This is a genomic window from Rhizobium sp. TRM96647, assembly GCF_025780115.1.
Classification (GTDB): Bacteria; Pseudomonadota; Alphaproteobacteria; order Rhizobiales; family Rhizobiaceae; genus Mycoplana.
The window spans coordinates 1-111,112 of record NZ_JAOXHF010000013.1 but is presented as its reverse complement, the minus strand read 5'-3'; the positions used below and the strand labels follow the sequence as shown (position 1 = coordinate 111,112).

Here is a 111,112-nt window from a genome sequence, read left to right as displayed (position 1 = left end):
ATTGACCACCGAACCCGGACTGATCGGGGCCGCCACCGTCGGCTTCCAGGAGATCGCGAATGCCTGAGGACATTCTGCTCGAAGTCTGCGTAGACAGTCCCGAAGGACTCGCCGCCGCGATTTCGGGCGGCGCCGATCGCATCGAACTGTGCTCAGCTCTGGAAATCGGGGGCTTGACCCCGTCGCCTGGCCTGATGGCGCTGGCGGCCAGGGTACAGGTCCCGGTCTACGCCATGATCCGGTCGCGGCCGGGTGATTTTGTCTACGGCGAGGAGGACATAGCCGCACTCCTTGGTGACATCGACGCCGTGCACGCCGCCGGACTGGACGGCGTGGTGCTCGGCGCCAACCACATAGACGGCAGCCTAAACCGTGATGTACTCGGGCGTCTCGCCGATCATGCGAAAGGATTGGGCAGGACGCTGCACCGCGCCTTCGACCTCACCGGCCCCGATTTCACCCGGGCCATCGACATTGCCGTCGAGCTCGGCTTTGAGCGCATCCTGAGCTCGGGAGGGCAGGCCACGGTGCTAAGCGGGCTGGATGCTCTTGCGGCCTGTTTCGCCCATGCCGGCGACCGCATCGTGATCATGCCGGGATCCGGCGTGAGTCTTGAGACCCTCGGAGCCATCAAGGCGAGGCTGCCGCTCCGCGAAATCCACTCGTCCTGCTCGACCGTTGCCACCCCCACCGGCACGGCGCTCGAGCTCGGGTTTGTTTCTCCGCGGCCCAAACACACAGACGCCGGCATCGTGAAAGCGATGAAAGTGTCTCTACTTTGAGCTCCCGCTGCGGCAGGACGTCTGTCTTCAATCGGCAGCCCCCTAGCTGCCGCCCGCGTCTTGATGATACCGGCAACGCTGATCAGGAACTCCTGGGTGATGGTCTGGAGCTCATGAAGGCGGTGGCGTTCGAGCTGGCAAATTGCCTATCGGAGCCCGGTGAAAGAAATGAAGAACCAAAAATTGCGTAGCGGCGCCGAACGCCGAGCCAACTGGCTGCTCAAGGACACTCGATGCGCCCGCATGGACGCATCGAGTGTCTCGTCATCAGAATTTCACCTGCGCAGCCAGCTCGATGCTGCGCCCGACACCAGGCAGCTCACCGAAGGTGGGCCGGTATTCCTTGTTCAGGAGATTGTTCAGGTGCATCGAAACCGAGAAGCGCTGATCTTCACCAAAATTGGCACCCGCCGCGAAATTGAGTGTGCCCCAGCCGGGCAGTTCGTCGGTCACGAGGTCGCCGCCCTCGAAGTAGGTCTGCTTGGTGGCGACGGAGCCACGAACGAAGAGATCGGTCCAGAACGGCACGTCCTGCCACTCATCCTCATACTTGACCCCGATTCGCCCCGATAAGGCCGGTGTGTCGGTGTTGTGGGTAGAGAAAGTGGCAAACTCCAGTTCGCGACGGATCCAGGTCCCGCTGACATACGGCGTGATGCCGGTATCGCCGTAGGTGTATTCGGCCAGCAGTTCCATCCCGTACGTCGTCGCCCGGTCGGCATTTACATAGATCGAAGTCGTCGACGACGGCGTTCCAGTGCTCTGGCAAAATTCCGTAACGGATACGCAGCTCGTCGTCGCAATGTAATCTCGCGCCCTCGAGTAGAAGGCCGCGCCGTCGAGTGCCCAACCCGACCCCTCATAGCGAGCACCAACTTCGACGTTGCGCGACAGTTCCGGATCAAGTTCCGGGTTGCCGTAGATCGTCTGTCCACCTGCAGTACTGGTGCTGAAAAGCTGAAGCAGCGTCGGACTGATATAGCCTTCCGAATAGCTCGTGCGCAGCACAAGACTACCGATCGGCTCCCACGTCAGTCCCAACGAGGACAGGAGCCGCGTATCGTTCGTGCCTTTGAAACCGGCGCGCGCGGCAACGGTCGTATCGTCCAGATCCGTGCGGACGTGAATCAGACGGAGACCGGAGGTCAGCCTCAGCTCATCGCTCAGGCTCCACTCGTCCTGGGCGTAAAGGGAATAGTTGTCGATGTGAGCCTCGTCGCGGGACTGAGACGAGGTGGTGATGGGAAACGGCGCAAAGCCCGTCATCGTCGTGGTGGAGCTCTTCTTCGTATCCAGCTTGTCGGAGAGGTATTGCGCGCCGACGATCGTCTGGTGACCTTCCCAAAGATCAAGATCGACCTGCGCATTCGCCCCATAGTCGACGATGCGGTCGTCGGAGGTGGAGGTGACGTCGACAGTGCGCGCAGGACCCACGGCGGTCAGGATATCGTTTTTGAAGAGCCGGTCGATCGTCTGGTAGTAGAGATCGAAGTGGACCCTTCGAACCACCTCGCTGATTTCGTCGCCGTCATAGTACAGACCGATCTTGCGGCGGTCGCGTTGCGGTAGGTCTATCTTGAAATTCTGGATGAGGGGGCTCATATCCACGCCCGGCCAGCTCTCGCTTTCCAGACGGTGCTGTTCTGCTTTGACTGCAATATAGTGGTTGTCCGCTTCCCCGAAGCGGTAGCCGAGATGCGCATACAGATTGTCGTTGGAGAAGGACGTGCCCTCCAGTTCGCCGGTGGACGAATACCGTCCTTCCGGCACAACACGATTGCCGTAGTCGTTCCTCATTCCCGACAGCCGATAGTCCAAACCGTTCGTGCTGCCGGCAACGGCGGTCCAGCCCTGCCACCCTTTCGCACCGGAATTAAAGCTACCGCCCGCTTCGACCTGGACCGGCTTGTCGGCGCCCTTCTTGGTGATGATATTGACGACACCGCCGATCGCCTTGGCGCCGTACAGCACGGATGACGGTCCCTTCAACACCTCGATGCGTTCGACCGTGGCAGGGTCAACCAGGATCGGCGTGCCAAAGGTGCTGTGGTCTGTGATTTCCTGCCCGTCAACGAGGATCGTTACGCGGCGGGAACTTTCGCCGCGGATACGCAGTCGCTTCATGCCCGCGATGGATTCGTCTGCCACCTCGACCCCCGGCACGTCGCGGAGCATCGCCGCGATGCTTTCCGGCGCACGGCGCTCGATTTCCTCGCTGGTAATCACCGCCACAGAACGCGGATTGTCCTTGACAGTCATCTCCGTGCGGGTGCCGATGACCGTGATCGTATCCAGCCAGGTTCCCCCAGCATCCTGTGCCCACGCAGGATCAATGGCTGCTGTCGATACCAGCAACGCCAAGGCCAGCCGCCGCCACACGCCGGCCATCTGCCCCGGCGTCATCTCTGTTGATGTCGTTGTCATAAATGCCTCTATTCTTGGGCGCTGCCCCGCGCCCCTTCATGCGTTGCCGTGGTCGAGGATCACTTGCCGTTGCCGGCCATGTCCTGTGTCGATGTCGTGCAAAAATGCCGCTGTCCCTCGGACGTCGGCTTGCGCTCCTGCGCCTGACGACAATCCTCGGCGCTCTTCACTTTGCCGACCACTGCAAGATCGCCGTCAAAGCTCACAAGGAAGTCGTAGCGCGGTGCACCCGCGGGAGGATCGTGGTCGAAGAGACCGAACTGCGCTTCGCTCTTGAAACAGCCGGCCTCTCGCAGCGTATTGCTGCTTTCGAGAATCGGCCGGATGCGCTGGAGGCGCTGCTCGCACTCCCCGATCGTATCTACGTTGACGAAGCTGGAGGACAGATCGCCGCTTGGCAGCAGAGTCAGGATGATCATGACGATGGTGTTCATGCTTGCCTGCCTCTAGTTCGCCAAGGGGAATGGGTGCACGGCATTCACGCAGTTCATGCGTTGGTCGTCGACCGCCGCAAAAGCGTGACCGGTGGTTGCCGGGGTGCGCAATGCTCGGCCGACCAATTGCGCGACATCCTGCCGGTGAATGAACCCGTGTATCTCCGGGTCTTGCGCCAGGATACCGCGGCCGGTCGCCGGCTCGGACAGTAGCCCACCGGGCCGCACGATCGTCCAGCGAAGGTTGCCTGCCTTCAGCCGATCCTCAGCGATTGTCTTGGCATCGACCGCTGCGCCAAATGCCGCGACCGCCCTTGCCGAACGGTAAGGCGCCATGTCGCCGCACCCGATCGACGTGACCAGCAGAAAGCGCCCGGCTTTGCCGGATAACTCTGCCTCCTCGATGATGTTGATGTTGCCAATGTCGTCGGCGCGTCGCCCGTCCTCTTCCTGCCCGCCAAGGGTGGAGACGACGTCGTGTTCATCGGCGAGTTGCGCGAAGGCCCGCGTGACATCCCCCCGCTCCAGCGCATTGCCGCGTAGCACCTGTGTGCCTGTCGCTGCCAGCGCTTCGGCATTGGAATTTTGCCGCACTACGGCGACGACCGGCCTGCCAGCCGCGCGCTCGATCCGCGCCAGTTCCAGTCCCACGCCACGGCTTGCGCCGAAGATCAGCAGCGGACGCATCTCAAGCGTTCCCGGCCGTTTCGGAAAAAAGATTTTCCAGTCGGTCGAAGCGTTCGATCTGTTCGGCCTTCAGGCGGCGGTTCTCATCGCGTCCGACGTAGATCTTGAAAATGGCTTCGCCACCGGCATTAAAAAACTGGATCGACAGGGTCTCCATGCCCATGAAGGGGCGGCGAACGAAGAAGATGGACTTGCAATTTTCCGGGCGGAGATGACCTGAGAGACCGGTCTTTCCACCCTGCAGATTGTACATGCCATGACCGGTGCGCCCCTTGGGGAAGGGGCCGGAGAACTCCACGACCGCATCCTTCGAATGGCAAATGAAGGTGATATCGCCCCAGTCGGCGACATCGCTCAGCACGTCTACGAAGCAGTTGCCGTCAACGCGTGTAAGGCCGGACGGCACGCATTCGATCACTGTCTGGACAGGAACTGCATACTCGCTGGCAATCATTTCCAGAATACCGTCCGGCTTATCGGCAAGTGCCTGACGGATCCGCTCGATCTTTTCCGCGTGGCTGAGATGCTGCATGGCAGTGACTCCATTTCTGCTTGAGTACGGGTTATTTCAGACCGCGTCCGTGGACGGACGCAGCGTGTTTTCGACAATGTCGTGGAAGGCGGACACCAGGTTTCCGTACCAGAAGCGCCCAGCCACGGTGAGGTCGATGACGTTGTCTGGGAAGGACAACAGGCCGGCGCGCTGCCATTGGGTCAGAAGCGGACGCAGGACCGCCGTCATTTCACAACCCGCAAGGATGTCCAGCCGGCCCAGTTCGAGATGGCCAACCTCGAATCCCGCCGTCACCATGTTGCGCAAGGGCTGGAGATCATCGGAGACGGCCATCATGCCAAGCGGCTTGCGGCCGGCGCTCACGTCTTCATCGTATTGCTTCAGATCTCCGGTCAGAGCATAGCTGTGTGTGCCGATCGTACCCCCGGCACCGGAACCAAAGGCGATGCAGTCGGCGCCCTCCTTGATCAGCAGGTTGTAGAGGTTCCTTTCGCGCGTGGCGCGTCCCCAGTGGTTGTTGCTGATCTGGCGCCAGCTCCTTTGACGAAAGAACTCCACTCCAACGCGATAGTACTCACCAATCTCGGAGAGACCGGGGGCGGACGGAAACTTGCCGGCATTGATGGCTGTGAACAGCGGAGTGCCAGGAATGAGATTGAGGCCATACAGATCGATACCATCCGGTGCGATCGCCGCCGCGGTCTGCAGATCCTGCTGCCAGACGTCCAACGTCTGTCCCGGCAATCCGTACATCAGGTCGATGACCAAAGCAGCGCGATCCCGGTCCCGAAGATTTTCGAGAAACGTTATCGCCTCCTCGCGGCTCGACCGCCGACCCTGCCGTCTCCGGACATCGGTATTGAAGCTCTGAATGCCGATGGAGAAACGGTTGGCGCCTGCCTCTAGGCAGGCGTCGATCTTTTCCGGATCGAAATGGATAATCCGGCCTTCGACAGTGATCTCGCAATCCGCCGCCAGAGGCAGCTCGGCCCTGACGGTAGCGATCAGACGGGAAAGTTCGGTGGCGCTGAGGGCCGTCGGGGTACCCCCGCCGAGGTAAACGGCATGAATCGGATTGCCCGCTACGGCCGGCGCGGACGCCTCACGCCTGATTTCCTCGATGACCCGGTCGGTATAGGTTGCGCCGACGTCCGGCACATAGGCATTGCGGTAGAAACCACAGAACAGGCAATGGTTTGCGCAGAACGGAACATGGATATAGGCAAGCCGCTTTTGACGCTGAGAGGGGTGCGACGACAACCGTTGCCACGCGGCTTGAATGTCTTCGCCCGGAAGCCGCTGCTTACCCCTGAACGGCATGACTGCGCTACGGCGAGCGAAAGCGTCGCGCAGGGGGACGGCGCTACCGTCTTTCGCAAAGTAGCGAGCGATGCCCTCGACCAATATCATTCCGTGCCCCAGAAAACCCTCTTGCAGGCAAACTAGCCGAAACAAACATGACGAATTTGCTCCAGATCAAATAATATGAGTTTTCGAGTCATCTTATTTCGACGACTTGTGACCTGCCCGAGGCTGAGGCTGTAAGCATCCGCCGGAGGCCGCAGGTCGGGCCGCCTGAGCGTTCAGCGCCTTTGGTGTCTAATTCTACGAAAGCAATGGCTCCAGCTTGCTGACGAATTGTTGGCTCGTTGCTGGCGGCCAGTTGAAGCTGCCCGTCGAGGGTGTGTTCGGGTTCAAGCAGATCATCGATGCGGTCAAGGCTTCGCTCATGCCCGGCAAGCTTGGCAAGGTGCTGCTGAAGCCCTGAGAGCATCCGTCGGATATTTTTGAGAAAAGCTTTTCTCATGTTGACATTCGCCCTGCGCAAAGGTTTTCTCATGCTCAATTGGATGGGAGACCGAGCTGAGCAATCAACGCACTAGAATTGGACGCGCGACGATCCACGACGTTGCCCGCGCCGCCGGGGTCAGTGTCTCCACCGTCTCAAAGGCGCTGAACGACAATGGCCGGATGGCGCCCGAGACACGCGTCCGGATCAAACAGGTTGCCGAGAATATCGGCTTTCGCCCGAACGCCCTGGCACGCGGTCTGCTCTTCAACCGTTCCTTCACGATCGGCCTTCTGACGAACGATACCTATGGTCGCTTCACGCTGCCTGTCATGGCCGGTGTCTCTGAGGCGCTGGTGGACAAGGGCGTTTCGGTTTTTCTGTGCGCTATCGAAGACGACCCGGCGCTCGGCAAGATCCATGTCGATGCGATGCTAGACAAACAGGTGGACGGCATCATCGCCACCGGCAAGCGCATCGACCGCTCGCTACCGGTCGTTCTTTCGGGACTTCCGGTTCCGGTTGTCTACGCCTTCACGGAGGGCACGCCGGATAGCGTCACCCTGACCTCTGACGATGCGCAGGGAGCGGGGCTTGCAACAAATTGGCTGCGCAAGCTTGGGCGAACGCGGCTGGTACATATTACCGGGCCGCAGGAATTCGCCTCCGTGCGTGAACGTTCCCTGGCTTTTCGAGCCCATGCCGGCAGCGATGCTGCTGTGCTCTACGGCGTATGGGCAGAGCGGTGGGGCCACGAAGCTGTCGCCAGCCTCTGGAGCCAGGACAGCGAAAAGCCGGACGGCATCTTCTGCGGCAACGACCAGATCGCGCGGGGTGTCATCGATGCCCTGCGCGAGCGCGGCGTGTGGGTACCGGAGGACGTCTCGGTCATCGGCTTCGACAACTGGGAGATCATGGCCGATCAGGCGCGCCCGCCGCTCACCTCGGTCGACATGAATCTGAAGGAACTCGGCCGTGAGGCCGGGCGCACCGTGCTGGCGCTTGCCGAGGGCAAGACCATCGAACCTGGCCTGCGCAAGCTGCCGTGCCGGCTTGCCGTTCGGCAATCCTGTGGAGGCGGGAAGGCCTGAAATCGAGTGAGGAGAAGGGAGCGTCGCATACGCCCCGAAAATGAGGAGGAAGTTATGCTCAAGAAATTTTTGTCCGCAACATGCCTGTTTTCCGTCGCAATACTGTCCACCGCTTCGGCGGAAACGATTTCCATGTGGGTCCGCTCGGGTATCGGCGATTCCGTCAAGGAAGTGGTCAAGGCCTACAATGCCAAGGGCGGCGATACGGTCGAACTGACCGAGGTGCCCTTTGCGGAACTCATCCAGAAATATGCGACCGCAATCGCGGGTGGCCAGGCGCCTGACGCACTGTCTCTCGACCTGATCTATACGCCGGCCTTCGCTGCAGCCGACCAGCTTGAAGACCTGACCGACTGGGCGAAGTCGCTGTCCTATTTCAATTCGCTGGCACCCGCCCACGTGAAGCTCGGAACATACAAAGACAAGATATACGGCCTGCCGCTTTCAGTGGAGACCTCGATCTTCGCCTGGAACAAGGACCTCTACAAGAGGGCCGGTCTCGATCCGGAGAAGGCGCCTGCGAACTGGGAAGAGATCACCGCCAATGCGGAAAAGATTCGCGCGCTCGGCGACGATACCTACGGCTTCTATTTCTCCGGCGGCGGCTGCGGCGGCTGCATGATTTTCACCTTCACGCCGCTCGTCTGGGGCGCGGGTGCCGACATCCTGTCCGAAGACAGCAAGACGGCAACGCTCGACACACCGCAGATGCGCACGGCGGTCGACTTCTATCGCAACCTTGTTGCCAAGGACACGGTTCCCGCCGGTTCGGCCAGCGACAACGGCGTCAATTTCCTGTCGATCACCAATGGCAAGATCGGCCAGCAGAGCCTCGGCGCCTTCGCCATCGGCACACTGGTCACGCAGCACCCGGAGATCGATTTCGGCGTAACGCTGATCCCCGGTGTCGACGGCAACCCGTCGTCCTTTGCGGGCGGCGACAATTTCGTCGTGACCAAAGGCACTGCACGGCTCGATAACGTGAAGGCGTTCCTGGAATACATCTATTCCGTCGAAGGCCAGAAGATCATGGCCAAGTTCGGCAGCCTGCCGACACGCTCGGACATCGCCGACGAGGTCCTTGCCGGCCTCGATCCGCGTCTCAACGTCGCCATGAAGGCGGTTTCGGTGGCCAAGACGCCTTATACGCTGCAGTTCAACGACCTCATCAATTCGGCGAACGGCCCGTGGGCGACCTTCATCAATGCCGCGATCTACGGCGACGATGTCGATGGCGCGTTCGCCAACGCGCAGTCGGAAATGCAGTCGATCATCGACGCGGCGCAATAAGCCGCGCCGAGCGGAGCGGGCCACTCTCCCGCCCGAACCGCGGGAGGAGCCGAAAGGCTCCTCCTCGGTCCAGCCAATCGAAAGCGAACGTACCATGACGATGCCCAAAGCCGCATCCAGGCCGCCCCGTGCGCGGCGCAAGCGAAAAAGATCAGGTCTTTCAGGCCTCCTCTACATCGCGCCGGCCATGGCGCTGGTCACGGTTTTCTTCTTGATTCCCGTGCTCTTCACGCTCTGGATGAGCCTGCATCGCTGGCCGCTGCTCGGCGCGCCGCGCTGGATCGGTCTGGGCAATTATACCCGCATGCTGACGGATGCGCGCTTCTTCACCGCCCTTGGCTTCACGGCGCATTATACCGTGGTGGTGACGATCGCCATTTTCGCCGTCGCCTTTCCGCTCGCCTTCTTTGTCGAGAAGCAGAGACGCTTCGTCTCGGCCTATCGCACCATCATCTTCCTGCCCGTCGTCGTCGGCCTCGCCTCCGCCTCGCTGCTATGGGTTTGGCTTGCCAATGTCGACAGCGGGCTGTTTGCCCCCCTTTTCCAGGCGCTCGGCCTGACGGCCGGCCGGGTGAACCTGCTGGCGACCTTCGACATGGCCTTCCTCACCGTCATCGTGATGGTCGTGTGGAAGATCGCAGGCTTCACCATGATCATCCTGCTCACCGGCCTGCAGGCGATCCCCGCCGAGTTGACGGAGGCCGCGCGCATCGATGGCGCGCGCCGCTGGCAGCGCTTCCAGCACCTGACTTTGCCGCTGATGCGCCGCACGCTGGCGCTCGCCCTGATCCTGTCGATCACCGGCTCGATCCTCGCCTTCGACCAGTTCTACATCATGACGTCGGGCGGGCCGCAGAACCGAATGATCTCCGTGGTCTACTATATCTTCAACCAGTCCTTCGTGTCCTTCAATCTCGGCTATGGCGCGGCGCTCTCCATCGCGCTCCTGACCATCCTCGTCGCCATCAGCATCGCGCAGCTCTGGCTGCTCAAGGTGGGAGAAGAGCGCCCATGACCGCCCGCCCCATGACCACACGCCAGCAGATCCGTGCCCGCAAGGCACTGTGGAACCGCATCGCCTATCATGGCGTCGGCATCGGAACGGCGTTCTTCTTCCTTGCGCCGTTTCTCGTCAGCTTCCTCGCCTCCTTCCGCTCGAACAGCGAAAGCGGCCAGCCGCCCCTGCCGCCGTGGCCGACCTCCGGCATCAGCATCGATGCCTACCGGGCGCTCGACGGGTTCGGCTCCGGCGTGTGGCAGCACACCGTCAACTCGATCGTCGTGTCGCTCGGCACCGTCGTATTGACCGTGGCGGTCAGCGTGCTCGCCGGCTATGGCTTCTCGCGCTACCGATTCCCGTTGAAGAACGCGCTCTTCGTGCTGATCATCGCCACGCTGATGATCCCGTTCCAGTCGATCCTGACGCCACTTTTCATCATCCTGGCGAAGCTCGGTCTCAACAATTCGCTGTTCGGGCTGATGCTGATCTATGTGACACTGCAACTGCCTTTCTCGGTCTTCATGATGCGCAACGCCTTCGATGCGGTGCCCAAGGAGATCGAGGAAGCGGCGCGCATCGACGGCGCGCGCGACCTGAAGCTGCTTTTCCGCGTGCTGATGCCGCTTGTCATGCCGGGCATCGCGACGGTCTCGATCTTCGCTTTCCTCAACGCCTGGAACGAGTTCCTCGCCGCCCTCGTGCTCTTGTCCAGCAACGAGAACTACACGCTGCCGGTCCTGATGACGGCGGTGCGCGCGGGGCGGCTCGGCGCCATCAACTGGGGTGCCGTTCAGGCCGGCGTCACCGTCATGGTCGTGCCCTGCCTTTTCGTCTTCCTTCTCCTGCAACGCTATTACATGCGCGGCCTGATGGCCGGCGCAGTGAAATGAAAGAAAGAGAGCTCATGAGCAAGACCCGCAAAGACCGCCAGTTCCGTCCCGTCGCCGTTCCCGATGTCGAGGTAGGGGGCTTCTGGGGCACATGGCAGGATGCCGTCTGCGATTCTACCGCCGAGGCGCTGCTCGACCGCTGCGTGGATGCCGGCATGGTGCAGGCCATCGATGTCGACCAGCCGAGCCCCGGCATCGTCATCCCGATCCTGGACTGGGGCGGCTCGACACAGATGTTCTGGGACTCCGATCTCGGCAAGTCGATCGAGACCATCGCCTATTCGCTCTACCGCAAGCCGAACGCCAAGCTTGAGGCGCGGGCGGACGCGATCATCGACCTCTATGAAAAGCTGCAGGACAAGGATGGCTACCTGAATGCCTGGTTCCAGCGCGTGCAGCCGGATCGGCGCTGGACGAACCTGCGCGACCACCACGAACTCTATTGCGCCGGCCATCTGATCGAGGGGGCGGTCGCCTACTACCAGGCGACGGGTAAGCGCAAGCTGCTCGACATCATGTCGCGCTATGCCGACTATATGATCGAGGTTTTCGGCCGTGGTCCGCAACAGATGCCCGGCTATGACGGCCATGAGGAAATCGAGCTGGCGCTGGTTAAACTTGCGCGTGTGACCGGTGAAAAAAAGTATCTCGACCTCTCGAAGTTCTTCGTTGACGAACGGGGAACGGAGCCGCATTTCTTCACGGTCGAGGCCCGGCGCGACGGCCGCGATCCGAAGGACTACATCCAGAAAACCTACGAATACGGCCAGGCGCACCTTCCGGTCCGCGAACAGAAGAAGGTCGTGGGCCACGCTGTGCGCGCGATGTACCTCTATTCGGGCATGGCGGATATCGCCACCGAATACAACGACGACAGCCTGACGGACGCGCTGGAGGTGCTCTGGGACGACGTCGTCACCAAGCAGATGTATATAACCGGCGGCATCGGCCCGGCTGCCTCCAACGAGGGCTTCACGGACTATTTCGACCTGCCGAACGACACCGCCTATGCCGAGACTTGCGCCTCGGTCGGGCTGGTCTTCTGGGCGAACCGGATGCTTGGCCGCGGACCGGACCGGCGCTATGCCGATATCATGGAGCAGGCGCTCTACAACGGTGCCCTGCCGGGCCTCTCCATCGACGGTAAGACCTTCTTCTACGACAATCCGCTGGAATCGACAGGCAAGCACCATCGCTGGAAGTGGCATCATTGCCCCTGCTGCCCGCCGAACATCGCCCGGCTCGTCACGTCGATCGGCTCCTACATGTATGCGGCGGCCGATGACGAGATCGCCGTGCATCTCTATGGCGAGAGCACCCTGCGCTGCACGCTGGCCAACGGGGCTGATGTGTCGCTGAAACAGACCACCCACTATCCCTGGGAAGGAAGCATCGCCTTCAACGTCCAGCTTTCGGCGCCCGCGCGCTTTGCGCTGTCGTTGCGCATTCCCGAATGGGCCGAAGGCGCGACGCTCAGCGTCAGCGGGAAGATGCTCGACCTTGCGGCCATCACGGCGGATGGCTATGTTCGCATCGAGCGCGAATGGGCCGATGGCGACAGGGTGGCCCTGTTCCTGCCGCTGTCGCTTCGGCCGCAATATGCCAATCCAAAGGTCCGGCAGGATGTCGGCCGTGTCGCGCTGATGCGTGGCCCGCTCGTCTATTGCGCGGAAGAGGTCGACAATGGCGGCGACCTGAACGCCCTCGTTGTTCCCGCAACCCTGCCGCAGGCGCAGACCGAAGTGCTGCCCGGTCTCAACGGCGCGGTCGCCCTCGATCTGACGATCGAGCGGGAGGATGCGTGCGACTGGGGTGAAGCGCTCTACCGCACCACGCCGGCCGGCCGCAAACCGGCCTCGCTGCGCCTCGTGCCCTATCATCTCTGGGACAACCGCGCGCCGGGCAGCATGCTCGTCTGGCTGCAGGCCGGCAAATAGGGCGACTCTCATGAAGAACGAAGCACGGCGCACGAGCCTGACCCTGACGGATGTGCGCAAGAACTATGGCAGCCTGGCGGTCATCCACGGCGTCGACCTGACGATCGGCGAGGGCGAGTTCGTCGTCTTCGTCGGCCCATCCGGCTGCGGGAAATCTACACTCCTACGCATGATCGCCGGGCTGGAGGAGGTGACCGATGGAGAAGTCGCCATCAAGGGGCGCGACGTCACCGACCTGGACCCCTCGGACCGCGGCATCGCCATGGTCTTCCAGTCCTATGCGCTCTATCCGCACATGACGGTGCGCGACAACCTGGCCTTCGGCCTGAAGATGTCGCGTACCGAGGCGGCAGAAATCGACCGCCGTGTCGGGCAGGCCGCCGCGATCCTCAAGATCGAGCATCTCCTTGACCGGCGGCCGGGCCAGCTTTCCGGCGGCCAGCGGCAGCGCGTGGCGATCGGTCGGGCCATCGTGCGCGAACCGGATGTCTTCCTGTTCGACGAGCCTCTGTCCAATCTCGACGCGGAGCTGCGCGTCTCAATGCGCATCGAGATCGCCCGGCTGCACCGGGACCTCGGCAATACGATGATCTACGTGACGCACGACCAGACGGAGGCCATGACGCTTGCCGACCGTATCGTCATCCTGCGCGATGGCCGCATCGAGCAGGTCGGCACGCCGCGGCAGGTCTACGAGGACCCCGCCAACACTTTCGTCGCCGGTTTCATCGGCTCGCCGCGCATGAACCTGCTGCAAGGGACATGGAGCGAGGGCGCCGTCCGCCTGGGCGAGACGCGGCTGCCCGCCCCGCCGCTTCAGGCGACGCTTGCCGAAAAGGCGCCGCTGATCTTCGGCATACGGCCCGAGCATATCCTGATCTCGACGGAGGGCGAAGACGGCCTGCCTGCCACCGTGGAGTTCACCGAATATCTCGGCGGCACCTGCTACGTCTATTGCCGCCTGGCCGAAGGACAGGGCGTCACCATCGAAAGCCGGGGCGACCTGCAGCCTGCAAACGGCGACCGGATCCGGCTGGTCTTTCCCGCCGCACGAAGCTTCGTCTTCGACGGGAAGGGTGCGCGCGTCCGATAAGCTGCCGTCTCGACGGTGTCCCGCGCAAACGGGCGCTGTGGCGACGAACCTTTGCAGGGAGTTCTGAGCCGAGCGCCACCACCATCTACCGTGCGCATGCCATACATCTTGTTACGGGGCGCTTGTCGATACGGCCGCCTGTGCTGCACACTAGGCAGGTCGTGCGTCAGGGATGGCGCCCCGCTGCTTTTGGCCCTTGAGCGGGATCGAACCTACGACCCCGCTGCTCTTCCGCGCTGATCTCATCCGAACTCCTAGAGACGTCAGAGACTTGGAAATCCTCGTCCTCGGTCGCCAGTGCCTTGCCCAGCATAGGAGGACCGAACAACCACTCATCTGACTCACGACTGACAGATCAGACAAACTCTCCGTCGAGATTGGATGGAAATGGATGGATAAATAGTGCATAACAGCGTTGCGGGAATTGGGTGGGAATGGATGAGTAAATGGAACTTTTAAATACGGTGACCGTCCGGATCACGCCTGAAGTTCTGTCGCTGATCGCCGAAATTGACGAATTCAAGGGTGCTTGGCGTGCGATCGGCCGGATCGCGCCCGAGCGGTTGTCCAGCCTCCGGCGTGTGGCCACGATCGAAAGCGTCGGTTCCTCCACACGTATCGAAGGGGCACGCCTCACCGACCGAGAGGTCGAAAAGCTTCTGGCAAACATCCGCTTGGGGTCGTTTACGACACGCGACGAGCAAGAGGTTGCCGGCTATGCGGAGGTGATGGAGACGATCTTCAGTGCTCACGAAGCTATTTCGTTCACCGAGAATCATGTCCGTCAGCTCCACCGCGACCTTCTTTCGCACTCGACAAAGGACGAGCGGCATCGCGGCGCCTACAAAACCCTCTCAAACAACGTGGAAGCGTTCAACGAACAGGGCCAGAGCCTCGGCATAGTGTTCGAAACGGCATCACCGTTCGATACGCCGCGTCGAATGGAAGAACTGATCGCCTGGCTGGATGAGCAAGGGCGAGAAAAGCGACTCCATGCACTTTTGGTCGTCGCGATCTTCGTTGTCGTTTTCCTGGAAATCCATCCATTCCAGGATGGCAATGGCCGCCTATCGCGTATTCTGACCACCTTGTTGCTCCTGCGGGCCGGCTACGCTTACGTCCCCTACAGCTCGCTCGAAAGCATCATCGAGCAAAGCAAGGAGAGCTATTACATCTCGCTTCGGCGCACGCAGGGAACGATACGCAACGCCGAGCCCGACTGGAATCCCTGGATCGAGTACTTTCTGAGAGCGCTGCATCGGCAGAAGACGCGACTTGAGAAGAAAATGGAGCGCGAGCGTATTATCCTCGCCGACATGCCGGAATTATCCGTGACATTGCTCGCGTTGGCACGCGAGCACGGGCGGATTACGGTCGCGGAGGCTGCACGGATCACCGATGCAAGCCGTCACACCATTAAGGATCATCTCAGGGCGCTCGTGGATCAAGGGCACCTCGTCCTGCACGGTGCCGGCCGCGGCGCCTGGTACGGTCTTTCATAATGAAGGGGTGTCAGGCCGATCTGAATGGATTTGCTCTTGATGGGATGTGAACCTTCGTGACGTCAATGGAGCCCCAACTCCTGGCAGTTAATGGTCTGCAATAACGCGAAATTTTAGTCGAGTGTGTCTTCCAAAACGATCCTGGCCATGACCGCATCGGGCCATTGGCGATGGCGATCACGCCCGACCCTCCCGGTCGAGCTGCACCCTGCCCTGGCGTTGCGCCCGATCTTCTTTTTCGGCGGCGCAGGCTCTTGAGTGAGGGAGATCCTGCAGCTAGGGATTTTGACAAGCCGGTTGTCGACGGACGTAAAGAAGTTCTAAGATCGAGTCCGCGAGTGCCCCCGCGTCGAAACGCGGGGGCGGATCGTCGTGTCCTGCGCGTAGATCAGGCGTGCGTGATCTTCGTTCCGAGCACGTTGAGGCACTCGCGCATAAAAGCGGCAAGCCCGGTCCAGCCCTTGGCCGAGACCATATTGCCATCAACGAAGGCTTCCGTCGGCTTCACGTCGATATAGGTGCCGCCGACTGCCGTCACTTCAGGTTCGCAAGCGCCGAGGCCGGCGACCTTTCGACCCTTGAGCACACCGGGAACGGCCATGAGGATCTGCACGCCATGGCAGATCGTGAAAATCGGCTTGCCGGTCTCGTGGAAATGGCGAACCATATCCTGGATGCGCTTGTCGGTGCGGATGTATTCGGGGCCGCGACCGCCTGCGGCATAGACCGCGTCGTATTCTTCGACCCGAACCTCGGAGAACGTCTTGTTGATGTCGGCATAGTGACCGAGCTTTTCCGTATAGGTCTGGTCACCTTCGAAATCGTGCAAGGACGTCTTGATGCGATCGCCGGCCTTCTTGTCCGGGCAGATCACGTGGACCGTGTGGCCCACCGCTTCCATCCCCTGCTGGAAGACGAAAATCTCGTATTCCTCGGTGAACTCGCCGGTCAGCATGAGGATCTTCTTGCCACTCATGTCAAATCTCCTGTTTTTCAATGATGGGGCGATGCCCGGAATTGCCGGGATCGCTAAGGGTCAGAACGGGGAATTGGGGAAGTAGAACTGATCGGCGTTGTCAGGCGTGATCAGCGGAGCTCCAAGCAGGAAGGAACCCCGCACCGGCGCCTGCCCGTTGAACTGGGCCGCAGTCATGTAGATGGCGGACTTGATCATCGACGGCGGATAGGGCGTCGAGATGGGCGTGCGCTCGTTCTTCTCCTTCACCATCTCGATGACCTGTTTCATGCCATTGCCGCCAAGAGCGTATTTGATGTCCTTGCGGCCAGCATTGTCGACAGCCTCGATGACACCAAGCAGCATATCGTCGTCGTTTGCCCAGACGGCATCGATCTTCGGATACTTCGCCAGATAGTCCTGCATCAGCTTGAAGGCTTCATCCTGGTTCCAGTTGGCATACTGGATATCGAGTATCTTGATGTTGGTCTTGGCGATGACATCAGAGAAGCCCTTGATCCGCTCGTCGTCGATCACGGTCGGAATGCCACGCAGCACCACGATCTGCCCCTCGCCGCCGAGCTTATCGGTGAGCCAGTGCGCCGTGTTGGCGCCGACCGCGATATTGTCGCCGGCCACATAGAGATCCTGGATCGACGGATCCGTGAGGCCACGGTCAACCACGGAGATGAAGGTGCCCTTCTGCTTGATCTGCTCGACCGGCCCAGTCAGTTCCTCCGAGGTGAAGGGCAGAATGACCAGCGCATCGAGCTTACGGCTTGCCGAGAGGTCTTCCAGTGCGGAAACCTGCGCGGGAGCCGAAGAAGCGGTGGACAGAACGACATCGATGTTGGGGAATGCAGCCTCGATTTCCTTTTCGGCCTGCTCGGCGTGATAGACGACCCCCCCGGTCCATCCGTGCGTCGCCGCAGGAATAGAGACGGCGATGGTAACCTTCTCACCTTCGGCCTGTGCGCTGCCAAGCGGCAGAGCCAGGATTAGTGCGGCAGTCGACAACAACAGGCCGGCTTTCTGCATGATAGACTTCATTTTCTCCTCCTTTGAAGTCAGTGCTGTTTTCAGCGGTTGGCGGTAAAGCGATGCGCCAGCATGGCGATGATGATGATCGCGCCCTGCACGGCGGCGACGAGGTATTCGGAGACCATGTCCGACAGGACCATGACGTTGGCGATGACCTCGAGAATGAGTGCGCCGGCCACGGTGCCGCCGATGCGCCCTCGCCCACCGCGCAGAAGGGTGCCGCCGATCACGACGGCGGTGATCACTTGCAGTTCCCAGAGCTGACCGGTAGTCGGCGTCGCAGCACCAAGGCGCGGCACATAGCAGATGGCGGCGACGGCGACGCAGACACCCTGGATGACATAGGCAACGGTGCGGACGCCCGCGACATTGACGCCGGAAAAGCGTGCAACCTCGACATTCGAACCTGCCGACGTAAGGCGGCGACCGAACTTCGTCTTGTAGAGCAGGAACGCACCCACCATCACCACGACGAACGTGATCAGGACCGGATAGGGAATGCCGAACAGGCTGCCGAAATAGACCGGCCGATAGGCCTCACGCAGGCTCCGGTCGATCGGCAGCGAGCCGCCGTCCGTCATGAAGGTGATGAATGCCCGGAAGATACCCATCGTGCCGAGCGTCACGATGAAGGGTTCTATTTTCCCAATAGTCACGATGAGCCCGTTGAAAAGCCCACACAGCGCACCGACGACAAGCGCCACGCCTGCCCCCATCGGAAGGGCCCATGTCCCGAACGCCGGCGCGAGATGGTTCATCGCCATGATCATGATGCCCGTGACGAATGCCATCATGGAACCGACCGAAAGGTCGAGGCCGCCGGACGAGATGACAAAGGTTGCTCCAACCGCGATGATCGCGATGAAGGCGCTGCGCGTGATCACATTGATCAGGTTTGCAGGCGCAACGAAGTTGGAATTCACCATCGCTCCCAACAACACGATCACGGCCAGAGCAATGAATGGTGCAAGCTCTGCCCAGCGGATGCAGCTTCGTTCGTCAGTCAGGGTGATGGTTGCGGTCGCTGCGGTCATGTTCGTCCTCCCGGTCACCTGCGTGCCCACCAACGGTGGCTGCGTAGACGACGTTTTCCTCATTGATTTCTGCGCCGCGAAGTTCGGCCACGATTTTGCCGGTTCGCATCACCAGGACACGGTCGGCGAGCCCCACCAGCTCCGGCATTTCCGACGAGATAACGATGCAAGCCTTGCCTGCCCGCACCATGGCGTCGATAAAGTCGTAGATCTGGCTCTTGTTGCCGATGTCGATGCCGCGCGTCGGTTCATCGATGATCACCACCGAGGGATCGGCAAGCATGACCTTGGCGAGCAGCAGCTTCTGCTGGTTCCCCCCCGATAGTTTTCCTGCTTCGAGGCGAAGAGAACGGACGCGGATATCGTAGTCCGCCACCGTTTTCTCAAGGCGGGAAAGCTCTCCCCTCTTGTCCAGAACAGAACCCGGATTGACGGAGTCGAGCGCCTGAAGCGTCAGGTTCGGGCCGAGCTTCTCCTCCAGAAGAAGGCCCTTTCCCTTTCGATCTTCGGTCAGATAGACGAGACCGGCTTCCATCATCGTGCGGACCGACCGATGCCTGATCTCCTCGCCGTTGAGAACGACATTGCGCACCTGCGAAGGACGAAGGCCCATCAGCCCTTCGATGAGTTCGGTGCGCCCCGCGCCGATCATGCCGCCGATGCCGAGCACCTCACCCGGCCGGACGTCGAAGCTGACACCGTCGGAACCATGATCGACCGCCAAATCCGTAACGGAGAGGATTGGCGCGTCTTCGGTTGGAGGACGCTTATGGGGATAGAGCATCTCCAGTTCGCGCCCGACCATCAGCTCGGCCATTTCACGCTGGCTGAGGCCTGCGGCTGGCCAGGTGCCGATCATCCGGCCATCACGCAGAACGGTGATGCGGTCGGCAAGCGCTTGCACCTCATCGAGGCGATGAGAAATATAGAGCACGGCCACGCCGTGGTCGCGCAGCATACTTACGATGTCGAGCAACGCCGCGACCTCTTCATTGGCCAGGACCGCCGTCGGCTCGTCCAGGATGACCACTTTCCGCTCATCAAGGAGTGCGCGTGCGATCTGCACGAGTTGGCGTTGGGCAAGCGGCAACTCACCGACACGATCTCGCGGACGCGCCGTTGAACCGACTTTCGCGAGAAGTTCGGCGGTCCGGCGGTTCATCCCGCGATCATCGACCATCAGACCGCGGCCCATTTCACGCCCCAGAAACAGATTTTCCGCGACCGTAAGGTCCGATGCCAGCAGAATTTCCTGGTGCACCAAAACGATGCCGGCTTGCTCCGCCTCCACCGCGTTTCGAAATTCGATCGGCTTGCCGTCCAGAAGCAACCGCCCTTCCGTCGGCGCGACGTAACCGGACAACAACTTCATGAGCGTCGACTTGCCGGCACCGTTTTCACCGATGATGGCGTGAACCTCTGCAGTACGTACATCAAGCGTGACATCACAAAGGACGGTGATCTGGCCGTAAGCCTTGCCAAGATTTTCGGCCTGAAGGGCCGCCGCCGTATCCACCGGCGGCGCGAGGGATTGAGGAGAGAGGACCGCGTTCATTCGAAGGCCGAAAGCAGCCGGTCGCGCGACCGTTCGATGTGAATGCGCATGGCGTCAGACGCCGCCTGCGGATCACCCGATCGAAATGCGGCGAGCAGGTTTTCGTGCTCCTCGAGAGCCTCTTGCGTTACCCGCGTGTGGAACATCAGCCGGAAAATGTGCAGGTGAACATGCTGGTTCGACAGCGTGTTGCGGATGACCTCATTTCCGGCGATCTTGAGAATCGCATCATGGAAATGCGCGTCGGCGCGGGCAAAGCGCGAATAACGCGTATTGCGATCGACGGGTGCCGCGCCGTTACCCATGTCCGCAGCGGAGTTTTCAAGCTGCTGCAGTGCCTCCGAGGTCATGTTGACCGCTGCCAGCCTGGCAGCTTCCGGCTCGACCAGCAGGCGGAAAACGTAGAGATCCTCGAACTGCTTCCTGGTCCACTGCGGCGCGGCGCTATAACCGACAAGATGCTCTTTGCGCACAAGGCCTTCGCGTTCGAGACGGCTCAAGGCCTCGCGGATTGGCGTCTGAGAGACGCCGATCTCACGGGCGAGCACGTCGACCGGAATCCGGGCACCGGGCGCGATCTCCAGGGACATCAGCCGATGATAGATGTTGTCATAGACGCCATCGACCACACTGCTCGGTCGAAGGCTTGCCCCTCGGGCTTCCCGTTCCGCTGCAAATGCCACTTCCGTTCTCCAGCTGCTTCTTGACATGCCGATATTTGTTGCAAATAAGATATCGCATGTCAAATATAATATCGTATATGATCTGATATAGGATTTAGAGATGAAACTCGCGCCGGAACGGCTCAGGGGATTGGCGAGCGCGCTCCTCGAAACACACAACGTCCCTTCAGCCCATGCTCGCCTTCAGGCTGATCTTCTTCTGGAAGCCGAATTGCGCGGCCTGCCCTCTCATGGCCTGCAACGGCTGCCGCTCATTCTTTCACGGCTGGAAAAGGGCTTGGCCAATGGGCAGGCACTCGGAAGCGGAACATGGCGCCGACGCTCATTTCTTAGCGTCGATGGCGAGCGCGGCCTTGGGCCGGTGGTGGTCATGCAGGCCTTGGAAGCCATGCGCCCCGTCGTGGGCGAGACAGGGATCGCCATCGCCGCGATCCGCAACGCCAACCATATTGGCATGCTCGCCTATTACGCGGAAGCGGCGGCGCGGAGCGGCCTCATCGGCATCATCATGTCGACCAGCGAGGCGCTCGTTCACCCCTTCGGCGGAACGCAGGCGATGCTGGGCACCAATCCCGTCGCCATCGGAATCCCTTCCGGCGATCAGTCCTTCGTCCTCGATCTCGCGACGAGCGTCGTCTCCATGGGCAAGATCAACCATCACGCAATGCGTAGTATGCCCATCCCGCCCGATTGGGCTGTGGACGCAGGGGGCCGATCGACAACGGATGCGAACGCGGCCAGGATGGGTGCCATCGCCCCGTTCGGCGGCGCCAAAGGATATGGGCTGGGCCTTGCGATCGAGCTTCTGGTCGCCGCCCTCGCCGGCTCCGACCTCGCACCCGATGTGCACGGCACGCTCGACGATAGCCACGTCGCCAATAAGGGCGACCTCCTCATTCTCATCGATGCGGCAGCGGGAGACGTCAGTATCCGCTCGATTGCATCCTATCTCGACCGGCTGCGCGACTCTCGCCCGTCCGATCCCGCAAGCCCGGTAGCCGTTCCCGGCGATGGCGCGCGCCAGCGCCGCGCCGCAACGGAACGCTCGGGAATAGAGCTGCCCCAACCTCTTTTGGAACACCTTTTGGCCCTTGAAGCCGCCTGAATTTATCGGAGGAGAAACAGAATGAACCTTTTCGGCACATTGAGAGCGCCGCGCGAACTGCTCTTCGGCGCGGGGCAGCGACATGCTCTCGGCAGCATCGCTGCAAGGCTCGGCCGGCGTGCGCTTGTCATCACGGATACACGCCTTGCCGCAGATGCCGACTTCCGCATGCTCGTCAGACAGCTCGAAGAAGCCAATATAGCGGTCGCCACTGATAGTTCGACCCTCCCGGACGTTCCCGTCGAATCCGCCATACAAAGTGCGGAAAATGCCCGAAATTTCTCGCCCGACCTCGTCATCGGCATCGGCGGCGGCTCGTGCCTCGACATGGCCAAATGCGTGGCCCTGCTTCTCACGCATGGGGGGCGACCACAGGACTATTACGGCGAACATACCGTGCCCGGCCCGGTCATGCCGCTGATCGCTATTCCCACCACTGCCGGTACCGGTTCGGAAGTAACACCCGTCGCCGTGCTCTCTGATGCCGAGCGAAGCTTGAAGGTCGGCATTTCAAGCCCGCACCTCATCCCGACCGTCTCCATCTGCGACCCGGAGCTTACCCTTTCTTGCCCACCCGCGCTGACGGCGATCGCCGGAGCCGATGCATTGACGCATGCACTCGAGGCCCTCACCGCGATCCGCCGCGACGCCGTTCCCGGCATCGCACAACAGCGCGTCTTCGTCGGCAAGAACGAGCTGTCCGATCAGTTCGCGCTCAGCGCCATCTCATTGCTCTGGCAGGGCCTGGAAGCGGCGTGCACGAATGGCGGCGACCGTGCGGCACGCGAAAAAGTCATGCTTGGCGCGACGATGGCAGGGTTGGCCTTCGGCGTGGCGGGAACCGCCGCCGCTCATGCAATTCAGTATCCTGTCGGCGCCCTCACCCATACCGCGCATGGTCTCGGCGTCGCCTGCCTCATGCCCTATGTCATGACATGGAACGCACCCGTCATCCGCGACGAGCTTGCCAGGATAGCGCAGGCAGCGGGGCTGTCAGGACCCGACGATGTCATTCCCGCACTCGCTTCCCTCTTCGCCCGGATCGGCATCCCGCCGACGCTGCAAGACCTTGGGCTTGAAGAAAGCCGGCTTGCCTGGGTGGCCGAACAGAGCATCGGCATCGCGCGCCTCATCCAGAACAATCCCCGCCCGTTGAACCTCGACGAAATGCGAAACCTTGTCACCGCGGCCTACCAGGGCGACCGTTCGAGCCTGAATTGAAAAGGATTCCCACCATGACGTTCCATGCCAAGATCACCGGCTATGCCGATCCCGCCCTGCATGCCGAAGGCCTCTACATCGGCGGCAAATGGCACCAGGGCGACGGAATAGCGGTCATGAATCCGTCCACGGGTGAGAAACTGGCCGACGTTGCGGATGCTTCCGTTGAGGATGCGATGCGCGCCGTCGATGCCGCAGAGGCTGCAGCCTCCGGCTGGCGGGCCACGTCGGCCCGGCAACGTTCGGAAATCCTCCGCCGCTGGTTCCAGCTGATGACGCAGCACGCCGAGGAGCTTGCCACGCTTATCGCTCTGGAGAACGGCAAGGCGCTACCCGACGCGCGCGGCGAAGTCGCCTATGCCGCCGAGTTTTTCCGCTGGTATGCGGAAGAGGCAGTCCGTGTACCCGGCGAATACCGGCACACGCCTTCCGGTTCGCATCACATCCTCGTTGATCACGAGCCGATCGGCATTGCCGTGCTGATCACACCCTGGAATTTTCCGGCCGCCATGGCCACGCGCAAGATCGGCCCTGCACTGGCGGCCGGCTGCACGGTAATCCTGAAACCGGCATCCGAAACGCCGCTGACCGCCTACGCCATGGCTCGCCTTGGCGAAGAGGCTGGCGTGCCGCCTGGCGTCGTCAACGTGCTCACGACGAGCAAACCGGGCGCGGTCACGAATGCCATGCTTGCCGACCCGCGTGTGCGCAAACTTTCCTTCACAGGCTCAACGGGTGTCGGCCGGACGCTTCTCGCAGAAGCCGCGAAATCAGTCGTCAGCTGCTCGATGGAACTTGGCGGCAATGCCCCCTTCCTCGTCTTCGACGACGCCGACCTGGAAGCCGCCCTCGACGGCGCGATGATCGCCAAGATGCGCAACGCCGGCGAAGCTTGCACCGCCGCCAACCGCTTCTATGTCCAGGCCGGCATACACGATGCCTTCGTCGCGGGCCTAACGGCGCGCATGGCCGCGCTGAAGGTGGGACCGGGATATGATCCCGCCACGCAATGCGGCCCCATGATCACCACGAACGCCGTCCGCAAGATCGACAGGCTCGTCACCGATGCGGTCGCCCTGGGCGCACGCGCGACCACCGGGGGCAAACCTCTGACGGAAAACGGTTATTTCTACCCGCCGACGGTCCTCGAAAACGTGCCCACAGACGCGAAGATCGCGCGTGAGGAGATCTTCGGGCCGGTCGCGCCGGTCTACCGGTTCGAAAGTGAAGATGAGGCCGTCCGGCTTGCCAACGACACCGAATACGGCCTCGCCGCCTACATCTTCAGCCAGGACCTGAAACGCGCCATGAGGGTTGGAAAACAACTCGAAACAGGCATGCTCGGCATCAACAGGGGCCTCATGTCCGACCCCGCAGCCCCCTTCGGCGGTGTCAAGCAGAGCGGCCTCGGCCGTGAAGGCGGCGTTACCGGCATACTGGAATTCATGGAGGTCAAGTATTACGCAGTGAATTACTGACCGTGAAGGAAACCACAATGACGCCCCAGGACCTCTACCGGATTCGGGATTTCGTTCCCGATTTCGATTCCGTTGCCGCCGAGTTTGCAGAACGCAGCCGGAAACTTTCGGAGACGGCGGAGGTTTTGACCGATATCCCGTACGGGTCGCGTGGCAGGGAGGTCCTGGACGTCATTCTGCCTCCGCGCCTCAAGGCCGGTGCGCCCCTGCATGTATTCGTCCACGGCGGTTACTGGCGCTCCGGTGAAAAGGAAAACTATCGCCTCGTCGCTGCGCCGGTCCTTGCAGCCGGCGGTGTCGCCGCAATCGTTGAATACGATTTGATGCCGGGCCAGCGCCTCGAAGTGCTGGTCGACCAGGTGCGGCGATCCGTGCTCTGGCTCGAGAAACATGCCGGAGATTTTGGTGCGGACCCTCGAAGGCTCACGGTCAGTGGCCATTCGGCAGGCGCGCACCTGGCGTCTTTTCTCGCGGCGACGGGCCCAGAGGAAACAGCGAGCCCACCCCTCCCCTCCATAAGCGGACTTCTGCTCGTGAGCGGCATTTACGATCTCTCGGGAATTCCGGACAGCTTTCTGCGCGACGAGGCCAAAATGACGCCGGCGGAAGCGGCGGCATGGTCGCCTCTAACCTCAAGCCAGCATCCTTGCCCTCAACGGATCATCGCATTCGGCGCAGAGGAAACACTCCCTTTCCACAAGCAGGCGGCGGCTCTGAATGCACAGCTCCAAGCACACGGCAGCGCCTCCGAACTCCTACCCGTGCCCAATCTCAACCATATGAGCGTCGTCCTGGATCTGGCCGATCCCGCAGGCCAATTGGGCAGCCGTGTCGCCAACATGATCTCATCGCTTTGAGATGAACGGACTTGCGTGAGATCAACGCGTTACCTGAGAACACGTGGGGCCGTTTGTGGAAATGGCTGAAAGCAACGGGGGCGTGACTAGGTCGTAGCCACCCCTCTAGAGGCGCACCGCCCCCTTTTCGCCGTAACTGGCAGCATGAAGAAGACCAGAACGGCGAGAACACCGATCAAGCCGGCGGCGGTCCCCACTTTTACCAAGACAGGAAGGACCATCTAGCCGCCCGGCGGTCAATGCCAAAGCCTGAATTGCATCCATAGCAGCCGTCATCTCGAGCGAGCTCAGTATCGAGAATGACAACGCCTTCGATGCCCACAGCAACCACCTGAAGACCTGGATCACGTGCTTGGCGAGGAAGATTGCGCGGCGCGACATCGGCAATGACTGGTGTCGCCACGAACACCCAGCCAGCAGCTACAGCTGAAGAGGCAAAGATCTCATGGTCTGTCTCGGCATACGCTTTCCCGACAGCAAGCTCGCAGCGGATGTGACCCCGCTCATACGCGACACGGAAACCGAGCTGCTGTTTCACCACTCGCGCAAGCACGGGGGGTGTTTTCGATCGTGAACTGCTCTACGTCGCCTCTTCGGCGAGGTCGATTGGCGCTATGTTCAGAGGCAGTTCGGCCATACCTCTGGCGAAATGACCCGCCGCTATCAGCGCCTGCGCGACAGGTTCCGGATGAATCTCACCAAGGCTGCAGGTCTACAGCCAATTGCTGTGCGGCAGAGAACTAAGCAAAGAACCCAGAAGACCGCCGATCTACACCCTCGCCTGCGAAACGGTGATCGGAGCCTCTCGTCCTCTAGGCCCCGTGGCGGAGGTCGAGCTCCCTCAGCGCCGACTGCAGCTCATCTGTCGTCATGGGCTCGGCGAGGCCTGGGATTTGGCGAAGCCCAGGTTTCGATTCGACCGAATAATAGTCTGACGCCCAGGCGGCAAGAATAGCTCTCTTGTCGTCGATTGAAAGAGCTCGCGCATTGACGATGTCGGCTGGGCGCCGAAGCTCAGTCTTGCCGTTTATCAGGACCGCCGGCCCACATCGGCAGCTATCTGTAAAAGTGCATCCAGCATATTCGCGCCTGATCGTATATGGGGCTCGCGGTCACGCCGTCGTCGGTCTGCGATGACAGGTTCACCCGAGGGTACCAAGAGGTCATGTTTCTCGGCAAAAGCAGCATAGAGACCGCGAGCGGTCTCGACCTCCACCTCCCCTCGCAGGGCTGCGCGACAGGCGTTAAGCGCTAGGGTGTATGAGGCGTCCTTGTTCAGGTGCGGCCACTCGATCAGATGCCTATATGCCTCGCCCGCGGTCCGGATTTCCATTGGAAACCCAAGACCAATCAATATCTGGACAGGTCTCGCAAACACATCGGGTTTCATGGTTTCCTCCTTCCCAACCCGTTATGCCGTGGGGCGCCGCTCCACCGGCGCCCCGTTGCAAATGCATGATCGTTACGCGGCTTTCTTACCCTCGATCGGTGCGGGAGAGTCCAGCTTGCCGAGCGCAGGCGCGCTTTCGATCGGGATCTTGCGCGGCTTCATTTCCTCCGGAATCTCGCGGACGAGTCCGATCGTGAGAAGACCGTTGCTCAAGTCTGCACTGTCGACCTTGACATGGTCCGCAAGCTCGAAGCGATGCTCGAATGGCCGGGACGCGATGCCGCGATGCAGGTAACCCTCCGCCGGCCCGTCTTGTTTCCTGCCGGTCACAGTAAGCAGGTTTGACTGAAAAGTTAGGTCGAGATCGTCTCGCGAGAACCCCGCGATAGCAATCGCAATTCGATAGCTGTCATCGCCGGTCTTGACGATGTCGTAAGGCGGCCAGTCGCTGACTGAGCGCGCACGCTGCGCGTTTTCCAGCAAGTTGAACACACGGTCAAAGCCGATGCTCGACCGAAAGAGCGGCGCATAGTCATAGGATGTTGCCATAACCATATCCTCCTTGAAGCAACATGGGTACGGGGCGCCGAAAGACGGCGCTCCCAGCAAGGCCAGCCCTGATCCAGCGGCTAGCGGCAACCGATCTGGTTTGTCCTCAACTGACTTTCAAGGACATGATGCGAAATTTTTTGCGGCCAGTTCAATGCAGCCTGAACTCTCCTTCGACGCGCCGCCATTCGTTCGCGCCGATCAGGCGTCGGTGACTATTCGCACCGAGTGCAACGGCCCATCCAGTGACGTCTGCCAGACGTCCCAAAATTTGCGCATTTCGGGAAAATCCGGTGCCAGATCGTAGTCTGCCAGACATAGGTCTGAAGAACCGATTCGAAGTCGGGAAAACGATAAAGGATATGCGCAGTCAGGCCGTAGCCTTGGAGCTACCACTCGAGATCTGATGCAAACCGCAGGCTTTCATCTCCGTTGTACGACAACCGGATCATGCCGCCATCGTTCACGATCATCAACAAATTTCATCGTTGAATGTTAAATTTATCGCACCATCACAGCTTGTTAGCAGCAGGCGTGATCGAGTTCTGATTTTTTTCGGCCAACCTCTGGAAATAAAAGAATCGGAAATCCAGTTTTTCCGCGCAGGTCGCTCATGAGAGGTCCTGTACCCACCCGGACCGGTCATCCGGTCCGGCTCCGGGTGAACATCGTCATCACTGTTTGTCCATTGGAGGAAAGCATATCGTTCCGACCCTTTCACGATCGCATTCTCGTTCGCAGGGTTGAATCTGATGAAAAGACAAAGGGCGGGATCATCATTCCCGATACTGCAAAGGAAAAGCCGCAAGAGGGCGAAGTGATCGCCGTTGGCCCCGGTTCGCGTAGCGACGCAGGGCAGATCCCGCCGCTCGACGTCAAAATCGGCGACCGCATCCTCTTCGGCAAATGGTCTGGCACGGAGATCAAGATCGCCGGCGAGGATCTGCTGATCATGAAGGAAAGCGATGTGCTGGGCATCCTCGAAGGCCGAGCCGAGCAGAAGAAAGCGGCCTAAGCGGTCCACCCATCCAACCAGTCACATAGCTGCCTACTTAGAGTTAAAGAAATGGCTGCCAAAGACGTAAAGTTCAGCGCCGACGCCCGTGAACGCATGCTTGGGGTCGATGTGCTCGCAAATGCTGTGAAAGTGACCCTTGGGCCCGAGAAGAAGCTGTCGAATCTTCAATCAGCTGAATTTCGATCGTATGGCAAGCAGCGCGGATGTTGCGGAGATCCGGTCGGCTTGCTTCTTGGCGAGGCGCGCTTCGCGCAGCCTGATAGTCTTGGCGTCGCGCGCCTGGGCAACGGATTGGAGCTCTTCCGCCGCATTGTTCTTGGCAAAGAACTCCGTCTGGAGATTGCCGAAGGCCGCGTCGGCCTGCTGGCGGGATTTACTGTATGTCTCTGTCATGAATTTCCTCTACGTTGGCCATGAGACCAAAACGAAAAAGGCCAGGCGTATGCCTGGCCTCAAACTGATAGTTGCTTCCGGCAGTGCCAGTACATCCGTGGTCAAAGGGAAGCAGATATCGATTAAGCGAACTGCAGATTGCAGGCCGACATCTTGCCCGACTTCATGTCCCGCTCAAGTTCGAAGCCGATCTTCTGGCCTTCGACGAGCTCGCGCATACCGGCGCGCTCGACGGCCGAGATGTGAACGAAGGCGTCAGCGCCACCGTTGTCAGGCTGGATAAAGCCGAAGCCCTTGGTGGAATTGAACCATTTAACTGTGCCAGTGGTCATGATGGACCCTTTCAAAGCATAGAGTTGAGAAAACCGCGAAGCAGGTGCCACGCAGATGAAAACCGACTATTTTTGAAAGAGAAGTTCGCTTAGAACGCGGTGACAATCGCGTGGTAACCAAAGCTCGGCAAGCAAAAGATCGATGAGCCCTGTATATGGCACGGCAGCGAGTTGGTCAACGTTTAGTTTTCAAAGATCGCCATATTCGTCTTTTGGTTGTGGCGCTCTCGAAAGACCCGCGGTCGGCGGCGCTTTGGATCGATGGCCTTTATCGGACCGCCTCCGGGGCTTTATGCGCCCTAGAGCGTTCCCTGACTGATTGAATCGGGGGACTTTGCAAATCGGGCGCGTTCTGATTCAAGCTCTCCGCCGATGGAGGTCGGCAGAGATGTCGAAAGCGCTTTCCGTTGATCTTCGTACCCTGTACTTGCCGCTGTCGCCGGCGGGGCTACTCACGCCAAGCCGCCGAGCGATTTGGTGTGAGTGCCGGAGCGTAAGCCGTTGGCGCAACCTGCAAATCCGGCAGGGCAACGTTCGTCCCGGTCCGCTAGGCGGCGACCGCAATTCCCGCAAGACCGAAATCCAGGCTGATTTGATCATGGCGTGGCGAGAACAGGGATGGCACCTTGTTCGAGCTGCGCGATGCCCTCGCCGCGAAGGGCGCTTGTGTCAGCAAGTCGGCATTTCATCGGTTCCTTGTGCGGCACGATCAGACGCGTAAAAAAAGACAGGCCACGCGATAGAGCAAAGCCGCCCGGACATTCTGCAGCAGCGCCAGCGTTGGTTTGATGAGCAGCTCGATCTTGATCCGGCCCGCCTCGTCTTCATCGATGAAACATGGACCGCGACCAATATGGCGCGCACACACGGACGATGCACCAAAAGGAGAGCGGTTGCGGTTGGCAGTCCCGCACGGTCATCGCAAGACGACGACGCTGGTCGCCGGTCTGCGCAACACCGGAACGGTTGCGCCGCTGGTCGTCGATGGGTCGATTAATGGCGCGTGGTTCGAGGCCTATGTCGGCCAGGTGCTTGTCCCGACCTTGAAACCGGGTGACGTCGTCATTCTCGACAACCTTTCCAGCCACAAACGCCGGCGGCCGAAGCGCTGATCGAGGCCGCCGGTCTCGACATAGCGACCGACCAGACCACATGTCACTTCGGTCTCCGCCAGCATGATCCGCTTGCATTCAAGCGAAAACGTCAGTTGATCCGACAGAGCGCTGCTCGCGCTTACAAAGGATGTCCGTCAACCGATCCGGTGCCAGATTCATCGGCCGGTGCAGGTCGTCCGGTCGAGCAGGAATGATCGCAAAGCGCGCATTGCAGTGTCCTCCACGAAGTCCGGCGCGGTACAGATAGCGTCACTTGCCGCGGATCTTGACGTGAGTCTCGTCGATCCGGACCGAGCCGCCATGCGGTTGACGTCCGTGGGAAGGCACGCATTGTTGAGCGAACTTCCGGGATTGGACCATGCGCCCTTACCGAAGCTGTGGCCTTTCTCGCCCAGTATCTCGAACGTCAGACCGCCTGACAACGGAGTGCGTTGGGCGCTGCGGCAACGGGAGAAATCACGTTTGAAGAAGAGCGGAGCGGACGGTAGGCGCTCATCGCGGCCATAGCCTCGACCGGTTGCCTGACCTCGGTTACCTTCGCTTGCCCCTCCTTGCTGTTGAAACGTCCATGACAGCCGAGCAATTGAGCGGTACACTTTGATTATAATCTGCGGATCGATCGCCGAGACGACTCTCGCGGACGAAAGGCCGTTCCGCCCTATTTCAGCGTGATGGGAATCGCGTTCACACTTCGGCCGAAAACAGATGGAAATCCAAGATCGAATGAAGCTTATTCAATTTCGGGCACCATGTTTGCTCGACTGAGGATATTTCGCCGGAAAATTGTGGGGCGAAGCCAATTTCGCAGCAGTTGCTCCAAGCCTTGGCCCACCCCGCTTCCACGACAATGTTAACCAACAGCATCGACAAGACGCGTCTGGGCACCCACTGCCAATTCCTTCAAGATGATCGCACAGGACGTTGCGCCAGCGTCAAGGACACCGAGCGAACGTTCACCGAGTCGACTGGCACGGCCAATCTTTGCCACCAGGTTGATCGTCGAATCACGGCCCGTTTCCGCAGCCGCAACGAGAGCTTCCAGCGCCTTGTCGAATGGCCTTCCGTCTGCGGTCGCCTTGTCGAACGCTTCGACGGCTGGAACGAGTGTGTCGAGCAACGTCTTGTCGCCGACCTTGGCTGAGCCGATCGACTGGATACCCGCAAGCCCGGCATGCAGCATCTTGCTGTAGGCGGCCGCATCGATCTTGTCCGCGCCTTCGATCGTCTCGGCAAACTCGGTGAACATCACGCCGTAGAGCGGACCCATCGAACCGCCGATCTCGGTCATCAGTACAGTGCCGAGCGTATCGAGTGACTGCGCCAACGATGCGTCCTTGCCTTTCAGGCGCTCAGCCGCCATGCCGAACCCCTTGGCCATGTTGACGCCGTGATCACCATCGCCAATCTTACCGTCGATCTCACTCAAGTAGGCGCGGTTCTCGACGATCCGTTCGGCCATCGACCGCACGATCGAGCCGGCAGAGGCGTTGTCGAAAGTCTGCATTGTCTTCTCCCTCAAAGAATGATCGTGCAACGCGCCTCGACATCGAGCAGCGTTTTCAGTTCGTCATCGAGCGCCATCACGGTCAGCGTCGCGCCGACCATTTCCAGCGAGGTGAAATAGTTGCCGATCCAGACCTTGGCGATCTTGAGGCCACGCAACGCAATCTCGCTCTCGATCGTATCGTGCAGGATGTAGAGCTCGTTGAGCGGCGTGGCGCCGAGACCGGAAACGAGCACGGCGACTTCGGTGCCTGCGGGCAGGTCGTGGTCGTCGAGCACGATCTTGACCATGTCCTTGGCGACGGCATCGGCGGTCTTCAGCGACTCGACGCGAACGCCGGGTTCGCCGTGGTGGCCGATACCGACCTCCATCGTGCCGGGCTCGATCTGGAAGTTCGGATGACCGACCGCCGGCAGCGTGCAGGGACCGAGGCCGACGCCGATCGAACGGCAATTATCGATTGCCTTCTGTGCGGTCGCCCGCACCTCGTCCAGGCTTGCACCTTGCGCTGCTTTGGCACCACCGACCTTCCACATCAGGATTTCGCCGGCAACACCACGGCGCTTTTCCCGCTCTTCGGGCGGCGCCGAGCAGACGTCGTCATTGGCGACGACGGTCGCGACCTCGATACCATCCTTGGCGGCGAGCTTCGTCGCCATCTTCACGTTCATGTTATCGCCGGCATAGTTGCCATAGAGCACCACGACGCCCTTGCCGCCATGGGCTTCCTTGATTGCGTCGTAGAAGCTTTTTGCCGTCGGTGAGGAGAAGAGCTCGCCGACGGCAACGGCATCCAGCATGTTTCTGCCGGTATAGCCGATGAATGCCGGCTCGTGACCAGAGCCGCCACCGGTGACGACTCCAACCTTCCCGGCAACCGGTGCGTCCTTGGAGACGACAACTCGGGGATTTTCGGCGAGACGCACGATGTCGGAATGCGCCTTTACAAAACCCTTGACCGTGTCTTCGACCACAAGATCCGGGTCATTGATAAAACGCTGCATGATAACTCCTTCAGGGAAAACTGGAATGCTATGGTGCGACGGGAGCGTCGCCGTATCGGGTTCAGGCGATCCGACCGCTCATGCGCGCGGTTTGATGGAAAACAGCGCGCCGGCGCCGACGATGAAAAGGCCGAGGATCGCAAGCTGGGAGGTGCTGGGAATACCGACAAGGATCAGCACGTTGTTGACCAGCGTGATCAACACGACACCGAGCATCGTCCCGAGGACGGAACCGGAGCCGCCGGTAATGCGCGCACCGCCCAGCACCACAGCCGCGATGATCTCAAGTTCGGAACCGGCAAGATCGAACGGGTTGGCAAGGCGATTGCTGGCGACATGCATGATGCCGGCGATGCCCGCCAGAAGACCCGCATAGGCAAAGACGAAGATATGAACCTTGCGCAGGCTGTAGCCGAGACGCTCGGCGATGCCGGCATTTCCGCCGACGGCGTAGATGGCGCGACCCATCAACGTGCGGTTGAGAAGAAACCAGGTTACGATAACGGCAACGACGAGCACGAGGACATAGACCGGCATGGTCGATGTCGCACCATTGGCGCTCTGATGCTGGAACAGCGCCAGTTTGCCGAACGCATCCATCGACATCGGGATGTTCATGAAGAGAGCGGTGCCAATGAACGTAAGGAGGAAGCCGCGGATCACATATTGCGTGCCGATGGTGACGATCAAGGACGGCGCCTTCAGCGTGCTGACCAACAACCCGTTCGCCGCGCCGAGAAAGGCACCTCCGACGGCCGCGACGAGGAGGATCGGGAGGATAGGCATCTCGGGGAAACAGTTCGTCACCAGCATGGTAATGACATACATGACGAAGGCAGCGATCGCCGTGAACGAGACATCGAGGCCGCCGGCGGCGAGGACGACGAGAACGCCGAGTGCGAAGAGGCCACGAACAACGGTCGAGCGCGCCATGTCGAAAAGGTTCGATATCTGCCAGAAGTCCGGGTTGATCGACCCGACAACGACGCAGACAAGCGCGATCAGGATGGCGGTGACGGCCGGTGGATGACGAACGAACCAGCGCGTCACGCGGTTGAATGCGCTTTCGGCATGGGCACGGCTTGCGCCGATGTCGGAGGTGATTTCGGTCATGTCAGCGTTCCCCGCTGTTGTCTTCGGCGGTCATGGACCGGTAGAGTACGTCTTCCTCGAGGCCATCGGCATCGAACGTATCGGCAATGCGCCCCTTGCGCATGACCATGATGCGATCGCAGTTCTGCAAGAGTTCCGGCAGGTCGTCGCTGATGATGATGACGCTCATGCCCTCGCCAGCGAGCCGCTGGATGATGCGGAAGATCGTATCCTTGGAGCCGACATCGACGCCGACCGTCGGCCCGTGCAGGATGAGGAGTTTCGGCTCGATCGTCAGCCAGCGACCGATGAGAACACGTTGCGCATTGCCGCCTGAGAGGGAGGTAACGGGATTGTCGATATCGGGTGTCGCCACCTGCAGGTCGTCGATCGTCTTTTGCGCAAGCGCGCGGGCGCGACGGCCGTCGAGAAGGCCGAAGGCGCCGCGCAGCCTGTCGAGAACGGCCATGATGACGTTCTCGCGGATCGACTTTTCAAGAAAGAGGCCTTCGGAAAGACGATCCTCCGGCACATAACCGATGCCGGCATCGATCGCTTTTGCCGGAGAGGACAGGTCAGCGACGGAACCGGACAACGAAACGCTGCCGCGCCGTGCGGGGCTAATGCCGGCAAGCGCGAGCGCAAGCTCGTTGCGGCCGGAATCGAGCAGGCCGGTGACGCCGAAGACTTCGCCCCTGGCGACATCGAAGGACACGTCGTCGAAGCTGCGGGCGCCGAGGCTCTGGACCGACAGAAGTCGTTCGCCACTGTGCGGGGCCGAGCGATAACGCTTGTCGTCCAGTTCCCTGCCCGTCATCCAGAAACCGAGCTGCGTCTTGGATTGTTCGGCGACATCGCATTCGGTGATCTTCTGGCCGTCACGCATGATGATGGCAGTACCGCCGATCGCCTTGCACTCGTCGAGCTTGTGGGTGACGAAAAGGACCGAGACGCCGTTTTGCTGCATGCCCCGAACGACGCCGATGAGATTGTCGACCTCGCGGCGCGTCAGTGCCGTCGTCGGTTCGTCCATGATGACAAGACCGGCGTCCGACGCAATTGCCCGGGCGATCGCGATCAGCTGGCGCGTGGCGATCGGCAATTGCTCGACCGGCGTGGAGAGAAAGTAGGGATCGGTGGGCAGGCCGACAGCGCTTAACGCCTTGGCCGCGGTCTGGCGCAAAGTCTTGCGGTCGAGCGGACGCGCCAGGCTGCCGTTTGCGGCCACAAGCTGGCGCGTGAGTGCCACGTTTTCCTCGACGCTGAGATTGGGCAAAAGCGACAGATCCTGGTAGACCGTTTCGATGCCGGCAGCGAGGGCGCCGATGGGATCAAGACCGTCGACGCTCTTGCCATTGATGACGAGTTTACCGCCATCAGCCGGCTGCGCGCCGGAGATGATCTTGATTAGCGTGCTCTTGCCGCAGCCGTTCTCGCCCATCAGATGATAGGTCTTGCCGCGCTCGATCGTGAAGCTGACCCCTTTCAGCGCCTGCACACCGCCGAAACGCTTCTGCAGGTCCCTGACTTCCAGAAAGGGTATCGCGCTTGCCGCCGCGGTGGTGCCGGCTCGACTTTCGAGTGTGACGCTGTCTGCCATTGATCCCGTTCCGTTGATGCTGCGCGCCGGCGTCTTTTCCGCCGGCGCGTCTGCTTTCGTTAAGCGATCCGGAGGGGATCAGAAGGGGTACTGGCTGACGTTCGACTTGTCGACGTCGACCCAGGCTTCACCGACGACGATGATGCCATCGCCCGGGCCCTTCTTCACACTGACCTTGTTGTAGCCGGGAACGCCGAGGTCCATACCGTCAGTGATCTCCTTGCCCTGCAGCACGAGGTCGGCAACCTTGTTCATGACGTAACCCGCATCCTTCGGATCCCAGAAGGAGATGCTCTGGACAGCGCCGGATTCGAGATACTTTGCAGTGTCCTTCGGCAGGCCGAGGCCGACAACGCAGACCTTGCCGACGAGACCGGCCTCTTCGACCGCGCGGCCGATACCGATGACGTCGATGGCCGAACCGCCCTGGAAGCCTTTGATGTCCGGATACTTGCGCAGGATTTCGCGCGCTTTCTCATAGGCCTTGTTGGCGTCGTTGAAGGATTCGTTCTTTGCCGAAACCAGTTCCATTTCCGGATGCTTCTTGGCGTTCTCAGCGCCGCCGTCTGCCCACTGGACGTGCGTCAGGCTGCCGAGCGATCCGACGAAGGACGTCCACTTGCCCTTGTTCCCCATGCACTGGGCCAGGCGCTCATTGAAGCGCGCGCCGAATACGGCGTTGTCGAAGGCCTCGAGGTCGACCTGCGTGTTCTTCAGGCTGTCGCCTTCATGGGTAATGATCTTGATGCCACGGTTCATGGCGCGCTTGAAGACACCTTCCAGCGCCGACGGATCCATGGGAACGACGGCGATGGCGCTGACGTTCTTGGCGACGAGATCTTCGATCAGGCGGAGTTGCTGGGCGGAATCGGCCTTGGCCGGACCGACCTGACTCGTCGCGACGCCGGCATTGTCCGCGCCATAGGCAACGACACCCTGCTCCATGCGTGTGAACCAGTTCTCGCCGGTCACCTTGACGACGGTGACGATCGACGGCGCATCCTGTGCGACTACGGCCTGGGCTGCCAAAAGAGCGCCGATGGCGACCGTGCAGGCTGCTACTTTCCTAACAAAAGACATAAGCGTTTCCTCATTATCGTTGTTGCCCCGGAAAACGTACTGGCTGCGAGGGCGTAGCGCGGCCAGCAATGCCACGGGTTCACCTCCGCGAGGGAAGGAATGCCCGCAGATCGAACCGCGAAGTCGCAAGGAAGATCAGGAGCAGAAGGCCCCAGGCGCAATCACGGAAGAAGTTGGAAATGTCCAGGAAGTTGAAGAGGCTCGACAGCATTTGCAGCGCCGTGGCCGACAGCACCACGCAGATGACACGCCCATAGCCGCCTTCAGGGCGAACGCCGGCCATCACGACGATCAGGATGGCGATCAGGACGTAGGACGTGCCGTAGTCCCATTTCACACTCGACGTACGCGCCGCAATGATGATGCCGGCGATCGAGGCGAGGATGCCGCAGACCGTGTAGGTGAGAAACAGCATGCGACGCTGCGGAATGCCGGCATAGCGCGCCGCCTTTGCATTGCTCCCCATGAGGTAGAGCTTGAGCCCGAACGGCGTATAGCGCAGCACAATACCGAGGAGGACGGCGATTGCAATGAACAGCGCAAAGCACATCGGCACGCCGAAAACGGGCGTATTGCCGAAATTATCGAGCGGCTCGATGTAGCCGAGGCTGACGGCGGAACCATTGGTGATGACGACGGCGATGCCGGTGAAGAACAATTGCGTCCCGAGCGTGGCGATGATCGGGGTCAGGCCGACAAATGCGATGAGCGCACCGTTTATCATGCCGCCGACCAGACCGATCAACAGGGCAATACCGGCGAAAATCCACACGAAGGTCAGCGGCTGGTCATCGACCGAAACCCAGTCCCGCATCAAGAGATAGGAGGCGATTCCGGAGAGGTTGGCAAGCGCGATACCGGAAAGATCGATACCGCCATTGCCCGCAATCATCGCCAGCATGACACCGAGAGCCAGAAGCGCAAGCTCTGGAACCTGTGCCGACATAGACTGGAAATTGTAGAGGCTGAGAAACGTGTCGCCGGCAAAGATCACCGCAACCGCAACAACCAGGGCGTTTGCAACAACCAGAAAATTGAGCTGGCGATCTGACCACCTGACGAACAAAGCACTCCCTCCCGCGCAGCCGCAAGCCATTGGAACGAACGCGTCCCCAAACTTGCTCTCCGCCCTGATGGACGTGTCCACGCTTCCTGCGCGACGCTCCTTCCGTCCATCAACGAGAGGCACCGTATTAAAGCTTTTGACATATGTCGATAGATAATCGAAATTTGTAGAACTTTATGCAGTAGCGCATAGCAATAGCGCGTACGTGACGGACCTTTGTGGAAAGACGCGAACCCCGTTGCCGCACATGACAAGCGCTCGGGTCATTCGACTGGAATGGTCGCGCCCATCTTTGTCCGGAGGCGGCACGCCTCCATGGCGCTCCGATGCATCCCGCGTTCAAGTGGAATCACGTGAGCCGAACAGATGCTGTCGATTCAATAGATTAGAGAGATCCGCTCGACTGAACGCGCAGCGCTCAAGGCTCGTCGAACGTGTCCCTCATTGCCGCGATGATGATCACGGCCGACGCGGCGCCGGGGTCGATATGACCAAGCGATCGTTCGCCCAACCTGAGGGCTCGCCCACGGGCGGCCACCATCGATTTGGTGGATTCACATCCGATCTCGGCCGCCTGAAGGATTTTCTCCCACATCTCGGCAGGAGCCGCATTGCGCTCTCGTGCATCCTGCGCGGCCTCCGCGGCGGGAATCCACGCATCCAGCATGGTCTTGTCGCCACGGTCGCCCTTTCCCCTTCGCTTGATACCCGCCTTGAACGCCTCGACAATACCGGCCTGCTCGCTGGCACCCAAGGCCGCCTTTCCGGAAAGCACCTGTGCGGCATCTATAAATGCCGTCGCATAAAGGGGACCGGTGGATGCTCCGACGGAATCGAGGAAGGTTGATGCGGCGATCTGGAAAATTTCCGAAGGAGGCAGGGTTTCGCAATCAGTGCCCGAAAGACGACGGGTTACGGCGGAGAACCCGCGCGCCATCGTGATACCGTGATCCGCATCACCGATCGCGCCGTCCAGTTCCGACAGTCTGCCCTTTTCCTCGCTGATTGCTGCGGAAATACGCTGAAACATGGCCATGATCTGCTGCGTGCCGTTCGCGTTCATCTCGCTTCCTCCAGATCTGTTCCTGAACTCTCCATCCTCGCAGACGCAGCTACACAATTCTTAACGCTGCAGTGTCGCAAGGATGACGAAGAAGTTCGGTGAGTTGGCCATCCAGATGCATGACCGAGATCGAGGCGCCAACCATATCGAGCGAAGTGCAATAGTGTCCGATCCAGTTCGCCTCTATCCTGACCCCGCGCGCGGACAGGCGCTGCCTGACACGGCGAAACAGGATGTAAAGTTCCATAAGGGGCGTGCCGCCAAAGGAATTGACGAGCACTGCCACACTGTCGCCCCTTGCAGGATTCATTTCCGCGAATATCTGATCCATGATCCCGTCGACAATCGCATCCGCTGGCGCCATACTTTGCCGGGTCACACCGCGCTCCCCGTGTATCCCCATGCCGATTTCCATGTCGTCAGGACCGATCTCGAAATTGTGACGGTGCGTCTGCGGCATGGAACACGGCTCGAGCGCCACACCCATCGTAAACGTTCGGGCATTAGCGTGGCGCGTGACCATCTCGCATTCGGAGAGACTGAGACCGCGTTCGCAGGCAGCACCGGCGACCTTGAAGATGAAAAAGTTTCCCGCAACGCCGCGCCTGCCTTCACGATCCTCGATCGAGGACGATGCAATATCGTCGGTCGTCAGAACCGTTCGCACCTCGATGCCTTCGCCTTGCGCCATCTCGGCAGCCATCTCGAAGTTCATCACGTCACCGGCATAGTTGCCGTAGACGAACAGTACGCCTTCACCGCCATCGGCGGCGCGTGCGCAGTCGAGGATAGGTCCAGGCGGAGGAGACGAGAAAACGTTGCCTATGGCGACGGCGTCGGCGAGTCCCTGGCCGACATAGCCGAAAAAGCAGGGCTCGTGACCGCAGCCGCCGCCGATCACCAGTCCGACCTTCCCGCGACGCGGGCCGTTTCTGGCGATCAGAGAGCGCTGGGAACCACCGATCGGCATGACGTGAGAGGCGTGCGCCGCGACGAGACCCTCGAGCATTTCCTCGACAACCTCGTCCGCATCGTTAAGGAATTTCTTGACATGGCTTCGCATTCCCATTGCTTGCGAGGTGTCATCCTGCGACCGCGTCCGCACTTGCCTCGCGGTGACCGGTCGCACACCTTCTGCACTCAGGATTGCCGCTCCCGTCGCTGCGTCGGTGATCAATACGGTGACGTAGCCGCCCCGCAACGCGGCCAGTATTGCAGGGACCTTGTCATATCCGCCCGCCACGGCAATGCGAACATCGATGGCCTTGAGTGTATCGAGATCGATCCCGATCGTCCGCTCATCGAGCGGCCCGTTGACTGGCATACCCTGGCCGTCGAGAAAGCGTCCCGCCACAACACCGACCGCGCTCTTGGAGAGGTATTCCTGGATCGAAACCGATTCGAAGAATCCACTTGTATGGATCGTGGAGTTCGGCCGCAGCGAGGAAATGCCAAAGATGATTTTGTTCGCCGCCTGCAGAACCTGAAACTGATCCGCGATCAGCGGCTCCTGCATTATAATGCTGTAGGTTTCCCGGCTCTTGACCAGAGCCGGCGCGGTGATGTTGACGAGACGTCCGTTGATCGCGGTCGCCATCGCTGCTGCGCAAAGCTCCGGCGTATATGCAAAGTTCGCCCTCGTCCCGCCCGTCGCCTGAACAACGGTTACATCCTGCACATTGGAAACCGTCTGTTCCGCGATCGCCAGTACGGTGCGTCCCCATGCAACGGCAATCGTGTCGCCGGACTTCACAATCCTGGAAAGCGCCTGTCCGCCTGCAGCGCCGAGCCGGTCGATCAGCGAGCGGGCACCATCGTCGCTCGGAACCACGAGGCAGTCGCCAAGACCGAAATGCCGCTTCAATTCCTGCGCCAGATGCAGCGAACTCAGCCGCGCTGGCTCCAGCGATATATTGACGATGCCACGGCTGCGTGCGTCGGCCAGATAGGTGTTCACCGTCGCGCGCGAGATTCCCATGATATCGGCGACCTCGCCCTGCGTGCGGCCGTCTTCATAGTAGAGCCAGCACGCCCAGACATAGGGGTCGTCGCCAAACCGCAACGGCATAGGAGAAGGGGTATCGGCCATATCGACCTGGTTGTCCGATGCCTTCCTCGCAAGCAATTTTTTACTGGCCATGACGCCTCTGCCCATTCTGTATCGGTGTGCAAAATGGAGCGAACAGAGGAGCATTGCAATCGCGTCTTTCAGGCAGAAGGCGCTGACGACGCCGTGTCGCTCGACGAAGACCACTGCGCGTTCGAGGACGGCAATCGCGCCTGCCTTCTTCTCGTCGGGCAGGATTTCGGCATAGGCGAGCCGCTTCCCAGCCGAGGCCCCTGCCGCAGGCCCTGCGATTGCTCTGGTCGCGCCGGTCGCCGATGATGCGATGGCCGACGCCGTCCAGCCTATCGAGCTTCTTGCTGTCGATGTGGTTTTCCCGCTCGTAGCGGATGACCGGCGCAACCGGGTCGAGAGCCTTCAGCCGGCCCGAAGACGTTCGATCATCAGCATTCGACTGTGATGGGTGGTTTCGGCATTCTCATGCAAGTCCATCCGGGCCTCCTGGAGAAAGAGGTGTCGTGTCGCAACAACAACCTCCCATCCAAGCCCCGGACGGACAACCACTATAGCAACGACCACTTGAGGAACTAAATCACAGAAACCGCGTTGGCCTTCCCGCCCAAGCAAGGAGGATGCTATGGGAGAGATACTATCCGTCGACCTCGGGACGCAGTGGTCCGTGCCTGTCTGTATAGACACCCCGGCCCGTCTGCTCACAGTCGTAAAGTCGCCAAAGGATGCCCTAAGGATTATGACACATACGTGGATGCCTGAGGCCCGAGGAGAGAAATACTTCTCGGCCAAGCGCGCTTGCATTGCCGCAATGTGCGGAACTGGAAGCTCTGAGAGTGCCCGTTACAAATTTATTGCGGCTTGTCGGGAGGCGAAGATCCGCTTCCGCGAAATCCCTGCTGATGGCTGATGTCATTGGGACCCTTCGTTGACGGCAAGCCACTGAAACGCCGACACGGTATGATCCCCTCGCACTCCCCTCGCTGGCGGCAGGGAGATATGCCGCCTGGCCCTCATCCATCCACGACATTGCATCGATTCTTGTCCCCATGCGTTGAGCTCTCAGTGGTCAACGGAGGCAAGAATGGCACGAAGACATGGTGGTCCGAGCAGCAAAGCAATTTTCACATTGTTCGGCTTGGTCTTTCTGGCTGGCGCAGTCGTATTGAGCCGACAGGAAAGGGAGCAGCTGTCCACCATTGACAGGGAGGAGGAGCATGCTCAGGTGGCAGACGGTCGCGGCCGGCTGGCGCAGACCCCTACAGATATTCCCCCTCGAGGCCTACGCGACGTCTTCTGGAGAGTGGTTGAATCGGTGTCGAATGACCGGGTTACAATGGTGGCAGCGGGCGTGACCTTCTACCTCCTGCTCGCACTCTTTCCTGCGCTCACGGCAATCGTTTCGCTTTATGGATTGCTGGCAGATCCGACAGAGATGACCGGACATGTCCGAGATATGGCCAGCGTCTTGCCCGCGGATGCATTCGCGGTCTTCTCCGATCAGCTGCGGTCGCTCGTTGAAAGCCGCGAGAGTGCGTTGGGCGCAGCATTCATCATCGGACTGCTTGTTGCGTTGTGGAGCGCGCACAATGGCACCCTGGCCATGTTCGATGCGATGAATGTCGCTTACGGCGAAGTCGAGAAGCGCAGCCTGCTCTGGCTTAACCTCATTGCACTGTCGTTCACACTTGGCGCTCTGTTGGCCGCGGTTGCCGTCATAGGAGCAGTTGCCGTTATGCCAGTCGTGATGGCGCACATCTGGCTTGATCCCCTGAAGGAAGACCTCGCGCTTCTGGCGCGATGGCCGTTGCTCTTATTGCTGGTTTTCATGGCACTGACAGCAATCTATCGATTCGGCCCCAGCCGGGAGCCAGCCAAACTACGGTGGCTCACCTGGGGCGCGGCTGGGTCCACGTGCGCTTGGATGCTGATGACGCTGGGATTCTCCTGGTACCTTAACAACGTCGCAGACTACAATGCCACCTACGGTGCGCTTGGCGGGCTCATCGGCTTCCTGATTTGGACGTGGCTTTCTGTCGCTATCGTCCTCGTCGGCGCGGAATTGAACGCAGAACTCGAGCATCAGACCATCTGCGATTCGACGACCGGAAAACCCCGGCCGCTCGGTGCTAGGGGAGCGTATGTTGCAGACCATGTGGGAAAGGGGGAGGACTAGCCAACGACGCGGCATCGGCCGGGTAATCGCGGAGCGTTTCGCGGCGGAGGGCGCGACTGTCGCTATCACCTACAATGCGAGCAGCGGGGGCGCTGAGGAAGCGGTGGCAGCTCAGCATTCGCTGAACTACCGCTCGCTATCGTTGGCCAACAAGAGTTCGGTATGCGTCGTTTGCCACAGCCCCAGATAGTCGCCGCCCACATGCCGGGCTTGTGTCGTCGGCTCCTCGCTGGCGGCACAGACGCCGAGCTGCGGATAGGCGATCCTGCCGCTCTCGACCGAAATGCCCGTCGCACCGAAGTGAAACGAGAACTGACGATAGGCCACCGCCGATTCCATGGAGCTGTACTTTTCGCTGGAAGGCGACACCCTCTGTCGTTTCGTCAATGCTGCATTGCTCCTCCCGCGCATCCCTAAACTGTCTTTGCGGAACTCCCAATCTGATTAGTGCTTGGTGTGGTCAATATTAGTCAGACGCAATTTGTCGGCAAGGTTGACCAACCGATGCGCTTGGCATAGCTTTTCGCCATTGACCAGGGGGGTCCCGACAAGGGGCTGAGATACTGCTGGCTCTCGCAGCGCAGTGACCCGTTGAACCTGATCCAGTTCATACTGGCGTAGGGACGGTGCAAGCGCTGTGACAGGAATCCGTAAGCCCGGATTCCGCGTCTGGTGTCTTTCCATCATTCCGGCTCTGGGACTGGGTCTCCAAACTGAACTTGGAGCCTCACGATGAATATTGCCACCCAGAAACTCACCCCAATCGTCACGACGGGCGCCCTGCCCGCCTCGCTCAAGATCCACATTGCCGGTAACCAGTATCCCGACATTCGCGTACCGATGCGCGAGATTTCCCTGCACCCGACGTCGGGTGAACCGCCCGTCATTGTCTACGACGCCTCGGGCCCATATACGGACCCTAACTACGTGGTCGCCATCGATACTGGGCTGCCGCGGCTGCGCGAAAGCTGGATTATCGCCCGCCATGACACCGAAGTCTATGAGGGCCGCCACATCCGCCCGGAGGATAACGACTTCGCCAACGGAGAACGGCTGACGCCGGAATTTCCGGTGCGCAACCAGCCGCGTCGCGCGAAGGATGGTAAGGCCGTGACGCAGCTCGCCTATGCCCGCGCCGGCATCGTCACCCCGGAAATGGAATTCATCGCTGTTCGGGAAAATCTCGGTCGCAAGGCCGCCAAAGAGACGCTTGCCGGTGACGGCGAAAGCTTTGGCGCGCACATCCCCAATTTCGTGACGCCGGAGTTCGTGCGCGGTGAGGTCGCGAGCGGTCGTGCCGTTATCCCTGCGAACATGAACCATCCGGAAGCCGAGCCGATGATCATCGGCCGGAATTTCCTCGTAAAGATCAACGCCAACATCGGCAACTCCGCCGTCACCTCCTCCATGGCCGAGGAGGTGGAAAAGATGGTCTGGGCGATCCGCTGGGGTGCGGACACCGTCATGGATTTGTCGACCGGCCGCAACATCCACAATATCCGTGAATGGATCATCCGCAATTCGCCTGTTCCGATCGGCACCGTGCCACTCTACCAGGCGCTGGAGAAGGTGAATGGCATCGCCGAAGACCTGACCTGGGAAGTCTATCGCGACACGCTGATCGAGCAGGCGGAGCAGGGTGTCGACTATTTCACCATCCATGCCGGCGTGCGGCTCCACTATATCCCTCTCACCGTCAACCGCGTCACCGGCATCGTCTCGCGCGGCGGTTCGATCATGGCCAAGTGGTGCTTGCACCACCACCGCGAAAGCTTCCTCTACGAGCATTTCGAGGAGATCTGCGACATTTGCCGCGCCTATGACGTCTCCTTCTCGCTCGGCGACGGTCTGCGCCCGGGCTCGATCGCCGATGCCAACGACGCCGCGCAGTTCGCCGAACTGGAAACGCTCGGCGAGTTGACGCAGATCGCCTGGGCGAAGGACTGCCAGGTGATGATCGAGGGCCCCGGCCATGTGCCGATGCACAAGATCAAAGAGAACATGGACAAGCAGCTTGCGACTTGCGGCGAGGCCCCGTTCTACACGCTAGGCCCGCTGACGACGGACATCGCCCCAGGCTACGACCACATCACGTCGGGCATCGGCGCGGCCATGATCGGCTGGTTTGGCACGGCCATGCTCTGTTACGTCACGCCGAAGGAACATCTCGGCCTGCCGGACCGCAACGACGTGAAGGTGGGCGTCATTACCTACAAGATCGCGGCGCACGCCGCCGACCTTGCCAAGGGCCACCCGGCAGCGAAGATCCGCGACGACGCGCTCTCGCGCGCGCGCTTCGAATTCCGCTGGGAAGACCAGTTCAATCTCTCGCTCGATCCGGAGACCGCCCGTTCCTTCCACGACGAGACGCTGCCGAAGGAGGCGCACAAGGTCGCGCATTTCTGCTCCATGTGCGGGCCGAAATTCTGTTCCATGCGGATCTCGCACGATATCCGAGCCGAGGCGCAGAAGGAGGGATTGGAAGCCATGGCAGCAAAATACCGCGAAGGCGGCGACCTCTACATGCCGCTCGCAGATACACCGGCGGGAGAATGACAATGCGCACCCTCGTCAAGGGAGCCGGCATCGCCGGCCCCACCATCGCCTGGCAGCTCTATCGCCACAATTTCGACGTGATCATGCAGGCTGGCGGCGCCTTATGCCGCACCGAATTTGCAACCCCATCGGCGGATGGTTTCGTAAGATACGACAATGCTGCGCTCCAGTAGCATTTCCTCCACCAGACGAAGGCTCAGCGGGAATCGGAAACACAGCCACACCGCATGGGCAATGATCTGTAGTGAAAAACGGCGGTGCTTGTAGCTGATCGTCGACGAACTCATCTGCGTCCGGTTAGTCGTCAACCACTAAGCGACCGGCAACGTGACAACGCCGGTAGCGGTGGTCCATGACCTTGCCGATGGGGAAGTGGTTCCAAAATTCACATTGATCCAGTAGCGAAAAACCCCGGAAAATGCACCCTATATAGATTCATCCTTGGCGGTGGGGCATCTTCTTCCGATGATGACCTTTTTCTAGGTAGCTTCAGTGAATTCCCGATAAAGCTCGATTGTGGGCAGATGTGCATCGATCGTCTCGCGCACCTTCGCGGCCATTGGCAGGTTGTTTTTCTCGTTTTTCCACACATCCATAAACTGTCCGACCGTCTCGCGTGCTGTGTCGAGGACCAGCTTTTCAGACAGCGCCGACTTGGCGGCCAAATGTGCAAGCTCGTCCTTCGATAGCTCCGCCATTCTTTTCGTGCGTGAAAAGTTAAGCGCGGCCGTATCCTCTCCCTCGATATAGGGGATGGTCGATAGCAGATCGTAAGCCGGCGAGAGCGCAGGAGTACGGCGATCGGGGTAGATCAGCGACCAGTTCTTCAGATGCATGTCGCCATTGCCGATCAGTGTGCTGAAGACCAAGCGGCGGACGAATTCCGCCACGTCGGCCGTGCTCGTCTCGATGCCGAGGACGCGGGCGATCATCCGGTAATTGCCCTTGCTGTACTTGTCATCCGGCTTCACACCGAACACCTGCGCAAAATCCTCGATATGCAACAGACCCTCCGGCGTACGGTCGAAACGCCTAATGGCGAGAGCCTGCCCGTGCAGTTCGCCCAACCCCTGTGGCAGGCCGCTCACCGCATTCACCTCGACCAGCTGGATCTCCGGTACGTCCATGCCCATCATACCGGCGATGGTCATCATGGAAAATTCGTTCTCCGGCACGCCGCTGTACTGCTGGGAGGGCAGCTTCACAATCCATGATCCACCTGTACCCTCGGCCGGAATAGTCAGGCCGCCTCCCTTCGTGGTGTTCTTGAAGGCCGAGAATTTCAGCTGCACACCCGCCAACGAAAAGCGCAATGCATTCGGTCGCGCTGCGACAGAAGCCTGCTCGTCATGGGGCGGCAGGTCATCACCCTCGGTGGGATGGACCGTCACTGCACCGGGCAGATCGCGACCGAGCATCCAGAGCAGGAAGAATTCCCGCGTCTGTTTTACGCCAGCACGCTCAGCGAGGTATTTTCGCAGCGGCCCCTCCGGCAACAGGTTCGAGAAGAAGGGTGGGACCACTATATTATATGGCCGAAACTTCGTAATCAGGGCGCCAAACGGGTCCTTGAAGGACAAGCTGAGTGTCGGCCGCTTTTCGTTTTCGATATAGTCCTCGTTGAATGCGAAGATGCTTCGCCCGTCCTGCAGGTTCGTCAGAGTCGCGACCTGTTCTCCGTTTAGCCTGACATCGAGCACCGTGACCTTAGGCATCATCGTCCTCCTCATCCAGCGCGTAAGCCGAGCGCGGGATTGCGTTATCACGGTCGCGATGGACCGCGGCGTTGCGCAGTTGTCTTATCTCGCGAGCGATCGCACCCATTTCCTGACGTGACATCTTGTCGGTCTGAGAATTTTCAAGGTGGTTGGCTGCCCGCCTGAGGATGTCCAGCTCGTCGGGGGTCAGTGGCAGATGGCGTAGGAGACCCAGGCTATCCTTGAACGCGTTCGCGTCGGCACTCGTCCCGACCCCATACCCGTACTGCGCTGACCATCGCTCGAGACGCCTGACCAGTTTGCGTTGGTCAGATGTAAGGACGTCATTCGACACCGAGCTACTATCGAGGATGTTTCGGATCGCCGGCATCAGCTTTTTCGGCGCAAGGATGATCTCGAGGTCGAGCGCCCGCGCCACATCCACCAGACTGCCGAGCCCAGGCTCCATTGTACCCCGCTCGATCTGGGAAATATGGCTCTGCGTCAGTCCTGAACGAGCGCTTAGCTCACGCTGGCTTATTTTCTGTCCTTCCCGGGCAGCGCGTAACTGCTGTGTTATATGCTCTGTTTTATATGCCACGATCATAATCCTATATCGCATAAAAGGATATATGCAGGATAATATATAGCTAATTTGTTATGTCAGCGCAACATTGATATACAAACCTGTATCGCTTACTTTGCATATACATAATAATATATCACTCAAGCAATGGTGACGGTAGCGTCGCCTTAAGCTGGGAGAGGGCACGCTCTTGCATCGAGCCAGCCTTCACGCGTTGATTAACATCGTGATCTGCCGCCATGTTTTGATGGCGTGGGAGCGAAGCTTTCGATGATCTGCGGCGGTGAGATGTTTGCGGTGAAGAAGGAAGAGATGGACGATCTGGCCATGGGTCGAGACGAAACGCTGGCATTGCCTTTCTGACTTGAAGCGCATCATATGCCGTTCCCGTCGTCTTACGGAAGGGGCGAATTCTCGGCTCGGTTGTTGATGCCTTTGTGCGAACGATGCTCGACACCCGGCATCAATTCGGCCTTCGCGGAAGAGTAAGACCGCAGCTTGTCGGTGACCATCACCCATGGGGGTGGTACCCTGACCCTTGAGCAGCTTGCGCATCGGCCGCAGGGCTGCACGCTTGTTTCTCCGACTTTGCCGTACGGCATCGAAGACGTCGCCGTGGACATCGGCGGCGTGCCGCAACCAGTATTTGTTTCCTTTGATCGTCACCACCATCTCATCAAGCTGCCACTTGTCAGTGAAGTGACCGCGTGAACGTCGCCGAAGCTGGTCAGCGAATTTGAGACCGAACTTCGCCGACCATTCAGAGACGGTCTGGATCGAAACGTCGATGCCGCGTTCGGCAAGCAGGTCTTCAACATCGCAAAAGTTGGGCGGAAACCGGTAACAAAGCCACACCGCATGGGCGATGATCTCGGCGGGAAAGCGGTGGCGTTTATAGCGAGTGGGCGAGATTTCGGTCATTGCCACCCGACACTACCCTCCGTAGCGTCTCTCGCTCGCCTGTATCGAGCCACCAATTTGAAGGCCCTTGACGGGCGGGCCGATTTCTTCGAGCTTAGCGGTGGCTTTGCTCTTCTTGCTTCGCGAAGAGCTGTCTATGCCAAATCGGTGCTGACGAGCTGCTCACTGCGCTGAAGGGCGGTCCGCTCGACGTGCGCTTCATGCCTTCGCACGAGGCGCAGGCGGCGTTCCCGCAGTCGCTCGAGGCGATGCAGGAATACGACGCCATCGTCTTGTCCGATATCGGTGCCAACACGCTGCTTCTCCATCCCGACACCTGGATCAAGTCGAAGCCGACGCCGAACCGTCTCCGCCTGCTGCGCGACTATGTGCGCGAAGGCGGGGCACTGCTCATGTATGGCGGCTACTACAGCTTCCAGGGCATCAACGGTGGCGCGCGCTACCACAAGACACCGATCGAAGACGTGCTGCCGGTTTCGTGCCTGCCGGTAGATGACCGCGTCGAGGTGCCGGAAAGCTTCCTCCCAGTCGTTGCGGGACCGTCCGACCATCCGATCCTTGCCGGTCTCGGCAAGGAATGGCCGATGCTGCTCGGCTTCAACGAGGTCGTGCTCAAGGACGGTGCGGATGTGCTTGCCACCGTTTCCACCGACTACGGCTCGCTGCCGCTGCTCGTATCAGGCACTTACGGCAAGGGCCGTACGGTCGTCTGGACATCGGATGTCGGGCCGCACTGGCTACCCCCGGAATTCATCGCCTGGAACGGCTACAAGAGGCTCTTCGAGCAGCAGGTCCTCTGGGCGATCGGCCGCGACTAACCCTCACTCCAACCGGCAGGTGCTTCGTGACCAAACGCGTGAAGGAAGCCGCTCTCAAGGTGGCCAGCATCCAGATGGAACCGGTCTTCGGAAAGACGGCCGAAAACGTCGCCCGATCCGTCGCACTTCTCGAGGAGGCGGCTGGGAAGGGAGCGAAGCTCGCGGTCCTGCCGGAACTCTGCAACACCGGTTATGTCTTCGAAAGCCGCGAGGAACTGCGTGCGCTCGCCGAGGAGATACCGGTAGGTCCGTCCACAGTGGCATGGATCGAGGCGGCACGCCGCCTCGACATGCATATCGTCGCCGGCATAACCGAGCGCGACGGCGAGGTCTTCTACAACTCGGCCGTCATCGTCGGCCCGTCGGGCTATGTCGGGTGCTACCGCAAGGTTCATCTCTGGGGCGAGGAAGCTCTTTATTTCACGCCCGGCGATCTGGGCTTCCTTGTCTTCGATACACCGGTGGGAAAGATTGGCCGTCAGATCTGCTACGACTGCTGGTTCCCGGAAAGCTTCCGCCTGGCGGCACTGCAAGGCGCCGAGTTGATGTGCGTGCCGACCAACTGGGTGCCGATCCCCGGTCAGGATCCCAAACGCGAGGCGATGGCCAACATCCTCGTCATGGCCGCCGCACACAGCAATTCGCTCTTCATCGTCGCTGCCGACCGTGTCGGCGTCGAGCGAGACCAGTCCTTTATCGGCCAGAGCTTGATCGTCAGCCATACGGGCTGGCCGGCTGCTGGCCCCGCGAGCTATGACACAGAAGAAGTTCTCGTCGCCGAGGTAAACCTCGCCGACGCCCGCCGTAAGCGTAACTGGAACGAGTTTAACCAGGTTCTCAGAGACAGGCGGATAGACGTTTACGAACGGATGCTGGGTACTGGCTACAAGCCGGGCTGGTACTAGCGCTCATGGATAAAGGGTATCCATTTGACTGGGTTTGTGCCCTTGGGGCATCTGTGATTGCCCCTTAGAATGCAAGCAAATTTTGATTTCATGGGGTGTAGTGGAGGGTGATGTCAGGTTAACCGGCGATGAAGCTGTTGGCTGATATTCGGTGGCCAGAAATTCGCCCCTTCAATGACCCGTGCACGAGCGCCCGATTGCGCGGATGCGATGAATGTGGGTGGCAAGGGATGCCGCGCTCGAGCAACATTTCCTCCACCAGCCGCAAACTCAATGGGAACCGGAAACAAAGCCACACGGCGTGGGCAATGATCTGCAGTGGAAAACGGTGCGTCTTGTAGCTGATGGCCGACAACTTCATGGCGCCGGAGGCGGTACGTCCTGGCAGCGCCGAAGCGGATGACACGTGGCGGCCAGCCGCCCAGCAGCGGATCGTTTCATAGGAAACGATGATGCCACGCTCCAGCAGCATCTCTTCCACCAGACGCAGGCTCAGCTGAAATCGAAACTAGAGCCAGACCGCATGGGCGATCACAGCGGGTGGGAAACGATGACGCTTAGAACTGACAGTGGCCCGGCTCAGGACCGCCAACTACCAGTCGACAATTCATCGCCGGTTAACCTGAAATCACCCCTGATGGAGATCTGCCACCGGCGGAACGCGACGCCACGCAAATGCCTCGGCCACAAGACGCCGGCCGAGGTCTTTCGCCAGAAGCTGCTCGCGCAGATGCGGTCGGGAGGATAGCATCACCAAGCCCGCAAGTCTCGGCTTGAGCTCGCAAGCCGCGAACGGCTCTTTTTGTCGATTGCCGGTTAAAAGCTCCGGAGCATCCCGCCGTCGACGCGCAGGCTCGTGCCGGTTATGTAGCTCGCAGGACCCGAGCACAGGAAGGTCGCGGCGGCGGCGAATTCCTCCGGGGTGCCGTACCGACCGACCGGGATTGTTGCGCGCGAGGCGGCGGCCACTTCGTCCGAGGTCTTGCCAGTGCGCTTGGCCGCGGCGGCGTCGAGCTGGTCGACACGATCCGTGTGGATGCGGCCGGGGATGAGGCCGTTCACGGTGACGCCGTCGGCGGCGACTTCGCTGGCGAGCGTCTTCGCCCAGCCAACGAGAGAGAGGCGAAGCGTGTTTGAGAGGCCGAGATTGGGGATCGGCTGGACGACGCCGGACGACAGCAGGACGAGGATGCGGCCGAATTTCTGCTCGCGCATATGCGGCAGGAGCGCCGTCGCAATGCGGATCGGGGCTTCCACCATGGCGCGAAACTGCAGGGCAAGCGTGTCCGCATCAACGGTCGCCATGGCGCCAGGCGGCGGGCCGCCGCCGTTGAGGATGAGAATGTCCGGCGGCGCGCCCGCCTTGAGTGTGGTGATCGGGCCCTCAACGGCAGAGGTGTCGGCTAGATCGGCGACGAGCGTCGAGATCTGACCTTTTGCTGAGGCGGCGATCGCCGACCGCACCGGCTCCAGTTTTTCGGCCGACCGCCCCCCGAGGATGACATTCGCGCCTTCAGTCGCGAGGTTTTCGGCGATGGCGCGGCCGAGGCCGCCCGTGGCACCGAGCACGAACGCGGTGCGGTTTTCGAGTTGAAGATTCATGTCAGCCTCCTGTCAGGCCCGCTTGGCGCGGGCGTCTTTCATGGTCGCGGCCACGAAGGCCTTGATGAGGGGATGGGGTGCGCCCTGGCGGGAGCCAAGTTCTGGATGGCCCTGCATGCCCATGTAGAAGCCCTCATCGGCCTCGATCGCATCGGCGATGTCTTGCCCCGGCAGGCCGCCAAGGGCGACGATGCGAACGCCGACGGTCGCAAGCCCTTCGTGCAGCGCGGGCGCGAGACGGAAGCGATGGTTGCAGGCAATGTCGGTTTCGGGGCCAAGCAGACCGGCGAGGCGGCTGCCTTTCGCCGTCGTCGCCGTCTTCAGGCCCAGACGGTGTTCGCCGGTTTCGATGCGCACAAAACTGTGGCGGGCCGCGGTCGGGGCGGCTTCTGCCATGTCGGTGTCGGTCCAGCCGGGTAGCGCACGAGCTGCCGCTGTCGACATGCTTTGCATGCCGAGGCAGAGCCCGACGATCGGCCGTCCAACCAAACGCGCGGCTTGCGCAAGGGCGACCTGGCCTGCGACGGCGGACATTTCGGAGCCGCCGGGAAGAAGTACGCCGTCGATGCCTTCGAGTGGGTCCTTTGGCAGATGGCGAGGGTCGAGATAGCGGATTTCGCTGCCGGGCGCTGCAACTTCGATCGCATCGACGAGGGCTGCGAGCGGTGCCGGGCAGGTATCGAGAAACTGGCGCTCGGGGCCGGCGATCGCGAAGACGAGGCCGGACGGAGATGCAGGGTCCGGCGCTTTCGGGAGGACGCGGCCATGACGATCGCGCCAGCCGATCACCCTACCTGTCCCGTCGACGAACCGATCGTTTGCCAACGTGACGACGATCTCTTCAGCGCCGGATGCGATCAGCGCTGCGATGGCGTTCGGATCGGCGAGGAAGGCGGAATGGAACGGCACCACGGCCGGGCCGCTGCCGTCATAGTCCGAAAGCTGGCGCGCCTGCCGGCCGGTCAAGCGATCGACCCAGATGAGGCCGCTCGGGATGAGCGCGCCTTCGTCAGCCACATGCTGGACGGCGTCCGGGTAACGATCGAGATTGAAGGTTGCCGCCGGCGAGAAGACTTCTGCCCCCCGCTCGGCGGCGATGAGCGCGGCAGCAGCGCCAAATAGCGCCGGATGCTCGATTTCATGGCGGACGACGACGATGTTGGCCATGGATACTCTCGCAGGGAAAACGGCGGATAGATGCATTACTGATAAGAAACTGTACAATCAGTATGCGGCTTTAATCCAACAATTATATCGCTTTTTGGCAAAAAATCGCAAGTCATATATTGTATTTTTTGCGCCACTATAGACAATGCAGGCCATCACATTGGAGAGACCATCATGAATGCGAGACTATCGCCCCGGATGTCCGCTGTCGGGGCATCGCCGACAGCGGAAATTTCGAACAAGCTTCGGGCCCTTGCCGCCGGCGGAGCCGATGTCATCAATCTCGGTGAAGGCGAACTCGACTTCGCAACGCCTGCCCATGTCTGCGATGCCGGCATTGCGGCGATCCGCGCGGGCGACACGAAATACACCGCCGTCTCCGGCACGGCCGCGCTGAAGGCCGCAATTGCGCGGAAGTTCGATCGCGAAAACGGGCTCACCTACAAGCCCTCCGAAATCATTGCCGGCACGGGCGCAAAGCAGCTCATCTTCAACGCTTTTCTGGCGACCCTCGACAAGGGTGACGAGGTCATCGTGCCTGCCCCCTACTGGGTCAGCTATCCGGACATGATCCGCCTTGCCGGTGCCACGCCGGTAATCGTTCCCTGTCGGGCCGAGGACGGCTGGAAGCTGACGCCGCCCGCACTCGGGGCGGCGCTGACGCCGAAAACCCGCTGGATGATCCTCAACTCGCCTAACAACCCGACCGGCGCCGTCTACAGCCGCGCCGAACTCGCAGCCCTCGGTGCCGAACTCGCCCATCATGACGCCCTCGTCATGGCGGACGACATCTACGAGCATATCGTCCACGACGGCAGCTTCGCAGCCCCCGCTGCAGCCATGCCGACGCTGTTCGATCGTGTTCTGACGATCAACGGCGTCTCCAAGGGCTATTCCATGACCGGCTGGCGGCTCGGCTATGCGGGCGGTCCGGAATGGCTGATCCGGGCGATGGACGTGCTGCAGTCGCAGAGCACGTCGAACCCCTCGACCATTGCGCAGGCGGCAACGATCGCTGCACTCGACGGCGACATGTCGTTCCTCGACGGCTGGAAGGAAAAGCTCCTTGCCCGCCGCCAGCAGGTGATCGATGCCGTCGAGGCGGCGCCCGGCCTGACCGCACTTGCAACGCCCGGCGCCTTCTACGTCTTCGCGGATTGCACCGGTCTTTTCGGGAAGAATACGCCGGAGGGAAAGGTGCTCGAGACGGATCTCGACGTCGCGAGCTATATCCTCGAGGCCTCCCATGTCGGCATGGTGCACGGCACCGCCTTCGGCATGCCGGGTCATCTGCGCATCGCCTATGCCATTGACGATGCGCGGCTGGCGACGGCCCTTACGCGCATCACGGATGCGCTGGCCCGCCTCGTCTGACATCCTCGCCTCTTTTTCACGGCAAAGAAAAACCCCCGCCGCAGGATCCGCGGCGGGGGTTTTCGTTTGGCCGCCAATCAGGCGGCGAGCTTGAGGCCGGCGCGCTGGTCCGAGGCGAGCTTTTCCATGACGGCGCGCAGCTTCGGCAGCACGACTTCCGAAACGTCGCGAAGCGGCAGGCGCACGGAGCCGCCGTCGAAGCCGCGCATGTTCATGGCGGCCTTCACCACCTGCGGCTGTCCATAGGCACGGGCAATCGCGCGGTAGTCGTACCAGAGCGCATGCAGCTCGCGCGCGGTCTTCGCATCGCCCGCCTCGACGGCGCGGTAGGTCGCGAGGATGAGTTCCGGCAATGCACCGCTGTTCGTCGTCGAGAACCCGTCGAAGCCGGCCATGATTGGGCCGAGGAAGGCGAGGTCGGAGGCGCAGAAGGTCGCGACGCGGCCGCGCATGTCGTTAGCAATCTTGTCGATCGCGGTCGGGTTGAGATCGCCCTGCTTGAGGCCGACCATGCCGTCGAGATCGGCGAGCCTGTTGATGAGCGCGGGCGAGAGCGTGATGCCGATGCCGGGCGCATTGTAGATGAGGATGCCGGTCTTGGAGAGCGGCGCCACGTCGCGGAAGAACTCGACGATCTGGTCGTCGGTGATTTCCGAGACGTAGGGCGCAGTCACCATCGGCACGCCGCCGAGATCGCCGGCAAGCTTGGTGAGTTCGATGACATCGCGCGGGTCGGAGCCGGCCGAGCAGAGCATCGCAGGAATGCGGTCGCCCAGGACATCCATGACGACGTGGAAGATCTCGGCGCGTTCGGCGACTGTCATGGTCGGGAATTCGCCATAGGTTCCGCCGATGAGGACGCCGTCATAGCCAAGCGACGCGACACGCTCGACATTGCGGGCAAGCCCCTTCTTGTCGATGGCGCCGTCCTTGGAAAACGGCGTCATGGTGATGTTGAAGATACCCTTCAGGCGCGCGCGCGCCTCTTCCCGATCCTTCATGGGAAAACTCCTTCTCTCAAAATCTGTTAGGCGACGCGCGTCAGGTCGCGCGACACGGTGCCAAGCTGGCGCCAACCAGTTTCGGTGACGACGATGGTTTCGGACACACCGACGGTGAAGCGGCCGTAGATGCGCAGCGCCGGAGGCAAGTGGAACGTCATGCCGGGCTGAAGCTCCGTTTTGACGCCCGTGTTGAGCGACAGGATCGCGCCCTCGCCCCAGTCGGGCGCGAACGAGATGCCGACCGAGTAACCGAGGCGCTTCTTGAAATTGTCCGTATAGCCGGCTGCATCGATGACTTTCTGGCAGGCGATGTGTGGCACTTCGCAAGCAATGCCCGGCTTCACTTCGTCGAGCGCTGCCGAGAGCGCATCCTGGCAAACCTTCATCATGTCTTCCGCTTCCTGCGGCACGGGTCCTACCCAGGCGGAGCGCATGAGGGCTGCGTGATAGCGATCGTGAACGCCTGCCATTTCGAGGAAAGCGGGATCGTTTGCCGTCAGCGCCGTGCGGCGCCAAGTGCCGTGCGGCACGCCAGTGCGTCGGCCGGTCGAGACCAGCGGCTCCATGCCCATATATTCGGAGCCGGCGCGGATCGCGGCTTCCATCATGGCGGCGACAAGGTTGTTGTCGGTCGCGCCCGCTTTGACGGCGGCAAGGCCTGCTGTCATGCCTGCATCCACGTAGGAGGCCGCCTTTTCGAGCTTCGCCACTTCCAGCGGGGACTTTACGGCGCGAAGCGCTTCGACGATGCCGGCCCCGTCATGGACGGTGCCGAGCGCCGACTGAAGCGTCTCATAGACGGCGATCGGCAAGAACCAGCCGCGCTTGTCGATCGCCACGCGCTTGCCCTTGAGCCCCTTGCGCTCGATCACCTTCATCAGGAAGTTGATCGGGTCTTCGCTGTCCTGGTAGACCTCGGCGTCCGAGATGAAGGTATTGGCGGTGAAGTTGAAATATTCGAGCTGGCGGATCACGAAGACGGGATCACTTTCTGCCGGCAAGACGAGCGCCTGGAACGTGTAGTAACCCGGCGTCTGCTGGCCGGTCAGATAGAAGATGTTTTCCGGGCCAGTGATGACCAGCGCATCGAGACCGGCGCGGGCGAGGCCGACGCGGGCGAGAGCCTGGCGCTTTTCATATTCCTCTTTCGGGAAGGCCGATTCCTGTCCCAGCACGACACCTGCGGTATCCATTTCATTCTCCCAGGGAAAGGGGCGCGGAAGGCGCCCTGAAATTGAGGCCAAGGCCAGGGCCGGCCGCCACAGACACCTGTCCGTCGGCATAGGTCAGGCCCTCGGCCGGATCGTTGACGAGCCCGTCCGCACCGTAGAGTTCGGCATGTAGCGGACGGGTGGCGACCGCGAGATGAAGGGCGGCCGCGGTCGCGACTGTGCCCTCGTTCATCTGGCCGATCATGAAGGGGATGCCGGCTTTGGCGAGCTTGTCCGCGGCGGCCAGCGCCGGCGTGAGGCCGCCGAGCTTGATGAGCTTCAGATGGCCTTGCAGGTTGGACTGAGGGCCGCGGGTGGCGAGTGCGTCCACGTCGTCGAGCGATGCGAGACTCTCGTCCAGCATCAGCGGCATCGGCGCATTGCCGGCGAGCGTCGCCATCGCGTCGAAATCACCAGCCGCGATCGGCTGCTCGACATAGGCGAGATTGTAAGCCGCGAGCGCAGCAAGCCGCGCGGGGGCCTCGTCTGCGCTCCAGGCGCCATTCGCATCCGCGGCGAGCGTCACGTCAGAACCATGGGCGGCGCGGATGCGCCCGGCGCGGGCACAGTCAGCAGCGATATCCTGGCCGACGCGCAGTTTCAGCTCGCGGAAGCCGCGCTCCACATAACGAGCGACCTTGGCGTCGAAAGCGGCATCGTCGGAAAGGAACAGGGTCTGATTGGTGGCATGCGCGATGGGCAGCGCCTGCGTGCCGAGGAGATGGGCGAGCGGGGCGCCGCAACGCTTTGCGCTCAGGTCCCAGAGCGCGATGTCGAGCAGCATGCGGACCGGGGCCGGCCAGTCGCCCTCGGCGATGATGCTACGCAGCGCGCTGGGCGAGCGGTCCCAGTCGAGATCGTCAATCGCCTTCTTCGTTACCGCAAGCAGGTAGTCCGGCTCGTAGCCGTTCAGATAGGCGCAGTTGATGCGCACCTCGCCGATCGCACGATACGTCCCGTCGTCGAGTTCGAGAAGGAGGGTGTCGAGACCCTCGACCGGGCCGGAGCTTGCGGTATGAACGGTCAGCCCGGCATAGGTCAGCAGCGATCGATGGAGGCGCACCTGCATGATCAAGCTCCGAGGATGCGCCGGGCGACGTCGGCGTAGATCGCCGCGCTTGCGACGAACTCGTCCGTCGGCACGAATTCGTCCGGCCGGTGGGCGACGCGGATGTCTCCTGCCCCGATGACGACGCCTTCGGCACCGGCCTCGATGAAGTGGACAAGGTCGCAGGCGCCCTGGAAACCGAAGGGACCGGGTTCGGCCACACCGGCTGCGGCACAGGCGGCGATAGCGGCCTGGACGACCGGTGCCGTTTCCGGCGTGTCGGTCGCGCCGCCCGTCGTCGGGTGATAGCCGACGATCTCGGCGCGGATGCCGTGCTTCTCGCCGGCTTCCACGAGCAGCGCGCGGATTTCCGCTTCCGCGCTCCCATCCGTCTCGCCGGGAATAAGACGCCGGTCGAGCAGGAGCTCGCATTCGGCCGGAATGACGTTGTCCGCATGGCCGCCCTTGATGCGGGTGACCGTCAGGCTTGGATTGCCGACGAGCGGGTGGCTGCGCTTGGCCAGCACCTCGTTGTGGAAGGCGGAGATGAGCGGCATCAGTTCGCCGGCGCGGAAGATCGCGTTTTCGCCGAGATGCGGGCTGCCGGAATGGGCGGCCTTGCCGAGGACGCGGACGACGGGGCGGAACGAACCCTTATGCGCGGAGAAACAGGCATTGCCCGTCGGCTCGCCAACGACGACCGCGTCGATCTTCGGCTTGCCCGCCGCATAGTGCCGTGCACCGGCGCTCGCCACTTCCTCGTCGCCTGTGAAGACGGCCATTAGCGTACCGGACCAGCTGTCCTTTTCGGCAATGAGGATGCGCATCGCCTCGATCATGGCCGCGAGCGGGCCCTTGCAGTCATTGGCGCCCCGGCCATAGAGGTTTCCGTCGCGCTCGGTGAGCGTGAAGGCGTCCGAGGTCCAGCCGTCGCCGGCGGGCACCGTATCCATATGCGTGTTGAAGGCGAAGACCTTGCCGGGGCCGTTGTCAAAGATCGCCTCGACGTTGAAACGGCCTGGCTGGTACTCGATCAGCGAAACGCCGAAACCGAGCGGCTGAACGCGGTCGCGGACCCATTCCGCTACTTTACCCTCACCGCCCGGCGGGTTTTCGGAGTTGATGGCGACGAGTTCGGCCAGCTCCCGCTTCATGCGGGATGCGTCGGGGGTAGTGGTCATGTCAAACGTCCCTGAATGTCAGTGCAGGATCTGGTTGAGGAACTGGCGCGCGCGCTCCGAGGCTTCGCCGCTAAAGAACACGTCGCTCGTCGCGTTTTCGATGATCGAGCCCTGTTCCATGAAAATGATGCGATCAGCCGCGCGGCGCGCAAAGCCCATCTCGTGCGTTACGCAAACCGACGTCATCCCGTCGGCCGAGAGCTCCGCCATGACATCGAGCACTTCGCGGATCATTTCCGGGTCGAGCGCCGAGGTCGGCTCGTCGTAGAGCATCAATTGCGGCTTCATCGCGAGCGCACGGGCGATTGCGACGCGCTGTTGCTGGCCGCCGGAGAGCTCGTCCGGCAGATGGTCGGCGCGGTCCGGGATATGGACCTTCTGCAGGAGATCGACCGCGAGGTCATGGGCGTCAAGCTTCGAAAGGCCGAGCACCTTCATGGGGGCGAGCATGATGTTTTCGACCGCGTTCAGGTGCTGGAACAGCTCGAAATTCTGGAAGACCATGCCGATTTTGGAACGCAGCAGATGCGCGTTCTTCAGATCCTGCGTGATGTCCTTGCCTTCGAAGCGGACCGCGCCCTCGTCCGGCGGCTCAAGAAGGTTAAGGCAGCGCAGCAGCGTCGATTTGCCCGAGCCCGACGGGCCGATGAGGACGACCGTCTGGCCCTTGTCAACCGAGAAGGAGCAATCCTTCAGCACATGCAGCGGGCCGAAATGCTTGTTGACGCCGACGACGTCTAGGAAGGGGGAAGCGTTCATCGGGGACCTCAATGCTTGTCGGCGCCGGGGGCGGCGAGGATGGAGAGCAGCGAGCGCTTCGGCGCACGGCTGCGCTTGGGCTCCAGCGCGCGCTCCATCCAGTACTGCCCGGCCATGAAGATGGTGGTGAGCGCCAGGTAGTAGATGCCGGCGGCCGATAGCGCCTCGAAATAGCGGAAGGTGGCAGACGCCGTCTGATTGGCGACGAGGAGCAGTTCCTCGACCGCAATGACCGAAACGAGCGCAGACGTCTTCAGCATGCCGATCGTCTGGTTGCCGATCGGCGGCAGCATAATTCGGGCGGCCTGCGGCATCACGACGAAGCGCATGACCTGCATCTTCGTCATGCCGAGCGCCATGCCGGCGGTGCGCTGGCCGCTCTTGATGGCTTGCAGGCCCGAGCGGATGATTTCCGCCATGTAGGCGCCCTCGTTCAGCGACAGCGCGATGATGCCCGAGGCGATCGCCGTCAGCCTGACGCCGAAGGTCGGCAAGACATTGTAGATGAAGATGATCTGGAACAGTACGGGCGTGCCGCGGAAAAGCCAGAGATAGAAGACCGCAATCAGCCGGACCGGGGCGAATTTCACCTGGTTCAGGAGCGCGATCAGGAGGCCGGCCAGCAGGCCGAAGACGAGGGAGCCGACCGTGATCAGCAGGGTCATCGCCGCGCCATGGAAGAAGGTGGGCGAAAGGAGATACTGGAACACCAGATCAAGTGACATAAGTCAGCTTTCCCTGTTTGGAGGCGGCGCGAGCGCCGCAAATGCATTGAGGAAATGACCGGGGGCGGTTATGCCCCCGGCGGGGAAAACCGATCAGTCGAAAAGTGATACCGATGCCGGCAGCTTGTACTTGGCGATCAGTGCCTGGTACGATCCGTCCTCGGCCATGGCCTTGATGGCGGCGGCGAGCGCCGCCTGGAGTCCGGTCGCGCCCTTCGGCGTTGCGATGCCGATCTGTGTGTCCATCTCGAAGGGCTCGCCGGCGATTTCGAAGACGCCCGGCATCTTTTCGAGCGCCATGACGGCACCCGGCGTGCTTTCATAGTTGGCGTCCGCGCGGCCCTGGCTCAGCGACAACGCGCTGTCCTGCGCGGTCGGGAGCGTCAGCACGGTCACGCCACCGAGATTGGCCTTGGTGCAGCGGTCGTTGTCGGCGCGCGCCTGGCTTTCCGAGATGCCGCCGAGCGTCACCGCAACGGTCTTGCCGCAGATCGTGTCGTCGCGGCCGGTAATGCCCTTCGGGTTGCCGGCCTGGACCATGACATTGTTGCCGATCTTCAGGTACGGCACGAAGTCGACCTGCTCGGAGCGCGTCGGGTTGATGTACATGGCTGAGTTGATGATGTCGATGCGGCCGCCCTGTAGCGCGGGGATCAGGCCCTTGAACTCCATGTTCATCGGCGCGACTTCGACCTTGAGCTTTTCCGAGATGCCCTTGATAAATTCGATATCGAAGCCGGAGAGTTCGCCATTGTTGACGAATTCGAACGGCGCGAAGCTGGCAGCGACGCCATAGGTCAGTTTGCCTTCCTCGACGAGCTTGACGCCCTCGAGCGACTGGGCGGCGGCAGCGCCGGAAAAGGCCATGGCGGCGAGGGATGCGGTGGCGAAAAGGACTGTGCGAATGTTCAGACTCATATCGAGTTCCCCATTGTTGTAGCAAGAATGAAAACACGCCTGGGCCTCTTCAGTGAAGCCTCATTGTTCTTAACTTATCCAAATGTACAATCCACCTGTGAAGCCGTCAACCCGACTTCTTGCGGTGTTCTGCATTGCCTATTTCAACCAGAAGGCTAGGATTGCTCTGAATTTCCCGAGATTCAGGCTTCTCTTTCGAGAATATAGGTGTAATTGTGGGAATATGCGGCAGGATCGCGTGCGAAATTTGCGCAGTCTGCCTGTATTATCGGCAAAGAACTATACAATTCAGCGGCTTCCATGGACAAGAATGTTCGGCAAAATCGTTATCTCCTCGCCAATCGCATCATCGATCTGGCCCGCGCATCGCGATTCGAGGCGGACTATCACCTTCGCGAGCAGCAGCTCGCCGATATGCTGCAGGTCTCGCGCACGCCGATCCGCGCGGCCCTGATGCTGCTCGAGGAACAAGGCGTGGTCGAAGCCCGCCGCAACAAGGGCTTCTTTATGAAAATCGGCGCGGAAGCGCTCGGCCGCGTCGAAGTGGACGTGCCGACCGCGCCACACCAGGATCTCTATGCCCGGATCGTTGAGGACCGCCTCACCCACCAGCTTGAGGAGACCGTCGGCCAGGCGGAGATCACACGGCGCTACGGGGTCGATCGCAATGTGCTCCAGAAGACGCTGGCGGCGCTTATGGCCGATGGTCTTATCACGCGCGGCCCCGGCCGCAACTGGACCTTTCAGCCGACGCTCGACACGAAGTTCGCGCTCGATGCGAGCTACGAATTCCGCCGCGTCATAGAGCCATCGGGCATCCTGATGGACAGCTTCCGCCCGCACCCCACGGCGCTGGAGCACATCCGGATGGATCACCTGAACCTGCTGGCGCGTCCGGACATCAATAGCCTCCCCCCGCGCCAGCTGTTCGAGCTCGACGCGAGCTTCCACGAAACCATCGCTGAATGTTCGGGCAATACCTTCCTGCTGCAATCGATCCAGCAGCAGAACCGGCTCCGCCGCCTTCTTGAATTTGCGAGCTACAACAATTCCCGTCGGGTGCGCGAGTGGTGCCAGGAGCATCTGCGCATCATCACGGCGCTGGAGGAAGGCGACCGGGCACGGGCATCCGAGCTGATGCGACGCCATCTGGAAAAAGCCCGCACAAGTTCGGACCGCACGAAGCGCGGCGGCTGAAGCCCGTAAAAAATATTGGTGGGTTCAAGGATGAAGTGCGGCTTGCCAAGCATGCCAATAGTTGTCGCTTCCAACGAAGCTGCAATAAAACGCACCTATTCCCATATCGACATGGATGCACGGAAGGTTGCCCGCTGGCGCACGGCTGGGTGGAGTGTTGCGATCATCGCCGAGAAGCTTGGCCGACATCGTTCGACGATCGGGTAGGCCGATTTCCTGATGGCTTCCCGGGCCACGTCGCCGAAAGCGACGAGTTGAACATGGTACAGCGTTTGAACTAAGTGCTGAGCATGCCTCCATGGCCGAAGGAGCGTGTCGACCCGTCGCCCATGAAATCGTCGCTGAATTTGGCTCTGGCCATGAAGACCCCTGCCCTAACTGAAATGAGGAATCGAAGCCTAACTGCTTACGGCGCTCCAGATAGCAGGCAGCCTCGGAATGCGACTTCGCTCGCGACTGCGGCACTCGGCTGTAGTGATAAAATGTGCAGTTGGCCTCGTTCAAGTCACGCAGGCGTCCGAGACAGATCTACCTGGCAGTCAAGGCCTGGATCGACCGAGCGGCCGGACTTGTGATGGGCGACTGCGGTGTGCGCCTGATTGTTTCGGGCATTTCCGAACACTGACGGCGGCAGTAGAGGACTTTGATCCGCGCTTCGGATTCAAGGGCGGACATGATCTCCGCTTCGCCAAGCGGATATTCAATGTGTCATTGTCTCAGCCGCCGCGGATTGATGACCTCCAAACCAGTTCGGCGTGCAGCGTCACGCGCTCGTTCAGATCTTGCCCCTGTGAAAGCCACATGACGGCTGTCCGCGCAATTTCATCCACCGGTTGAGCGAAGGTTGTAAGATCGTAAGATGCCCAGGAGGCCTGTTCGATGTCGTCGAAGCCGGCGACGCAGAGCTGGTCGGGGATCGAGATCGAGAACTGCTGGCGGGCCGCATCCATGAAGCCACAGGCGATGAGGTCAGTGGCGCAGAAGACCGCATCAGGACGATGCGGCAAAGTCAGCAGGCGTTGCGCCAGCACGCGACCGGCCTCATAGCCTGTATGACCGTAGCGTGCGATGGTGACCTCCAGTTGCATCTCCTTTGCAGCGGCGATGAAGCCGCTTTCCCGCGCCATCAAGCTCGGCGTGCCAGCTTCGGAATTGGCAAAGGCGAGGTTCCGGCGGCCGGCGCGGACGAAAGCAGTCAGGACGCGCCGGGCAGCTTCTGCGTCATCGAGATTGATCCGAAGCGGCCCTTCCTGGTCGTCATCCCTGTTGATCAGCACAAGCCTCTGTCCGCTCTTGAGGCAGAGCTGGGCGATGCGTTTGTCAGGCAGTCCCGAGAGGATGATCGACGCATCCGCTCGGTATCGGATCGCCTGGCGCAGCGCGAGATCCACGCTGCCATCCGAGCGGTCGGTGTTGATCAGCATGGCAATCTTGCCGGAAAGCTGCAATTGCTGGGTGATCGCCCGGATCAGGGCCGAGCGGTAGGGCGTGCCGATCTCGGAAACGATCAGGCAGACAATACCGCTCTCATTGCGCATGAGCCCGCGTGCGAGGTGGTTGACGTGATAACCAAGACTCTCTGCGGCTTCGAGCACTTTGCGCCTCGTCTCCGCAGAAACGCTGGCACCTTGCGTGAACGTCCTGGAAACTGCAGACCGTGAGACGCCGGCCCGCTCGGCTACCTCCTGCGCGCTGACAAATACCTTGCTCATGGGTCCCTCTTGGCCAGTGGATTGCACGCGTTCTTGCACAGTATTGCAATGCTGTGCAATCCATTTCAGTCGATTCGTCTATTCGAATTGCCGGCCTGCTGTTGACAACCTCTTTTTTTGTATGCGAGCCTTTGCACACGCTTGCAAAGCGAGCGGCATGGAGGATGTCGCACGGGCCATGATTTGAGGAGGATATCATGACATCTATCAATTGGGTCGCCGCAGGGCTGGCGGCGGGTACGTCGCTTCTGGCTCACTCTAGTCAGGCAGCGGGCGATCTGAACCTGATCTGCTCGGCTGACGTCGTCATTTGCGAGCAGATGAAGAACAGTTTCGAGAAGGAGCACGACATAAAGGTCAACATGGTGCGCCTGTCTTCCGGCGAGACCTATGCCAAGGTCCGCGCCGAGGCCCGCAATCCGAAGACCGATATCTGGTGGGCCGGCACGGGCGACCCGCATATGCAGGCCGCAGCCGAGAACCTGACACAGGAGTATAGATCGCCCATGCTGGCCGAACTCAACGACTGGGCCGTACGCCAGGCCGAAAGCTCGGGTTACAAAACGGTCGGCGTCTATGCCGGGGCGCTCGGCTGGGGCTTCAATACCGACATCTTCAAGCAGAAGAATCTGAAGGAGCCAAAGTGCTGGGACGATCTGCTCGACGTCTCCCTCAAGGGCGAAATCCAGATCGCCAACCCGAATTCCTCGGGCACTGCCTACACGGCTCTCGCAACGCTCGTGCAGATCATGGGCGAGGATAAAGCGTTCGAATACCTCAACAAGCTTAACGCCAACGTTTCCCAATACACCAAGTCCGGTTCGGCGCCGGTAAAGGCCGCCGCCCGGGGCGAAACCGCGCTCGGCATCGTCTTCATGCATGATGCTGTTGCCCAGAAGGTCGAAGGCTTCCCGGTGACCGTCGGCGCCCCCTGCGAGGGCACGGGCTACGAGATCGGCTCGATGTCGATCATCAAGGGCGCCAAAAACCTTGAGAACGCCGAGATCTGGTATGATTGGGCACTCAAGGCAGACGTGCAGTCACACATGAAGGATGCGAAGTCCTTCCAGCTTCCCTCCAACAAGAATGCCGAAATCCCAAAGGAGTCGCCCAAGTTCGAAGACATCAAGCTCATCGACTACGACTTCGAGACTTTTGGCGATCCGGCGAAGCGCAAGGCCCTACTTGAGCGGTGGGATTCTGAAATTGGCGCAAACGCCAACTGAGCCTGTGCCGGGCCGTGCGGTTCCCCGCGGGCCCGGTTTTCTCTTGATTGACCGAGGCTGGACATGGACAATAGCAGACGGCGGGTGACGATCGTGCTCGCGCTCGGTGTTGCCGCCTTCCTCCTCCTGCCATGGTATCGCATCGACGGTGGCTTCTTCGCCCTGGATTGGCTAGCCGGTTTTCCGGGAGACGCCGCCAGTGCGCCTGGCATCCTGCAGATCTTTTCATATGGCCGCTGGTGGCTGGGGATCGCAGTGCTGATGATGCTGGCGGGCATGGGCGCGCGCTACATCGATGACCCTATGCGCCGCGGCACGTTGTTCGCCTGGATCGGCGCCGTGGGCGTCGTCTTCCTTGCCCTCCAAGGGCTCGCAATTGGTTTTTCCGGCTGGGCCTGGACGATCGGCGAGGGCCTGTTCGGCCCGCTTCAGGACGGCCAGCCCTCCATGGGCGCCGGGGCGGTCATCATGGCGCTTGGTTTCGTCCTCCTCTTCGCGTTCGGACTTGCGGATCGCGGCGCGATGCGCGGCGATGCCTTCATTGTCGCCTCGATCACGATGCTGGTCTTCCTCGTGGTGATCTTCGTCTTCTATCCGATTGGCAGCATGTTCGTCGGTGCCTTTCAGGATTTCGACGGCTCGTTCAATTCCGAGGGGTTCGCCAAGAACATCGTCGACCCTTCGATCTGGAGCCTCGATTGCGTCGTTGGCGGAAACCGCTGCGGCGTCGCCTGGCGTACGCTGTTTCTGGCGATCCTGACCGCCACCGGCTCAACTGTGATGGGGCTCGCCTTCGCGCTGCTCGCCACGCGCACCCGCTTTCCCTTCAAAAAGGGGTTGCGACTGCTGACGGTGCTGCCGATCATCACGCCGCCTTTCGTCGTCGGCCTCGCACTTATCCTGCTCTTCGGCCGCTCGGGCGTCGTGACGCAAACGCTGTCTTCCGTCTTCGGCATCGAGCCCGGCCGATGGCTCTATGGTCTCAGCGGCATCTTGATCGCGCAGGTTCTCTCTTTCACACCGATCTCGTTCCTCGTCCTGATCGGTGTTGTCGAGGGCGTCAGCCCCTCGATGGAAGAGGCGTCGCAGACATTGCGCGCTGACCGCTGGCGCACCTTCTGCCACATATCCCTACCCTTGATGAAGCCCGGCCTTGCCAATGCATTCTTGATCGCCTTCATCGAAAGCATGGCCGACTTCGGCAACCCCATGGTGCTCGGCGGTAGCCACGGCGTCTTGTCGACGGACATATTCTTCGCGGTCGTGGGTTCGCAGAACGATCCGACACGGGCAGCGGTTCTAGCCATGATCCTTCTGGTATTCACGCTCTCCGCCTTCTTTGCCCAGCGCCTCTGGCTTTCGGGTAAGAACTTCGCCACGGTGACCGGCAAGGGCGATTCCGGCCAGCACGCGGCGCTGCCGAAGCCCATCTCGATCGCCGTCCATGCGCTGGTGATTCCGTGGATGATCTTCACCGTCGTCGTTTATTGCATGATCCTGTTCGGCGGCTTCGTGAAGACCTGGGGCCTCGACAACTCCCTGACGTTCGCCCACTACGTCAAGGCCTTCTCCATCAGCTTCGAGGCGGATGGTGTGGCCTGGACAGGCGTCGCCTGGAACTCCTTCTGGACCACGATGGAGATTGCGCTTGTCTCTGCACCGCTCACCGCCGCTGTCGGCCTGCTCACAGCCTATCTCATTGTGCGGCAGAAATTCGCGGGCCGTGAACTCTTCGAATTCGCGCTGATGATGAGCTTCGCCATCCCTGGCACTGTCATCGGCATCAGCTACATCATGGCGTTCAACCTGCCGCCGCTGGAAATGACGGGCACGGCCGCTATCCTGGTCGCCTGCTTCGTCTTCCGCAACATGCCAGTTGGCGTACGCGGCGGCGTGGCAGCGATGAGCCAGCTCGATAAAAGTCTCGATGAGGCATCGCTAACGCTCCGCGCCGACAGCTTCAGGACGATCCGCAAGGTGGTACTCCCGCTGCTCAGGCCCGCGATCAATGCGGCACTGGTCTATTCCTTCGTGCGTGCCATCACCTCGATCAGCGCGGTCATCTTTCTGGTCAGTGCCGAATACAACATGGCAACGTCCTACATTGTCGGCCTTGTCGAGAACGGCGAGTACGGAGTGGCGATTGCCTATTCCTCGACCCTCATCGTCGTGATGGTCGCCATCATCACGGGCTTCCAGTATCTCGTCGGTGAACGGCGATTGCGGCGCGAGAACCGTGTCGCTGGATCGCACGCCCGCCTCCCCATTCCCCAGGAGAAAACCGCATGAAGAGCAATTCGGCCGGTTCGGTGGTCTTCGAGAATGTGTGCAAGACTTTCGGCGCCTTCGTCGCGATCCCGGATCTGTCATTCACAATCAGTCCGGGAGAGCTCGTGACACTGCTCGGTCCGTCCGGCTGCGGCAAGACCACGACGCTACGCATGCTGGCCGGGCTCGAACATCCGAGCGCCGGCCGCATCCTGATCGGTGGCAGGGACGTCACCATGCTGCCCGCCAATGAGCGTGACGTTTCGATGGTGTTCCAGTCCTACGCCCTCTTCCCGCACATGAATGTCCTGGACAATGTCGCCTATGGCCTCGAATCCTCGGGCCTGAAGAAGAAGGAGGCACGAGAGCGGGCCGAAGCGGTCCTCGAACTTGTCGGCCTGGGCGGCTTTGGGCAGCGATTGCCTGCGGAACTCTCGGGCGGCCAGCAGCAGCGCGTGGCGGTCGCACGCGCCCTCGCCCTCGAGCCCCAGGTGCTGCTGCTCGACGAGCCGCTTTCCAATCTCGATGCCCGCCTTCGCCGCCGGGTACGGACCGAAATCCGCGAACTGCAGCAGCGGCTCGGCTTCACCGCTGTCTATGTGACCCACGACCAGGACGAGGCGCTTGCCGTCTCCGACAGGGTGGTGATCATGAAAGACGGCGAGATAGCCCAGGCGGGCTCGCCACGCGAGCTCTACGAGGCCCCCGCATCCGCCTTCATCGCCGACTTCATGGGCGAGGCGAATGTCGTCGATTGCGAGGTATTGACCTCCGAGGGCGATCGGGCCCGGATTCGCATCGGCGCTCTGGAACATATCATCCCGGCCAGGGGTGCACGACCCGGCCCTGCCCGCCTTGCCGTCCGCCCCAACGCCGTTACCCTCGAACCCGCCTCCGATGCAGCGCTTTCCGGAACCATCACCCATTCCGCCTATCTTGGCGATCATGTGGAATACGAGGTGAAGACAGCGGCCGGCACCTTCTTCGTCGTGGATCCCGCCGTGGACCGCTCGCTGGAAACAGCCTCCAGCGTCGCCGTCGGTTTCCGGGATCGGGGCATAGCCCTCATACAGTCTGACCTCAATGAACTCGGATTTTCCTATGGCATTTGACACCGTAACCAATACCGACCCTCGCTTCATGCTTGCCTGCGCCATGGCCGAGGAGGCGGGCGCGCTTGCGCTCGACTATTTCAACCGTCGCGAAACGCTGGTGATCGAACAGAAGCGCGATCCGCAGGACGTGGTCTCGGTTGCCGACCGGGAGGTTGAGAACCTGATCCGGAAACGCGTCGCGGAGACGTTTCCCGAGGACGGCTTTCTCGGCGAGGAATACGGTCTGCAGCCAGGCACTTCAGGGCTCATCTGGGTCGTGGACCCAATTGACGGCACCAGTCCGTTCGTCAACGGCATGCCAAACTGGTGCGTTTCGATTGCGCTGCTCAAGGATAACGAACCAATCATCGGCGTCATAGCTGCGCCCTGTCACCAGGAAGTCTATGCGGCCGCTGCCGGCCGCGGCGCGACGCTGAACGGAAAGCCGCTCCTGCTCGACGGGTCCCGCAACATCCGCAACGCGGTGACAGGCATCGGCGCCAACAATTACGTAGCCCCGCAGGTCGTCGCTAAGATGGTTGAGGATCTTCTCTCCGCCGGCGGCAATTTCATCCGTAACGGGTCGGGCGCGTTAATGCTGGCTTATGTCGCTGCCGGGCGCCTGGTCGGTTACTACGAGCCTTATATGCACGCCTGGGACTGCCTTGCCGGCTTTTGCCTCGTGAAGGAAGCGGGCGGTTGGTATCATCAATTCCCGACTGCGGGCGACCGGCTGACGAAAGGTGCTCCCGTGCTTGCAACGGCGCCTGGCGCAAAGGACGACCTACGACGCGTCGCGGGACTGTAAATCAAACATTTGAGCCGACAGAAGGCGCGAGACGGACAAGGGATCGGGCCGATCTGCGCGATGGCAACCACTGCCTTCGCGCCGCCTATGGAGGCATTCCGAAGTGGTCGCGATTTTGCAGCCTGGTTTGGCCTTGTCCCGCGACAGCACTCGAGTGGGGGCAAGCAAAAGCTTGGCCGTACTTCAAAGATGGGCCAACGAGATATCAGAAGGCTTTTGATTATAGGCGCGATGTCTGTTGTGCATTGGAAGGGCCGAGGTGGTGGAAGGCCAGGTTCCTGGCTCTCGAATATCCTGGCCCGAGAGTCGCGCATGCTGGTGGCGATCGCGATGGCGAACAAGCTGTCGCGGATCGTCTGGGCGATGCTCGCGCGCAATCGAGATTACCGAGATCCAAACGGAGCGGTCTGCTGAGAGTGGACGTTCTAATTGGAGTGCCGGCGGCAGCTACCTGATCTTCGAACCGTGTTGATAATGCGAAGGTGGTCATCATCCATATTCTGCATGGCGCCACCGACTATGGCGCTCTCCTCTTCGGCGAATGATTCAAATATTTGGATCTGGGGCGAGCTCGGGCACTGAAGTCGAGCTGAGCCGCTACCGCATACGTCTGAGCGTCAAAGCGCAGATCAGCCATCCCACAACCACTTTTTGCAGTTGATAGGATACAAACTCGCAAGCTGCGAATCCCGCGGCGAGCATCACACTGAATATCCATGATAATGTCCACTATCATGGATATAAAACGGAGCGTCGAATGCTCTTGACGACATTGGAATTTTTGATGGTCCAGTTCGGAAACTTAGCGCCATGCAAAACAGAGCGCTAAGGCCCAACTGTCCGGATCAGACAAACGGGGCGATGAGTTCGCGCTGAGTGCTCAGTCCATGTGAACTTCCAATCAGATCGGCCGCCCGCTCACCGATGACAACACAGGGCGCCATCGTGTTGCCGGTAGTGATCCGCGGCATAATCGAGGCGTCCGCAATGCGAAGACCCTCGATGCCATAGACCTTGAGCTCATTATCGACGACCGACATGTTGTCGCGTCCCATCTTGGCGGTGGACGTTTGATGCCAATAGGTGACGGCCGAGCGTCGGATGAATTCGATCATGCCTGATCTATCGCGCGCACCTGGAGCTGTTTCGCCTGTCACCAACGGGGAAAAGCCCTCGCTGTTTCCAAGCTCACGACATAACTCGACTGCGACCAAGGCGGCAGCTATGTCTTCCGGCTCGCTGAGGGAGTTTGGCTCGATCAGGATAGGATCGTTTACATCAGGACCAGAAAGCCGCAACCGACCGCGGCTTTTCGGCTGGGCAAGACCATTGAACATCGTCCACCCATGCTCCGGCGTTTCAAGACCGGCCTCAATTGGCGATGGAACTGCAAATTCCAACTGGCACTGGAGGATATCCGGCTGGGACAGACGCGCGTCACTCTTCCAGTATATGTTTGCCTCACATCCGCTACCGCCGACTGCTTCCGGCTTTCGGTAGGCCCATGTGCAACCGAATGCGAGATGATCCTGGTGATTGCGACCGACACCCGGCAAATGTTGGACAACCGGAAGGCCGTGCAATTGTAGCTCGTCTTCCGGGCCTATACCCGACTGCATCAGGACCTTCGGAGTATTGATCGCCCCAAGCGACAGCACCGTTTCGAAATGCGCCATGAACTGGCGCCGCTGACCATCGATGACAGCTTCCACCCCTCTCACCCGCTTGCCACTGACGATGAGACGGGTCACCAGCGCGTCGGTCATCACCGTCAGGTTCTGGCGCGGCAGCAGTGGGCGAACATAGGAGCCGAACACCGATTCCCGCTTGCCATCGCGGATTCGCAATTCAGCGATCGATGCGCCCCCGGCGGCCTCCATCATCTCGCCGTTCGTCGAATCGAACACCGGAACGCCGATAGCTGACGCAGCGCTCAACAGAGCCTCCGCCACTGGCTGCGGAGACTGTGGCTGCGCGACATAAGCAGGCCCACCTATGCCGCGGCGAACCGGGTCCGGAGCGCCCTGCCAATCCTCGATCCGGCGATAGTAGCGGAGGATCGACTCATATCCCCAGGCGTCCTCACCTGCCTCCGCGGCAAAATGATTCCAGTCTTCCCTATGCCCTCTCGCCCAGACCATGACGTTGATGCTTGAACCGCCGCCAAGTCCCTTGCCCATGCTGAGAGGAAGTCGTCGGCCATCCAGACCAGGGGCCGGTTGTCCGACAAAGCCCCAGTCCCTGCTGGAGCCGAGATTAAGGGGCCACTGAGCGGGGTTTGATACAGTTTCGGATTTATCATCTCCGCCCGCTTCGAGCAGCAGTACGCTCGCGTTGCAATCCCCTGCCAGTCGTGCTGCGATAACCGAGCCGCTGGACCCCGCGCCGCAGACAATGAAGTCAAAGACGCCGACGGTGTTATGCGGAGAAGACGTATTCGCGGGTACTTTCTTGTCATGAGTAGACAGTTTCACGTGAGTTCCTCCGTGAATTGTTTCAGGTAAGTTTGCTGAAGTCTGGGGCGCGAGAGGCGAGGAAATGCCCATGGATCTGGGCAGGGATCCGGCATGCCGCGGGTATCTCACGTCTGCCGTGCCGAGCCGTTTAAGGCAATTTTATCAGCGCTATCGGGAGGGCGCTCGACCGTCCCGATAGCGCAAAGTCGATCATTGCTTTTTCGCCGAAACGGTTTTGGCGGCCTGATCGATGGTATCGGCGATGACCGCTGGCTGTGTCATGAAGAGGGCGTGGCTTGCCGATACTTTGGTGATCTTGGCATTGATGCGCTCAGCCATATGGATCAGCATAGCCTGGTCGAAGGCCTTGTCTTCGGTGGCAATAACGGCCCAGCTGGGCTTGGTGCGCCAAGCGGCGTTATCAAGCTTGGTGCCAAACGCGGACATGTTGATCGGGACCTGTGCGTCCCTCATGAAGGCAACATCGGCGTCGCTTACGTCATGCGCGAAACCCGCTTTGAACTTTGCCGGGCTGACATAGCCAAAACCGTCCTTCGTGGTCTCAATGACGAACTCGGACGCGGGCGCAAATCCTTCGTAATGCTGAGCCGTCGTCTCGCCGGCGTCAGGGGAGAGAGCGGAGACATAGACGAGGCCCGCAACCTTCGGATCGATGCCGGCTTCGGTAATGACGGTTCCGCCCCAGGAATGCCCGACGAGAATGACCGGACCATCCTGCCGCTCGAGCGCACGCCGGGTGGCGGCAACATCGTCTGCAAGCGACGTCAACGGGTTCTGCACGACAGTGACGCGATAACCGCGTTTCGTCAGGTTGTCGTAGACACCCTTCCAGCCGGAGCCATCAGCAAAGGCACCGTGAACCAGAACGACGTTTTTCACGGACTGATCTTGCGGGAGTGATTCAGCGGCAACTGCGGGCAAGGCGGCCGAGAGGGAGGCTGCAGCTGCGATTGCTGAAATGGTGGTGATGGTCTTTCGTGTCATTGTCTTCTCCTTGGATTGGCGTTTCAATACGATAATAGTTATCGCAATAACTTTAGGCTGCCAGATCTCAGAGCGCGCGTCAACACATTTATTATCGCGATATTTATTTTTGTGATATCATAAGCTATATGAAGGCAGACAGGAGTTCAAAATGACCAAACGCCATAACGCTCCCCCACCCCTGCACGACCAGCTCTGCTACGCGATCTATACCGCCGGCATCGCCATCCAACGCGCTTACAAACCGCTTCTTGACGAGCTGGGCCTTACCTATCCGCAATATCTCGTCCTCAACGTACTCTGGGCGGAAGATGAGCAGACTGTAGTCTCCATCGCGGATCGCCTTGCTCTCGAATCCAGCACGTTGACGCCTCTACTAAAACGCCTGGAAGCCGCCGGGCACCTGCGTCGGACGCGCAACGTCAGCAACGAGCGTCAGGTTCTGGTGGCGCTGACAGATCAGGGTCGTGCCATGCGGCACAGGGCAGGATGCCTAGGCGATACCTTGCTCGCAGCCTCGACACAGACACCACCTGAGCTGGCTGCCTTGAACCGCGACGTGCGATATCTGCGTAACGCGATCTACTCGCAGATCGGCGGGTGGGACGCACCCGTCTGACCTGCGACGGGGGTAGTCGCCGCTTGCTTAAGTGGTCGGAACAGTCCCGCCGTCGATGACATGTTCGGTCCCTGTAATGGACGTTGCCCGGTCCGAGGCAAGGAAGGCGATCAGATCGGCGACCTCCTCTGGTTTTGCCGGCCGCCCCAACGGTATGCCGCCGAGCGAGTTCATGATCACCTGGATCGCCGCGTCATAGCTGATGCCGGCTTCCTCGGCTATGCGAAGGGCCAGGCCATTGGCACCCGGATCGGCGATCCAGCCGGGAGAAACCCGCACGACCCGCACACCCTTCGGAGAGACCTCCTTGGAGATGCTCTTGCTGTAGGTGTTGAGTGCGCCCTTGGCCGACGCGTAGCCAGTCGTCGCTTCCGGTAGCGGAAGGTTTCTCTGGATCGAAGTCACATGGATGACCACGCCGCTTCCCTGGGCAATCATGCCGGGGATGAGAGCGCGATCCAGTCTGACGGCGGGAAAGAAATTGAGGTCGAATTCCTTTTCCCACTCCTCGTCGGTCAGCGCGGCAAAGCCACCCGAAGGGGCTGAGGAGCCACCCAGCACGTTCACGAGGATGTCGAGGCCGCCGAGTTCCCGCTGCACCGCATCGACGACGGCTTTGACCCCCGGCTTGGTGGTCAGATCGGCTTCGACGAACGCCGCTCCGGAGAAGTCCGCCGGCTTCTTCCGGGCGGTGGTCAGCACGCGGGCGCCGAGCTCCTTGAACAGCACCACGGTCGCGGCGCCGGCGCCCGAAGTCCCGCCGGTGATCAGGGTGCGGCGGCCCTGCAAGCTGAGAAACTGTGTCATACGGTGATCTCCAGTTCGGCGACCTTGTCGTTCGCGAGGACGAAGAAGAAGCGCAGATCGATCGGGCTGCCCGGGAAGTCGCCGACGGCATGCGTCGTTACCTGGGTTCTCCCGTTTTCGGTGGCAATGAAGAAAGGTTCGACCGTGTAGCTGTATTGCTGAGCTTCATCAGCCATCCATGCGCGGATGGCATCACGGCCTCGGTGGGTCAGGCCCTTATCTTTTACGATGCCGGTTTCGGTGAAGGCGGCAGCGATAGCATCGGGACCTCCATTTCGATCGGCGTCGAAATAGGCCTCGATAGCTTTGGGTAGTTTGATCGTCATTGGTTCCTCCATCATGGTTTCAGCCTGTGCCAGCTGAAGGCGCCGCCCTCTTGGGAGGTCGATGAAAGCAATCTAAGACGAGCTGGTTGACACGATAACTAGGATAAAAGAGGATGAGGAATTGCGAAAAGAGGGATAATGACGCGATCTGTATTTGTCGATTTGGACGCCGTTCTCAGCATCGCGCGCCTCGGATCGTTTCGGGCTGCTGCGCTGGATCTCGGCATGTCCACGACAGCATTAAGCAATGCCATCGCAAAGCTTGAGCAGCGTCTCGGCGTTCGCCTGTTCAACCGTACAACGCGTAGCGTTTCGCTCACTGACGCGGGGAAAACCTTTGTCGAGCGGGTTGGCCCGGCAATGACGGACATCCACGATGCTATGCTCACGGTTCAATCTCTCCAGGAAACCCCGACGGGCACATTGCGCATCAATGCCTTCGCGACGGCAGCCCGAGAGGTAATCGGACCCCTCATCTTGTCGTTCATGCGGCGCTATCCTCAGGTACATATCGATCTGGTCACGGAGGGACGGATCGTCGACATCGTTGCGGCAGGCTTCGATCTGGGCTTGAGGCCGGCTGATCTGGTCCCGACCGACATGATCGCCGTGCCACTCGGGCTGAAGCGCAGTAATGCCGTTGTCGCATCACCAGACTTCCTGCGCACTCATGGCAGTCCAGCCGTACCGGCCGACCTATATCGGTTTCGCTGCATCCGTGCGCGTCTGCCCAACAACGCCTTGTTCCGGTGGAAGTTTGAAAAGGACGGGAACGCTGTCCAGATCGATGTGCAAGGCTCCATAACCCTCGACGAGTCAAGCCTTGTCAGAATAGCGGCTCAAAATGGAGTTGGGCTCGGATACGTCATGGAAGCGGATGTGCGCGATGACATCGCAGCCGGTCGACTGGTACGTGTCCTTGAGGATTGGACGCCAACCTTGGCTCCGCTGGCGCTATATTATCCTGGCAGGAAAAATCCGCCGGCTGCCTTCAGTGCGTTTATTCAGGCTGCCCGCAATTTTGCGAATGGATAACTGCCCTGTTGCATAAATCAGATTTTTGGACATCGTGGCATTGTCGCATTTCATTGGGAACGATGTCCTCAAGCACGTGACGACGCAGATCGACTACAGCCTAATGTCGGTCATGTGCAAACTCAGGGCCCACGTCGGTTTTTACGAGAAGCCGACGACCGAGTGTGGAATGTAGTTGCTCTCCAGGGCGCCAATTTCTGCTGAGGTAAACCTGACAGCCAGCGCAGCGACAGCGTCGTCCAGGTGCTGCAACTTTGTCGCGCCAATAATGGGCGCTGTTACTTCTGATTTCGACAGTACCCATGCGAGTGCTATCTGTGCTCTTGGAATCTCCTTCTCCTGCGCAATCTTTGCTACTGCCTCCGCCACCCGCCTGTCGGCGTTCTCTGTGGTTCGAGTGTAAAGGCCTTTTCCGATTTCATCGGTTTCGGAGCGTTCGCTTTGCGCGCCCCAATCGCGAGTCAGACGACCACGTGCGAGCGGGCTCCACGGTATCACGCCGATACCCTCTGATTTGCAGAGCGGAAGCATTTCCCTCTCCTCCTCGCGGTACAGCAGGTTCAGGTGGTTCTGCATGGAGACGAATCGTGTCCATCCGTTCGCCTGGGAGACAGCCAGCATTTCCGAGAACTGCCACGCGTACATGGATGACGCCCCGATGTAACGCGCTTTGCCCGCCTTGACGACGTCATGCAAAGCTTCCAGCGTCTCCTCAATCGGGGTGTGATGGTCGAATCGGTGGATCTGGTAGAGGTCGACATAGTCGGTCCCCAACCGCTTTAGGCTGGCATCAATCTCGGAAAGAATGGCTTTTCGGGACAGGCCGGCACCATTTGGTCCAGGCTTCATTCGGCCATTCACCTTGGTGGCGATGACAACGTCGTCTCTTGCTGAGTAGTCCCTAATGGCGCGGCCGAGAATCTCCTCACTCGTTCCATCGGAGTAGACATTGGCGGTATCGAAGAAGTTAATCCCCAATTCGATTGCTTGGCGGATAAATGGGCGACTTTGGTCTTCCACCAGTGTCCATGGATGACTTCCGCGATCGGGTTCGCCATAGCTCATGCACCCAAGGCAGAGGCGGGAAACCTCAAGGCCGGTATTTCCAAGGCGCGTATATTCCATGTCTATCTCCAATATTGCAGCGAGAACGTGGCTTACCAGGCGGCAGGTCCCGCCTCGCTTAGTTCTCAGGCGCTTATGCCGCCATCGACGAGAATGCCCGAGCCGGTGATATAGCCAGCACCCGGCCCAGCGAGAAATGCCACTGCCTCTGCGACCTCTTTGGCCCGACCGTAGCGGGCAATCGAGAGGCTTGGCAGGATAGCAGGTGCAAGAGCGCCGTCGGCAGGGTTCATGTCGGTGTCGATTGGGCCGGGTCGGACCAGATTGACGGTAATGTCCCGCGGCCCCAGTTCGCGCGCGAGACCGCGTGTGAAGCTCTCCAGCGCCGACTTGGTCGCTGCATAGACCGCAATCCCCGCGAACGGGACAGCCAAGCCCGCGTTACTGCCGGTACTGATGATGCGGCCTCCGTTCGGGATGCGTTTCAGCGCTGCCTGAGTAATTAAAAAGACGCCGCGAACATTGACGTCCAGCTGTAATTGAATCTCCTCCAGAGGCTGTGTGGAAAAATCACCGGCGAAAAGGACGCCGGCGTTGTTGACCAGGATGTCGAGGCCGCCGAGCTCAGTGACAGTTCGATCGACAGTGGTCTTCGCGGTTTCCGGGCTCGCGGCGTCGGCTTGAATGGCGACCGCTTTGCGACCCAGTGCGCGGATCCCTGCGACGAGAGCTTCGGCCTTTTCGGCCGACTTCTCGTAGGTGATCGCAATGTCGGCGCCATCCTCAGCCAGCTTCAGCGCGATGGCCGCACCGATACCGCGTGCCGCACCAGTCACAAGCGCTCGTTTACCCGCAAGAGGAAGGTTGGGGATGATGTCCATGGAGGATTACCTCGGGTTTCGATCTGTAGAGAAATGATTGTCTGCGGCGCCAACTGAGACGGCGGGAATGGTCACACCGTCAACGGGACGAGCGGATGTCCATACCCGCCAATGTTCGCCTCATCGGAGGACCTCTTTCTTCGGTACAAGGCCGGCAGAAAGCCAACCTGCAATGAGAAGACAAAGAGCAATCGCGACTGCTGCAACGCTGTAGGCATGGCCGATGGATCTCACATCGGTTGAGGAGCCCAGGATCGAAAAGAATAATCCGCCGATAAGAGCTGTCGCTAAAGCGCCCCCTATCTGAAGCATCGAATTGACCAGGCCGGAAGCCAAACCAGACTGCACCGGGTCAACCCGCTGTACTACTGTCTTCACGAGATTTGGAAGCGCAATGCCTTGTCCGGCACCAACGAGGAACATTGCTACGAAGAGGAACTCTGGCGCCCCTAATGAGATCAGGGCTGCCGTCCCGAACAATCCGGCCGCTTCCAAGGACATGCCTGCTGCGGTGGAATACCTGCCGAAGACGCGAAAGATGTGTCCACTCGCGAGTGGCCCCAGAACGAAGCCGACCGCCACGGGAAGGATTGCAACTCCGGCCTCGAAAGGCGTCCGACCGAGGCCGCCTTGTTGATAGACCGAGAATGTCAGCCAGAAGGCCGCAAAGGCATAGAAGAACAATGCGGCTAGCAGCCCGCGTTTCAAACCCGGAATCCGAAGCAGGCGCGGTGCGAGGATCGGATCTCTTCCCGCCGCCTCCACCTTTTGCTCATGATGCCAAAACAGGAAAAGAAGCGGCAGGGAGGCGGCAAGTATCAGGAGCGACCAGATCGGCCACCCGTGCTCGCGGCCCTCGATCAGCGGCGAGATCAGCGCAAAAAGCGCAAGTGCGATCAGCGCTGCACCGCTAAGATCCAGTTTGCTTGCGTGCTCCGATCGCGTCTCGCGCAGTATCATCATCGCGGACGGCGCGGCTATGGCGATCACCGGAAGGTTGATAAGGAAAATGGCCCTCCATCCGAGACCGAGGATATTCAGCGCAATCAGCGCTCCACCGAGAAACAGCCCAGCCATCGACGCCACCCCGAATGTCAGAGCGTAGAAGCTGAGTGCCCTTGATTTCTCGTGATCGGGAAAAATTGCATTTATGGATGCCAAAGCCTGCGGTGCCATGATTGCCGCAGCAAATCCTTGAAGGACCCGGCCGACAACCAGCACCGTTGGAGACCAGGCAAAGCCGCATAAGGCGGAGGCGGCGGCGAACGCGACCATTCCTGCTAAAAAAACATTTCGGCGACCGTAGAGATCCCCGAGCCTGCCTCCAGTGATTAACATGACCGCATAGGTGGTGGCGTAGCCTGAGATTATCAGTTGCATTGTCGATGCGGAGGCGTGGAAGTCCTCACGGATCGAAGGCAGCGCCACGTTGACGATGAAGAAATCCAAGGGCGGCAGAAAAGCCCCAGCCAACAGAATGACCAGCGCAGTCCATCTGCGCGGATCATGAGTATGCTCGGGGTCGCGGGTATGTTCCAAATGTCTCTCCACATCGATTAGCGAAACCGAACAAGCGGCGGCTTCTGCAAATGCGCCAATTAGGAACCTATCGGTTCCTAATTGAGTTCAGTCGAGCGATTTTAGCGCGAAGTCGACCATCGCCTTGGTGTCCCCGCGATCCGCTCCTGCCTTCCCCAGCACTCTCATTCCTTGAATCTGGCACACGAGGAACCTCGCCAATGTCCGCTCATCCAGCCCAGGATCAATCTCACCCAAGGCTTGAGCTCTTATGATCGCTGCCGCATAAAGGTCTTGCAGTCGCCGAAACAGTCGCGAAATTCGAGCGGAAACCTCTTCATCCCCTGGAAGCATCTCGACGGCTGCCAGTACGACGAAACATCCGCGCAATCCTTCCTTGCCGGAAGAAGCTTCAACCTGTCCCGAAAATGCTTCGCAAATTGCGGCTTTAGGTGATGGGCTCGAATGTAGCGTTTCACCAACCTTGCGAAGAGCATCCTCGATGTAGGCGTCAAGTGCACGGAGATAGACGCCCCGCTTGTCTACGAACGCCTTATAGAAACTGCCTCTGGACAGATCCATGCCTTCGAGCAGGTCGGGGAGAGACGCATCGTGATATCCGCGGTCCCAGAAGACTCCCATCGCCTTGAGAACTGCATCATCAAGTTCGAATTCGCGAGGGCGACCAACGGATGGGGATGTTTGCGTGCGTTTAACCATAACGCCAATATGGAACCATTTGGTCTCTAATGCAAGTGGCATTTCCAGACGCAAGGGCAACGATTGTTGACATTGGAATCGTTGTTCTGAGCAGCAGAGGCTAAGCCCTTGAAAGGATCAGAACTGGCGCCCCCTTTTGGGCCACGCGATAACAACCATTTGACGGTCTTCCGCTCAGGTAATCTCCCCTCCGTCCAAACATCATTCGTTTAGACGATCAACCAAGCGCTTCATGAGATCCATTCGTTCATGAAGAATCTCCACGATGAGGGCGGGCGCATCCTCTCGTGGCAGACAAAAGACCTAGTGGTGTTGGCATCGCGCCATTCGTAACGCCGGATAAAGTGCACTGATATCCTTGAAAGAACCTTTGCCGATTACCGAACGTAGATCTGATTCCGCCTCCGCGGTAAGAATGTAGGCAGTCAAGCACGCCCCTCGGCAATCTCCTCGTCGAGGATCTCACCTACGGTTTTGGTCAACAGTCTACCGGCGAGTCCCTCATTGACGCGCGTGTTTATCAACGTCTTCAACTCCCAGGCTCGTTCTGCGTCTTCGTCACCGGGAAAGAGGCGCTCAAGTGCATACTGCTTGATTGTCTTGCCCTGCAAAGCGGCCAGCGCCTTTAGGCTTTGATGTTGCTGGTCCGTTATGTCGATCGTCAATCGGCTCATCTAACGTGCTCCTGAACTGAGGACGCCCACATTAGCACTATGTGGGCATGTAGCCACCACGGATACCTCTGATCCGATACCACCTGGAGAGATTTGTTATTTCCAAGAAGGCGTCGATCCCCCTATCTACCTCCGCTCGAGCACAATCCCAGACCGGCCGCTGGACATGTGCGTCTTGCTCTTGAAGGGAATTGAACCGCCGGCACCGCAATTACTTCGAATATTGGATCGAGATGCTTTCTATTACGCATTACCAACTAGGACCGTGTCTCAATCAGATCCATAAAGGAACATGCTCAGGCGGCCTGACGCGACAAACCTCACGGAAGCACCCTGCAGTGGATCAGTCAGAACTCCGCCTTCAGCGCAAAATGCTCAACGGTGAGCTCGCCAATTACCTTGTGGTCAAGGTCAAATCCCCACCCCGGACGATCGGTTAGGACAAGCTCTCCATTGCGATAGGTCTGGCGCGTTTCGGATGTAACCAAAACCTCAAAATTATAGATGTCCTTGTCGAGCAGGAAATGTTCGACTGTGACACAATTTGGTGTCGCCGAGGCGAGTTGTGCATGGGCGTTGGCATGCCAATGGGGTGCGACCGAGACGCCGAAGCTTTCAGCAGCACGCGTTACCCGAATCCATTCGCTGACACCACCCAGAACACCCACATCCGGCTGCAGAATATCAGCCGACCGCTGCTCGATGAGCCTTCGGAATTCGTGACGTGTCTGATGGATCTCACCGGTCGCCACTGGAGTCTCCAGCCTGCGCGCCAATTCCGCATGGCCGGCATAGTCATCGGGAGAGAGCGGTTCCTCAAACCACCAGAGACCTGCATCCCCGGCCGCCTTCTCGAAGGCGCGCGCGGCCAGAAGCGCCTCGTTGTAGTCGCGATAGGCATTGTTGGCGTCAAGGGCCAGCCTGCCTTGGCCGTCCATGGCGTCGATCGCCGCCCTCACGCGATCAGCGTCTTCCCTGATCGGCAGACCGCCGACCTTGATCTTGTGATCGGAAAAGCCATGTTTGATGTTGAAGCGGATCTCGCGATGAACCGCCTCTGCCCATGGACCGTCGTCCGGGCGATAGTAGCCACCGGAGGCATAGGCTGGCACCGGACGCACCGACCCGCCAAGCATGACGGCAAGCGGCATGTTCCTGCGCTTTGCCGCCAGATCCCACAGCGCCATGTCGACGGCTGAAATCGCACGCAGGACAATACCCTGACGGCCGGTCAGCAGGGTTTCCTGGTACATCCGGTCCCATATTCCCCAGATATCATCGGCATCGGCACCTGTAAGGACCGGCGAGAGAAGCTCGGCGACGATTTTCGCCGCGACCGAACCACCACGCGTACCCGCATAGATATATCCGAAACCCTTCGCCTCGCTGTCATCCGCGGCGATTTCCACGACGAGATAGTCGCGCTTGTCGAGCAACCGCTTGGCGATGCGGGTAGGCTTGGCCACGGGCACGCTGACGGCACGGGCCTCGATCATCCTGATCTTCATCTCAAAATCCTCTCCTCTGCAAAAGACACGGCCGGCGACGCATATCCGCCTGGCTCAGTCGAGCCTGTAGGTGGCTGGCCGGCGGTCCTTCCACGGCGACAATTCAAATTCGCCGACCTTGAACGCGATCGTCTTGTTGCGGGCACGGTCAACATCGGCGGCGGCCACAACGATGCCCTCGTCGGTCCCCGCATTGACGATGACATTGCCGAGCGGGTCGATGATCTGGCTCTTGCCGAGGAAATCTGCATCGCCTTCGCTGTCGGCACGATTGGCAACCAGGAAGAAGACGAAATTCTCGGCTGCGCGCACGCGCGTGAAATAGTCGGCGAGAAGCACGGACTGAACGGGCCAGTTCGTCGGCAGCGCGATGAAATCGGCGTTTGCCAGCGCCAGCGTTCGCGAGACTTCTGGAAAGCGGATTTCGTAACAAATCGCCACACCGACTTTACCTACGGCTGTGTCGAAAACCGAAACGTCGATACCATCCGGCTCGTCCACGAACCGATCGGCGCCGAGGAAAGGCAGGTGACGCTTGCGGTGAACGCCAGTAACGCCCTCGGGGCCGATGACCGCCGCCACGTTATAGAGCTTCGGTCCGACCCGCTCCAGGTAGCCGAGAACGACCTCCATCGAATGCTCTGCGCAAAGCAGGCGCACCCGTTCGAGCTCCGGCCCATCCTGCTCGATGGCGCTTGCATAGGCGTCGTCGCGGGTCTCGAACATGTAGCCGGAGAGATAGCACTCCGGGAAGACCAGAAGCTTTGCTTTCTTTTCGGCGGCCTGCTTCATCCAGCCGTCCATGGCGGCAAGGTTGTGGGCGACATCACCCAGAACGGCCGGCACCTGGGCGACGGCTACATATGCGCTCTCAGTCATCGGATTTCCTTTTCAATGGTCCAAGTGATGGTCAAGCCTTCGGGCGAGCGAACAGGAAGAGGAAGATCGCAGCCATCGTCGGCAGGGTGACCAGCAGAATGAGGGTGGAGAGGGAAAAGACGATCGGCACCTGCGATTGCTGGGCCGATGCCATCGCCCAGTTGTAGATCGGCATCGTGGTTTCGGTACCGCGCAGGAAGGTCGAGCGCAGCAATTCGTTGAAGGACAGAAGGAAACTGAAGATGCCCGCACCGGAGATACCCGGCATCAGCAGCGGCAGTTCGATATCCATGAAGCGGCGGAAGGGCTTGGCGCCAAGGTCTTCTGCTGCCTGTATCAGCCGCCGGTCGAAGCGCAGCATGACGATCAGGATGAGAAGCAGCGCGAATGGAAACGCCCACACCATGTGTGCGATGAACAGCGACCAGAACCCCAGCCGCAGGTCCAGAACCGTGCGCAGCAGGACGAAGAGCGCGGCGCCTATCGTCAGCCCCGGAACGAAGAGCGGCAGCACCGCCATCATGACGACCGGCCCCGGCCGGGTCAGCGCGACGATCGATCGTGCCACGAAGGTCCCGCAGATCATGCAGGCGACCGAAACCGTCATTCCGAGCAGGACGCTGTTGAGGAAAGGCGCATGCCAGTTGGTGTTGGCGAACAGCAGTTCGTAATGATTGACGGTCAGCGGATAGGGCCGGCCCGAAAGCGGCTCGGTGCTGATGGACATGATGCCAAGCCACACGACGGGAATATAGATCAGCGCAAGGGCGAAGAAGCCGCACAGTCTGGCGATACGGCTCCACGTCCTGGCGGGATTGCTCTTCTGGGAAAGCCGCATTTCGGAAGCGGCCCCGGTATGAACGATTGCGGACATGGACATACCCCTCAGTGACCGTGGCTCTGGAAAATGGATGCCATGTTCATCCTGCCCCTGAGACTGAATGTCAGTACGGAGAGCAACAGGACGAGGATGACGATGACGATGGTCGAGAGGGCGGCTGCCACCGGGTAGTTCAGGTTGGAAAGCGCGCTCTGGATGGACTGGCCAAGCAGATTGACCTGCCCGCCGCCCAGCAGTTGCGGCTCGACCCAGGCGGCCATCAGAGGCACGACGGTGAATATGGCTCCGCCGATGATGCCGGGCATTGCAAGCGGCAGAATGATGTTGAACAACGTCTGCCGGGCGCTGGCGCCCAGATCGGCGCTTGCCTTGATAAGATCGTCATCGATCAGCGAGATGGTCAGGAAGATCGGGAACACCGCCGAAGGGAAGTAGCTGCCGATCATGCCGAAATGCACGGCAAAGCCCGAATAGAGCAGCCAGGTGATCGGCTGGTCGATCAGGCCTGCATTGATCAGGAGCGTGTTGATCACGCCATTCGTGCCGAGGATCGAGCGCCAGACGATGATGCGCGAGGATGCGTCCAGAAAGAAGGGTATCGTCAGAAGCGTGATGATCAGCGCCCTCACCCGGTCGGATCGGCAGCCCTTGGCGAGCCAGAGCGCGAACGGGAAGGCAAGCAGAAGCTCGATGAGCGTCACCGTCACCGCAAACTGGAGCGTGCGTGCGACCACAGTCCACCGGCCGGATTCGAAAAGACCGGTCCAGGTGGCGAGTGTCGGCTCGAAGACCATCTGGTATTGCTTGATGGAGAAGAAGCTGAAGACGGAAATGATCAGCAACGGCACGAGAACAATGCCGACCCAGCCGCTGAGGAAGACCAGCGTGAACCAGCCGGTGGCCGTTTTTGGCAACGCCAGTTTCCTTTGATCCGTAAACGTCATCATCCTGTCCCTCTCCTCTCTGACGATCCCGCCGGCTGACCGGCGGGATCGTCTTGCAATCGTATCAAGCGCTGAGGAAGCGCTGCCATTCCTGTTCCATCACGTCGGCATTCTCGGCCGTCGGCTTGCTCCAGAAGGCATTGGGATTGGACATCTTGCGCTCGATCTTCTTGTCGGTCGCCTGAAGGGCGTCGATCTGCGCCTGTTCCCAGCCGGCCTGCTTGGCGTATTCGACACCAAGATCCATGTTCGGGCCGGCATAGCCGCGATCGCGTGCCTGGATGGCCCGGAACTCACCGCCGAGGAAGTAATTGAGCACCTTGTAGATGGCGTCCTTGTTGCCCCGCTCGATCGCCTGGGTCGGAACATAGGCACCGTGTCCCCATTTCTTACCGCCTTCGACTGCAAAAGCGTAGATCGGCGCCCTGTCGCCCATCGTCTTCTCCGCTTCCTTGACCGCCGGCTCCCAGCACTCCAGCACGTCGACTTCGCGGTTCTGGATCAGCTGAACCTGCTCTTCGAAGGAGTTGTGGAAGGTGCGGAACTGCCCTGCGCGCTTGCGCTCGATGGCGTAATCGACGACTGCCTTGGCTTCCTCGGGCGTCAGGTTGGCTGGATCGCCGATCTCGAGGCGCCCGTTGACCTTCAGGAAGTTGGCAATGCAGGCCATGGCTTGCGACAGGACACGGTCGAGCGCCACGCGGCCACGCGTGCGGTCGTCTTCGTAAAGAACGGCGTAGGGGATTTCGTCCTCACCGTTCGGATTGGCGCCGATAACCTCGGGGAAATAGGCGAAGGTATCACAATTGCCGAGGATCGGCGCGCCATAGACCTTACCGTCGAACATCGAGATGTCCGACTTCTTCCAGAAATCGGGCGTACGATCCCAGAGGTTCAGTTCCGGATCGGTGGTGTCGATCTCGGCATAGAAGCCGTTGGGGCCAAGAATATTCTGCGTGCCGTTGTCGAAAATGAGAATGTCATGCGTCTCGCCGATATTGTTGGCCATCACATCGCGCATGAAGACGCCGATATCGGCGTCTGTGCCCGTGAATTCGAGCTTGACGCCGGTTGCCTTGGTCAGAAGCGAAGGATCGCCCATCTGCGCGGTCGTGACGCCATAGGCCTTCAGAAGGACTTCGTCCTGCGCAAACGCAGCCGATTTGAAGGCGCCACCCGCTGCGATCGCCACACCGACGGCGGCTGTGGATTTGAGGAAGGAACGGCGACTGATGTCCGCTCCGGTATGCTGCTGATGAACTGACATGCTGCTCTCCTTTTTTGGTTATCGTAAAGCGATGTTGCGGTCGAGATCAGGGATCCATGACCGTGCAGGCCGATTTCGCCCAGCCGATCCGTCCCACACCGGCGGGCGGCTGTTCGGAATCCCACAGCCGGGCACGCGCAGGCCCGACCGAAGTTTCGAATGCGATATCGAGATATTTGCCCTTGTAGACGGAGTTCTGGATCGTCGCGTCCAGCACGTTTTCCAGTCCATCCTGCGGGTCGAGCCGGACCCGTTCGGCCCTAACGCCAAGCACAGCCTTCTGGCCGGCAACGGGCGCCGATGTTCCTGACCATTGTCCCCTGAGCAAATTTCCATCGACGGACAATGAGACCGCGGGGCCATCGATTGCGGTGATCACACCTTCGAAAACATTATCCACGCCCATGAAGCGGGCCGTAAAGCTGCTGTTGGGCCGGTCGAACAGATCGGTCGGCGCCCCCTCCTGAGCGATCCTGCCGTTTCGCATCAGCAGGATTCGGTCGCTCATCGTCAGCGCCTCTTCCTGGCTATGCGTGATGTAGACGAAAGTAATGCCGAGATTGCGCTGGATAGCGATCAGCTCTTCCTGCATGTCCATGCGAAGTTTTTCGTCCAGCGCGCCGAGCGGTTCGTCGAGCAGCAGAATGGCTGGCTTGGTGACGAAGGCGCGGGCAAGAGCGATACGCTGACGCTCACCGCCGCTGAGCTGCGTGATCCGGCGCTCCGACTTGTGGGCGAGGCGCACCATTTCAAGCGCATCCATCGCCTGTTTCTTGCGGGCATCCCGCGAGATTCCGCGCACCTTGAGACCGTATTCGACGTTCTCGCGGACCGACATGTGAGGAAACAGGGCGTAGTGCTGGAAAACGGTCGTACAGTTGCGATCAGACGCGCCGAGTTCGCGCACATCGTGGCCGCCGATGCGCAGGGCCTGCGCCTCGGTGGGCTGTTCCAGGCCCGAGATGATCTTAAGGAGCGTCGTCTTACCAGAGCCGCTTTCGCCGAGGATCGTTAGGAATTCGCCCTCGCCGGCCACCACCGACACGTTGTCCAGGGCCTTGACGCTGCCGTAGTAGAGCGTCGCACCGAGCACCTCGAGCATATTCGCCCGCGGGGAACGCGGTGTCTCGACCATGGTATCTTCCTTTGACATCAGACTACCTTCTTGATTTGCCCGCCTGTCAGCTCGCAAGCCGACGCAGGTGCGTAATCGCCACATCCGTACTGACGAGAGATGCCGCAGTTGCCGCGGCGCGGCGCACCACATCGACCACCAGATTGCTGGGGTCGCGCGGCGAACCTGTCACTTCAGCGGCGCCATTGAGCGAAAGCGCGCGGAACGGCACCTCGAATGCACGCCCCGCGATACTTCTGTTTCCGAGCATTCGGCCGGCATCGCGCAGTGCGATACCACCACCGGCGATCGTGCCGGACTGGCGGGCGGCCTTGATGGCCTGCACCGCCCGTTGCGCTGATCCGATGCGCAGCGCCCTTTCCGGCTCCGTGCGCCCGCCCAGCGAGAGTGTCACAATGCCATCGGATAGCCGGGCGAGGCGCTTTTCGTGCCGCTCGCGATCAAGCGAGAGGTACCGCGAGCGGGCAATATCTCCGCGTATCTGCGCTTTGCGGAAATCCAGTTCAGGCAAACCGCCGGCGCCGCATTCAAAGCGGCTTTCCTTCGCCGCCAGTTCCACCTTCTTCGCACGGCCGACCAACTCCGGCCGGACGGTCCGCAGCGAATATCCACCCTCGTCCCCGAAGAGCGTCGCGCCTGTCGCAGCGGCAATGTCGCCGAGATGAAAGCGCTTCCAGTCACCCTCTCCCGGTGCACGCATGGCGGCGATCTTCGCGCCGGTCCTTCGAACCAGAGAGCCAAGCTTTTCTTCCGCCTCGTGCGAAAACGACGTTGCAACGAAGAGCAGCGGCTGATCCATGCGGACGAAGACGTCCAGCATCGGGCCGATCTCCTCGATCGTCTGCACCGTCCCGTCAAATGCCACCACATAGGCATTTTCCAGAACGATCCGCCCGTTGCCGAAAGCAGCAAAGCTCGGGCTTAGCCAGCCGCCATCGAAAGCAAGGCCCTGCGCAACCTCGAGCGCATCGGCTTCGGCAGCCGGCACGACGTCGATGTAGCCTTGCGGCCCAGCGCGTAGCGCTGCCTCGAGAAGAAGCGGCGACAGCTCAAGGCCTCCCGCTGCGGTTTCGATGACATGGCGGAGATCGTCGTCCTCCCTCACGGGGATCGCGGAGCGGGTCAGCGTCGCAACCACGTCGGCGACTTCGGCGTCGAAAGCGGTTGCAACGGCGCGTCGGTCACATCCACTCTTCTCCGCCTGATCGAGCGCCTGCAGAAAGGCCGCGGCAAGGCAAACCACGGTCGCCGTGCCGTCTCCCCAACAGTCGCTCACCTCCCAGGCCACGTTGCGCATGGCCTGCGCACCGATCTGTTCGACCGGACAGACCAGCTCGACGTGGAGCGCCACATCATACCCGCTGGAACCGACGAGTGGCCCGGCCGGCGCCCTTTCGATGAGCACCGTCCGCGCGGCCGGTCCAAGCGTCAGCTCGACAAGACGGGCGACCTGCGTGGCACCGCGCCCGATCCTGCGTCTGGCATCATCGGCAAAATGCAAGCGCGTGGTAACCATGACCGCCTCGTTCCAGCAACCCTTGGGCTAAAGCATCACGTCGCCGCCATTCGGCGACAGCGTCTGGCCGACGAAATAGGACCCTGCCTTCGCGGCAAGGAGCAGCGCCGTCGGCGCAATTTCCTCGACCGTGCCAAAACGGCGGATCGGCAGTTCCGCATGTTTCATCGCCCGCCAATCTTCCGTCATACCGGCAAGCTGGGCGGTTTCGATCGGCCCCGGCGCGATCGCGTTGACGGTCACGCCAAACGGAGCGCCGTCATAGGCCAGAGCCCGGGTAAATCCGACGACACCACCCTTGGACGCGCAATAATGCGCCATGGCAGGAGCGCCCTTGTAGGCCAACTGCGAGGCGAAATTGATAATGCGACCGTGACCACGCTCCACCATCGGCTGGAAAAATGCCTGGGTAACGATGAAGGTGCCGCGCAGGTTGACGTCGATCATCCGATCAAAATCCGCAACCTTGACCTCGGCGAACGGACGGTCGCCGCTGATGCCCGCCGCATTGACGACGATGTCGACGTGACCAAGCTTTTCGAGGGCGAAATCGCGGAGCCTATCAACGGCCGCAGCGTCACCGACATCACACTCAATGAAATCGACAGTGTGCCCCTCGCATTTCAGGCCGTCAGCCAGACGCTGGGCCTCGGCCTCATCACGGTAGTGGCAGAATGCGACACGAGCACCGGCTTCGAGAAAGAGCTTCACAATGCCGGCTCCGATGCCGCGACTGCCACCGGTCACCAGGGCCGTGCGCCCCGCCAGGCTGAAAACATCCAGCATTCTTCAAACTCCTTCAGACTTGCCGTTTTCACGGTTGATTGCGGCAACGAACCAGCGAATTCCCTGCTCCAGCGAGATGGAAGGCCGATATCCCAGCTCTTCCGTCGCCGCTGATATGTCGAACTCATGCTGGGTGTCGTCACCCGGATCGGGGCCATCACCCAGGGATATCCGCGCCTGCGGCAGGACCTGCCGGACGAGCGCCGCCGTCTCTCCCAGCGTCTGATAGTTCGCCCCCGTAAGATTGAAGACGCGCGTCGAAAGCGCTTCTGCATCGAGGCCCGCAATCAGGCCGTCGGCAGCATCGTCCGCATGGATATACTGGCGATGGAAGTCCCTGCCCCAGGGAATCTCCGTTGCCTTGCCCGACTGGGCGTCTCGCAGCATCCGCCCAAGAAGACACGGTGTACTTCTGTTCGGGCCATAGACCCAGGAAAGGCGGAACGATGCGGCATCGACACCGTGCTCGCGCGCAAATGCCGTCACCAGCGCCTCGGCTGCAAGCTTGGTCGCGCCGTAGACCGTCGAGGGTGCCAGATGTATATCCTCCTTTACCGGCCCCTTCGCCGTCGAGCCGTAAACGCTCACCGACGAACAGTTGATGAAGCGGCGCACCCGAGCGATTCGGGCCAGTTCCAGCACATTCGCCGTTCCCATGACGTTGACCGCAACGAGGTCATACGGGTTATCACGTGCGACCATCGGGCCGGAATAAGCGCCACAATGGATGACTGAATCCAGTTCTCCGTCTCCGGCCAGCGCGTAAAGGCGATGGACGTCCTTGAGGTCGCAGGCGATGACATTTCCGAAGGGAAGGACGGCCGAATTCCTGTCGATAGCGATTACGCGGTCACCGCGGGCGACCAGTTTTTCAGCCACCGCCTGCCCGACCAATCCCGCCGCACCTGTGATAAAATGGGTTCTTGCCGCCATGGCACACTCCGTCGCCAGCACGCATGACGCCATGCGCACCCTCATGAAAGCCGTGAGGAAAAAGCTTATTTCTTGAGCCGCATCGCCACCGGGCGCATCGGCGCACCCGTTGCTCCGCGCAGCTTTATGCATGCGCCGAAGAAGGCAAATTCATGCACGCCGTCTTCCGCAAGCTCTTCCAGGTTCACGATCTCGAGGATCGGAACGCCGGCCTCGGCCAGAAGATAGGTATGCACCACCTGCCAATTTTCCGGATCCGCGGACGGCGCCTGCTCGAGGCAATGATTGTCCGCGCCGATGATGATCGCTCCGGCCTTGGCCAGGAACTCCGCGCCTTCGCGATTGAGGCCAGGAGGGTTGGGCAGGTAGGTCGACCGATCCGGCCAGAGCCGCATGCGGCCCGTGCGGATCAGCACGACATCACCGACCATCAGCTTGATACCCTGATGCTTGAGACATCCACGCAGGTCCGCCTCGCCGATACCGTAGCTTGGCGGAAGCACATCCACGCCATGCAGGGCAGCGACATCAAGCATGATGCCACGCGCGATGATTGGCGGATGCTTGTCGGCGCCCGCCTTGCGCCATGCACGGCTGCCGAGGTGCTCGTCGACCGAGAAGCCGTTGAAGATCTTGCCGTCATAGCCGAAGTGATTGAAGGCATCGATGTGCGTTCCCGTGTGGGTGTACATCGAGATGGCATCGCCGGAGTAGGATACGAGATCGTTGGCAGCCGGACCGACTTTCATCATGTCGTCGATCTTTTCGCCGCGCGGCGTGTGCGTCATCCAGATCTGATAGGGTTGATCCTCCGCACCGAACCAGCCCGGCATGCCGATGAAATTGTCGACCGAAAGGTCGTACATTCGCGTCGGATCCGCCCGATCCATGATCGCCTTGCGGGTTTCACCCGTGACGAGATTGAGCATTCCGATCTCGTCTTCGGAGCCGAAGGGGCTGACCGTCGCCTTACGGAAGGCAGCCCCGTGAGCCGCGATCTTTTCCTTAATCGCTTCCGTGACCAGGCATTCGGAGCACATCGCACACCCTCTCTTTTTCAGGTTCCCTCGGCATTTTGCAGGCCTGAGGCCGGATTGCCGTTTGCTTATGAATTCATCGATAGCACCAACGTCATTTCGACGTCAACAAAATAAACAACATTTTTGTCGACAATCTTGTTGCCTACATGTATGGTCAAAATCAGATAAGAATGAGTGCGTCGAAGAACGGGGGAGAAAACGTGAGAGCCCAGAAAGACATACCAGCCGGCGATACCGAGGCGAAAGCCTCGCGCCAGGACCCCGTCGCTGCGGTCGTGATGGCTCTCGAAGAAGACATCGTCCTGGGCAGGCTTCATCCGCGCGAACGGCTCATCGAGGAAGAGCTTGCCGAGCGGTTTTCCGTTTCGCGTCATTCGCTGCGGCTCGCGCTGGCGGAGCTTGACAAGATGGGCCTGATCGAACGTTTTCCCAACCGCGGGGCGATGATACGGGCGTTTTCAGCTTCAGACGTAGAGCAGCTCTATGCCGTTCGCGAACTGCTGGAATCCACCGCTGCCGCACAGATCGTGTTTCCGGTCGATGAAACGCATATCAGCGAACTCAAGGCCATCCAGACAAACCACGACGCAGCCGTGGATACGGACGACCTCGTCGGCGTCTTCAGGCACAATCACGAATTCCACCGCAAGCTTTTCGGGCTTTGCCGCAACCACTATCTCGCCAGCGCGATCGAGACCTATTCGCAGCGCGCACATGGCATTCGCTTTCTCGTGCTGGCCGACAAGGCGGAGCGTGACAAGGCCCGCAAGGAACATCACCAGATGATCGCCGCGCTGGAGCGCGAGGATGGCGACGCACTGGTGGCATTGTGCCGGCAACATCTTCCGGCGTCGAAACTGGCCTATCTGCGGGCCTTCGGAAAGATCGTCGGCTAGCCCGCCGGTCTTTCTCACCACCAACATTTCCGGAGCATTTTATGACGGACAAGCAAGAGCCGGTCGGGATTTCGCGCGGCCTCACCAACTATGGCGACTTCGACTTCGCGCGCTATCTCAGGATGTCATTCGCGCGATCCATGGGATATTCCACGGAGATGCTCGCCCGCCCCGTCGTGGGCATCGCAGGCACCTACAGCGAATTCAACAACTGCCATCGCCTGGTTCCGGAACTGATTGCCGCAGTCAAGCGCGGGGTCATCGCGGCCGGCGGCCTGCCGCTTGAGTTTCCGACAGTCTCGCTCGGCGAGGTCTTCCTGAAGCCGACCAGCCTCTTCTTCCGCAACCTCATGTCCATGGACACCGAGGAAATGCTGAAGGGCCAGCCGATGGATGCCGTCGTTCTGATCGGCGGCTGCGACAAGACGGTTCCGGCTCAGCTTATGGGGGCCGTCTCGGCCAATATTCCGGCCATTCAACTCGTCACCGGACCAATGATGACGGGCCGCTGGCGCGGTGAACGCCTCGGCGCCTGCACGGACTGTCGACGTTTCTGGGCGAAGTATCGTGCCGGTGAGCTCGACGGCGAGAGCATTCAGGAAGTTGAGGGAAGCCTGTCGACGACCGCCGGTACTTGCGCGGTGATGGGAACAGCCAGCACCATGGCAGCCATCGCCGAAGCACTCGGCATCATGCTACCAGGCACGGCCGCGATACCGGCCGTGCATGCGGATCGGCTGCGCGCAGCCGAAGCAAGCGGCGTGGCCGCCATGCGGCTGGCCCGCGACAAGCTGACCCCGGACCGGATCATTACCGCCAAATCCGTGGAAAACGCCCTTCGCGTTCTGCTCGCCATCGGCGGATCGACCAATGCGATCATTCATCTGACGGCGATTGCCGGGCGTGCGGGTATCAAGATCGACCTGCAACGGCTGAACGAACTCTCCGACACGACACCTGTGCTTGTCGATCTCAAGCCCACCGGCAGCTACTACATGGAAGACCTTCATGCTGCCGGTGGCATTGGTGCCGTCATGCGGGAACTGAAGGATCTGCTGCATCTCGACTGCATGACCGTATCGGGCGAAACTCTCGGCGAGCGTCTTGAAGCGCCGCAACCCTATGTCGATCGCAAGATCATCCACGCCGTATCGGCACCACTCCAGCCCGAGGGCGGCCTTGTCGCGCTCTTCGGCTCGCTGGCTCCAAACGGTGCGATCCTCAAGCGCGCGGCCGCCGATCCGCGCCTGTTCGAATATGAGGGACGCGCTGTGGTCTTCACAAGCCTGGAGGATATGGCAGCCCGCGTCGACGATCCCGACCTCGACATCAGCGAGGACGACATCATGGTCCTCCAGAATGCCGGGCCGAAGAGCGCATCCTGCATGCCGGAAGCCGGCTATCTGCCGATCCCGACGAAACTGGCACGCAAGGGCGTGAAGGACATGCTGCGCATCTCGGACGCACGCATGAGCGGCACCGCCTACGGCACAATCGTTCTCCATGTCAGCCCCGACGCCGCATCAGGCGGTCCGCTTGGACTCGTGCGAACCGGAGACCGCATAAGGCTATCCGTCAAGGAGCGCCGAGTCGATCTTCTGGTCGATGCAGCCGAGCTCGCCCAGCGTACACCGGCAAAAGCCCCTCCCCTTGCCAAGCGTGGCTATGCCCGCCTCTATGGTCAGGAGGTGCTGCAGGCCGAGCAGGGATGCGACTTCGCCTTCCTCGTGCAGGAACCGGCCGGGTCGTAAACTTGGATATTCTCTGGAAAAGCCTGCTTGGCGGCGCGATGACGGCGATCATCGCGCTGGCCGCCAAACGTGGCAATACGCTCCCCGGTATCTTGCCTCTGTTCCCGCTCTTTGGCTTCATCGCCCTGATGATCGTCGGCGCCAAAAACGATATTGACGCTTTCAGAGAGACTTGCATTGCCAGCGCGAAAACGCTTCCCGCCTATCTGGCGTTCGTGACGACGTGCTACCTTGGCATTAGCGCCTTCCCCGCCGCACTCACGGTTTTGCTCGGGATATTCGTTTGGGCGATCGCTGCATTGATTATATTCAGATCTTTCCAATAACAGCACGCTTTGCAAGCAACAAATAGATCCCATTTTAGATCGCCGATTAGTTTCCTTATCAGAACCACCGACCTGGCAATAAATTGTAGCGTCTAGCTTTGCCTGCTTCTACAGCCGGTAGCGATCACAAGAGCGATTTCAGATGGCCCAATCTTCGACGCGTAAGCCTGCCACGCGATCAAATTCGCGCCGGTTGTTTGTCACCACAATTAATCCGCGGGAGCGCGCGTGCCCTGCGATCAGTTGGTCATACGGCCCTATAGAGGTTCCGTTCCGAGCGAGTTCAGCACGCACCTGGCCGGTGTGGATGGCCGCTATGTCATCATAAGGCAACACCTCAAGTCGAGCCGCAAAACCCTCGACAACGGCCAGATTGTGCTCTTGCCTCGCCGACTTTTCTGCCCCGTAAATCAACTCCATCAAGCTTACTGAGCTTATGCATAATTGACCGTGGTGGCGATTGAACGCATCGCGCACCTGTTGGGGTCTATTCTTGATGGTGAAAATGCAGATGTTGGTGTCCAACATGTACTTCAGCATTAGAATGCCTCGCGCTCCTGCAAGGCAGGCTGATCACGTTCGCTCATGAAGTCGGGGGTCGCCGCCGCACCCTCGAACCAGCTATCCCAAGCCTCGCCGGCGGGAGCAATAATTCGAGTGCGCCCAACCGCAACGATATCGACACGCTTGACATCATCAGGCAGAGCAACGGCCTTTGGCAGCCGAATGGCTTGGCTACGATTACTCTGGAATACCGCACCCTGTTCCATGGCGCACTCCTTTGGCATCTACACATGGCATATCCCAAAAGCTAGTGCGCGAGACAGGATATGTCAATGGGATATACGCCGGAGGACTGATTGGTGGCTTACAAGCCCTTGAGATCCCATCGGGGGTGAGTAGCGGCCTGCACCGTGGCAGAGTGAGGTCGCTAGAAAACTCTCTGGAGGCCAACCATGCCGATAACAGCAGGTCAATCTCAAGCGCAAACCGCTACTCTCGTCGATCTTGGCGCAATTTTCGTCTCGTTGGAATTGAGCAAATCGACCTGGCTGGTGACAGCTCTGTCACCTTGCAGCGAAAAGATGTCCCGACACCTCACCATCCGAAGGCATTTTATATTGTTTTTGTAGATCTAGCATAGGAAAATCGATTCCGTGCATGTTCTGGTTCTTTCAGGGGCGAGTCGTCGCGGCACGCTTCTCAGTGCTTTGTATGCCGGTCGCCGCGATTGCCTTCGCCCGGCTCAGTCTTGGTTTTCGCTTCGTGGCGGCGGTCGGCGGACAGAGATCGGCCGACATCGACGCTTTCCTTGAACTGGCCCTTCTAATCACGGCGGACATAGAGCTTTGTCTGTTCCGGTATCGATGGCCTCACGCTTCGTCATCACATATTCCTTTCCGGTTGTGATCCGGGAAGAACGCACGGAGCAGCAGGAAAGATGCAGCGAATCAAGGACATATTGCAGACTCGCAATGAGGGAGGCGAGTCGTCGCTAAGTTATTGATTTTCGATTCATTTTGAATCGGAACAAATTCGCAGGTGATTCGCTTGACTCGCGTTGGTTGCGTCGAGTCGGGAGTTTCGAGATGGCCCAGCGTGCTCAGTGGAAAGGCTTCATCAAATTCGGAGAGGTGAGCTGCGGCGTCGGGCTCTACACGGCGGCGAGCACCTCCGAGCGCATCTCCTTCCATACGATCAATAAGAAGACCGGCAATCGAGTCAACCGCATCTTTATCGACAGCGACACCGGCAAGGAAGTCGAGCGCGAGGACCAGACCAAGGGATTCGAGGTCGAGAATGGCCAATACGTCATGATCGATCCCGAGGAAGTAGCCGCGACAATTCCCAAAAGCAACAAGACGTTGACGGTCGAAGCCTTCATTCCCTGCTCCGATGTCGACGATGTCTATTTCGACAAGCCGTACTATCTCGTGCCGACCGACCGCGTTTCCTCGAATGCGTTCACCGCGTTGCGCGACGCCATGGACAAATCGCAGGTTGCCGCCGTGGCGCGCACCGTTCTGTTCCGTCGGATGCGGACGGTACTGATCCGCACGCACGGCAAGGGGCTGATCGGCACGACCATGCAATACGACTATGAGGTCCGCTCATCGGAAAAGGCCTTCGAGGACGTGCCCAAACTGAAGATCAAAGGCGAGATGCTTGATCTCGCCAAGCACATCATTGCCACCAAGAAGGGCTCGTTCGACGCGGCGGAATTCGACGATCGATACGAAGCCGCCGTGGCCGAGTTGGTGAAAGCGAAGATCGAAGGCAAGGCGCTGCCGAAGCGCAAGGAGGTCAAGGTCTCGAGCCCGGACGGGCTTCTCGCGGCGCTGCGCGAAAGCGCCAAGATGCTGAAAGCTGGCGATGACAAGCCGAAGCGCGCGGACGCCAGTGCCAACAAGGGTAACGGTCGCAAGCCGGCGGCGGGTGGCGCAGCGTCGAAAGCCCGCAGCCCGTCGGCTGCACAGCGTAAAGCCGGTTGAGGAGACGGATCATGGCACCGCGCCCCTATTGGAAAGGCTACCTGAAGCTCTCTCTCGTCACCTGCCCCGTGTCCATGTCGCCAGCGACGTCGGAGAGCGACAAGGTCCGCTTCCACACCCTGAACAGGCAGACCGGTAACCGCGTGGTCTCGCGATATGTCGATGCCGTCACCCGCAAGCCGGTCAAGGTTGATGACGAGGTGAAGGGTTATGCCCGAGGCGAGAACGACTACGTGCTCCTCACCGACGACGATCTCGACGCCGTGGCCCTGGAAACGGTCAAGACCATCGACATCGAGAAGTTCGTGCCGCGAGACAGCATCGAATGGATCTATCTGGAAAAGCCGCATTATCTGGTGCCCGACGATCCGGTCGGACACGAGGCCTTCGCCGTCATCCGCGACGCAATGGCGGCGGACAAAGTCTATGGCGTCTCGCGGCTGGTGATCGGCCGGCGCGAGCGCGCCGTCGTGCTGGAGCCGCGCGGCGAAGGCATCGTCGTCTGGACGCTGCGTTTCGGCGACGAGGTGCGACCGGAGCAATCCTATTTCAAGGACATCGACGACAGGTCCGATCCCGATCTCGTCCCGATGGTGCAAAAGTTCATCAAGCGGCACACCAAGGAATGGTCGCCGGACATGGTGTCCGATCCGGTGCAGGACGCCCTTCTCGACATCATTGCGAAAAAGAAGAAGGCGCTGAGACCGTCGAAGAAGGGCAAGACCAAGGAAGACGAACGTCCGTCGGGTGGCAATGTCGTCGACATCATGGACGCGCTTCGCAAGAGCCTCGCCGCCGGTGAAAAAGGCAAGCGCGCATCCTGAAACCGTCACGGACAGCACCTATGTTCGATCTCTCTCGCACCCGTAATGGACATCCATGAAGAAGCGCCGATCCGCCATCCCCCTGCTCGACGAATCCGGTACGGCACTGCAGTCGCGGCCCGTGCGCAAACGCGATCCCGCGCAGCCGAACCTGCCCTTCGATCCGATGCCCGAGCGCGTGGAACCGTGCCTCGCCCTGCTTCGTCCGACGCCGCCGGAAGGACCGGATTGGCTTTACGAAATCAAATGGGACGGCTATCGCCTCGCGCTCCATATCGAGCCGAACGGCGTGCGGATCATCACGCGTGGGGGCCACGATTGGACGCACCGCTTTCCTGGGATTGCCGATGCAGCCAAAAAACGCGGCGTCGGTACGGCCATCCTCGACGGCGAGGCGGTGGTGCTCAACAAGGAAGGACACTCGGACTTCGGGGCGCTGCAGCGTTCGCTCGGCGGTCGCGGCGGCAAGCGCGCGTCTACCGAGGCGGTCTTTTTCGCCTTCGACCTCCTCTATTTCGATGGGCATGATCTGACCCGGACAGAGCTTTCGGTCCGCCGGCACCTGCTGGAGGATTTTCTCGACGGCGCCGTCGGCGCGGTGCAGTTGTCCGAGGAAGCCCATGGCGACGGCACTGATCTGCTCGCGAAGGCCTGCTCCATGGGGCTCGAGGGTATCATCGCCAAGCATCGAGACCGGCCCTATCGCTCCGGCCGCACCGGCGATTGGATCAAGATCAAATGCGTCCAGAGCGAGAGCTTCATGATTGTCGGCTACGAGCGTTCCGAATCCGCTCGCGGCGGGATCGGCAGCTTATTGCTGGCCGCGCGGCGCGGCGACACCTGGGTCCCGGTCGGCTCGGTCGGGACCGGCTTCAAGACCGCCGACGCCGAGTATCTGCGCAAGACGCTCGACAAGCTGAAGACCAAGAGGCCGGTCATCCCTCTGAAGGGCAAGAACTATGTCTTTGCCCTGCCGACGCTGATCGCTGAGATCGAGTTCCGCGGCTGGACGGACGACGGCAATCTGCGCCATGCCTCCTACAAAGGCCTGCGCGAAATCCAGGACAATGCGGCGGTGTTCGATATCGGCGACAACCCGGTTCGGTAAAGCCTCATGATCGGAGAATAGGCGATCGTCACCGCTGATCACCATCGCTCCCATGGCACGCTTGGCGTCGATCCGCCGGCGGTGGTCGATGATGGGCTGCTCGTCATAGACCATGGCGGCACTCGCCAGACCATCGAACGATAGCATTTTCACCGAGGCGACAGGACCGTTCGCCCTCAGGCGGCGCTGGAGGTAGGAGAACAGGTTTCGTGGGGCCCGCGTCTTACCGAGGTGGTGGCGCCAGTCTACGGATGCGCCGCATTTTCATTCGTGCTGTGTGGTTTCGATGCGAGAACGGTCGAAGATCATGCTGCTGCCTTCCGTTTGCCCAGCCGCTTGATGGCCTGCTCCAGCGGCCGTTGCCCGTCGTAATAGTCTTTCCAGGCGCTCGTCTTCGACAAGAGGGTCGGGACCGTCCGGATGGTGAACCGCTTCGGGTCGAGATCGGATTTGACCTGCGTCCAGGTGAGCGGCATCGAGGCGGTAGCGCCCGGCCGTGCCCGCGGCGATAGCGGCGCTACGGCCGTCGCCATGCGATCGTTGCGCAGATAATCGAGGAAGATGCGCCCTTCCCGCAGGCTCTTGGTCATCTTGATGAGATAGGCATCGGGATTGTCGCGTGCCATCTCCTGGCAGACGTCGTGGGCAAAGCCCTTCGCCTCAGCCCAGGACAGCGGCTTGCGCGCATTGACCTCGAGCGGCGTCACCACATGCAGGCCCTTGCCACCGGTTGTCTTGCAGAAGCTAATGAGCCCGAGGTCATCCAGCCGGTCGCGCATCTCGCGCGCCGCCGTCACCACGGCGGAGAATGGCACGTCCGGCCCGGGATCGAGGTCGAACACCACCCGTCCTGGCACTTCCGGCTTGCCCGGCTCGCAATTCCAGGGGTGCAACTCGACCCCGCCGATCTGCGCGATGGCAATGAGTCCTTCGACCCGGTCGACCTGCAGATAAGGCTTCTTGTCGCCGAAGACCTTGACCAGTTCCAGCAGGTTCGACGTGCCCGGCATCGCGTGCCGCTGGAAGAACTGTTCCCCGCCGATGCCATCGGGCGCGCGAATGATGGAACATGGCCGTCCCTTGACGTGCTCGATGAGCCAGGTGCCGACAGCTTCGTGATATCGAGCGAGATCCTCCTTAGTGACGGGCTGTCCGTCGCCGCCGGCATCCGGCCACAACGGCTTGTCCGGGTTGGAAATAAGCACACCCATGACTTCGGCCTTTGCGCCTTTGCGGCGAGTGGGCTTCGCCTTTGCCACTGCAGCTGGTGCCGGTGTTTCGGTCTTTGCCGGCAAGGCGGGTTTCTCGGCCTGGACCTCCGCGGCCGGCTTATCCTCCCGCAGGCCCTTGAACGCGGCTTGGCGGACCAGGCCATCGGCGGTCCAGCCGGCAAACTCGATCTCCGCGACCAGTTGGGGTTTGAGCCAGACGACCTCCTTTTCCTTCTTGGGCGCGCCAATGCCCGTAAAGGGCGACGTTGCCGCTTCCGCCGCCTTCAGCTTGGGCAGCAGCGTTTCGACCTTCTTGGCGCCATAACCCGTGCCGACCCGCCCGACATAGACGAAGTGGTCTCCGCGGTTGACCCCGACCAGCAGAGATCGGAATTTGCCGTTCGTCTTGGCATAGCCGCCGATGACGACCTCGTGGCCGGCCCGGCATTTCGACTTGGCCCAGGCTTCTGTGCGCCCTGACCGATAAGGCGCATCCGCCTGCTTCGAGACGATGCCCTCGAGCGACAGCTTGCATGCCGAGCGCAATACGGCATCGCCGCCGGTCTCGAAGTGCTCGACGAAACGCAGATGCGGATCGTCGGTCCCGTCGGCAAGCAGTTCCTGCAGCCGGCTCTTGCGGTCTGTCAAAGCCTTCTCCCGTAGATCTTCGCCGCCGTCGAACAGGAGGTCGAACGCGAAATACACCAGGTTGCCTGTGGTGCCTTCCGACAATGCGGCCTGAAGCGCGGCAAAGTCTGGTGCCCCGTTGTCGTCGAGGGCGCAGATCTCGCCGTCGATGATGCAATCGGGAAGCTCAGTGGCGGCCTTCGCGATCTCCGGATACTTTGCCGTCCAATCCAGCCCCTTGCGTGTCTTTAGGGTCACGGCTCCGTTGGCAATCCGCATCTGGATGCGGTAGCCGTCGAACTTGATCTCGTGCAGCCAGTTATCGCCGGCCGGCGGTCGCTCGAGCGTTTCGCAGAGCTGCGGGGCGATGAATTCCGGCAGGTCCACAGCAGTCGACGTCGCCACCTCCTTCCGCGCTTTCTTCTTGCGTTCGTCAGCCGCCAGACCCTTCTTGCTGTCCCAGACGGCATCCGCCTCGACATCGCCACTCGCCATCATAAACGGCGTCGGCTTGCGTCCCTTGCCGCCGGCGATCTGCTCCATCGTTCGAGCCGACGCGACCGAAGACCTGTTCGCGTCCAGGATTGCCGCGCCATTCTCTCCGACGGAATGCTCGTCATGGTGCTTGATCAGCAACCAGTTCGTCCGCTTGCCGCCGTCGCGGTCGTTGCGCATCCGCACCAGCACGAAGCTTCCATGCAGGCGCTTGCCGTGCAGGACGAATTTGAAATCGCCCTTTCTCAAAGCCTCTTCCGGCAACTTGTTGCCTTCCGGCTCCCAGTAGCCTCTATCCCACAACATCACCGTGCCGCCGCCATATTGGCCTTTCGGGATCGTGCCTTCGAAATCGCCGTAGTCGAGCGGGTGGTCCTCGACCTCGACCGCCAGCCGCTTGTCATGCGGATCGAGCGACGGTCCCTTGGTGACGGCCCAGGATTTGAAGACGCCGTCGAGTTCGAGTCGGAGATCGTAATGAAGGCGCGTCGCGTCGTGCTTCTGGATAACGAAGCGGGGCCGGTTGGACGACTTGACGGTGGTCGCGCCGCTCGGTTCCTGCGTCTGCTTGAAGTCCCGCTTCTTCTTGTAGGTTGAAAGCTTGTCACCCGCCATCTTCGACCTCGATACGCTTCGCGTTGCCGGCACCCGGATCGAGGGAGAAACCCGCTGCGGAGGATAGTTGTTCCCGGCTGGTCTCGCGGACCATAACCGGTTTCAGGTGTTCGCCATCTCAATATGCTGCGCCGGTGGCACAGGGCCGCTGGGTTTACGAGGAGACCGGCAAGTCGAAGGCCGAAAACGTTCGCGCTATCTGATCGAGTGACCTGGCGTGCGGCGCTATAGGGCGCCGCCGCCGATGCCGTCAAATCGGCGCGGCCGCCAGCAGAACCGCGACGGGGACCGTGATCGCCGACGCGCTAAGCGCCACGGCAGCTGCAAGCCTGATCAAGCGCGCGTCGCGCACGCCGAGGATCCCATTCATACGCCATCACCAGTTCCTCCATCCGAGAGAACAGCATGTGCCAGCCTGAGTGTCCACCCCGGCGTGACCAGCGGCCCGCCTCCTCAAAGGTCGCCATTGCAAAGCGGCAGTCGGCTCTTATCTCTTCGTCGCGGAGACCAATGGAGAAGCCGGCAATGAGAGGATTTGTCACCAACGTCGCGATTGGCGATGCTTTCGAAATCCACGGGCCAAGCAAAAGCAAAGGCCGCGACCAATGCACGACCGTCTGTCTCTGCTGCGAGAGAGCGGACCAGCCGATGGACGATGACGGCTGCGGCATCTGCGACGCGTGCCTCGGTCTACCGGTTCGCGAGAATGACGCTCTGGAAGGCCTTGAAGTTCACGCAGGCTCCACCTATTTATCGCTCACCACCCGTAAAGGATGACTGCCTGCAGCGATAATGTCTTGTCGCGCGTTCGTAGTCGTCCGGGTCCGAAGGGCGCTCCCCGAAAGGGTCGAGCGCCCTTCGTCATTTTAGATAGCCCGCCCTCAAGCCGAGCCGCTGCCGGAGCCGGCTGCCGAACCGGAAGTACCCTTCGCATTGCTCACAAACCGTCGCCTATCGATGCACGCCATCCCTACGCCAACTGGGAACAATGCCAGACCAAGACAGTTGGTGACCTGCAGGTCCATTTGCCTGCAGCCCAACATTTTATCAACTTCTTGAAGGAGGAAACCCATGGCAAGGGATTGGGAAAACCGTGACGCTAACCGCCGATATGGCGACCGGGGCGATGAATGGCGGTCCGAGCGCGACTGGTCCGACAGAGCGAGCGACGAGGCACGCTCCTGGTTCGGCGATGAGGATGCAGAGCGCCGCCGCATGATGGATGACCGCACGCGAAACGAGCGTGAGAACCGCCGCCACTCCGGCGGAGACGATCGGCGTGAGGACCGGTACGGCATGCGGCCCTTTGCCGGACGCGACACCTATCTAGGCTATGACTGGCCGTGGTCGAAAAGCCCCTCCGGCGGCTACGACCGCGACACGTACGGCTATCCCCGCCGCCAGTCGGACGACCGCTGGCGCTCCGGTTCGAGCGGGCGGGATTACCGCTCTTCCGGGGATCGCTCCCGCTGGGACAACGGTCGCGGCTTCTTCGAGCGCGCAGGCGACGAGGTGGCCTCCTGGTTCGGCGACGAGGATGCGAGCCGGCGCCGGGAAATGGACGCGCGCCATCGCGGCCGCGGCCCGAAGAACTATACCCGTTCGGACGAGCGCATCGCCGAGGAGGTCAACGACCAGCTGGCCGACGATGCCCATATCGACGCCTCGGATATCGAGGTGTCCGTCAGCAGCGGCGAGGTGACGCTCAACGGCACCGTGACCGAGCGTTTCGCCAAGCGCCATGCCGAAGATATCGTTGAGCGAGTTTCGGGCGTCAAACACGTCCAGAACAATCTTCGCGTTTCCGAACAGCAGACGACGTTGACGACGCAAACCGAATCGACGCGCACCGACCAGTCCACGACCGGCGGCGTGGGCTCGTCCGCAACGTTCCGCCATTAAGAAAAAGGCCGGTCCCGGAACACGGGGCCGGCCTTTCTCCCGGAGGTTGCCATGCTCGACTACCGACATGCCAGACACCAGACGGTCGAACGCCACCTTGCACGACGCGGCATAAGAGATACGCGCATCTTGAAGGCAATGGAGGCCGTTCCGCGCGAAGTCTTCGTGGAAGCGGGTTTTGAGGAATTCGTCTATGAGGATTAGCCGCTGCCGATCCCCGAAGGGCAGACGATCTCTCAGCCCCACATCGTCGCCCGCATGGCGGAGGCGGCGGAAATAGACCGGCACGACACGGTGCTGGAAGTTGGCGCCGGATCCGGCTATGCCGCCGCGGTGCTGAGGCATCTTGCCGGGCAGGTTGTAGCCATCGAGCGACATCCCGCGCTGGCGGAAAAAGCGATGGCGCGGCTCGCGCGGCTCGGGCGACACAATATCGACATCCGCGCCGGCGACGCTACGAAGGGCTAGCCGGAAAAGGCGCCCTTCGATGCCATCATCGTCTCGGCGGGCGGACCCGCCGCGCCGAAGGCGCTGAAGGAATAGCTCGAAATCGGCGGCCGCCTCATCATGCCCATCGGCTGGCAGGAGCGCTCGCAGCGGCTGCTTCGCTTTACCAGGCTTGCCGCCAATCATTATGACGAAGAGCATCTCGGCGGCGTGCTCTTCGTGCCGCTGATCGGCGATGGCGGATGGGCCGAACACCCCGCCCAAACCAAAAAGTCCTAGCCGGTGCGCATCGCAGCCGCCGGCGAGGACCTGCCCGGCCCCGACGATCCGGCTTTTGCCGAGACCTTCGACCGTTCCGCCGAACGCCGCGTGGTCGGCGAAGCGAGCCACGGCACCTCGGAATTTTCCCGGGCGCGCGCCTCGATCACAAAACGTCTGACCAGCGGCACGGCTTTTCCATAGTGGCGGAGGAGGCCAACTGGCCGGATGCGGCTGCGATCGCTTCGTGTGCGGGCGGCAGAAGTCGGACGGGGAAGCGCCCTTCCGCCGTTTCCCCGCCTGGATGTGGCGCAACACCGATGTCGACGCCTTCGTCTCTTGGCTGAAAACGCACAATGCCGGCCGTCCAGCCGATCGGCGGGCCGGCTTCTACGGGCTCGATATCTACAAAATGCGCGACTCGATCGCCGCCGTGCTCGCCTATCTCGCCGCCACCGACCCGCAAGCCGCCGCTGTCGCGCGCGAGCGCTACGGTTGCCTGACGCCCTGGCAGAACGCCCCCGGCACTTATGGCCGAGCGGGTGCTGACCACCGGTTACCAAGCCTGCGAGGATGCTGTGGTGCGGCAATGCCGGGAGCTTCTTCACCAAGCCATCGAGACGGCCGGCGACGACGCCCTTTTCGACGGCGCGCAGAACGCCCGCCTCATTGCATCCGCGGAAAAATACTACCGCATCATGTGTTACGGCGGCGCGGAAGCCTGGAACCTGCGCGACCCACATGTTCGAAACGCTCGACCATCTGCTGCAGCGGGCGGGACCGAAGGCCAAGGCGGTGGTCTGGGCGCACGACTTCCATATCGGCGATGCCCGCCATACCGAAATGGGCAAGGTGCGCGGCGAATTGAATATCGGCCAGCTCTGCCGCGAGAAATACGGCGATGCCACCGCGCTGATCGGCCTCGGCACGCACAGCGGCACCGTCGCCGCTGCCACAGATTGGATCAATCTGTCCGGCCCGCGCTGGAGGAGAGCATCGACCGCTGCTGCCGTCTTTCGGGAAAACGGCGTTTCCTTCTCGATTTCTCCCGCCAGCCCGACCTTGCCGAAGCGCTTCCGCCGAGCGCTTGGAGCGCTTCATCGGCGTCATCTACCGGCCGGAGAGTGAGCGCCCAAGCACTTGCCCATGTCGAACTGGCGAGGCAGTTCGACGCCTATGTCTGGTTCGATGCAACCCGTGCCGTCACGCCGCTCTCTTCGGAGACCGGGAATGGGCGCGTGCCGGATACCTTCCCGTTCGGGCTGCAACGTCGGTCGGTCGGCCGGCGCTCTTGCCGGTCGCTCCGAACGGGCGGCTGGTCCGTTCCTAGTGGCGACTTTCCTGGTTGCGCCCGCGTACCATGTTCCGATCATCGGCGTCCGACAGCTCCTTCATAGGCTCGGCGAGCTTGTCACCCTTCGCTTTCGCGTGGCGGAGACCTTTCGAGGATTTGAGGTCTTCTTTCGCCGGAAAGTCCGCGCCACCCCCCTTTTGTGTTTTCCTTGCCTTTGATGACGCGTTGCTGCTGATCGTGTGTTTTCTTTCCGACCATCACGGCCTCCTATCGGTTGGCGCGCTGACGGTCGCGCGGATCGATGCCGCCAGAGCGGTTGGTGTTGTTGTCGGTGTCGCCTTCGAAGGTGTTGTCGCCTTCCAGCAGCTCCGCGTCGGCCGGTGACTCCAGGCCTGCCGACTGGCCGATACCAGGGTTCTCTTTGAGATCCTTGTCGGTCGGCTTTTTCGTCTTGTCGTGCTTGTTGGTGGTCATAGGGAGGGTCCTCCGTTGTCACTCTTGGGCTCACCTGTGGAGGGAGAGGAGGTTCCTCGGCGGCGGAACAAAATCTAGTCGCGCGAATTGGCTGCGTGGGATGCGGCCGCCCTAACGCGTGGCGAAAACGCACTCCAAGCGCGCTCCAACGCCCCAGGAGAAACAACGATGAAGCCTTCCGACCTCGACGAGGAGCTGTGGGAAATCCGGGATATCCTGCACCGGGCTGTGCAGATGCACATCGCCGACAATACCGAGGGCGCGAAGGCCGCGACCAAGGAGGCCTATCAGCGCTTGTCGACGCTCCTCGATGAAACGCAAAGCAATCTCAAACCACCGGGAACAACACCTCTTGAGGGGAGTTGAGGCTGATTGACCTCAGCCAAAGGAGACCCACCTATGCCCCGTGGCGACAAGTCGTCCTACACCGAGAAACAGAAACGCAAAGCCGAACATATCGAGGAAAAATATGAAGATCGCGGCGTTTCGAAAGATGAGGCCGAGCGGCGGGCCTTGGCTACCGTCAACAAGGAAAGCGGCGGCGGCAACACGTCCGGCTCCGGTCGAAGCCATCCGGAAAATCATGCCTCGTCGGAGAAAGGCGGGCGAAAGGGCGGAGCGGCATCCGCAGCAAGGCCGAAGGCCGAGCGTTCTGCTTCCGCCAAGAAGGCCGCAGCCACCCGCAAACGCAACGACCAGCACTCGCACCATTAATGGTTTCACGCCGTCTCGGGTGCCTTCAGCGAGAAGGAGTTCGAACGATGAAAGTCAGCGACGTCATGACGCGCAATGTGCGCATCGCCAATGCGAACGAGACGATTCAGGACGCCGCCCGTATCATGGGCCGAGATCGACGCCGGAGTCGTGCCGGTCGGCCAGGAGGGTAAGCCCGTTGGCATGCACACCGACCGGAATATCGCCATCCGGGCAGTGGCCGAGGGTCTGGGTCCGGGAACCAAGGTTAGCGACGTCATGTCGCCCAAGGTCAAATACTGCTTCGGGGACGAGATTTCGACCACGTCTGCAGCGATCTCGGCAACCAGCAGATCCGACGCATTCCCGTTCTCGACCGCGGCAAGCAGTTGGTCGGCATCCTGTCGCTCGGTGACGTTGCCGTCGAAACAGGCGGAGATGGCGCCGGCGAGGCACTGGCAGCGATCTCGCAGCGCGGTGGTGCCCATTATCAGTCTGGCGCGCAGCCGCACTGAGGCGGAGCCGTTCACGGGTTTGGGGCCGACGCATTCCCGCCGGCTTGTCCGGTGGTGGAGGAATGTCCCATGAAAGACAGGAACGCAACACGTCACTGGATGCACAAGTATCCCTATGCCGCCTTCGCAATCAACATGATCGTCAGTCTGGCTGTCATGTACCTGGTTATGTTCTCGATGATCGACGGCCTGGGCGACTTCCGGAATAATCTGAACATGTTCTACATGGGCCTAACCATGGTGGCGCCGATGGGAGTGCTCATGCTGGCGACTATGGGCGGCATGTATCCGAACCGGACGGCCAATTTCCTTCTCATTGCCGCGCTCGTCATCTTGTTCATTGCAGCTTTCGGCGCCACGCGAACTGAGGCGCTGATCGGCGACCGGCAGTTCATCGCCTCGATGGTTCCGCATCATTCGGGTGCTATTTTGATGTGCAGAAAGGCAGCGCTGCGCGATCCCGAACTGTTGACGCTCTGCGCCGAGATCATGGAGGGTCAGCGCGCGGAAATCGACCGGATGAACGCAATCGACGCCCGCCTCGACACCGAATGAGGAGACCGACATGGCACCCCCGAAGGAAATGGACGACGTGCTGCTGAATCTTCCGCTCCGGATCGGCACCTATGTGCCGGACGACCTGCTCGAAGACTGGTTTGCCCCCGGAACAGGAATGAATCCCCCGGCAGAAGCTGCCCTCGAAGCCGCACGCGCCTATGGCCACCGGTTCGAGTGCGAATTCAAGTACTACCGCGAGCGCAAGGAAGGAGTGTTTTGGAAATGGGTTCCCGCGATATGATAGGAGAAACGATGGAGGCAAAGGCCGCGAACGCCATCATCGAGGAACTTGAACGGCAAGCAGCGGAAGCTCCGCAACGACTAAGCGTGCGCCGACAGGGCGAACGGGTCGATGTCCGCGGCGAGGTCGACGTCGATGCTGTAGTGATGGTCGTCATAGGCTCGATGGCGGGCGGGCCATGAAACAGCCGTCGCCCGTAGCGACTGCGCTCCAAATTGAGAGATCACATCCTCATCGTCGGGCCTTAGGGCCCGCCCGCTTATCGTCAAGGGATACCTGGAAGACTCCCGCTGTTTTCGTCCAGCTCGGGTTCGTCAGTCGAGGCATTCATCCTTGTTGCAAGTGGCTCGCGCGCTATATTCTGCTCGATCTCCTCGTGGCCCGGTGTTCCGGGAAGCGCCTTTCTAAAATTGGCAGCATAGTCCTTGGGCATTTTGGGCGGCATCATCGGTTCGTATCTGTCGACATTCGCCTGAACGATGACCGGACCCTCCACGGCAAAAGCCTCATCGAGCACTCGTTCCATCTCGTCGAAGGTGGAGATTGTGAAACCTCTCCCACCCATTGCCTCCGCCGCCATGGCGAAATCAATAGGTGCGAGTTCGCACGCAAACTGAGGATGGCCGAGAAACATCATCTGCTCCCAGGCGATCTGATTGAGCATGCCATTGGAAATAACGAGGAGTTTCAGAGGGAGTCTGTGTCGAACAGCGGTTGAGAATTCCCCCAACTGCATGGCGAGGCCCCCATCGCCCACGACAGCGTAGAGATTGCGGCCGGGGCAAGCGAGTCCTGCTGCGATCGCGTAAGGCAGACCGGAGGCCATCGAGGCAAGCGCGCCCGAAACTGCAAAAGCGTTGGTCGTTTTTAGATCGATATGCCGCGCGGCCAGTTCCGTGTTCTGTCCTGAATCCGTCACCAACATCCCCATTGCGTCGACACGCCGGCCAAATGCGTGCACCACGGGCTGAGGCTTCAATGGCGACGAACGATCCGATGTCAACACGGCCATCTGCGCGCGCCATGTCTGCATCTTTTTCTGCGCGTCTTCCAGGAACGTCCCTCCGGTCTTGGCGTCCAGAAGAGAATTCAATCGTGACAGAACGGCGCGAGCATCGCCGACCAGACCACATTGGACCGGATGCCGAAGTCCGATACGTTGAGGATCGAGGTCGATCTGAACCGCTTTGACGGACTGCGGGTCGGGATAATATTCGATGTAAGGAAATGTCGAGCCGACGATCAAAAGCGCATCGCAGTCCTTCATAATATCCTGGGAAGGCGCTGTACCCAATATCCCGATACCCCCGGTTGTATGGGGATCATCGTCATCCATGATCGCCTTTCCCAGCAGCGCCTTGGCGACCGGCGCGGCCAGCAGCTTGGCAGTCAGTCTCAATTCTTCCCGCGCTCCCAAAGCGCCGCGTCCGGCCAGGATCGCGACCCGATTTGCGCGATTAAGCAAAGCGGCCGCCTGCTCGATCAGATCCTCCGAAGGAAGGGGCTTGTACGAGAACCAGTCGTTGGGAACGTGCTTGGGAAGATTGCGGCGAGACCGGCCCTGTCCCGCCGGTTTTTCCTGCGTGTCGTTGGCAATCGAGATATGCGCCACACCGCGTCGCGCCATGGCCGTTCGGCAGGCGAGGCTTGCGGCATTTTCCATATGGGCCGCGTCGCTGACGATCGTATTGTATACACTGACGTCCTCGAAAACCCTCGTCAGATTGACGTCCTGCTGTGTGAAGGTCTCGGCGAGGTCGTGGTATTGCATGCCGGTGACAGCAAGGACCGGGACCTGGTCCAGCTTGGCATCGTAGAGACCGGTCAGCAAGTTCGTGCCGCCTGGTCCTGAAGTGGCGAGGCAAACACCAAGCTTGCCCGTCCATTTCGCATAAGCGGTCGCCATGAAGGCGGCAGACTGCTCATGACGGACCTGAATGAAGCGTATCGCCTCCTGACGTTTGCGAAGCGCTTCCACGATACCGTTGATGCCATCACCTGGGAGGCCAAATATGGTGTCGATCTTCCAGTCGATCAGCGTATCTACGAGGACGTCTGCCGCGGTCGCCATGTCAAGCCCTTCCTCCGGTTGGTCGATCAATCGCGATTGGCCGTCACTGGCGGGGGAATGTGCCCCGTGTGATGCGTGGGATTCGTGACCGGATCGCCTTTCGTCGGCTTTTCATCCGTCTTGGAGACATTCCCGCTGCGTACTGGGGGAATGCCGGCTTTGTCTGAAGCGGTATCGGGGGCTCGGTCCGGCATGGGTTCGCGCTCCACATCCAACGATCGCTGCGAGGTCGGGTTTTTGCTTCCAGATCCCGCATTCTCGCTCAGTTGGCGATTATTGTCCGTCATCGCATTGTCTCCTTCGTATCCATAACTCGCAGAACCGTGGCACTGAGGCCCTGTAAATCCAACGACGCGGCGGCCCTATCGTTCCCGAGACAAGAGAAGTTTGCAGTTCCGCTCAGCTCGTGCGACCGGCGCATACTGACTGCGGCAGGAAACAATTTGGGTGGGTGGGCGTTGCGAGAAGCCATTCGCAGAGAGGGTAACGCGTGCCCGGCGACTGCTGCGGTCGCTTTTTGCCGTTTGCACATACACTGAACAGTTGCGAGATCAGATCGTATAATTGGCTACGACGCTTCACACGAGCAGTTTGCACCAAGCGAATTGCTGGAATTCGTGCGCGCCGCTGAGGGGGCTGGTTTCGATGCGGCAATGACATCCGAACACATTGCGCCGTGAAGCAGATGATGTCCCAGGGAGTGGTGTAGCAGGTTAGCGGTGGCCATCAGTGTTTTTCCGGTAGGGTCGGTTTGTCAAAGA

General features: G+C 60.6%; 104 protein-coding genes, 22 pseudogenes and 1 riboswitch (1 of these 127 cut by a window edge). Of the genes and pseudogenes, 55 read left to right on the top strand and 71 right to left on the bottom strand.

Annotated features, from left to right (window positions below; all coding sequences use genetic code 11):
* Both OCK02_RS21185 and OCK02_RS21180 read left to right on the top strand, forming a co-directional pair.
* On the top strand, positions 1-67 hold the end of the coding sequence (locus OCK02_RS21185) for an ROK family protein (protein WP_263814731.1). 848 nt of this gene lie to the left of the window's left edge; the window shows 67 of its 915 coding nt (coding positions 849-915); its start codon lies off the left edge, out of view; the stop codon is at positions 65-67.
* The gene (locus OCK02_RS21180) at positions 60-782 is read left to right on the top strand and encodes a copper homeostasis protein CutC (RefSeq protein ID WP_263814730.1); all 723 of its coding nucleotides are present in this window, start codon (positions 60-62) and stop codon (positions 780-782) included. Before OCK02_RS21185 ends, OCK02_RS21180 begins: the two co-directional genes overlap by 8 nt.
* 267 nt (positions 783-1,049) lie before the next feature.
* Here OCK02_RS21180 and OCK02_RS21175 read toward each other — a convergent pair whose 3' ends face one another.
* The 5 genes from OCK02_RS21175 to hutW are packed head-to-tail and all read right to left on the bottom strand — an operon-like array spanning position 1,050 to position 6,245.
* Positions 1,050-3,206: a TonB-dependent receptor plug domain-containing protein gene (locus tag OCK02_RS21175; protein WP_263814729.1), complete on the bottom strand. Its 2,157-nt coding sequence runs from the start codon at positions 3,204-3,206 to the stop codon at positions 1,050-1,052.
* Positions 3,207-3,265: 59 nt separating this feature from the next.
* Positions 3,266-3,640 carry a hypothetical protein gene (locus tag OCK02_RS21170; RefSeq protein ID WP_263814728.1) on the bottom strand — a complete coding sequence of 125 codons (375 nt, stop codon included), beginning with the start codon at positions 3,638-3,640 and terminating at the stop codon, positions 3,266-3,268.
* Between the two features lie 12 nt (positions 3,641-3,652).
* Positions 3,653-4,327 carry an NAD(P)H-binding protein gene (locus OCK02_RS21165; protein ID WP_263814727.1) on the bottom strand — a complete coding sequence of 225 codons (675 nt, stop codon included), beginning with the start codon at positions 4,325-4,327 and terminating at the stop codon, positions 3,653-3,655.
* A gap of 1 nt (position 4,328) precedes the next feature.
* Complete coding sequence (hutX, locus tag OCK02_RS21160) at positions 4,329-4,859, bottom strand: heme utilization cystosolic carrier protein HutX (RefSeq protein WP_263814726.1); 531 nt, start codon at positions 4,857-4,859, stop codon at positions 4,329-4,331.
* A 36-nt stretch (positions 4,860-4,895) separates the two neighbouring features.
* A complete protein-coding gene (gene hutW / locus OCK02_RS21155; RefSeq protein WP_263814725.1) occupies positions 4,896-6,245 on the bottom strand; it encodes a heme anaerobic degradation radical SAM methyltransferase ChuW/HutW in 1,350 nt (449 codons plus the stop codon).
* A 223-nt stretch (positions 6,246-6,468) separates the two neighbouring features.
* Here hutW and OCK02_RS21150 point away from each other — a divergent pair, with 223 nt between their 5' ends.
* The 9 genes and pseudogenes from OCK02_RS21150 to OCK02_RS26235 all read left to right on the top strand — a co-directional run.
* Entirely contained in the window at positions 6,469-6,609 is a 141-nt protein-coding gene (locus tag OCK02_RS21150) for a hypothetical protein (RefSeq protein ID WP_263814724.1), read from the top strand.
* Between the two features lie 116 nt (positions 6,610-6,725).
* Positions 6,726-7,721 carry a LacI family DNA-binding transcriptional regulator gene (locus OCK02_RS21145; protein WP_318530148.1) on the top strand — a complete coding sequence of 332 codons (996 nt, stop codon included), beginning with the start codon at positions 6,726-6,728 and terminating at the stop codon, positions 7,719-7,721.
* Positions 7,722-7,775: 54 nt separating this feature from the next.
* Positions 7,776-9,011: an ABC transporter substrate-binding protein gene (locus OCK02_RS21140; protein WP_263814723.1), complete on the top strand. Its 1,236-nt coding sequence runs from the start codon at positions 7,776-7,778 to the stop codon at positions 9,009-9,011.
* Positions 9,012-9,111: 100 nt separating this feature from the next.
* Positions 9,112-10,026 carry a carbohydrate ABC transporter permease gene (locus OCK02_RS21135; RefSeq protein ID WP_412178881.1) on the top strand — a complete coding sequence of 305 codons (915 nt, stop codon included), beginning with the start codon at positions 9,112-9,114 and terminating at the stop codon, positions 10,024-10,026.
* Positions 10,027-10,037: 11 nt separating this feature from the next.
* Positions 10,038-10,901: a carbohydrate ABC transporter permease gene (locus OCK02_RS21130; RefSeq protein WP_263814778.1), complete on the top strand. Its 864-nt coding sequence runs from the start codon at positions 10,038-10,040 to the stop codon at positions 10,899-10,901.
* Positions 10,902-10,915: 14 nt separating this feature from the next.
* Positions 10,916-12,838: a glycoside hydrolase family 127 protein gene (locus OCK02_RS21125; RefSeq protein ID WP_263814721.1), complete on the top strand. Its 1,923-nt coding sequence runs from the start codon at positions 10,916-10,918 to the stop codon at positions 12,836-12,838.
* Between the two features lie 10 nt (positions 12,839-12,848).
* The gene (locus OCK02_RS21120; RefSeq protein ID WP_263814720.1) at positions 12,849-13,931 is read left to right on the top strand and encodes an ABC transporter ATP-binding protein; all 1,083 of its coding nucleotides are present in this window, start codon (positions 12,849-12,851) and stop codon (positions 13,929-13,931) included.
* Positions 13,932-14,377: 446 nt separating this feature from the next.
* A complete protein-coding gene (locus tag OCK02_RS21115; RefSeq protein WP_263814719.1) occupies positions 14,378-15,433 on the top strand; it encodes a Fic family protein in 1,056 nt (351 codons plus the stop codon).
* Between the two features lie 215 nt (positions 15,434-15,648).
* Positions 15,649-15,774 (top strand): annotated as a pseudogene (locus OCK02_RS26235) (IS3 family transposase); the annotation flags it as partial.
* Positions 15,775-15,821: 47 nt separating this feature from the next.
* Here OCK02_RS26235 and OCK02_RS21110 read toward each other — a convergent pair.
* The 5 genes from OCK02_RS21110 to OCK02_RS21090 are packed head-to-tail and all read right to left on the bottom strand — an operon-like array spanning position 15,822 to position 20,728.
* Complete coding sequence (locus OCK02_RS21110) at positions 15,822-16,409, bottom strand: DJ-1/PfpI family protein (RefSeq protein ID WP_263814718.1); 588 nt, start codon at positions 16,407-16,409, stop codon at positions 15,822-15,824.
* A gap of 60 nt (positions 16,410-16,469) precedes the next feature.
* Positions 16,470-17,438: a substrate-binding domain-containing protein gene (locus OCK02_RS21105; protein ID WP_263814717.1), complete on the bottom strand. Its 969-nt coding sequence runs from the start codon at positions 17,436-17,438 to the stop codon at positions 16,470-16,472.
* 29 nt (positions 17,439-17,467) lie between these two features.
* Positions 17,468-18,463, bottom strand: coding sequence for an ABC transporter permease (locus OCK02_RS21100; protein WP_263814716.1), 996 nt, complete (start codon positions 18,461-18,463; stop codon positions 17,468-17,470).
* Positions 18,429-20,018, bottom strand: coding sequence for a sugar ABC transporter ATP-binding protein (locus OCK02_RS21095; RefSeq protein WP_263814715.1), 1,590 nt, complete (start codon positions 20,016-20,018; stop codon positions 18,429-18,431). The genes OCK02_RS21100 and OCK02_RS21095 overlap by 35 nt, the downstream gene beginning before the upstream one ends.
* Entirely contained in the window at positions 20,015-20,728 is a 714-nt protein-coding gene (locus OCK02_RS21090) for a GntR family transcriptional regulator (protein ID WP_263814714.1), read from the bottom strand. Before OCK02_RS21090 ends, OCK02_RS21095 begins: the two co-directional genes overlap by 4 nt.
* 73 nt (positions 20,729-20,801) lie before the next feature.
* Between OCK02_RS21090 and OCK02_RS21085 the strand changes: the two genes are divergently transcribed.
* The 4 genes from OCK02_RS21085 to OCK02_RS21070 are packed head-to-tail and all read left to right on the top strand — an operon-like array spanning position 20,802 to position 25,362.
* Positions 20,802-21,806, top strand: coding sequence for an Ldh family oxidoreductase (locus OCK02_RS21085; RefSeq protein WP_263814713.1), 1,005 nt, complete (start codon positions 20,802-20,804; stop codon positions 21,804-21,806).
* A 21-nt stretch (positions 21,807-21,827) separates the two neighbouring features.
* Entirely contained in the window at positions 21,828-23,027 is a 1,200-nt protein-coding gene (locus OCK02_RS21080; RefSeq protein ID WP_263814712.1) for an iron-containing alcohol dehydrogenase, read from the top strand.
* A 14-nt stretch (positions 23,028-23,041) separates the two neighbouring features.
* A complete protein-coding gene (locus OCK02_RS21075; RefSeq protein WP_263814711.1) occupies positions 23,042-24,505 on the top strand; it encodes an NAD-dependent succinate-semialdehyde dehydrogenase in 1,464 nt (487 codons plus the stop codon).
* Between the two features lie 17 nt (positions 24,506-24,522).
* A complete protein-coding gene (locus OCK02_RS21070; RefSeq protein WP_263814710.1) occupies positions 24,523-25,362 on the top strand; it encodes an alpha/beta hydrolase in 840 nt (279 codons plus the stop codon).
* Positions 25,363-25,561: 199 nt separating this feature from the next.
* Here the strand turns inward: OCK02_RS21070 and OCK02_RS21065 are convergent, their stop codons facing one another.
* Positions 25,562-25,900 carry a hypothetical protein gene (locus OCK02_RS21065; protein WP_263814709.1) on the bottom strand — a complete coding sequence of 113 codons (339 nt, stop codon included), beginning with the start codon at positions 25,898-25,900 and terminating at the stop codon, positions 25,562-25,564.
* Positions 25,901-25,960: 60 nt separating this feature from the next.
* Here OCK02_RS21065 and OCK02_RS21060 point away from each other — a divergent pair.
* Positions 25,961-26,077: pseudogene (locus OCK02_RS21060) on the top strand (integrase); the annotation flags it as partial.
* 381 nt (positions 26,078-26,458) lie between these two features.
* Here the strand turns inward: OCK02_RS21060 and OCK02_RS21050 are convergent.
* The 3 genes and pseudogenes from OCK02_RS21050 to OCK02_RS21040 all read right to left on the bottom strand — a co-directional run.
* Positions 26,459-26,752 (bottom strand): annotated as a pseudogene (locus tag OCK02_RS21050) (DUF982 domain-containing protein); the annotation flags it as partial.
* Positions 26,753-26,824: 72 nt separating this feature from the next.
* A complete protein-coding gene (locus tag OCK02_RS21045) occupies positions 26,825-27,301 on the bottom strand; it encodes an Hsp20 family protein (protein WP_263814708.1) in 477 nt (158 codons plus the stop codon).
* A 151-nt stretch (positions 27,302-27,452) separates the two neighbouring features.
* Positions 27,453-27,675 (bottom strand): annotated as a pseudogene (locus OCK02_RS21040) (aspartate-semialdehyde dehydrogenase).
* A 326-nt stretch (positions 27,676-28,001) separates the two neighbouring features.
* On the opposite strand from OCK02_RS21040, the gene OCK02_RS21035 reads away from it, so the two are divergent.
* A complete protein-coding gene (locus tag OCK02_RS21035) occupies positions 28,002-28,316 on the top strand; it encodes a co-chaperone GroES (protein WP_263814776.1) in 315 nt (104 codons plus the stop codon).
* Positions 28,317-28,487: 171 nt separating this feature from the next.
* Here OCK02_RS21035 and OCK02_RS21030 read toward each other — a convergent pair whose 3' ends face one another.
* Positions 28,488-28,712 carry a hypothetical protein gene (locus tag OCK02_RS21030; protein WP_263814775.1) on the bottom strand — a complete coding sequence of 75 codons (225 nt, stop codon included), beginning with the start codon at positions 28,710-28,712 and terminating at the stop codon, positions 28,488-28,490.
* A gap of 122 nt (positions 28,713-28,834) precedes the next feature.
* Positions 28,835-29,044 (bottom strand): cold-shock protein, encoded by a 210-nt coding sequence (locus tag OCK02_RS21025; RefSeq protein ID WP_263814707.1) that lies wholly within the window; start codon positions 29,042-29,044, stop codon positions 28,835-28,837.
* A 388-nt stretch (positions 29,045-29,432) separates the two neighbouring features.
* Between OCK02_RS21025 and OCK02_RS21020 the strand changes: the two are divergent.
* Positions 29,433-30,186 (top strand): annotated as a pseudogene (locus OCK02_RS21020) (IS630 family transposase); the annotation flags it as partial.
* Here the strand turns inward: OCK02_RS21020 and OCK02_RS21015 are convergent.
* Positions 30,147-30,375: pseudogene (locus OCK02_RS21015) on the bottom strand (ISNCY family transposase); the annotation flags it as partial. The pseudogenes OCK02_RS21020 and OCK02_RS21015 sit on opposite strands and share 40 nt — an antisense overlap.
* A gap of 92 nt (positions 30,376-30,467) precedes the next feature.
* Here OCK02_RS21015 and OCK02_RS26230 point away from each other — a divergent pair.
* Positions 30,468-30,578 (top strand): annotated as a pseudogene (locus OCK02_RS26230) (IS6 family transposase); the annotation flags it as partial.
* A 431-nt stretch (positions 30,579-31,009) separates the two neighbouring features.
* On the opposite strand, the gene dhaL (OCK02_RS21010) reads toward OCK02_RS26230, so the two are convergent.
* The 8 genes from dhaL (OCK02_RS21010) to OCK02_RS20975 form a co-directional block, all read right to left on the bottom strand.
* Complete coding sequence (gene dhaL, locus OCK02_RS21010; RefSeq protein WP_230809227.1) at positions 31,010-31,663, bottom strand: dihydroxyacetone kinase subunit DhaL; 654 nt, start codon at positions 31,661-31,663, stop codon at positions 31,010-31,012.
* 11 nt (positions 31,664-31,674) lie between these two features.
* Positions 31,675-32,667: a dihydroxyacetone kinase subunit DhaK gene (locus tag OCK02_RS21005; protein ID WP_263814706.1), complete on the bottom strand. Its 993-nt coding sequence runs from the start codon at positions 32,665-32,667 to the stop codon at positions 31,675-31,677.
* Positions 32,668-32,745: 78 nt separating this feature from the next.
* On the bottom strand, positions 32,746-33,780 hold the full coding sequence (locus OCK02_RS21000; RefSeq protein ID WP_263814705.1) for an ABC transporter permease: 1,035 nt from the start codon (positions 33,778-33,780) through the stop codon (positions 32,746-32,748).
* 1 nt (position 33,781) lies between these two features.
* A complete protein-coding gene (locus OCK02_RS20995; protein ID WP_263814704.1) occupies positions 33,782-35,359 on the bottom strand; it encodes a sugar ABC transporter ATP-binding protein in 1,578 nt (525 codons plus the stop codon).
* Positions 35,360-35,437: 78 nt separating this feature from the next.
* Positions 35,438-36,439: a substrate-binding domain-containing protein gene (locus OCK02_RS20990; protein ID WP_263814703.1), complete on the bottom strand. Its 1,002-nt coding sequence runs from the start codon at positions 36,437-36,439 to the stop codon at positions 35,438-35,440.
* 79 nt (positions 36,440-36,518) lie between these two features.
* Entirely contained in the window at positions 36,519-37,535 is a 1,017-nt protein-coding gene (locus OCK02_RS20985; RefSeq protein ID WP_412178880.1) for an ABC transporter permease, read from the bottom strand.
* A gap of 388 nt (positions 37,536-37,923) precedes the next feature.
* Entirely contained in the window at positions 37,924-38,568 is a 645-nt protein-coding gene (gene dhaL, locus OCK02_RS20980; RefSeq protein ID WP_263814702.1) for a dihydroxyacetone kinase subunit DhaL, read from the bottom strand.
* Between the two features lie 49 nt (positions 38,569-38,617).
* Entirely contained in the window at positions 38,618-40,657 is a 2,040-nt protein-coding gene (locus tag OCK02_RS20975) for a bifunctional sugar-binding transcriptional regulator/dihydroxyacetone kinase subunit DhaK (protein WP_263814773.1), read from the bottom strand.
* A gap of 613 nt (positions 40,658-41,270) precedes the next feature.
* Here OCK02_RS20975 and OCK02_RS26225 point away from each other — a divergent pair.
* On the top strand, positions 41,271-41,555 hold the full coding sequence (locus OCK02_RS26225; protein WP_412178878.1) for a DUF982 domain-containing protein: 285 nt from the start codon (positions 41,271-41,273) through the stop codon (positions 41,553-41,555).
* Between the two features lie 174 nt (positions 41,556-41,729).
* Entirely contained in the window at positions 41,730-42,821 is a 1,092-nt protein-coding gene (locus OCK02_RS20965) for a YihY/virulence factor BrkB family protein (protein WP_263814701.1), read from the top strand.
* A gap of 126 nt (positions 42,822-42,947) precedes the next feature.
* On the opposite strand, the gene OCK02_RS20960 is transcribed toward OCK02_RS20965, so the two are convergent.
* Complete coding sequence (locus tag OCK02_RS20960; protein WP_263814700.1) at positions 42,948-43,208, bottom strand: hypothetical protein; 261 nt, start codon at positions 43,206-43,208, stop codon at positions 42,948-42,950.
* A gap of 138 nt (positions 43,209-43,346) precedes the next feature.
* A riboswitch (TPP riboswitch) is annotated at positions 43,347-43,463 on the top strand.
* A gap of 90 nt (positions 43,464-43,553) precedes the next feature.
* Here OCK02_RS20960 and thiC point away from each other — a divergent pair.
* Both thiC and OCK02_RS20950 read left to right on the top strand, forming a co-directional pair.
* Positions 43,554-45,377 (top strand): phosphomethylpyrimidine synthase ThiC, encoded by a 1,824-nt coding sequence (thiC, locus tag OCK02_RS20955; RefSeq protein ID WP_263814699.1) that lies wholly within the window; start codon positions 43,554-43,556, stop codon positions 45,375-45,377.
* 2 nt (positions 45,378-45,379) lie between these two features.
* On the top strand, positions 45,380-45,550 hold the full coding sequence (locus OCK02_RS20950; protein ID WP_263814784.1) for a hypothetical protein: 171 nt from the start codon (positions 45,380-45,382) through the stop codon (positions 45,548-45,550).
* Here the strand turns inward: OCK02_RS20950 and OCK02_RS20945 are convergent.
* The 4 genes and pseudogenes from OCK02_RS20945 to OCK02_RS20930 all read right to left on the bottom strand — a co-directional run.
* Positions 45,482-45,664 (bottom strand): annotated as a pseudogene (locus OCK02_RS20945) (IS6 family transposase); the annotation flags it as partial. The gene OCK02_RS20950 and the pseudogene OCK02_RS20945 sit on opposite strands and share 69 nt — an antisense overlap.
* 192 nt (positions 45,665-45,856) lie before the next feature.
* On the bottom strand, positions 45,857-47,092 hold the full coding sequence (locus OCK02_RS20940) for a type II toxin-antitoxin system HipA family toxin (protein ID WP_263814698.1): 1,236 nt from the start codon (positions 47,090-47,092) through the stop codon (positions 45,857-45,859).
* Entirely contained in the window at positions 47,085-47,675 is a 591-nt protein-coding gene (locus OCK02_RS20935; protein WP_412178877.1) for a helix-turn-helix domain-containing protein, read from the bottom strand. The genes OCK02_RS20940 and OCK02_RS20935 overlap by 8 nt, the downstream gene beginning before the upstream one ends.
* Before the next feature lie 192 nt (positions 47,676-47,867).
* Positions 47,868-48,581: an IS6 family transposase gene (locus OCK02_RS20930; protein ID WP_263814772.1), complete on the bottom strand. Its 714-nt coding sequence runs from the start codon at positions 48,579-48,581 to the stop codon at positions 47,868-47,870.
* Positions 48,582-48,727: 146 nt separating this feature from the next.
* On the opposite strand from OCK02_RS20930, the pseudogene OCK02_RS20925 reads away from it, so the two are divergent.
* Both OCK02_RS20925 and OCK02_RS20920 read left to right on the top strand, forming a co-directional pair.
* A pseudogene (locus OCK02_RS20925) lies at positions 48,728-49,399 on the top strand (glutamine amidotransferase); the annotation flags it as partial.
* 26 nt (positions 49,400-49,425) lie between these two features.
* Positions 49,426-50,304 (top strand): nitrilase family protein, encoded by an 879-nt coding sequence (locus OCK02_RS20920; RefSeq protein ID WP_263814696.1) that lies wholly within the window; start codon positions 49,426-49,428, stop codon positions 50,302-50,304.
* A 229-nt stretch (positions 50,305-50,533) separates the two neighbouring features.
* Here the strand turns inward: OCK02_RS20920 and OCK02_RS20915 are convergent.
* Both OCK02_RS20915 and OCK02_RS20910 read right to left on the bottom strand, forming a co-directional pair.
* A pseudogene (locus OCK02_RS20915) lies at positions 50,534-50,665 on the bottom strand (IS6 family transposase); the annotation flags it as partial.
* Positions 50,666-50,725: 60 nt separating this feature from the next.
* Positions 50,726-50,887 (bottom strand): annotated as a pseudogene (locus OCK02_RS20910) (IS6 family transposase); the annotation flags it as partial.
* A 51-nt stretch (positions 50,888-50,938) separates the two neighbouring features.
* Here OCK02_RS20910 and OCK02_RS20905 point away from each other — a divergent pair.
* Positions 50,939-51,052 (top strand): annotated as a pseudogene (locus OCK02_RS20905) (IS30 family transposase); the annotation flags it as partial.
* Between the two features lie 68 nt (positions 51,053-51,120).
* On the opposite strand, the gene OCK02_RS20900 reads toward OCK02_RS20905, so the two are convergent.
* Positions 51,121-51,906, bottom strand: a complete 786-nt coding sequence (locus OCK02_RS20900; RefSeq protein ID WP_263814695.1) for an SDR family oxidoreductase — start codon at positions 51,904-51,906, stop codon at positions 51,121-51,123.
* A 12-nt stretch (positions 51,907-51,918) separates the two neighbouring features.
* Entirely contained in the window at positions 51,919-53,073 is a 1,155-nt protein-coding gene (locus OCK02_RS20895; RefSeq protein WP_263814694.1) for a glutamine amidotransferase-related protein, read from the bottom strand.
* A 174-nt stretch (positions 53,074-53,247) separates the two neighbouring features.
* On the opposite strand from OCK02_RS20895, the gene OCK02_RS20890 reads away from it, so the two are divergent.
* On the top strand, positions 53,248-54,447 hold the full coding sequence (locus tag OCK02_RS20890) for a pyridoxal phosphate-dependent aminotransferase (RefSeq protein ID WP_263814693.1): 1,200 nt from the start codon (positions 53,248-53,250) through the stop codon (positions 54,445-54,447).
* A gap of 77 nt (positions 54,448-54,524) precedes the next feature.
* Here OCK02_RS20890 and OCK02_RS20885 read toward each other — a convergent pair whose 3' ends face one another.
* From OCK02_RS20885 to OCK02_RS20855, 7 genes are all read right to left on the bottom strand, one after another.
* Complete coding sequence (locus OCK02_RS20885) at positions 54,525-55,448, bottom strand: dihydrodipicolinate synthase family protein (protein WP_263814692.1); 924 nt, start codon at positions 55,446-55,448, stop codon at positions 54,525-54,527.
* Between the two features lie 26 nt (positions 55,449-55,474).
* Positions 55,475-56,644 (bottom strand): M24 family metallopeptidase, encoded by a 1,170-nt coding sequence (locus tag OCK02_RS20880; RefSeq protein WP_263814691.1) that lies wholly within the window; start codon positions 56,642-56,644, stop codon positions 55,475-55,477.
* A 1-nt stretch (position 56,645) separates the two neighbouring features.
* On the bottom strand, positions 56,646-57,731 hold the full coding sequence (locus tag OCK02_RS20875; protein ID WP_263814690.1) for a mandelate racemase/muconate lactonizing enzyme family protein: 1,086 nt from the start codon (positions 57,729-57,731) through the stop codon (positions 56,646-56,648).
* 2 nt (positions 57,732-57,733) lie between these two features.
* A complete protein-coding gene (locus tag OCK02_RS20870; protein ID WP_263814689.1) occupies positions 57,734-58,891 on the bottom strand; it encodes a M20 family metallopeptidase in 1,158 nt (385 codons plus the stop codon).
* An 18-nt stretch (positions 58,892-58,909) separates the two neighbouring features.
* Positions 58,910-59,650 carry an amino acid ABC transporter ATP-binding protein gene (locus OCK02_RS20865; RefSeq protein WP_263814688.1) on the bottom strand — a complete coding sequence of 247 codons (741 nt, stop codon included), beginning with the start codon at positions 59,648-59,650 and terminating at the stop codon, positions 58,910-58,912.
* 8 nt (positions 59,651-59,658) lie between these two features.
* Positions 59,659-60,375: an amino acid ABC transporter permease gene (locus OCK02_RS20860; RefSeq protein ID WP_263814687.1), complete on the bottom strand. Its 717-nt coding sequence runs from the start codon at positions 60,373-60,375 to the stop codon at positions 59,659-59,661.
* A gap of 93 nt (positions 60,376-60,468) precedes the next feature.
* On the bottom strand, positions 60,469-61,293 hold the full coding sequence (locus OCK02_RS20855; protein ID WP_263814686.1) for an ABC transporter substrate-binding protein: 825 nt from the start codon (positions 61,291-61,293) through the stop codon (positions 60,469-60,471).
* Positions 61,294-61,593: 300 nt separating this feature from the next.
* Here OCK02_RS20855 and OCK02_RS20850 point away from each other — a divergent pair, with 300 nt between their 5' ends.
* Both OCK02_RS20850 and OCK02_RS20845 read left to right on the top strand, forming a co-directional pair.
* Positions 61,594-62,490 carry a GntR family transcriptional regulator gene (locus OCK02_RS20850; RefSeq protein WP_263814685.1) on the top strand — a complete coding sequence of 299 codons (897 nt, stop codon included), beginning with the start codon at positions 61,594-61,596 and terminating at the stop codon, positions 62,488-62,490.
* Between the two features lie 84 nt (positions 62,491-62,574).
* Positions 62,575-62,691, top strand: a pseudogene (locus OCK02_RS20845) (IS30 family transposase); the annotation flags it as partial.
* 515 nt (positions 62,692-63,206) lie between these two features.
* Here the strand turns inward: OCK02_RS20845 and OCK02_RS20835 are convergent.
* Positions 63,207-64,202, bottom strand: a complete 996-nt coding sequence (locus tag OCK02_RS20835; RefSeq protein ID WP_263814684.1) for a substrate-binding domain-containing protein — start codon at positions 64,200-64,202, stop codon at positions 63,207-63,209.
* A 197-nt stretch (positions 64,203-64,399) separates the two neighbouring features.
* Here OCK02_RS20835 and OCK02_RS20830 point away from each other — a divergent pair, with 197 nt between their 5' ends.
* The 5 genes and pseudogenes from OCK02_RS20830 to OCK02_RS20810 all read left to right on the top strand — a co-directional run.
* The gene (locus OCK02_RS20830) at positions 64,400-65,428 is read left to right on the top strand and encodes an ABC transporter substrate-binding protein (RefSeq protein WP_263814683.1); all 1,029 of its coding nucleotides are present in this window, start codon (positions 64,400-64,402) and stop codon (positions 65,426-65,428) included.
* 63 nt (positions 65,429-65,491) lie between these two features.
* The gene (locus OCK02_RS20825; RefSeq protein ID WP_263814682.1) at positions 65,492-67,717 is read left to right on the top strand and encodes an ABC transporter permease; all 2,226 of its coding nucleotides are present in this window, start codon (positions 65,492-65,494) and stop codon (positions 67,715-67,717) included.
* On the top strand, positions 67,714-68,808 hold the full coding sequence (locus OCK02_RS20820) for an ABC transporter ATP-binding protein (protein WP_263814681.1): 1,095 nt from the start codon (positions 67,714-67,716) through the stop codon (positions 68,806-68,808). Before OCK02_RS20825 ends, OCK02_RS20820 begins: the two co-directional genes overlap by 4 nt.
* Positions 68,798-69,598, top strand: coding sequence for an inositol monophosphatase family protein (locus OCK02_RS20815; protein WP_263814680.1), 801 nt, complete (start codon positions 68,798-68,800; stop codon positions 69,596-69,598). The genes OCK02_RS20820 and OCK02_RS20815 overlap by 11 nt, the downstream gene beginning before the upstream one ends.
* 39 nt (positions 69,599-69,637) lie before the next feature.
* A pseudogene (locus tag OCK02_RS20810) lies at positions 69,638-70,012 on the top strand (transposase); the annotation flags it as partial.
* Between the two features lie 431 nt (positions 70,013-70,443).
* Here the strand turns inward: OCK02_RS20810 and OCK02_RS20805 are convergent.
* Together OCK02_RS20805 and OCK02_RS20800 are read right to left on the bottom strand one after the other, a co-directional pair.
* A complete protein-coding gene (locus OCK02_RS20805; protein ID WP_263814679.1) occupies positions 70,444-72,072 on the bottom strand; it encodes a GMC family oxidoreductase in 1,629 nt (542 codons plus the stop codon).
* Between the two features lie 192 nt (positions 72,073-72,264).
* Positions 72,265-73,059 (bottom strand): alpha/beta fold hydrolase, encoded by a 795-nt coding sequence (locus tag OCK02_RS20800; protein ID WP_263814678.1) that lies wholly within the window; start codon positions 73,057-73,059, stop codon positions 72,265-72,267.
* A gap of 151 nt (positions 73,060-73,210) precedes the next feature.
* Here OCK02_RS20800 and OCK02_RS20795 point away from each other — a divergent pair, with 151 nt between their 5' ends.
* Positions 73,211-73,678, top strand: a complete 468-nt coding sequence (locus OCK02_RS20795) for a MarR family winged helix-turn-helix transcriptional regulator (RefSeq protein WP_263814677.1) — start codon at positions 73,211-73,213, stop codon at positions 73,676-73,678.
* A gap of 27 nt (positions 73,679-73,705) precedes the next feature.
* On the opposite strand, the gene OCK02_RS20790 is transcribed toward OCK02_RS20795, so the two are convergent.
* The gene (locus tag OCK02_RS20790; protein WP_263814676.1) at positions 73,706-74,485 is read right to left on the bottom strand and encodes an SDR family oxidoreductase; all 780 of its coding nucleotides are present in this window, start codon (positions 74,483-74,485) and stop codon (positions 73,706-73,708) included.
* A complete protein-coding gene (locus OCK02_RS20785; RefSeq protein ID WP_263814675.1) occupies positions 74,482-74,811 on the bottom strand; it encodes a nuclear transport factor 2 family protein in 330 nt (109 codons plus the stop codon). The genes OCK02_RS20790 and OCK02_RS20785 overlap by 4 nt, the downstream gene beginning before the upstream one ends.
* Positions 74,812-74,949: 138 nt before the next feature.
* On the opposite strand from OCK02_RS20785, the gene OCK02_RS20780 reads away from it, so the two are divergent.
* Entirely contained in the window at positions 74,950-75,846 is an 897-nt protein-coding gene (locus OCK02_RS20780; RefSeq protein WP_263814674.1) for a LysR family transcriptional regulator, read from the top strand.
* A gap of 141 nt (positions 75,847-75,987) precedes the next feature.
* On the opposite strand, the gene OCK02_RS20775 is transcribed toward OCK02_RS20780, so the two are convergent.
* The 16 genes and pseudogenes from OCK02_RS20775 to OCK02_RS20700 form a co-directional block, all read right to left on the bottom strand.
* Positions 75,988-76,971, bottom strand: coding sequence for an aldo/keto reductase (locus OCK02_RS20775; protein WP_263814673.1), 984 nt, complete (start codon positions 76,969-76,971; stop codon positions 75,988-75,990).
* A 65-nt stretch (positions 76,972-77,036) separates the two neighbouring features.
* Positions 77,037-77,792: an SDR family oxidoreductase gene (locus OCK02_RS20770; RefSeq protein WP_263814672.1), complete on the bottom strand. Its 756-nt coding sequence runs from the start codon at positions 77,790-77,792 to the stop codon at positions 77,037-77,039.
* Positions 77,793-77,912: 120 nt separating this feature from the next.
* Positions 77,913-79,331 (bottom strand): MFS transporter, encoded by a 1,419-nt coding sequence (locus OCK02_RS20765; protein WP_263814671.1) that lies wholly within the window; start codon positions 79,329-79,331, stop codon positions 77,913-77,915.
* Positions 79,332-79,418: 87 nt separating this feature from the next.
* Positions 79,419-79,952: a TetR/AcrR family transcriptional regulator gene (locus OCK02_RS20760; RefSeq protein ID WP_318530147.1), complete on the bottom strand. Its 534-nt coding sequence runs from the start codon at positions 79,950-79,952 to the stop codon at positions 79,419-79,421.
* Positions 79,953-80,231: 279 nt separating this feature from the next.
* Positions 80,232-80,459: pseudogene (locus OCK02_RS20755) on the bottom strand (type II toxin-antitoxin system RelE/ParE family toxin).
* On the bottom strand, positions 80,456-80,704 hold the full coding sequence (locus OCK02_RS20750; RefSeq protein WP_263814669.1) for an antitoxin: 249 nt from the start codon (positions 80,702-80,704) through the stop codon (positions 80,456-80,458). The pseudogene OCK02_RS20755 and the gene OCK02_RS20750 overlap by 4 nt, the downstream one beginning before the upstream one ends.
* A gap of 347 nt (positions 80,705-81,051) precedes the next feature.
* Complete coding sequence (locus tag OCK02_RS20745; protein WP_263814668.1) at positions 81,052-82,212, bottom strand: mandelate racemase/muconate lactonizing enzyme family protein; 1,161 nt, start codon at positions 82,210-82,212, stop codon at positions 81,052-81,054.
* Between the two features lie 54 nt (positions 82,213-82,266).
* The gene (locus OCK02_RS20740) at positions 82,267-83,091 is read right to left on the bottom strand and encodes a carbon-nitrogen hydrolase family protein (protein ID WP_263814667.1); all 825 of its coding nucleotides are present in this window, start codon (positions 83,089-83,091) and stop codon (positions 82,267-82,269) included.
* 31 nt (positions 83,092-83,122) lie between these two features.
* Positions 83,123-83,965, bottom strand: coding sequence for an ABC transporter permease (locus OCK02_RS20735; protein WP_263814666.1), 843 nt, complete (start codon positions 83,963-83,965; stop codon positions 83,123-83,125).
* Between the two features lie 11 nt (positions 83,966-83,976).
* Positions 83,977-84,879: an ABC transporter permease gene (locus tag OCK02_RS20730; protein ID WP_263814665.1), complete on the bottom strand. Its 903-nt coding sequence runs from the start codon at positions 84,877-84,879 to the stop codon at positions 83,977-83,979.
* A 61-nt stretch (positions 84,880-84,940) separates the two neighbouring features.
* The gene (locus OCK02_RS20725) at positions 84,941-86,143 is read right to left on the bottom strand and encodes a twin-arginine translocation signal domain-containing protein (protein ID WP_263814664.1); all 1,203 of its coding nucleotides are present in this window, start codon (positions 86,141-86,143) and stop codon (positions 84,941-84,943) included.
* Positions 86,144-86,189: 46 nt separating this feature from the next.
* A complete protein-coding gene (locus OCK02_RS20720) occupies positions 86,190-87,278 on the bottom strand; it encodes an ABC transporter ATP-binding protein (RefSeq protein ID WP_263814663.1) in 1,089 nt (362 codons plus the stop codon).
* 46 nt (positions 87,279-87,324) lie between these two features.
* On the bottom strand, positions 87,325-88,794 hold the full coding sequence (locus OCK02_RS20715) for a TCP-1/cpn60 chaperonin family protein (protein ID WP_263814662.1): 1,470 nt from the start codon (positions 88,792-88,794) through the stop codon (positions 87,325-87,327).
* A gap of 27 nt (positions 88,795-88,821) precedes the next feature.
* Positions 88,822-89,580: an SDR family NAD(P)-dependent oxidoreductase gene (locus tag OCK02_RS20710; RefSeq protein ID WP_263814661.1), complete on the bottom strand. Its 759-nt coding sequence runs from the start codon at positions 89,578-89,580 to the stop codon at positions 88,822-88,824.
* A gap of 3 nt (positions 89,581-89,583) precedes the next feature.
* On the bottom strand, positions 89,584-90,513 hold the full coding sequence (locus OCK02_RS20705; RefSeq protein ID WP_263814660.1) for an NAD-dependent epimerase/dehydratase family protein: 930 nt from the start codon (positions 90,511-90,513) through the stop codon (positions 89,584-89,586).
* 65 nt (positions 90,514-90,578) lie between these two features.
* Complete coding sequence (locus OCK02_RS20700) at positions 90,579-91,379, bottom strand: cyclase family protein (RefSeq protein WP_263814770.1); 801 nt, start codon at positions 91,377-91,379, stop codon at positions 90,579-90,581.
* 374 nt (positions 91,380-91,753) lie between these two features.
* Here OCK02_RS20700 and OCK02_RS20695 point away from each other — a divergent pair, with 374 nt between their 5' ends.
* From OCK02_RS20695 to OCK02_RS20685, 3 genes are read left to right on the top strand one after another with little or no spacing between them, the layout of a single operon-like run.
* A complete protein-coding gene (locus tag OCK02_RS20695; RefSeq protein ID WP_263814659.1) occupies positions 91,754-92,449 on the top strand; it encodes a GntR family transcriptional regulator in 696 nt (231 codons plus the stop codon).
* A gap of 41 nt (positions 92,450-92,490) precedes the next feature.
* Positions 92,491-94,200, top strand: a complete 1,710-nt coding sequence (locus OCK02_RS20690; protein ID WP_263814769.1) for an IlvD/Edd family dehydratase — start codon at positions 92,491-92,493, stop codon at positions 94,198-94,200.
* Positions 94,201-94,202: 2 nt separating this feature from the next.
* Complete coding sequence (locus OCK02_RS20685) at positions 94,203-94,526, top strand: GlpM family protein (RefSeq protein WP_263814658.1); 324 nt, start codon at positions 94,203-94,205, stop codon at positions 94,524-94,526.
* 138 nt (positions 94,527-94,664) lie between these two features.
* Here the strand turns inward: OCK02_RS20685 and vapC are convergent, their stop codons facing one another.
* Together vapC and vapB are read right to left on the bottom strand one after the other, a co-directional pair.
* Complete coding sequence (gene vapC / locus OCK02_RS20680) at positions 94,665-95,066, bottom strand: type II toxin-antitoxin system tRNA(fMet)-specific endonuclease VapC (protein ID WP_263814657.1); 402 nt, start codon at positions 95,064-95,066, stop codon at positions 94,665-94,667.
* On the bottom strand, positions 95,066-95,296 hold the full coding sequence (vapB, locus tag OCK02_RS20675) for a type II toxin-antitoxin system VapB family antitoxin (protein WP_112596715.1): 231 nt from the start codon (positions 95,294-95,296) through the stop codon (positions 95,066-95,068). The genes vapC and vapB overlap by 1 nt, the downstream gene beginning before the upstream one ends.
* A 186-nt stretch (positions 95,297-95,482) precedes the next feature.
* On the opposite strand from vapB, the pseudogene OCK02_RS20670 reads away from it, so the two are divergent.
* A pseudogene (locus OCK02_RS20670) lies at positions 95,483-95,626 on the top strand (IS110 family transposase); the annotation flags it as partial.
* 103 nt (positions 95,627-95,729) lie between these two features.
* On the opposite strand, the pseudogene OCK02_RS20665 reads toward OCK02_RS20670, so the two are convergent.
* A pseudogene (locus OCK02_RS20665) lies at positions 95,730-95,913 on the bottom strand (hypothetical protein).
* Between the two features lie 202 nt (positions 95,914-96,115).
* Here OCK02_RS20665 and OCK02_RS20660 point away from each other — a divergent pair.
* From OCK02_RS20660 to ligD (OCK02_RS20650), 3 genes are read left to right on the top strand one after another with little or no spacing between them, the layout of a single operon-like run.
* On the top strand, positions 96,116-97,018 hold the full coding sequence (locus OCK02_RS20660; protein ID WP_263814656.1) for a Ku protein: 903 nt from the start codon (positions 96,116-96,118) through the stop codon (positions 97,016-97,018).
* Between the two features lie 11 nt (positions 97,019-97,029).
* Positions 97,030-97,842: a Ku protein gene (locus OCK02_RS20655; RefSeq protein ID WP_263814655.1), complete on the top strand. Its 813-nt coding sequence runs from the start codon at positions 97,030-97,032 to the stop codon at positions 97,840-97,842.
* A 55-nt stretch (positions 97,843-97,897) separates the two neighbouring features.
* Positions 97,898-98,950, top strand: coding sequence for a non-homologous end-joining DNA ligase (gene ligD / locus OCK02_RS20650; RefSeq protein ID WP_263814654.1), 1,053 nt, complete (start codon positions 97,898-97,900; stop codon positions 98,948-98,950).
* A gap of 15 nt (positions 98,951-98,965) precedes the next feature.
* On the opposite strand, the pseudogene OCK02_RS20645 reads toward ligD (OCK02_RS20650), so the two are convergent.
* Positions 98,966-99,187 (bottom strand): annotated as a pseudogene (locus tag OCK02_RS20645) (DUF4334 domain-containing protein); the annotation flags it as partial.
* A 68-nt stretch (positions 99,188-99,255) separates the two neighbouring features.
* A complete protein-coding gene (ligD, locus tag OCK02_RS20640) occupies positions 99,256-101,898 on the bottom strand; it encodes a DNA ligase D (protein ID WP_263814653.1) in 2,643 nt (880 codons plus the stop codon).
* Positions 101,899-102,408: 510 nt separating this feature from the next.
* Here ligD (OCK02_RS20640) and OCK02_RS20635 point away from each other — a divergent pair.
* From OCK02_RS20635 to OCK02_RS26220, 5 genes and pseudogenes are all read left to right on the top strand, one after another.
* Positions 102,409-102,675 carry a hypothetical protein gene (locus OCK02_RS20635; RefSeq protein ID WP_263814652.1) on the top strand — a complete coding sequence of 89 codons (267 nt, stop codon included), beginning with the start codon at positions 102,409-102,411 and terminating at the stop codon, positions 102,673-102,675.
* A gap of 294 nt (positions 102,676-102,969) precedes the next feature.
* Positions 102,970-103,800 carry an SWFGD domain-containing protein gene (locus tag OCK02_RS20630; protein WP_263814651.1) on the top strand — a complete coding sequence of 277 codons (831 nt, stop codon included), beginning with the start codon at positions 102,970-102,972 and terminating at the stop codon, positions 103,798-103,800.
* A 51-nt stretch (positions 103,801-103,851) separates the two neighbouring features.
* Positions 103,852-104,526 (top strand): annotated as a pseudogene (locus OCK02_RS20625) (protein-L-isoaspartate(D-aspartate) O-methyltransferase).
* 3 nt (positions 104,527-104,529) lie between these two features.
* Positions 104,530-104,709 (top strand): hypothetical protein, encoded by a 180-nt coding sequence (locus OCK02_RS20620; protein ID WP_263814650.1) that lies wholly within the window; start codon positions 104,530-104,532, stop codon positions 104,707-104,709.
* Between the two features lie 43 nt (positions 104,710-104,752).
* Positions 104,753-105,633: pseudogene (locus OCK02_RS26220) on the top strand (erythromycin esterase family protein).
* Between the two features lie 283 nt (positions 105,634-105,916).
* On the opposite strand, the gene OCK02_RS20600 reads toward OCK02_RS26220, so the two are convergent.
* Both OCK02_RS20600 and OCK02_RS20595 read right to left on the bottom strand, forming a co-directional pair.
* A complete protein-coding gene (locus OCK02_RS20600; RefSeq protein ID WP_263814648.1) occupies positions 105,917-106,057 on the bottom strand; it encodes a hypothetical protein in 141 nt (46 codons plus the stop codon).
* A gap of 9 nt (positions 106,058-106,066) precedes the next feature.
* Complete coding sequence (locus OCK02_RS20595) at positions 106,067-106,273, bottom strand: hypothetical protein (protein WP_263814647.1); 207 nt, start codon at positions 106,271-106,273, stop codon at positions 106,067-106,069.
* A gap of 168 nt (positions 106,274-106,441) precedes the next feature.
* On the opposite strand from OCK02_RS20595, the gene OCK02_RS20590 reads away from it, so the two are divergent.
* The 6 genes and pseudogenes from OCK02_RS20590 (at position 106,442) to OCK02_RS20565 (ending at position 108,462) form a co-directional block, all read left to right on the top strand.
* Positions 106,442-106,639 (top strand): hypothetical protein, encoded by a 198-nt coding sequence (locus OCK02_RS20590; RefSeq protein ID WP_263814646.1) that lies wholly within the window; start codon positions 106,442-106,444, stop codon positions 106,637-106,639.
* 33 nt (positions 106,640-106,672) lie between these two features.
* A complete protein-coding gene (locus OCK02_RS20585) occupies positions 106,673-106,987 on the top strand; it encodes a plasmid stabilization protein (RefSeq protein WP_263814645.1) in 315 nt (104 codons plus the stop codon).
* Positions 106,988-107,034: 47 nt separating this feature from the next.
* A pseudogene (locus OCK02_RS20580) lies at positions 107,035-107,481 on the top strand (CBS domain-containing protein).
* A 69-nt stretch (positions 107,482-107,550) separates the two neighbouring features.
* Positions 107,551-108,036, top strand: coding sequence for a DUF305 domain-containing protein (locus tag OCK02_RS20575; protein WP_263814644.1), 486 nt, complete (start codon positions 107,551-107,553; stop codon positions 108,034-108,036).
* A 10-nt stretch (positions 108,037-108,046) separates the two neighbouring features.
* The gene (locus OCK02_RS20570) at positions 108,047-108,280 is read left to right on the top strand and encodes a hypothetical protein (protein ID WP_263814643.1); all 234 of its coding nucleotides are present in this window, start codon (positions 108,047-108,049) and stop codon (positions 108,278-108,280) included.
* An 11-nt stretch (positions 108,281-108,291) separates the two neighbouring features.
* Positions 108,292-108,462 (top strand): hypothetical protein, encoded by a 171-nt coding sequence (locus tag OCK02_RS20565; protein WP_263814642.1) that lies wholly within the window; start codon positions 108,292-108,294, stop codon positions 108,460-108,462.
* A gap of 83 nt (positions 108,463-108,545) precedes the next feature.
* Here OCK02_RS20565 and OCK02_RS20560 read toward each other — a convergent pair whose 3' ends face one another.
* Together OCK02_RS20560 and OCK02_RS20555 are read right to left on the bottom strand one after the other, a co-directional pair.
* Entirely contained in the window at positions 108,546-110,351 is a 1,806-nt protein-coding gene (locus tag OCK02_RS20560; RefSeq protein ID WP_263814641.1) for a thiamine pyrophosphate-binding protein, read from the bottom strand.
* 26 nt (positions 110,352-110,377) lie between these two features.
* A complete protein-coding gene (locus tag OCK02_RS20555) occupies positions 110,378-110,638 on the bottom strand; it encodes a hypothetical protein (protein WP_263814640.1) in 261 nt (86 codons plus the stop codon).
* Between the two features lie 273 nt (positions 110,639-110,911).
* Between OCK02_RS20555 and OCK02_RS20550 the strand changes: the two are divergent.
* Positions 110,912-111,028: pseudogene (locus OCK02_RS20550) on the top strand (LLM class F420-dependent oxidoreductase); the annotation flags it as partial.
* Positions 111,029-111,112: the final 84 nt, after the last annotated feature.

What these genes read in the sequence shown, in the direction of transcription:
- OCK02_RS21170 (WP_263814728.1), bottom strand. Translation starts at nt 3,640, where the DNA reads ATGAACACCATCGTCATGATCATCCTGACTCTGCTGCCAAGCGGCGAT.
- OCK02_RS20880 (WP_263814691.1), bottom strand. Translation starts at nt 56,644, where the DNA reads ATGGATACCGCAGGTGTCGTGCTGGGACAGGAATCGGCCTTCCCGAAA.
- OCK02_RS21045 (WP_263814708.1), bottom strand. Translation starts at nt 27,301, where the DNA reads ATGGCAACATCCTATGACTATGCGCCGCTCTTTCGGTCGAGCATCGGC.
- OCK02_RS20735 (WP_263814666.1), bottom strand. Translation starts at nt 83,965, where the DNA reads ATGTCCGCAATCGTTCATACCGGGGCCGCTTCCGAAATGCGGCTTTCC.
- OCK02_RS21135 (WP_412178881.1), top strand. Translation starts at nt 9,112, where the DNA reads ATGCCCAAAGCCGCATCCAGGCCGCCCCGTGCGCGGCGCAAGCGAAAA.
- OCK02_RS20705 (WP_263814660.1), bottom strand. Translation starts at nt 90,513, where the DNA reads ATGGCGGCAAGAACCCATTTTATCACAGGTGCGGCGGGATTGGTCGGG.
- OCK02_RS20585 (WP_263814645.1), top strand. Translation starts at nt 106,673, where the DNA reads ATGCCCCGTGGCGACAAGTCGTCCTACACCGAGAAACAGAAACGCAAA.
- thiC (WP_263814699.1), top strand. Translation starts at nt 43,554, where the DNA reads ATGAATATTGCCACCCAGAAACTCACCCCAATCGTCACGACGGGCGCC.
- OCK02_RS20600 (WP_263814648.1), bottom strand. Translation starts at nt 106,057, where the DNA reads ATGGTCGGAAAGAAAACACACGATCAGCAGCAACGCGTCATCAAAGGC.
- OCK02_RS20590 (WP_263814646.1), top strand. Translation starts at nt 106,442, where the DNA reads ATGAAGCCTTCCGACCTCGACGAGGAGCTGTGGGAAATCCGGGATATC.
- OCK02_RS20770 (WP_263814672.1), bottom strand. Translation starts at nt 77,792, where the DNA reads ATGGACATCATCCCCAACCTTCCTCTTGCGGGTAAACGAGCGCTTGTG.
- OCK02_RS20595 (WP_263814647.1), bottom strand. Translation starts at nt 106,273, where the DNA reads ATGACCACCAACAAGCACGACAAGACGAAAAAGCCGACCGACAAGGAT.
- OCK02_RS20895 (WP_263814694.1), bottom strand. Translation starts at nt 53,073, where the DNA reads ATGGCCAACATCGTCGTCGTCCGCCATGAAATCGAGCATCCGGCGCTA.
- OCK02_RS21110 (WP_263814718.1), bottom strand. Translation starts at nt 16,409, where the DNA reads ATGAGTGGCAAGAAGATCCTCATGCTGACCGGCGAGTTCACCGAGGAA.
- OCK02_RS20565 (WP_263814642.1), top strand. Translation starts at nt 108,292, where the DNA reads ATGGAGGCAAAGGCCGCGAACGCCATCATCGAGGAACTTGAACGGCAA.
- OCK02_RS20865 (WP_263814688.1), bottom strand. Translation starts at nt 59,650, where the DNA reads ATGAACGCTTCCCCCTTCCTAGACGTCGTCGGCGTCAACAAGCATTTC.
- OCK02_RS20760 (WP_318530147.1), bottom strand. Translation starts at nt 79,952, where the DNA reads ATGGGAGTCTTCTGGGACCGCGGATATCACGATGCGTCTCTCCCCGAC.
- OCK02_RS21115 (WP_263814719.1), top strand. Translation starts at nt 14,378, where the DNA reads ATGGAACTTTTAAATACGGTGACCGTCCGGATCACGCCTGAAGTTCTG.
- OCK02_RS20820 (WP_263814681.1), top strand. Translation starts at nt 67,714, where the DNA reads ATGAAGAGCAATTCGGCCGGTTCGGTGGTCTTCGAGAATGTGTGCAAG.
- OCK02_RS20560 (WP_263814641.1), bottom strand. Translation starts at nt 110,351, where the DNA reads ATGGCGACCGCGGCAGACGTCCTCGTAGATACGCTGATCGACTGGAAG.
- OCK02_RS20885 (WP_263814692.1), bottom strand. Translation starts at nt 55,448, where the DNA reads ATGAAGGATCGGGAAGAGGCGCGCGCGCGCCTGAAGGGTATCTTCAAC.
- OCK02_RS21090 (WP_263814714.1), bottom strand. Translation starts at nt 20,728, where the DNA reads ATGTCAAGAAGCAGCTGGAGAACGGAAGTGGCATTTGCAGCGGAACGG.
- OCK02_RS20660 (WP_263814656.1), top strand. Translation starts at nt 96,116, where the DNA reads ATGGCCCAGCGTGCTCAGTGGAAAGGCTTCATCAAATTCGGAGAGGTG.
- OCK02_RS20835 (WP_263814684.1), bottom strand. Translation starts at nt 64,202, where the DNA reads ATGAGCAAGGTATTTGTCAGCGCGCAGGAGGTAGCCGAGCGGGCCGGC.
- OCK02_RS21030 (WP_263814775.1), bottom strand. Translation starts at nt 28,712, where the DNA reads ATGACAGAGACATACAGTAAATCCCGCCAGCAGGCCGACGCGGCCTTC.
- OCK02_RS20900 (WP_263814695.1), bottom strand. Translation starts at nt 51,906, where the DNA reads ATGAATCTTCAACTCGAAAACCGCACCGCGTTCGTGCTCGGTGCCACG.
- OCK02_RS21130 (WP_263814778.1), top strand. Translation starts at nt 10,038, where the DNA reads ATGACCACACGCCAGCAGATCCGTGCCCGCAAGGCACTGTGGAACCGC.
- OCK02_RS20635 (WP_263814652.1), top strand. Translation starts at nt 102,409, where the DNA reads ATGGAGAAGCCGGCAATGAGAGGATTTGTCACCAACGTCGCGATTGGC.
- OCK02_RS21005 (WP_263814706.1), bottom strand. Translation starts at nt 32,667, where the DNA reads ATGCAGCGTTTTATCAATGACCCGGATCTTGTGGTCGAAGACACGGTC.
- OCK02_RS20775 (WP_263814673.1), bottom strand. Translation starts at nt 76,971, where the DNA reads ATGGAATATACGCGCCTTGGAAATACCGGCCTTGAGGTTTCCCGCCTC.
- dhaL (WP_263814702.1), bottom strand. Translation starts at nt 38,568, where the DNA reads ATGAACGCGAACGGCACGCAGCAGATCATGGCCATGTTTCAGCGTATT.
- OCK02_RS20985 (WP_412178880.1), bottom strand. Translation starts at nt 37,535, where the DNA reads ATGGCTTGCGGCTGCGCGGGAGGGAGTGCTTTGTTCGTCAGGTGGTCA.
- hutX (WP_263814726.1), bottom strand. Translation starts at nt 4,859, where the DNA reads ATGCAGCATCTCAGCCACGCGGAAAAGATCGAGCGGATCCGTCAGGCA.
- OCK02_RS21120 (WP_263814720.1), top strand. Translation starts at nt 12,849, where the DNA reads ATGAAGAACGAAGCACGGCGCACGAGCCTGACCCTGACGGATGTGCGC.
- OCK02_RS20630 (WP_263814651.1), top strand. Translation starts at nt 102,970, where the DNA reads ATGGCAAGGGATTGGGAAAACCGTGACGCTAACCGCCGATATGGCGAC.
- OCK02_RS20710 (WP_263814661.1), bottom strand. Translation starts at nt 89,580, where the DNA reads ATGCTGGATGTTTTCAGCCTGGCGGGGCGCACGGCCCTGGTGACCGGT.
- OCK02_RS20655 (WP_263814655.1), top strand. Translation starts at nt 97,030, where the DNA reads ATGGCACCGCGCCCCTATTGGAAAGGCTACCTGAAGCTCTCTCTCGTC.
- OCK02_RS20725 (WP_263814664.1), bottom strand. Translation starts at nt 86,143, where the DNA reads ATGTCAGTTCATCAGCAGCATACCGGAGCGGACATCAGTCGCCGTTCC.
- OCK02_RS20740 (WP_263814667.1), bottom strand. Translation starts at nt 83,091, where the DNA reads ATGACTGAGAGCGCATATGTAGCCGTCGCCCAGGTGCCGGCCGTTCTG.
- OCK02_RS21105 (WP_263814717.1), bottom strand. Translation starts at nt 17,438, where the DNA reads ATGAAGTCTATCATGCAGAAAGCCGGCCTGTTGTTGTCGACTGCCGCA.
- OCK02_RS20950 (WP_263814784.1), top strand. Translation starts at nt 45,380, where the DNA reads ATGCGCACCCTCGTCAAGGGAGCCGGCATCGCCGGCCCCACCATCGCC.
- OCK02_RS20730 (WP_263814665.1), bottom strand. Translation starts at nt 84,879, where the DNA reads ATGATGACGTTTACGGATCAAAGGAAACTGGCGTTGCCAAAAACGGCC.
- OCK02_RS20965 (WP_263814701.1), top strand. Translation starts at nt 41,730, where the DNA reads ATGGCACGAAGACATGGTGGTCCGAGCAGCAAAGCAATTTTCACATTG.
- OCK02_RS20570 (WP_263814643.1), top strand. Translation starts at nt 108,047, where the DNA reads ATGGCACCCCCGAAGGAAATGGACGACGTGCTGCTGAATCTTCCGCTC.
- OCK02_RS20995 (WP_263814704.1), bottom strand. Translation starts at nt 35,359, where the DNA reads ATGGCAGACAGCGTCACACTCGAAAGTCGAGCCGGCACCACCGCGGCG.
- OCK02_RS20875 (WP_263814690.1), bottom strand. Translation starts at nt 57,731, where the DNA reads ATGCAGGTGCGCCTCCATCGATCGCTGCTGACCTATGCCGGGCTGACC.
- OCK02_RS20940 (WP_263814698.1), bottom strand. Translation starts at nt 47,092, where the DNA reads ATGCCTAAGGTCACGGTGCTCGATGTCAGGCTAAACGGAGAACAGGTC.
- OCK02_RS21070 (WP_263814710.1), top strand. Translation starts at nt 24,523, where the DNA reads ATGACGCCCCAGGACCTCTACCGGATTCGGGATTTCGTTCCCGATTTC.
- OCK02_RS20800 (WP_263814678.1), bottom strand. Translation starts at nt 73,059, where the DNA reads ATGACACGAAAGACCATCACCACCATTTCAGCAATCGCAGCTGCAGCC.
- OCK02_RS21075 (WP_263814711.1), top strand. Translation starts at nt 23,042, where the DNA reads ATGACGTTCCATGCCAAGATCACCGGCTATGCCGATCCCGCCCTGCAT.
- OCK02_RS20690 (WP_263814769.1), top strand. Translation starts at nt 92,491, where the DNA reads ATGACGGACAAGCAAGAGCCGGTCGGGATTTCGCGCGGCCTCACCAAC.
- OCK02_RS20930 (WP_263814772.1), bottom strand. Translation starts at nt 48,581, where the DNA reads ATGACCGAAATCTCGCCCACTCGCTATAAACGCCACCGCTTTCCCGCC.
- OCK02_RS21080 (WP_263814712.1), top strand. Translation starts at nt 21,828, where the DNA reads ATGAACCTTTTCGGCACATTGAGAGCGCCGCGCGAACTGCTCTTCGGC.
- OCK02_RS20715 (WP_263814662.1), bottom strand. Translation starts at nt 88,794, where the DNA reads ATGGTTACCACGCGCTTGCATTTTGCCGATGATGCCAGACGCAGGATC.
- OCK02_RS21165 (WP_263814727.1), bottom strand. Translation starts at nt 4,327, where the DNA reads ATGCGTCCGCTGCTGATCTTCGGCGCAAGCCGTGGCGTGGGACTGGAA.
- OCK02_RS20815 (WP_263814680.1), top strand. Translation starts at nt 68,798, where the DNA reads ATGGCATTTGACACCGTAACCAATACCGACCCTCGCTTCATGCTTGCC.
- OCK02_RS26225 (WP_412178878.1), top strand. Translation starts at nt 41,271, where the DNA reads ATGGGAGAGATACTATCCGTCGACCTCGGGACGCAGTGGTCCGTGCCT.
- OCK02_RS21125 (WP_263814721.1), top strand. Translation starts at nt 10,916, where the DNA reads ATGAGCAAGACCCGCAAAGACCGCCAGTTCCGTCCCGTCGCCGTTCCC.
- OCK02_RS20785 (WP_263814675.1), bottom strand. Translation starts at nt 74,811, where the DNA reads ATGACGATCAAACTACCCAAAGCTATCGAGGCCTATTTCGACGCCGAT.
- OCK02_RS20830 (WP_263814683.1), top strand. Translation starts at nt 64,400, where the DNA reads ATGACATCTATCAATTGGGTCGCCGCAGGGCTGGCGGCGGGTACGTCG.
- OCK02_RS20890 (WP_263814693.1), top strand. Translation starts at nt 53,248, where the DNA reads ATGAATGCGAGACTATCGCCCCGGATGTCCGCTGTCGGGGCATCGCCG.
- vapC (WP_263814657.1), bottom strand. Translation starts at nt 95,066, where the DNA reads ATGCTGAAGTACATGTTGGACACCAACATCTGCATTTTCACCATCAAG.
- OCK02_RS20825 (WP_263814682.1), top strand. Translation starts at nt 65,492, where the DNA reads ATGGACAATAGCAGACGGCGGGTGACGATCGTGCTCGCGCTCGGTGTT.
- OCK02_RS21025 (WP_263814707.1), bottom strand. Translation starts at nt 29,044, where the DNA reads ATGACCACTGGCACAGTTAAATGGTTCAATTCCACCAAGGGCTTCGGC.
- OCK02_RS20555 (WP_263814640.1), bottom strand. Translation starts at nt 110,638, where the DNA reads ATGACGGACAATAATCGCCAACTGAGCGAGAATGCGGGATCTGGAAGC.
- ligD (WP_263814654.1), top strand. Translation starts at nt 97,898, where the DNA reads ATGAAGAAGCGCCGATCCGCCATCCCCCTGCTCGACGAATCCGGTACG.
- OCK02_RS20855 (WP_263814686.1), bottom strand. Translation starts at nt 61,293, where the DNA reads ATGAGTCTGAACATTCGCACAGTCCTTTTCGCCACCGCATCCCTCGCC.
- OCK02_RS21100 (WP_263814716.1), bottom strand. Translation starts at nt 18,463, where the DNA reads ATGACCGCAGCGACCGCAACCATCACCCTGACTGACGAACGAAGCTGC.
- dhaL (WP_230809227.1), bottom strand. Translation starts at nt 31,663, where the DNA reads ATGCAGACTTTCGACAACGCCTCTGCCGGCTCGATCGTGCGGTCGATG.
- OCK02_RS21175 (WP_263814729.1), bottom strand. Translation starts at nt 3,206, where the DNA reads ATGACAACGACATCAACAGAGATGACGCCGGGGCAGATGGCCGGCGTG.
- OCK02_RS21095 (WP_263814715.1), bottom strand. Translation starts at nt 20,018, where the DNA reads ATGAACGCGGTCCTCTCTCCTCAATCCCTCGCGCCGCCGGTGGATACG.
- OCK02_RS20780 (WP_263814674.1), top strand. Translation starts at nt 74,950, where the DNA reads ATGACGCGATCTGTATTTGTCGATTTGGACGCCGTTCTCAGCATCGCG.
- ligD (WP_263814653.1), bottom strand. Translation starts at nt 101,898, where the DNA reads ATGGCGGGTGACAAGCTTTCAACCTACAAGAAGAAGCGGGACTTCAAG.
- OCK02_RS20795 (WP_263814677.1), top strand. Translation starts at nt 73,211, where the DNA reads ATGACCAAACGCCATAACGCTCCCCCACCCCTGCACGACCAGCTCTGC.
- OCK02_RS20975 (WP_263814773.1), bottom strand. Translation starts at nt 40,657, where the DNA reads ATGGCCGATACCCCTTCTCCTATGCCGTTGCGGTTTGGCGACGACCCC.
- OCK02_RS20750 (WP_263814669.1), bottom strand. Translation starts at nt 80,704, where the DNA reads ATGAGCCGATTGACGATCGACATAACGGACCAGCAACATCAAAGCCTA.
- OCK02_RS21140 (WP_263814723.1), top strand. Translation starts at nt 7,776, where the DNA reads ATGCTCAAGAAATTTTTGTCCGCAACATGCCTGTTTTCCGTCGCAATA.
- OCK02_RS20720 (WP_263814663.1), bottom strand. Translation starts at nt 87,278, where the DNA reads ATGGTCGAGACACCGCGTTCCCCGCGGGCGAATATGCTCGAGGTGCTC.
- OCK02_RS20870 (WP_263814689.1), bottom strand. Translation starts at nt 58,891, where the DNA reads ATGACCACTACCCCCGACGCATCCCGCATGAAGCGGGAGCTGGCCGAA.
- OCK02_RS20790 (WP_263814676.1), bottom strand. Translation starts at nt 74,485, where the DNA reads ATGACACAGTTTCTCAGCTTGCAGGGCCGCCGCACCCTGATCACCGGC.
- OCK02_RS21000 (WP_263814705.1), bottom strand. Translation starts at nt 33,780, where the DNA reads ATGACCGAAATCACCTCCGACATCGGCGCAAGCCGTGCCCATGCCGAA.
- OCK02_RS20990 (WP_263814703.1), bottom strand. Translation starts at nt 36,439, where the DNA reads ATGTCTTTTGTTAGGAAAGTAGCAGCCTGCACGGTCGCCATCGGCGCT.
- OCK02_RS20860 (WP_263814687.1), bottom strand. Translation starts at nt 60,375, where the DNA reads ATGTCACTTGATCTGGTGTTCCAGTATCTCCTTTCGCCCACCTTCTTC.
- OCK02_RS21085 (WP_263814713.1), top strand. Translation starts at nt 20,802, where the DNA reads ATGAAACTCGCGCCGGAACGGCTCAGGGGATTGGCGAGCGCGCTCCTC.
- OCK02_RS21180 (WP_263814730.1), top strand. Translation starts at nt 60, where the DNA reads ATGCCTGAGGACATTCTGCTCGAAGTCTGCGTAGACAGTCCCGAAGGA.
- OCK02_RS20745 (WP_263814668.1), bottom strand. Translation starts at nt 82,212, where the DNA reads ATGAAGATCAGGATGATCGAGGCCCGTGCCGTCAGCGTGCCCGTGGCC.
- OCK02_RS20575 (WP_263814644.1), top strand. Translation starts at nt 107,551, where the DNA reads ATGAAAGACAGGAACGCAACACGTCACTGGATGCACAAGTATCCCTAT.
- OCK02_RS20850 (WP_263814685.1), top strand. Translation starts at nt 61,594, where the DNA reads ATGGACAAGAATGTTCGGCAAAATCGTTATCTCCTCGCCAATCGCATC.
- OCK02_RS20700 (WP_263814770.1), bottom strand. Translation starts at nt 91,379, where the DNA reads ATGTACGACCTTTCGGTCGACAATTTCATCGGCATGCCGGGCTGGTTC.
- vapB (WP_112596715.1), bottom strand. Translation starts at nt 95,296, where the DNA reads ATGGAACAGGGTGCGGTATTCCAGAGTAATCGTAGCCAAGCCATTCGG.